Raw genomic sequence first — 115,343 nt, forward strand, 5'->3', positions numbered from 1 at the left:
AACAATTATAAACACATGAAATCGAGCATGACGAAAACGTCACACAGTGGGATGATTATCATAGCGAGATTCCATCTGACCATTAAAAAACAAAAAATAAACAGATGAAAAAGAACTTGTTGATACTCGCAATTTTGATGCTTGGAAATACCGCATTTGCACAAAATACAAACAACCTTTTAAGTAAATATTACAGTGTAAAGAATGCTTTAGTCAATAGTGATCTCAAAGCAGCATCTGAAGCAATTATCGATTTTCAGAATACGATAAAATCTGAAAGCTCTTTTAGACAGAAAGACGATTTAAATAAGGCTGCGGATAAGCTGGCGAAAGCGAATAGTGTTGAAAAACAAAGGGCCGTATTTAATGATGTTTCGACAACCATGTGGCAAATTGTGAAAAGCACTGATCAGGTAAGCCAATCCGTTTACTATCAATACTGTCCGATGAAGAAAGCATATTGGTTAAGCAACGAAACCACTATTAAGAACCCATATTTCGGATCATCAATGCTTAGCTGTGGTAATATTTCCGAAACAAAGAATTAAAAGGTTAAAAGCGGAAGCCTTAATCAGTTAAATAAAAAAACTATCAATGTTCTATTGATAGTTTTTTTATTTAACTCTGTTTCCAAACATAACAAAATCCCCTTATATCATATTTAGATTAGTTTTTTTTGCAATTAAATCTGAATTAAGGTCAATACCTTTCAAGTAAATCTTACAAAGATCTCCCGAAATAGAGTAAGGAATAAAGCACTGTTTATTGCCAATTTTGATTTCAAATAATACATAAAATAAATATGAAAAATATATCTCTATTTCTGATGACTGCAATGTTATTTGCTGCCTCCTCTACATATGCACAGAAGGTAGTCCGTTATGATTTGTATGTCAAAGACACGCTTGTCAATTTTGCGGGAAAAAGTAAAATGGCCATTGCGGTAAATGGGCAAATACCAATGCCGACTCTAACATTTACAGAAGGCGATACGGCTGAAATTGTGGTGCACAATCAACTAAAAGAAGGTACCTCTTTACACTGGCACGGAGTGTTTCTGCCCAATAAAGAAGATGGAGTGCCTTATCTGACCCAACCTCATATAGCTCCCGGAACAACGCATACTTACCGTTTCCCTGTTATTCAGAACGGTACCCACTGGTATCATTCGCATTCCGGATTACAGGAACAAATAGGTATGTATGGTAATCTTGAATTTCTTAAAAAAGAAGATGATAAAACCTTCCGGAAAGGCATAGACGATTTACCCACAGTACCCATCGTATTAAGCGAATGGACCAATCTAAATCCCGATAACGTGCACAGAATGCTGCATAATGCAAACGATTGGTCAGCGATAAAAAAGGGGGCTACACAGTCTTATGCTGAAGCAATCCGGGAAGGGCATTTTAAAACCAAGCTCAGCAACGAATGGAAACGTATGTTGGCGATGGATGTAAGCGATGTGTACTACGACAAAATATTAATGAACGGTAGTGCTTCCACAGATTTAAAAAATATAGATGGCAAAACACTTAAAGCAGGCGATAAGATAAGACTTCGCATTTCGAACGGTGGAGCTTCTTCTTATTTCTGGCTACGTTATTCCGGCGGGAAAATAACCGTGGTTGCCAATGATGGTAACGATGTGGAACCCGTCGAGGTCGATAGATTAATTATTGCAGTATCCGAGACCTATGATGTAGTGTTAACTGTTCCGGAAGACGGAACTGCATACGAATTTATGGCAACTACAGAAGACCGCACTAACTCTTCAAGTTATTTTATCGGTAACGGTGTTAAACAACACCTATCTCCTCTTCCCAAATTAAAATACTTTGAAGGAATGAAAATGATGAATGATATGATGAAGATGAATGGCGACTTGGATGATATGGGTATGAGTATGAGCCTGAATCAAATGGATATGAATGTGGTGATGTATCCCGAAATTACAGGAGAGACTGCAAAAAAGGGAAAACAAAACAATCAGCACATGAATATGGGTGCTGACCTGGATCGATATAATGCAAACGCTTTAGGCGACATCGTTACTCTGAACTATGCAATGCTTACATCCCCTCATAATACAACACTTCCAAAAGAGGCACCAATAAAAGAATTGGAGTTTACCCTTACGGGAAATATGAATCGCTATGTATGGAGTATGGACAATAAAGTCCTTTCCGAAACCGATAAAATACCTGTAAAAAAAGGAGAAGTATTACGAATCAAAATATACAACAACTCTATGATGCGTCATCCCATGCATTTACACGGGTTTGATTTTAGGGTGTTAAATGGAAAAGGAGAAAATGCACCCCTCAAAAATGTATTAGACATCATGCCGATGGAAACAGACAGCATAGAGTTTCTTGCAGACGAGGAAGGCGATTGGTTTTTCCATTGTCATATCTTATACCACATGATGGCAGGTATGGACAGGGTTTTTGCAGTCGGTGACTATCAAAACCCTTTACTTCCGGACAAGGAAAAGGCTTACAGGATGTTGCAACGCGAAAGTAATATGCCACATTTTATGGCACAGAACGATTTCGCCTCCAACGGTAATGATGGCGAGGCCATGTTTCAAAATGCAAGATGGAGTTTAGGAACAGAATGGCGCTTGGGCTATAATGATATGCACGGTTATGAAGTAGAAACGCATTTGGGAAGATACCTCGGGAAAATGCAGTGGATTATGCCGTTCATAGGTTTTGACTGGAGATACCGTAAAATGGGAATAGACGAACGGGAAGAGAATTTGTTTGGGCAGGTCAATAAAAAGGACTATAGGACTGCTGTGAGTTTAGGTGTAATGTACACCTTACCGATGCTGGTAAACTTCCAGGCTGAAGTTTATCACGATGGTATTATTCGCCTATCCTTGATGCGTGAAGACATTCCTGTTTCGCAAAGATTAAGAGCAGGTTTTATGGTTAATACGGATCTGGAATATATGGTCGACCTTAAGTATATCATCAACAAAAACATGGGAATCCGCACACATTATGACAGCGATATGGGATTTGGCGCAGGTGTTTCCCTGAATTATTAACACCTAATTTTAATGAAAAATACCCCAAATTTGCAGAGAATCATTTTGATAGATGATGATATTTTACTGAAAACAGTATATAAAAAGATAATTAATAGTTTAAAATTTAAAGGTGAAGTATTCGATTTCAATAATGGATTTCAGGCCATAAACCATATTCAGAAGGAAATGGAGTTTAATACGGATTTTAAATTAACCCCGACATTAATTATATTAGATTTAGAAATGCCTGTTTTAAATGGATTGGGGTTTTTAAAAGGTCTAGGGAACTTCAATCCTCGATTGATAAGCCAATATAAAATCATTGTTTCAAGCAACACCATAAACATTTCTGATATTAATCTTGCCTTGAATTTTGAAACGGTAGAAGAATATATTCCGAAACCATTAACGATTGATATTTTTAGAATACTTATTGTAGATAAAAAGAATTAATAATTTGTTCAGATATAACTTAGAGAAAAAAATTATAAATGAAGAAAAACTTGGACACATTCTATTTAATTAAACTTTTTTAATATTTTTTTAATAATTTAAAAATAGTTAAATTTTTTATCTATTTTTTTATAATTCCCCAAATTAATAAAGCAAAAATAAAAGCTAAGATCGAAAAATATTTTTCAAATGATGTATATGCAAATAAATTTCCAATAGTATTTAAAGAAAAGATACCAAAGAAAACCCATAGCATAAAGTCTACCAATTTATTTTTAATATTCTTAGATTTTAACAAAACAATCAAGATAAGAAATAAATTTAAGGCAATAGATATACTTTCAAAAACATACATTTCTTGTTCAGACTCAAGTCTACCCCCCCCAGGCGATTTTGAAAGGAATAATTTTTAATAATATCAAAAAGTGAAACACGATAACTAAATGTCCTCGACGTGTCGTATGCTGAACCGCCCTAATGTTTGCTCTTGGACTGTGGTGATATTGCGTGCTGGAATTTTTTTCATATTGAGTTAATTTGAAATAGCAAATTGTTTTCATAAAACTTCAAAGATCCCTTCCTAAATCCGGCACAAGAAACACACAGCACTTTCAATGTTTTTTGCTGCGCCCACAACAAAAGCTTAGGTGTTGTACCTTCGTTTAATTTCGTTGCAATAAATATTCATTTTCAAATAACATTAAAGGAGGCTCATGAGGTTGTAATTTTAAAATATCACCAGCAATTAATCCCCACACATTGAACCAATCTTGTACTCCTACTAACACCAGTTCAAAGGTATTTCATTGTCTAAACATGTTTGAAATGAAGACTTGTCTTCCTTAAGAAGGTAATTCTCGAAATACTTCGGTCCATCAGCTTTGTTATACAAGTATATTAAAGTTTTTTAATCTTGCTCATTATCATTCCAAAAGGGATGAATCAAGCTCAGAATCGTGGATTCCGGACTTTGATTGACTGGATATCTATGCTATTTTATTTCGTGGTTTTATTTGTTAATCCTTAGCAAATTTCATTTCCTTACTTCCCTGTTTCAACGTTACCTCGGAAGGGTTGTGGCCAAATTCCAATACTATTCCTGCTTGGACATGCTTAAAAACTGTTTGACTTTCCGCATGTAAAAGAAATGGATTTTGCCCGCTTGCCTGAGCAATCAAGTATCCGTTTTTATGACTTACTATTATTTTAATGGGTGCCTGAGAACTGGAATAAGTTCCTGAAAGTTTGTCCAGGTCTGAATCACTTATTTTAAGTCTGGACAACAATGGCAAGGGAGCATTGTGATCATATAGGGTGTTAAAAGTTTGCTGAACTACTTCGCTATTATTAAAATTCATACCATTGGAGGTCATCGCAATTGTAATGTTTTCTTCAGGTTGGTGGGCTACAAAAGCTACAAACCCATCAATATCTCCTGTATGTCCATAACTTTTTCTGCCACTATAATCAAATTCGAACATACCATAGCCCATCCCTTTTCGAAGGACATCATTTTGGCTAAGCTCTCATTTCGGATCATCTTTCCATCAAACAAGGCTTCCTGAAATCTGATAAGTTCAGTCGGAGTAGATTTGATAAATCCCGCCCCCATAGATACCCTTGGATTGGTTGGGGCCACCTTCTGCCAATCTCCCAAAAACCTATAGGAATGACTCTCTTGCCCATTTTGATTAAAGCTTCCATCCACATAAGTGTTCTTGAGTCTGAGAGGTTTGATTATTTCTTTCTCGAAAATTTCTTCATAGGATTTATTATAAACTTCCTCGAGGATATAGCTTAAAAGAATATAATTTGAGTTACTGTATTTGGCGTTCGTTCCGGGTTCAAAAGCTGGTTTGGATTTCGAGGTTTTGCTTATCATTTCAGCTTTTGAAATTTCAGACTCCTTCCATTCGGAATAATCCCTTTGACTTGTCACACTAAAAATACCACTCCTATGTCCCAACATTTGTTCTATATTGATGAGTGTTGAATTTGGAATGGAAGGGAAGAATTCAGCCAACTTGGTATCAAGAGAAAGTTTACCTGCCTCCACAGCTTTTAGAATAAGTGTTGCTGTAAACATTTTTGAAATGGACCCCACCTTATAAGTGGTATTTGGACTTGCATTTTTGTTTCTTTCAACATCTTCAAGTCCTACCGCTCTTGAATAAATAATCTCACCATTATTAGCCACCGATACGCTGCCCATAAAATTTTGGTTTTCTTCAAGAGAGAATAATAAGCTATCCAACTTCTCTCTTTTAAGTTGTTGACTGTTAACGACGGTCAAACTCATTAATGTCAATATTATAAGGAAAATTGATTTTTTCATTTTTTTTTTAATTTTATTATTGATAATTTTTTTATGCTTTTACATCTGTTGTTTTAATCCTTCAAGTTGGAGTGAAATGGCCCCAGGTTAAGGCAGCAAATTGGAGGGTAATCGATAAACCTATATATTTCACGATACTCCCTTAGTTATTTATTTAGAACAAAGTTATGGTAGAGTTAAAACAAGAATTTTAATATACATTAAGAAAAGATTTTTTATTCTTTTTCCTGAATTTGACAGTCGTCAGTTCCATTATGTTGTAAAGTATTGAAAGATAATATTTTTTAATTTTCAATTTTTGAATTGGGTTTCCCAGAGGTGTTTTTGAGTAATTTTGGGCGTGTCGTAAAAGAGAGGGACAGAGCCTTCAATGTGAATAGTAATTCGCTAAGTGACTGATCATTTTATCGATCCAGATTTTGATAATTTCAGCAAATCATTCAGCACTTCTTCCAACTCGGGAGTCCAAGGCATGGGTTCGCCTCCTCCCAGGAATACAAATTCATGATGGATTCCGCATAGAATTATTAGTCTTTAATTGCCTATGCTGTTTCAAATAATTCTTCCTTTGACTTACGTACTTTCCTTCTTTTTTGTGTTTCATCTTTAGGAGACCTGTAACCCACAGGAGCAATCACACTGGCATTTAGCCCCATTTCATCCAGCCCAAGGATTTGGTTGTAGTCCTGATTATCAAAACCTTCCATCGGACATGCATCTATTTTGAGTTCAGCGCAGGCGACAAGTAGATTGCTCAAAGCGAGATAGGTCTGTTTTTCGGACCAGCTTTTTTGCTTTTCAGCCGACATGTTTCTAATATTTTCCTTGATGGATTCTCCGTATTGTTTAAGCGTGGCAGTGTTTGCTCCTTGTGTACGTACAATTCGCTGGATGTAATCATCTACATGGCGATCGAAGTTATTTGTGTAATTGCAAAACACAAATAGATGCGAGGCATCCGTAATCTGCGATTGATTCCATGAAGCTTTTCTAAGCTCTTGCCTGATTTCGTCATGCTCAATAATGAGTATTTTATAGAGCTGTAAGCCATAAGAAGAAACGGATAGCCTGATGGCTTCCTTGAGGAATTCGATGTCCAGATCCTGAACCTTTTTGCCAGGATCGAATGACTTTGTGGCGTATCGCCATTGAAGTTTGTCAATTAAGTCCATTTAATATTGTTTTAATGTTTTACAAAATTTTTGAGTTGAAAATCTTCCTTGAAGCCTGTTCTTAAGTAAATTCCCTTGCCCATTGCTGAAGCCTGAAGTGTTGCATATTTGGCTCCGTCATGCCTGGCAGTGTTTAACAGATGAACCATAAAATCTTCAGCAAATCCTTTCCTGCGGTGTTCAGGCACTATTCCCATGGAGTGTAGGCCAGCAATGCCCGTATTGTCCAGGTAAAGTGCAGCCGTGCCAACCGGCTGGTCTTCAAATCTGCCGATGAAGTAGTCGACCTCCTCCATGGTCTTTTCCACGGTTTCGGAATGAATCAGGTAGCCAAAACATTTCTGGAACAGCTTCGACCACTTTATAGCTGTCCTGTAGTCATTGACTTTTTCAAACCAAATCTTATTAGCAGAACTAATAGTTGAATCCAATCGTACGGCCATTCCAGTCAATTCATTCTTCATGATAAATCCATGATTCTTTAGTACTTCTTCTGTTCCTGATAAATTCGCGGCCCAAATTGGAATTGTAATTTTTCTCATGTCCCAATTGTCTAGGATCGAATCCATGATTCGACTATCGGGCACCTTGTGAAACCAAAGTTTATTGGGCCATTCCGAATTCGAAACCACGGAGATTGAAAAGTCATCATTGGTGACAAATTTTCCGGCAGTTTTTCCACCTAAAGTCCATAAGCTCGTCAGGTTATTTGTATTTGAAATAATTGCATTCATGATTTTATTAACACTAACCCAATGATCATTACTATCACGGTTACCTTCTCTATTGAAATCGGGTCAACAGGCTTAACCAAAACACCTACTGAAAACGATAGCCCTAAGAATGATGAATTACTCATAATATTTCTAGTCTGAAGCGATTGGAATGGCTATGGGACGCATGGGAGATCCACTAGCTCCTCTCAATTTGATCGATGCAGCGATAAATGCGAACTCGTAGATCTCATCTGCGGACAATTCTTCCAAAAACATTTGTTCTATGAACATTACACCTTTCTCAGCAAGTAGATAGGTGTGTACTGGAACCCAATTATCTTTTCTTTCTGTTGGGATACTGCTGTCAGGTTTGTGCCAAGCAGGATTCATAATAAAGTGGTTGTTCTTTTCATGATTTAAATATTTTGTTTGTACAAATATCCAAACCATGCTACACGATCGCATTAAAGTATCTTAAGAAACACTCTTCCTGCTTAATTTTTTCTTATAGTGCTGACGTGTTGTGAAAGCTTCCCGAAAAATTTTAGCTAGCAAAAATCGAGTTTAATCATAAAAAATTTGAGAAGAATGGAACAAAATGATCATTGTTTATAAGTATCGAGTTAAATGTATCAAGGCAAGCAATGTAAATTCATCGCCTGCCTCAAAAAACACCAACTTTTAAACTAAAAAACAAATCACTTTTTATAATATGAAAATGTAGAATTATCAGGATTGAAAAATGTCAGCTTCCAGAACGGTTCACCTGACCATGTATCATATACTTTATTGATTTCATATCTAAGTTCGTAGGTATAGGTATCTACGCTTTCATCCACATTCTGCGTAGGATCACATTCACTAACAAACTTGCTTCTCCAATAGGTGAGTTCAAAAGTGGCTTTTTCATCCACCACAATAGCTTTACCAGTCATATATTCAGCATTATAAGAGGGACAGCCACTATTTGAAGTATTGATTGCTGCAGTCCAAAGGTAATTGCCATCTTCGGAAATTACCAAGCCGTATCCACCTTGGTCTTGCATCGTCCAAGGCCCATCTGCTCCGTTAAACCATACACCGCTAGTTTTATCATAAACACTTCTATCTACGGAAAAATGATTGTTTGTTAAGCTCCATTCATCTACCCATTCACCTGCTAAAGCGGGCAAATCAGGATAATATAATGATGAGGGAAACAAATACCCTAAGGGGAAGTTGAAGAACTCATTTTTTTCCGACACATCGGCATTTATACTTACTTTATTACTTACAACAATTCCGTATCCCAAACCATTGGAAAAATATGAGTTTTTCACAGAGATCAGTCCAAGGTTAGTCGCTAAGTTGGCCGTGTTGCTCATGCCGGGAAGTAGCTCCTTTCCAGCGTAGTTTACCTCACAGAAATGGATTTTGTTTAACTCATGATTCGTGTCAATCAAAATTCCATCCCAATGTTGGTTGGTTGAAGTAGAGGTAAGGGTGATTTTTTCTTCAGCGGTACCTACAGCATTAAAGTATCCCTGATCTACCACTTGTATTGAGACACCTTCTTTCATCATAAAATAAGAGCCAGGTGCTATTTCCACACCGGATTTAATAATTATGTCGTTACTGACTAAATACTGGGCATTGATTTTTGGAATCCTAACTGGTGTACTATTATCAATTACACCTCCTGTTTCAATGCCTCTATAGCCATTGCTCTCATAAAAGTCTGTATCAAAATCAACCATGTGAAGCTGGTGCGCCGGAATATATGCCGCACTTTTAGCATTCTCTTCGAAGATAAGTGTTCGGAATTCATTCAAATAGGATTGCCCTCCCACGAAGAGACCATAGCCCCCACTGTGAGTTAACCTCGTATGTGAAAGCTTTAATGCACTTCCGGACATGTAGTCATCTTCCAGTATCACGTTAGCAGTTATTCCCGGCATTGTAGGGAAATCGCTGCTTCCACCACCACGCACTTCCGCATGCTTGAATTCATTATGTTCAGAATTGCTGGCAATGAGAATACCTTTCCAGAAGTTGTTGGACGGTTCAGTACCAATAAACAAGACCTTATTTTCTGATTCTCCAATGGCTTTCAAAGATCCGTTTCCACCAATGATTAACCCCTTGTTTTCGGCAAAAACAACTTTTACCCCGGGTTCAATGGTCAATTGCGTAGAAACATGGATATCTCGGGTAACCATGTAATCTGGTGTTTCATCATCAAAAATGTTTGCCAGAATCGTTGGTGTTGCAATATCCTGATCAATCACCACTGTGGAGGGTTCATTTGTGCCCGTAGTGGTAATACTGACGGTATCCCGAGCAGTAAAACTGGCCTGACTGATTGTAAGGGTGAGCGTGAACACACCTTCCTGATCAGGAATAAATTCAGAGGTCATACTTTGATGATTATTCAAGGTACTTCCACTTTGAGAAGGCTTTGAAATGAAAGCCCAGTAATAGCTGAAGTTTCCTTCGTTTTCATCGTAAGACTCAGAACCATCCAGGGTCACCGTTGAGTAGACAGCAACAGACTGGTCGAAACCGGCATTTGCTATAAGGCCATTTACAGCTACTTCTATGTCGTCTTCATCTTCTATGCAACTTACGAACCCTACTGTCGATAGGATAAGCGCGAGGATGAAAAATTTAAGGTAATGTGACAGTAAACTATTAGTCTTTTTCATATTATAGAGTTTTATATCCGCCAGATACACAAAGCAATTGCCAAGTAATCTTGCCCGTGAAGATTTATCATTAGCTCGCTAAAAAGGCTGAAAAACGTGTTTTACGATTGGATATTCGGTGTAGCTATCGGCGTACAGTTTTTGAATTTGTATAGAAATCGGACAAATGAGTTTTCGACCCTTTGATCAATGTTGTCAATTCGAAACGATTGGAATAGCAATGGGGCGCATGGGAGAACCACTAGCCCCTCTCAATTTGATCGATGCAGCGATAAATGCGAACTCGTAGATCTCATCTGCGGACAATTCTTCCAAAAACATTTGTTCTATGAACATTACACCTTTTTCAGCAAGTAGATAAGTGTGCACTGGAACCCAATTATCTTTTCTTTCTGGTGGAAACGCTTCGAAACTTAAGTTGTCTGCACCCAGTAGCATGATGCTTTGGTCTTCAACGAGCCACCTCACAGCATCAAGTCCGATCCCAGGGTAATTATCGAGGTAGTGGTCGGCATTCTCATAGTGCTGGGCTTGACCCGTGCGGATCAGTACAACATCCCCCTTTTCCAATATTATCCCCTGTTTCTTAAGGGATCCTTGTAAGTCATCAGCTGTGATACGATAGTTCTCAGGAAGTGAACCTTTGTACGCTTCAACGTCAATAAGTACTCCTCTTGCAATAATGGGAGAGATAGTCTCTGCTCCGGTCTTTTTCCAACCTTTGTCACCTAGATGCTCTTCAGGTGTGAATCCATTCCAGATTTTTCCGTTCAAACCAAAATGATTCAACGCATCTATGTGTGTGCCCATATGGGTGTACATAGAAATGGCATCTCCGGTGTAGCTAACCTTTCTATTCATCTCCTCACCCAGTCCATTTGGGTTGTCCACTATGGTACCGTGGGGAGTGTGGGTTAGCCAATATTGATAACTTGGATCTCCAAGGGAATGAAAACTTGGCATCCCGACGAAATATTCTACGCTGAGATCGTAGGTTTTACCAGACTTAATTTGAGATAAAATTTGAAGACGCGTGGCGTCCGTCATCATATTCAGGGTACCGATTTCGTCCTCTGATCCCCAAGGGCTTATACCTACAGTTTCTTTCTGTTGGGATACTGCTGTCAGGTTTGTGCCAAGCAGGATCCATAATAAAATGGTTGTTCTTTTCATGATTTGAATAATTTGATTGTGCAAATATTCACACCATGCCGCCCGATTCCATTAAGGTACCTTAAGAAACGTTTTAGCTAGTTAATTTTTTTCCGGATTGTGCTGAGATGTTCCGGGGTTATTCCCAAATAAGATGCAATCATGTACTGTGGGATTTGTTGTTCCATTGTCCGGTAACGCCTCACAAATTCAAAGTAGCGCTGTTCAGCGGTGAGGCTCATTGAGTGAATGGTCCGCTCCTGTAATGCCACATATCCGTTTTGGGTTTTGATCCTAAAAAACCGATCCATCATATGGATTTGGTTATAAAGCTCATTTAACCGGTCTCTGTGGACTTGTAAAACAACACTATCTGTAATGGCCTGGATAAAAAAAGTGGCCGGTTTTAGGGTAAGGTAAGCATAGAGGTCATTCATCCACCACCCTTTAATTCCAAATTGAAGAATATGCTCCTTACCTGTCTCATCGATATTATAAAGCTTGAGGCATCCCACTGCTATAAAACGCATATGTTTGGAGTATTCTCCTTTTTGAAGCAAAAACTGTTTTTTCTTGAGCGTAACTGGAATGAAAGCATCCTTAACCAGTAATGCTTCGGCTTCATTCAGATGAACCAGCTCTTTAATATTTTGGATCAATAGTTCATGCATCCCTACCCAGACGCTAAAGTGAATCTTAAAATCATTATAGCTTTAGTTTATGCTTATGCACAACCTTTGTGTTTCTGCAGTGACGCCTTTTCGAAACTGGGTCTGATCCCACGAAACGAAATCGTTGAACAAAGATAAAACTTTTAACCAACTCAAAAATAGATTTCCCGGACATTAATTTTCTTGACTTAAGTTAAGAAATTCGGATAACTTTTTCTTTTTTCAAAAATTCCGGTTCTTAACCTTCTTAGCGATTAAAGTTTAATTCATAACTCACTTTTCACTAATTTTAAAAAACGAGAGGGATAAATTCCGCTCTGACGAATAAATTTAGAACTTCCCCACAGACCATCGTTTACGGCCATTTTTGAAAACTCCTAGTATGACAGACATATCCATAAAAAAAGACGAGTACCTTATTTCAACTGACAAAGAGAAACTAGACATTGATGCAATTCATGAATTTTTATCAACCAAAGCATATTGGTGTTTGAATATCCCCAAAGAAAAAGTACGCACTGCAATTGAAAATTCTTTTTGCTTTGGTGTTTATAAACACGAAAGACAAATTGGTTTTGCAAGAATAATAACTGACTTTTCCACTATTGCCTATTTGGGTGATGTATACATTTTAGAAGAACATAGAGGCAAAGGAATTTCAAAGTGGCTTATCGAAACGATTATGAACCTATCAGAATTGCAAGGATTAAGACGTTGGATATTACTTACAGGCGATGCCCATGAGCTTTACCGCAAATTTGGATGGGAAGAAATTGCAGCTCCAGACAAATGGATGGAGCTTCACAATCCAAACGTCTATTCAACGTAACTCCTATAGAAGTTTTCGTGTTATTGGCTTCTTTTATTCAACTTTCATTTAAATGATTCGTCTAAATCATTCTATCATAGATTTATTACAATAAGTAGCTTTTTCGAAATCCCTTATATTAATTGAAATAATTGGAACGTCTGGGAACATTATTTTCAAATCAGCAATAATGCTTTCAGAAAGATTCTTTTTTTGAGAAACAGTTCGTCCTTCCATAATATTGGCGAAAATGTGAATAAAATCATCTTTACTATTTCCGATAGTATAATATTTATAAGGGTTAATTCTAACTTTAATATCCCCCTTATCAAACAGGTTAGTTGATTCAGCTGAATCATACACTTTCTGAATAATTTCTTCAGGCGATTTTTTATTTAAAATATTTTTTGAGCAGTCAATTACAAAATGTGGCATAATAAATTTTTACTTTGGTTTTATGATTCAAATGTTGGTTAACGGTTTATAGCTAAAAGAAGTGCGTCTTTGAAACCGAAATCTTTTTTTCCCCACAATATTTGTTAGTTACCGAAATGCTGCCTCTAAATTTTTGCTTGCTTAAAAACCCACAATCTGCGTCAGCAGGCTAAATGTAAGCCATACTTCCGCACACGTTTTTTGTAGGTGCTGTTTGCGGTTGGCGTTTATTCTATTATTTGCCATTTAAACTATGGTCTTGAATTCATATTCAATTTCGTCATTTGACAAGTCAGCAACTTTTATAAAATTAAGTCTATTAAGTAGTTTTATTGCCCTGTAGTTTTCTTTAGTTGTTATAGCCCAAATACGCTTTAGTCCTATACTATTTATTCCAAAGTCTATCGCTAATTGAATAGCAAGAGTCATAAACCCTTGCCCCATATTTTGAGGTAATAAAACACAACCAAGTTCGCCTTCTCCTTTGTCAAGACCACGATAATAACCACAAGTCCCTACAATTTTATTTGTTAATTTGTCTGCAATGCCCCAATGAATTGAATTACCGTCGAAATAATCCCTGTTAATTTTAGCTTGCATTTCTACCGCCTGTTGCAAGGTCGTTGCTTGGATAGAATCATAAAATGAAATTTCAATAAGGTCCTTAATGTCGGATGTCTGTACTTGTCGTAAAGAGATTTTGTCACTAGTTAAGCTTGGGAAGATGTCGTATGGTGGTAGTTTCATTCTGTCTGTTATTTTTGTCCGGTAATGCTTACCTCTTGTTCTATCACATTTTGTTTTTCAATTGATTAAGACAACTGAAAATTGTAGCTCCAAAAATCAAAATCACAAATGCCTTCATCATGTTTATTTAATTTTTCATGTGTTTATAATTGTTTTTCAGTTGCCACATGGAATCTCGCAATTATAATCATCCCTCCGTGCGTCGCCTGCGTCATGCTCGATTTCATCTGTTTATTTTTTGTTTTTTAATGGTCATAACTTGTCCCGAGTATCGGGATGGAATCTTGCTATGATAATCATCCCACTGTGTGACGTTTTCGTCATGCTCGATTTCATGTTGCCTTACTTTCTCAGCTCTTCAAACACTCCACCATTACTTACAAATACTCCAAGCTTTGCTTCTCCTTTTCAGTTTGTGAATTTGCCTGGCGATCTCTAAATATAATTTTCATATTAAATATAATTTAAATTTTGAATTTATTGACTAACCTGATTTCAACGTAAACCTTAAAACGGCTTATGTTTTTACCCACACCGATTCCATATTTTACCCTTATTCCAAAGACAAAAGTGATCTTAAATTTTGAGTCATTTCATTGACTTAGGTTAAGAAAAAATGGGATAGCCATAAATAAACGTGACCAAAATGCCTTGTGCTTGATAACTACTATGCTAAGTCTGGGTTAAAAATCCACCAAGGGAGATTTTAAGAAACATAAATTTTCAATGAAGCCCTGATTTCGATTAAACCACCTATATTTGATTAAAGTAGAGTTGACCTTCTTCAAAAAATAATTTCAAACCATCCTTCTATGGAAAACAGGTTAAAAAGTGAGCTGGTATCCTTCCTCTCAAAGATACCCGAACTGTCAAAAAATGACGTGGATTTACTTGCAGAGAACATACCTGTTAAATTCTTTAAAAAAGGTACGATTTTAGTCAAGGAAGGAGATGTATGCAACAAGTGTTTTTTTGTTTTGAAAGGTTGCTTAAGGCAATATCTGATTATTAATGGGGTAGATAAAACAACCCAATTCTACACAGAAAATCAGGCAGCTGTGTTTTTTACAAGTTTTACAAATAAGATTAAATCAGAAAGCCACCTGTCTTGTGTTGAAGATTGCATACTTATCGTTGGTGAACCGGGTTCGGAGGAAGAAATGAATGAGCAGATTCCGATTTTGGGACAAATCACCAGAAAGATGATGGAGCAGGATTTTGGAAAAACCCAGGATGAACTTTCATACTTTATAGCCTCTTCGCCGGAGGAGCGGTACCTCAATCTGATAAAGACCAAGCCAGACCTTCTTCAAAGGGTTCCCCAGCATCAACTAGCCAGTTACATCGGGATTAGTCCGGAATCTCTCAGTAGAATTAGAAAGAGATTGATGAAAGCGGGATAGCGTTGCCGTTTTTTTACCACCTTTGAATATCAACCAAACTGCAAGACCCAATTCTCCAATTGCCATCGGCGCTCCCAATATAAGGTCTACTGTCCCTTTATAGATTTCGTAATCGGGTAAAAGCAAATGGGCTGAATTTGTAATTAGGTAACAAAACGCCGCAAACAAAGCCAATAGGCTAAGAACTTTGGGAATTGTATCAACTTTTGCCATAAGCCAGGCCACTGCAAAAAGGTGAAAGGCAAAAACTATCAATCCCAAAGACCAAACATCCAAAAACGTCCTAAAGCCGTTCATGATTAACTCTTGATTTTTGGGAAAATTATTCATTAACTGCAATACAGCCGATAAATTCATTAAAGCGATGCCAAGAAAAGCGGCACCCGTCAATCTTAGCCAGGCACTAAGCAGGGCTATAGGTTCATTGACAGTCTTGAAGAAATAATAAAGTGCCCATCCGATCACAACATCCAAGATCAAGATAGCTGTGAATGATAATATGACCAATCGAATCAAAAAACTAGATTGATTCAGATTATTTAAGGTTTCTGCCGGATTGCCAACCACATAAACTGTTGAAAATCCATATCCATAGCCAAATGCAGCTAAAAGAGCCATGGCTATTAAGGAAAATCCGGCAACAAGTGCCATATTTCTCTGAATATTATTATTTGTTTTTTCCATTATATTATTATTTTTTTATATCACAAATTTAGCCGTTAGTTTACCCCAACTCATTGACCTTAGGTAAGTTGTGTAAAAATCTAAACCTGTGATTTATTTTTTTGTAGGAAAAATAAGCGATTTAAGTAAATCACCCTCAGTTGGAACCGAAGGTGATTATCTCATATGAAAATCCAAGATTAAAAATATACCCGGTACATTAAATTTGGAAACAGGCCGAATTGTGTAACATAGCCTATGTCATCGGGTTCACCTTCATCGTAAAATTCAGATAATCTCCCCTTGGTGTTAGTAACATTATCCAAGTTCATAAATAATTCATGTGTAGCCTTCGGTTTGTTCCACTTGTAACTTGCGGATAAAATCACCTGGTACACATCGCCCAGCCCATTTTCATAGGCCTTATTGTTGTCCCAGAATCGATTGTTAGTAGGGTCAACAGCAATATTGCCGTTCTCATCTCTCAAAAGAGGTATTATTTTTTGTCCACCTCCAAAAAACAATTTTGCGTTGATGCCAAAAGTTTGGTTTTGGTTCCTTCCCAACTTTACAAATTCCTTCCCAAGCAGGAAATTGACCAAATAATTTCCATTATAGGCTGTATTTCTTTCCACTCCATCCAAGGCTGTGTATTTGGAATTATAAAGGGAAGCATTGATAAGGTAATAATAGTTTTTGTTGAAAAACCTTTCCAGCGTTAACTCGATGCCATAGTTTTTTCCGGTCCCCTCGTTGACTAATTCCACATATCGGTAATCAAGCCTTTCATTGATGGTGGAGTAATTACTGGTCAAGCTGTTTTCTACCGGTAAATTGTAAAGATCTTGGTAATAAACTTCTGCTTTAGCCATCAGGTGTTCCGTGAAACGTTTTTCAAAGCCTATAACATAATGGTGCGCCTTCAGAACATCGAGGTCATGATTTGGCTCGAATACCCCTCCATCTGCTTGCTCAACTTTGGCGAAATAATGGTGGATGCTTTCCATATTACTGTGTTTTCCATAGCCCGCATGGATTGAAGTGGTGTTGTCCAATATCCAGTTCATGGCAATTCTTGGTTCCAAAGCGCTTTTATTGTTGAGCAACACATTCATGTTTTGAAGACCGGATACTATTGTAATGTTTTCATTTACACGGTGTTTCCAGCTTATAAAATTCCTAATAGTACCTACCTGTTCCTTGAAATCAATCAGTGTTACCCTGTTGGCTTCATTATCCTGGAACTGGCTTTGGCGATAGGCATAATCAAAAAGCGTATATTTAGTACCCAATTCAATTTTATTCCTTGCATTGAGTTTATTGGTATAAGTAATCGCTCCCCTATAGGCCGCTTTTTTCAAACCACCTTCAAAGTTAAGGGTATTGTTTACCACCGAATCCCTTAAAAAGCCACCTTCCGGATCCAGAATTTTCACGGTTTTTGATTCAAATATTTTATCGTCAATACCTTCATTGGAATATGCAAGAGTGGTATGGATAAAGCTGTTTTTATTTAGATTCAACGTGTGATTGATACCTGTATTTAATAAATGGGCAGTTTTTTCAAAATCTTCCCTGATATCTGAAATCATGAATCGATCCCCAGGGGTTTCCCAAACGGAGGGTGTCACATCTTCAAAGAAAAAACCGCTCTTACCTGCCAAGGCAAACAGTGAAAATGTCCCCATTTTTTTGGTGGGTAAAACAACCTTTAAGGCAGCGTCCTGGAATTTTGGGGTTCCACCTATATCGACCATACCCAGGTTATCGATTAGTGAAATGGTGGAATACCTGTAATTTGCCAAAAAGGACCCTGAATATCCCTTCTTGAAAGGACCTTCCATGGTTAGATCCATCCCCAAAAGACCAACTCCTAAAACGGATTCAAGCTTTTCGTTATTTCCGGCCCTCAGTTTTACATCATAAACACCGGACAGGACATCCCCGTATTCAGGAGAAAATGCACCTGTATAAAAATCCGAGGTGGCCAATAAGTTATTGTTAAGCGTACTGACTGCTCCCCCGACCGAATTTTGGTCCGCCCAATGGTTGGGATTTGTAATTTCCACCCCTTCGAGACGCCACTGAACATATTTTGGGGAATTGCCTCTTACGATAACATCATTATTTCCATCTTGGGTGCTGGTCACACCTGCAAAATTAGACATGATCCTGGAAGGATCGTTGAAACCGCCTGCATATCTGCTGGTTTCTTCGGCTGATATGGAACGTGCGCTGACAAGCGCCATTTCATTGGTTGCCTGCCCCTTTTCCTGGTTGGCTGTTATTACCACTTCATTCATGGATATTGCGGATTCCTGAAGGGATAAATTTAATACGACCTCTTTGCCGGAGTTTACCACAATGTCTGGTATAGCTTTGGCTTCATACCCCAAATAGGACATTAGTAAAGATATTCTTCCTGTCGGAATCTTATCCAACCTGAAATTGCCATTTAGATCCGAAACTGTGCCGATTACAGGATTTGTTCCCACCACCATTATAGTAGCTCCAGCAATCGGAGATTTGCTGTCGCTATCCATGATCGTTCCTCTTACCGTTTGGGACAACTGTTGTGTTATAGCCATTGTAGAATACATGACCAGAATAAATGTTGTAAAAACTTTAAATTTCATGACGTTGATTTTTTTGATTAATTAGGTGTGGATATTATTAATGTTTATGATGACAAAATTAGGGGTACGGGGAGGAGGTATTCGTTGACTTAAGTTAAGAACTGAGATAGGGATTTAAAAAATGGCTAAATTTCGAATCTGGATAACTGAACAAAATTGTTTTGCCAAAATCAAGTCTATTAATCATCCAGTTGGTTCTAAATTTTTAAAGAAGGTCGGGTCGACCTAATGCGTGAGATTTACATATATCCAGATAATGTTATTTATGTAATCCATAATATCAAAAAAAGCATTGAAGGGCATCTTGTATTATTTACTTAATTTTACCCCAGATACTGGCAGGTATATACCCATATCATCACCGAAGTCTTTGATCAAATTAAAAGTCAATAGATAGATTGAACATATAAAAAATATTGCAGTAATAGCCAGTGCCGGTAAAAACTTACAACTTCGTTACTGACTACTATATCACCTTGGTATAAAATCTATTTAAAAAAATCGCTCTAGGTACTAAAAATGACCAATCTTGGTCACACAACAGGATAGAAAATTACTCCACAAATTCACTAATGTAAAAATAACATGGATAAAGGAGTTATCTTAGGGAAGATTATTGTCCTTGCAGGACCCTTCTGAATGCAATGGCATTTTGTGTGGTTTCATAAATCCAAGTACAATTTAAATTTATCGACAAATAAACTAATCATGGACAACAAGTTGGTAGGGTACTTTTCCAGAATAATGCCTCTTTCAGACGAAGAGAAAATTGCTATAGCGGAAAGCATGGTGGTGAAAAATTATAAAAAGGGGACGGTTTTACTAGAGGAAGGGAAAATTTCCACTGAATGTTATTTTGTTATGGAGGGTTGTGTGCGACAATATTATATAGTGGATGGGGAGGAGGTGACCAATAATTTTTTCACAGAAGAGCAGTTTGTAGTTTCGCACTTGAGTTTTTCGCAGAAAATTCCAGCCAACCATTATTTTGGATGCTGCGAAGATTGTTTATTGGTTATTGCAAATGAACAAAAGGAAAAGGACCTCTACCAGCGCTTTCCCAAATTTGAAACCATTTCCAGAATGGTTGTGGTAAAGGAATTTGGTGAGCAGCAAGCAGCAATGGCTTCCTATATCACCGATACTCCGGAACAAAGGTACCTTAAACTGTTGAAAACCAGGCCTGATTTATTTCAGAGAATTCCCCAATACCAACTTGCAAGTTATATAGGTGTCAAGCCTGAATCTCTCAGCAGGATCAGGAAAAGGATTTATCATAAGGTTTAACTTTCACAAAATTTAAAGGGAATTTATGGAAGATTTATTTCCAAAGCTTTTTCTATTTATACCTTTACAACAACATTCCCTTTTTTGTGTCCTAATTCTACCTATTTATTTTTTATAATCAACTGCCTTCATATTGTAGATATTTGACTGGCTATAATTTTAACTTCTTTACTGTCAGAGCATTCGTTTAATCGTGACGTTGCTGGGGTAGTATCCTCAATGGATTTATCCAATTGGGTTGTTATTGGTATTCTCCAGTTCCAGGCAAAAATTACAATAGCTGTAGTACAGGCAATTTCTACTGTTGCAAAAAATACGTAATATACTGTCGGAACTGCTACGAAAAGCGTCATGATAAGGGTGATTGTCATGATAGAACCCGCAATAATACAAGCCAACCTGTTTGCCTTATGATCCATTAATCTGGAGAGGAGTACCATCGATAGGGGGATCATCATATAGATTGACCCTCCTAGCAGAAAAGCTTCAGTCATTTCAATAGCATGGTGCTTAATAGGGTCCATTAGGGTGACCACATCTCCGTAGGTATAGGTAAGCATGGCAAATAGCCATAGTGCAGAAAGTTTGGATTTCATGTCCACTTCAGAATTTGTTTTTTTTGGTTTCATCTTGTTTTTGATTTGATTAATAATAGGTCAAAGGTATTGGTCCCGTTTTTTAACTTCATTGACTTCGGTTAAGAAAAAAATTAACTTTTAGGATACAGCCGCTGAGTCACTTGATTTCAGGTAGAATATGAGTTTGCAAAATGGAGTAATGCATATCCACAACTGCTTGATTAAATCCATGGGATGCCCCGGAGATAATGAAAAATTCTTTATTTGGGGCCTTTATTTTATCAAAATATGCCTTGGAAATTTCTGCGGGAGTAAGAATATCCTTTTCCCCTTGGACCAGGAAAATTGGAATTTCAAAAAACAAACCATCTTCCATGAAATCCACAGTTGCGCTCATCGCTTTGATGCCTAATTGTGCATGCCCTACATAATTGATAAATGAATAGTCATCACCATCTTCACGATGCTGGGCGTCTGTTGTATTGTTATAATCATCAGCCGGGTTCCACCAGGAATTTGGAGCAGGAATTGCATTTTTGCCTTCATATTTTTTGATTAGCTGCATCAGCTTCCCCATATCTCTGGCATTGTCATAGGGAGGTTTTCCAAGCGATTTCAACGTGTTTATGGATTCATTATCCTCTTGCTCCAAGGCAAGGGAATGTAGCTTCCGGTAAACGATCTTCAAATCCTCTACCGGATTTACTAGTTGTGAATGGCCGATATAGGCGTAAAAAAGATCAGGTCGTTTCAATGCCATTTTTGCGCCTAAAACAGAACCCCAGGAAGATCCCATCAGGATTATTTTTTCCTTATCCAGCTTTTTAAGGAGATACTCTGCAAGTTCAATACCGTCAGCAACCATCTGATCAACCCTCAGCGGATTTTCAATCCAATAATCTTTATCCACATTTGCAGGTATATTCCTTCCGAAAGTCCTTCCCGAACCCCGCTGATCCCAATTGACAATTACAAACTCATTTTCCCAATTGCCGAAAATAGCATTGGAATAAGGACTTACAGGGCTGCCTGGTCCGCCATGTAAAATTAGGATCACGGGATTGGACTTATCAAGACCCGAGATCGTGACCCACTGTTCGATCCGTCCGATCGAAACATATTTTTCTTCTCTTATGGATTGTCCCAGCAAAGGATAGCTGAAGAAAAGAAATAAAACAAGGGCACCAAATGCCGATTGTTTTTGAGAGATTAGGTTTAGCAGTATTTCTTTTTGGTATTTCATTCAGCAAAATTGATTTCCATTAAACTAGGGAGATCTTTATTTCCCCTCAGTTACCTGACGGATCACACGGAGCCAGTTTAAGCCGAGGATCTTTTTGATTCGCTTGTCGCTGTACCCGAGTCTTTGCATCGCCATGGTTATTTGGGGAAAGTCGCTGATGTCTCTAATTTCACGCGGCAGTTCAGGACCGCCATCTAAATCGGACCCTATAGCAATATGGTCCTCTCCAACTAAATTAACCCCATAATCGATCACCTTTGCCAACTGGTCCACATGCATCCAATATTCATCAGGGATGGTACCCCGGAAATTCAACGGTACCTCTTTCAGCACCTCCCTGTCAACCTCTTCAATGGTATTCAGTGGAGCAGCGTGTACTGTTCCCGGCTTCGTCTCTCTGGGCGTTTCCTGCCCTTGCTGCCAAGCCCAGTATGTTGGATTGTTAAATAGACTTCCAAAGTGGACACCTATTACCCCTCCTTTTGCTGCGACCGCTTTTGCTGCTTCATCAGTAATGCACCTTGGATGAGGCACTATGCTGTAAAATCCTCCATGACTGTAAATCACGGGATGTTTACTTGCCTCCGCGCTTTGAATGATAGCGTCATTGGAGGCGTGGGCAACGTTAATAACCATTCCCAGGCTATTCATTTCGGCGATGATATCTTTTCCAAGCGAATTTATTCCACCCCAACGACTGACATCATTGCAAGAATCAATAAAGGCATTGGTGGTATTGTGTGCGGTAAGCTGCACGGACCTAAGGCCTAATCGGTAAAGTGCCCGGAGCAGGTTGATATCACCATCCATGTCATACGGGCCTTCCAAATCCAGGAACGCAGCAATCTTTCCTTTCTTGCAAATTCTTTCTATGTCAGATGCGGTAAGCGCCAGTTCTATCACAGCATGGTTTTTTTTAATCTGGTCCAGTGCAAGATTTACTACACGAAAGGTGTTTTTAGTCTCGAATCTTCCAGGATAATAGTGTTCAGGAGTGTAAACGGAGAAAAACATAGCATCTACGCCGCCTTCTTTAGCTCTTGGAAGATCGACTGTCCCATCCGAATAGCGCTGCCCGATGTCAGTGCCCATAAGAAGTTCCCGGGTCATAACATGTGTATGTCCGTCCATCACCAGTGCCTTACGGTGCACTTCAGGCATAGTCGTGTCTTGGGGATTTAAAGGAAGACTATATCCGGATATAGGTGCGGATAACAGGCTTTTTATTGGAAAAATACTTCCTGCTATAGGGAGAAGTGTTAGGCTTTTTAAAAGGTCTCGGCGTTTCATGTGTTTTCTAATTATTTTTAGTTGGATATTTAATCCCCTTTTTATGTGCTATTACAGCTATAAGTTGCTTCATTTAGAAGAAACTGATTTATTTGTCCCTGTACTCTTAAATCGGAAAGTCAGAGATAGGAAATGGAGTTGACTCCATTAACTTTTGAGGCTCACCACGGCAACAGTTGAACACTCACGCTATTCATCAAATCCCCTTATATAGGGACGGCTAGGTGGGCGCTCACCGCTATTAAATTGGGCTCCCCTTGTGGATCGGTAGGTCATGTTCATGAAAGGCGTCTCGATTTTGCGTCCGACCGCGGTGAATACGCCGTTCTCCCAGTTCGATTGCATATAGTGATTCACGATGCCGGTTGAAAGAAGTAGTCTTTCAGCATGGAAAGGTTCCTTTTTGGTTACCATCATTTCGGTAATCCAGTGCGGTTGGGCATTTGAGGCGTGGTATTGATCAAAGGGACCCGCCCAGCCCAGCATAGAAATGATCTCAGGATCCTTTTGCCCATCAATTTCCGCGGCATAGGTCCAGCCCACACCCCGGCCAGAAAGCACTGCGGCTTTTGTTCCGTCATTGTACTCCACTAGACAAAGGTTTGCTTGGGCATTCTGCTGAAAATGCCCAGGTTCTAATTCAAATTTTTCCGCTACAGCGTCCAACAGCTTGCCAGCCCAAGGATTGCTTTCTACCCAATTCCAGGTTTCAGGCCCTCTTATTGATTGAACCGATTTGACGCCTGTCTCACCACCTTTTCGGCGCTCTACAAAGGCTTGAAGAACGTCTATACAATGGAATATGCCACCTTCATCTCCTGCCCCGCCCAGTACAATTGAATAGTTTATGGGTGTATCGATATCCAGTTCTTTCTCGGGTTTACGGTAGTAAATTGGTATGGAGGAACCTCCGGTTAAAGGAAAGTTAAGCTCACGGGATTTGTCAAACATCCACTTGGCTTCATCCCAACTGTAGGAGAGGTGCTTGTCGTTAAAAACCGGGACCGATCGCTTACTCTCCTCGAAAACCCGAACAACCTGATTGTAGATCCACCAGCGCGGTAAAAGCCAGTGTCCTTTCAGGTCTTTTGGATAGTTCCCATGTTCTCCCACGATGACCACACCGTCCACCGCAAGTTCTTTCCCTCCAAGTGTTACTGCCTTCTCCACAGTTTCAAAAACAGGAATACCCTTAGCTTTCGCAACTTTCTGGCCAAGTACACTTTCGTCATGCTGATGCAGGTAAAGAGAGGCCACGTCCACCCGAGAAGGAGTATATGCACCCTGCCACCAATATCCGTCAATCAATTTAATTACAATCCAGTCCGCATGTGAGTTCGTGGCACCCCAATAGCTTGCCAAAACGGCAATTCGTGGTCGGAAAGGCTCAGTCTGCGCTACAACACCGGAGGGAATTCCCACTAATGCCGTCAAACCGGCCATGCCGGTTATTCCCAACATTTCCCGGCGGGTGATGACATGGTTTGGATTTATTAATTCAGCATATGGGAATAAATCCTTCGCCTTGGTACGCTCTTCGGTTTTTTTCTTGGCCATATTATTGAGAATTTCAGTGTTTAAGAATGAATAGGTACTCTAACCATCTAACACAAAGCTAATTAAATATAAACCAATTGCTTCCTACCAAGTAGTCTTTTTTATGGATTATTAGGTCATATCATAAGGACCAGTAAACACCAAACTTAAGCCAAAGCCTACTCCTGAATCGTTGGGGAACCAGATAGTCATCGGTTCGGTAGTCCAGCCCCACTTCATACTTGGTATTATCATCTATAAAAAATCCCAAAGAGGCAACCAAGCGGTTTTCTATGTCGTCTTCGGCATCTTGATACATGTAAATTGCCTCATTTGACAGGGAAAGATACTTCTCACCGGGATCCAGATTAATGCCCTGAAGAGGTATTTGAACAGAGTACCTATATCGCAGTCTTAATAGTGCTGATTCTTCGTCAAAAAATGTCTGGTCTGTTCTAATTCTGTGACCAATCCTAAAAAAGTTGCTTCGCTGTAAGATTGCCACCTGCTGAATAGATCTATGGGTATTTTCACCCTCTTCAAGTCTATACTGATATCCCATATCCACCTTTACGAACGGGTTTAGACGCCTACCAATAAAGGACTGAAGATCGGTAAGCGTATGGCTGTATTTCAACTCCCTGTTTAGCCGTTGCGCATCGAACATCCCATGCTGGGATTCAACTTTATGGGTAACATAGTAAACATCTGAAATATCGTAGGTCAATTGTGCCTCAGGAAACAGTCCTGAGGTAAACAGGTGACGTCCTTGGGCCATTGCGTTTTCCGAATTCCAATAATTTAGCAAAGTAAAAAGGATCAAAAAGAATTTTCTCATTTATTTAAAAGTCTAAAACATCTGTAGAACTGAGTTCGATTACCCTTTTTTCTATAAAATTGCCATGCTTGTCAAAGTGACCTTCCCACATTTTATTCTGCCCATCTTCCCTCCCGAAGTATTCTATTTCATACTTCTTCGTCAAAAGCCTAGGAGCCTCATTTTCAGTAATAAGCTCCTCAAGATCCCCACTACTTCCAGTATATTGAATTTGCAAGCGGTCAATTTTAAATCGTTGATAATTCTCAGTTAGGTAGCTAGTCAGGTTTTGAGAAACTTCCTTTTCCAAATCTCTTACTTTAATCAAAATTTCAATATTTTGAATCTGCCCATCCGGCAAAAACTCCACACTGTGCCACTTTCCCTGCCACTTTAGCTTCGCTTCATACACTTCCTTTTCCCCATCGGTCTGGAAATACCACCTCACCCTCTTGTGTCCTTCATAAGTATCTTCAAGCCAGGTTCTGGCTTTTTCGGGAACACTTGAACTATTCACTGCCCTTTCAATCTCCCTTTTTTGACCATAAGAGACAGAAGTAATGATCAAAAGCAGGAACACCACTATTATATTCAGCTTTCTTATCATACAAATTCCCCCGTTTGCGTTAATTTAAGATATACCAAACTCACTACTTTTTTTAGGTAGAAACTACCTAGCTAACGGGAAATAACGGATGGTTAGTTCGGAAAGATTTTCTTTATTTTATCCGCTTGAAAATCAAGTCTTCCCAATTCTGGAAATCCTTTTTCGCCGGATGCGCAAATGGGAATGGAAAAGAATACAGCTGGCTGATCACGAACAGCTTTAGATTTCCCCTACCATTTCGAATTTATTGAGGGAAATTGCAGACCTATGATCCCGCGATTGGTGACCCAAATATACCAACTGCCAGTTCCGCCCAGATCACAAAAAATGCGAATATAATTGCCCCACAAATAATCACTCTGTGTCTAAGTAGTTTCACTTTTCTTAATACCAGCTCAGACAATAAACCGACGCCGAATAATAGAACGCCCATTACGGCGAAATCAACTGCGTCCCAATCAACTGCGTTCGTGAACTGCATGACAAAGAATGGAACTGACAACAGAATTGCTGCTGATGTCAAAATGAGGAATAATCTTTTGTTTTTCATGTTTATGGTCAGTTTATTTATTCACCGTATTTTTTATCTGTTGAAGCGCCTAAACTTAAGAAGCCTAAAGTGAAGGCACGCTCGTTCCATCATGGTTTACATAGGCCAATAACGTACTATTCCCTGCTTTTGGAAAGTACTTTGAAATACAAAGTAAGATTAAAAAATCCAGATCACAAAGTTTTTGTACGGAATTTCAGGAGGGTTAAAGAAAGAATTGTGAAATGAACTCCACTGTTCCATTTTGATTGAGAAGTGGGGAGTTGCCAATGATAAAAATGTTCCCATTCGAACATTATTGTACGTTAAGAGACACAGCAATTTGACAAAACAGCTTTATTCTCAAGAAATCGCCGTTTCCATATGGCATGTACATTGAAACTAAGCATCCGTAAACTGCGGCTATCAAAACTGATAACAACAAAATATTATTTTGGCCTATGTTCAAACGCATCATCCTACTTGCACGGCGAATTATTATCAGACAAAAGTTTTATTTATTGATATTAAATTCCGGGCTTGATAGTGGGTAGGGAACGGCAAACATATTTTCATGTATGTTGCTGATAAACTTTCATTTGATGTGCGCCATAGCCATTATTGATAACCTATAACCTAATTCCAATGATAAAAAATTACCTTCAAATCGCCCTTAGAAATCTTTTCCGAAATAAAACCTATGTTCTGATTAATCTTTTTGGGATGGGTTTTGCCTTGGCCTGTTGTATTGTAGCTTTTCTAAATCTTGACTATAAACTAAGATTTGATGAACATCATCATGAAAATTCTTCTTCTGTATATCGAATAAATACTATTAGGGAGACAGAAAATGGGAAGGAAGCCTGGGGCGCAACACCATTGGCATTGGGCTATGCTATCTCTCAGGATGTATCTGGAGTAACGTTGATGCGACTGCACAATAGCATTGGAATAGTAAAAGTAGATAATAGGGCTTTTAATGAAGGGATCCACTTCTCAGACATGAGGTTATTGGAAGCATTGAACTTTCCTCTTCTTCACGGAGATGTTTCCGCATTAAATAATGACGGTACCGTCGTAATCAGTGAAGATACTTCCTTTAAGTATTTTGGAGGCGAAAATGCTTTAGATAAGGAAATCATAATAATAGATGAGTTTAAACGCGAAAAATCTTATATTGTAGGTGCAGTAACTAAAAGAATTCCGGAAAATACAAGCATCCATTTTGATGTAATGGTTCCCATCAATAATTTATTTGAACCGACTCATTTTCCCGAAAACGATTGGAAAGCAGACATACAAACTTCCATCTTTGTTGAACTTGACGAAGGTTATACTCCTGGTAAAATTGATGACCTACTAAGGCCTTATATAGCAATTCATAATAGTTTCAGAGATGACTTGAAGATAGCGAGGTTTTATTTGCAGCCTTTCAATGACCTGGCATTCACCTCGGATATCGATCTTTCAGGATGGGTGAGAGGCAGGCTTTTAAACAGAAACGCAGTTGGCTTTACAGTCACTGTCACAGTTTTCCTGTCATTGCTGATATTGTTGACTGCATGTTTTAACTATATCAATACCTCAATTGCTTTTTCTAGCAACCGGCTAAAAGAGATCGGGATCAGGAAGGTCATCGGGGGAACCAGAACTCAACTGATAAAGCAATTTATGGGTGAAAATCTGGTGCTCTGTTTTTCCAGCATAGTTGTGGGACTTCTTGGTGCCCAGTTTTTAATCGATGCATATAACGGCATGTTTGATAGTTCTCTTGATATGCGATATGTTTTTAGCTCGCGTGTCCTTATTTTTCTTACTATTTTACCTTTCGTTACGGCCGTCATTGCCGGGTCTTATCCTGCTTTTTTTATCAGCAAATATCAACCCGTAGAAGTACTGAAAGGAAAAACCAAATTTGCAACCATGGGAAAATTCAGTAAGATTTTGCTTGGTTCCCAATTCAGTTTCTCATGTTTTGCCCTTTTAATGGGAATTGTACTTGCACAAAATGCAGCTTATCAGCAAGAGGTGGATTTTGGCTATGATTTAAGAAAAGTAGCAGTTACTGCCGTAAATAATCCTCAGGAGTTTTCAAGCTTCTATAATGCAGTTGTTCAAAATTCAACCATTGAAAATGCCGCGGGATCATTTCAAATAATAGGAGAGTCTAGTGAAGTTGCGATCAAAACAAACCCCGATGACGTGGAGAGGAAAACTAGAAAACTTGAGGTAGGAAATAATTATTTAAACACTTTGGGGATTAAATTAAGTGCCGGTCGGGACTTTTTAGAGGGATCCGTACAGGATATGGAAAATGCTGTCATCGTAAACCAGAAGCTTTTAGATGAATTACAGTGGCAGGATAGTCCAATCAACAAACAGATTTATATTGAAGAAAAAGCCTATACGATTATCGGCGTAGCTCAGAATCATAAAGAATTTGGTTTGTTAGCTGAGGAACCTCCTTGTCTGTTTACACAGGCACAGCTTGAAGATTATAAATATCTAAGTGTTAATGCTCCTTCCGACAAAGTAGCCGAAATAAGCAATAAACTTACTGAGATCTGGACTAAGGTAAATCCGGATGTTCCCTACAATGGCTTTCTTCAGGAGATGCTAATCTTTAAGCAATTGAATATGAATAAAATGCTTAGAAATCTATGCATTTTTCTTGCTGGGGTCACCCTTTTGATGTCAGCCGCGGGCTTTTTCTCTATTGTTTCCCTGACTATATTGAAACGAACCAAAGAAATTGGAATTAGAAAGGTTTTCGGAGGATCAGAACCACAGATGATCCAGATTATTTCCAGAGGTTTTATTAAGCTGATATCTATAGCCTTTATAATTGGTTCATTATTGGGTTATCTGTTAGTTGATAAAGTACTTTTTTCACAAATGTATGTATATCATATTCCTTTGGGAATAGGGGCTTTTTTAGCAACCTTTTTCATTGTTACCCTAGTTCCCATGGTTACTGTTGGATTTAAAGTCTATGAAGCGGCTAACGCGAATCCCGTCAGGACATTAAAGTACGAATAAAAGAGTAATTGAAATTCAATTAGATCGGACAGTTCAGAGGTATTTTTTCCAATTTTTAGAAATTGGTCGGTTGCCTTCAACTGATATATTTACAAATAGTTTAAATTAAATTGTACAAAAAATTATTTTTTTCTTTTATTTAAAAATTATTTCCCAATATTGCTTCAAATTAAATTAGGACAGCGATATTTTCCACGTTCGAGTATTTCAAATTTCGGCCCTTTGTTTTTCTTTGGAAAGGAACAGTCGCAATTTTTATCCAACTAGTTGACTTTATGTTATCAAAATTGTTTCAATAGGTTTATTTTAAAAATGCTCTTTATGGTCAAAAAAAAGTAAAAAAATATAATAAAAAAACTTTTAAGAGAAATTTAAAAGTTTTTAACACGTCCTTAATAAAGGGCATATTTACATTTAATAAATTAACAATAAATCCAAAATTATGAAAAAAAGAATACCAATTCTCGCTACGGGGATAGGGAAAGCTTCCATTGGTATGGCAATGGTCTTATTTTTTGGGACCAGTGTAAGGGCCCAGGAAATGACTGTTTTGAACCAGGAAATGGCTTTCGCTACTCCGCCAATTAACGTACCAATATCCAAGATAGGGATGAATTTCACATCAAATGTCTCTGGATTATCAACAATTACTGGGCCGACTACAAAGGCAAACAAGGCGGTTGATGTGGTAGTCAGGGGAACGGTTGTGGACAAAGACGGTTTGCCTCTTCCCGGGGTGACTGTGACCGTTCCTGGTACTTCATTTGGGACTGTTACCGACCTCGACGGAATTTATACTATTACGGTTCCGGAAGGTTCATCCCTTGTTTTCTCCTTTATTGGATTTGAGAAACAGACAGTGGTTGTTGGGAATCAAAGCAACATCAATATTACCCTCAACGAAGAAATGGCCGGTTTGGATGAGGTTGTGGTCATTGGTTATGGTACCCAAGAGAGAAGGGATATTTCCTCTGCCATTTCATCCGTATCCTCCGATGATCTTAAGGACAGGCCAAACGCAAACTTTGCCCAATCTATACAGGGCAGGATGGCCGGTGTGAGGGTTTCCAACAACAATACTGCTCCCGGCGGCGGATCAAATATTGTGATCAGGGGTGTAAGCTCTATCAATGCCAGCAACAGTCCATTGATTGTAATTGATGGATTCCCCATAAAAGATGGTTACAACAAAACAGAAAACCCATTAAATTCCATTAACCCCGCGGATATTGAATCCATTGAGGTATTGAAAGATGCTTCTTCCAGTGCTATTTATGGTACACAGGCGGCCAACGGAGTAATTTTGGTTACTACTAAAAAAGGAAAAACAGGAAAACCGTCTATTACGGTAAATGCCAGTTCCGGCATTCAATCCATGCTTAACAAGGTGGATGTGTTGAACAGGGATCAATTTTTGCAAATGATGGATGAATCCAGAGCGGCGGCGTATGTCATCGAGGATCCCAATTTTGGCACCAATAATCCTGAAGCTCCCCTTTGGCAATGGACGGATTCCGATGAAACCAGGATTTACAACTGGAGAAACTTTTCCAGGAACAAAGATGGTATGCAGGATCCCTATGAAATGTTTTATAGATGGATCACCGTTACTGACACCACCAAGAACAGCCCCCATAATACCGATTGGCAGGATGTGATCAGCCGAATGGGAAGAGTGGATGATATTCAACTTTCCGCGGCTGGTGGTACTGACAATGTTAGTTATAGGGTCTCCGGAGGCTATTTCAACCAGGAAGGGATCATCAAAGCATCAGGGTATGAACGATTCTCCATGAGAGCCAATATAGACATGAAGGTAAACGAATGGTTAAAGTTGGGTGTCATGTTAGCGCCTTCCATTGAAACTACCGATGTACTGTCGAACACCGAAGGTGGTTCCAGCAACAATCCTTTTTACAATGCACTGGCCTTGCCACCCATTTGGGCTCCCACGGATGAAAACGGCGTACCCCATTATTATGGTACTGAATCCACATATGAAAACCCCTGGTTTTGGAATTTGGATTTTGCAGTTAACCCCTTATCCACGTTCATGATCAAGGATACCAGAAAGACAATAAAAAACCTGGCTACGATGTATGGGGAATTCAAGCTTTTGGAAGACCTGACATTCCGTTCGGAGTTCCATACGCAGATCAGGTTCTGGGAGAGGGATTATTTTCTTCCCAATTCAATGCCAAATACCCAACAGCCTTTTTCCAGATCAAGGGGTATCCATCAAATGAACAACCATTTCACGTGGAATTCCCAAAACTTCCTGACTTATGCCAAGAAATTTGCGGACCATTCCCTGAATGCCATGGTGGGATATTCTGTGGATGAAGCAATCTACAGAAGTTCCTATATGAACAAATATGATTATCCCACAGACTTGCTCCCTACGCTCAATCAAGGTGTTACCGTAGTAGACGGACAAAATGATGCAAGGACAAATCAGTCCAGTGAAACCATGATCGGTAGTTTTGCAAGGGTAATGTATAATTATAACAGCAAATATTATTTTACAGGCAGTATCCGACGAGACGGTTCCTCCAAGTTTGGCGAAGAAAACAAGTGGGGGGTATTTCCATCTTTTTCAGCCGCATGGCGTGCCTCGGACGAGGTATTCTTTGATCCCTTGAGAAAATATATCAGCGATTTAAAAATCCGCGGTGGTTGGGGTATAATTGGCAATGCCGGAATCAGCAATTACCTCGCTTTAAGTACCCTGAATTCGGGAGCGTATGTATTGGGTTCAGGCCCCACGATTGCCCCTTCTTATGTAGACGGAAAAGTGGCAAATCCCTCTCTGGGATGGGAAGAAACCACAGATTATGGAGTAGGTGCGGATGTGGAAATTTTCGACAGTAGGGTGGTATTCAGTATGGATTACTTCTATCGGCAGACCGATAACATGCTGTTCAACATGCCCTTGCCGATTATTACCGGATTTGGTTCCTATATGGCCAATGTGGGCTCCATGCGCAACAGGGGATTTGAATATTCCCTTACCACCCGAAACATTACAGGGGTATTTAATTGGCGGACAAGTGCCAACTTGTCCTATTACCGCAACCGTGTATTGGATCTTGGAAAAGATAAACGTCCCATAATCACCAACAACGGGTACACCAGCGAAGGCAGGCCATTGGCTGGTATTTGGGGCTACCATAACCTCGGTGCATACGATGATTGGGAAGACGTGAAAACTTCCCCTATCTTCAATCCACAGCAGTCTATTTGGGCCAACAGGTCCAACCCAGGAACGCCCAAGGCTGCGGATGTAAATGGGGATGGCATCCTCAATGCGGCTGACCAGACCATTATCGGCCAGAATAATCCCGATTTTGTTTGGGGTATGACCAATGATTTCGGATATAAAAATTTCGATTTTTCTGTTCAGGTAAATGGCGTACACGGCGGTGACCTCTCCATGGTCGAATTTGAAAGCATGTTGGGAAGAGGGGGAGGAAGAAGAAGCATGACCGTTGAATATTTTGAAAATTATTGGAGGCCTAACCAAACGGACGCAATGTATGCCACTCCAATCCGAAAAAGTTCCGATGGTGCCAGTGCTTCCGGTAGTTTGGTTTTTAAAGGTACGTATGTAAACATCCAGAACGTGATTTTGGGGTATACCTTGCCACAACAAATTGCCAGCAGGGCCAAGATCTCCAATTTGCGGATGTACCTAAGCGTACAAAATGCGTTTTTCTTTACCCAATATCCAGGATATAACCCGGAGGTAAACTTTCAGGGAAATTCCGCTCTTTCTCAAGGGATCGACCGCGGAGCCTATCCGTTGGCCAGAACTGTTTCTTTTGGAATCAATTTAGCCATATAAAATGAACTATAATATGAAAAAAATATTTTCGCTGATAATACTAACTGTCACCATGATTTCCTGTTCGGAGGATTTCTTGGACAGACAGCCGGAGGATACCTTGTCCACTGGGGCCTTTTTCAACAATCCCAGTGAGATCAAGGCAGGTTTAATTGCTTGTTATGAACCTTTGCAAGCAATCTATTCCCGGAATGAACTTCCCCAATACGTCGATATTATCGCAGATGACGGAAGGGTTGTCAATTCCCAAAGTAACGATTACCTGTTTAAGAAAAACAGTGGCAATTCCAGGTTTAGCCTGTGGAGGGATCATTACAAGATAATTGTCAATGCCAATAATATCATTGATATTATCAACAATTATGAACCCAAAACCAATGCGGAAACCGAATTGCTCAATGCCTACCGCGGTGAGGCCAGTTTCCTTCGAGGGCTTGCTTATTTCAACCTGGTAAGGCTTTATGGTAATGTGCCCAAAGTGGTGGAAAGATTAAATGATCCCTCATCTGCCATCGGCATAGGACGTACATCGGTAAGTGAAATCTATAACACGGTTATAGTAGCTGACTTTGAAACTGCGGCTGCCAATTGCTTTAAAAAGGGCGATGCAGATCTTCAAGGGGAAGAGGCCAGGGTTACCAAAGGAGCAGCCTTAACCATGCTTGGAAAAGTGCATTTGTTTCTAGGTAACCACGCAAAAGCCGCTGAAGCCCTTAAAAGGTTGATAGTCGATAAGGAAGCTGGCAATTACACTTTATTGGCCGATTTTTCCCAAATACATGCATTTGAAAATAAATTTAATGATGAGTCGATTTTCGAGGTAAATTATAACGCATCCTCTGGCCAACCTAATTTCCTTTTCAAATGGATGACCAACGAAAACGGATACCGTTATGGCATTGCTTCGGGTGGAGGACCGATAGTTATGTTCAATTTTATGCAGGCATTTGTGGCGGACAATGACTGGATAGGTGACCCAGACTGGGCTCGTTACAATGCTACGCTCGATTCAGGAATTTTGCTGGGAGGAAGCCCTGAGCTTCAGCCTTGGCCAAAGAAATTTGTTCCGGAGAAAAGCACCTTGTCCCAATACGATATCACCGGAACGGATAATAATTACATGGTCACCCGCTATGCTGATGCCTTATTGATGTATGCTGAAGCCCTCTATGGGACAAGCCAATCGGGTGATGCAGTTACTTATATCAATTTGGTAAGGGAAAGAGCGGGACTTAACGGAATCACTCCTGATCAGTTGGATTTGGAGCGAATCCTTCATGAACGAAGGTTGGAACTGGCCTTTGAAGGCCACCGCTTTTTTGATTTGGTCAGGACTGGCAAGGCCGTAGAAAAGATTTCCTATGCGCTGATGACCCCAATAGTTTATGATACCCAGATTTATACCACGGAGCCGATTGAAGAATATCAGTTGCTCCTGCCTATTCCAGTTAGCGAAATAGAAAAGGACGCTTCCCTGGTCCAAAATCCTGGATATTGATTTAATGAGGGAAAAAAAATCAAAAAACAGTGGGCAGGTCTATTAACACACCTGCCCTTAAAAAAAATAACTATGAAAAAAATAAAATATGCCGCACTAATGGGTTTAGTTACACCCCTTATCTTCTTTTCCTGTCTGAAGGAGGACATTGTTCCCACTCCTGTAGTGTACGATGTGAAGATGTATATGCCGGACATAGCGGGAAATGATTCCCTTATTACCCAGCCAACTGTCAACAGGGCCATGAAATTTGTGGTGGAAACCGATGCCGATATTGCTACGGTATGGCCGGGAGGGGAAAGAAGAATACTGAAAATGAGAAATAGCGAAATGGATTCCATTGACATGTTTGGTAACCCGGTATTAATTGTAAGCGACCAACACAGGGACCATGGCTTGGTTAAAGCCCGTGGATTTACCACTGCTCTTGGTGAAACGGGATGGTATGCATCCTACACGTATAGAACCCTGGGAGAATTTGATGTTACCGTTGTAGTTACCAATCACGGCTATCAAGGCCCTGATTATAAGCAAATCGTGCATGAAGTTGGCAAGGTTACTGTTGTAGCCCCTTAAGCATCAATTGAAACTATTTGAAAAGCATCTAACTCCTGAATTTTTTCAGGGGCTAGATGCTTTTTTTATTTATAGCTCTGTTGTTGGTTGGACTTTTGAAAATGTGAACCAGGGTTATTATAATGACAATAATATTATTAATCCTAAAACCCAGAAAGTAGAGGGTATATGTATTAAAAAAGGCGAAAATAGTGGCCTTCCCACCCAATGGCTCAATTATGCATACCAATTCAAATTTACCTGCGCCAAAATAGCATACGCTTTTAGGGGCATAGAAGGGAGTTCAATAAAACAATTGAATAGTAGAATAAATTTTATAACTTTGTAAATGAATTCAAAATAAGGATTAAGCTTATGAATAAGCGAGAATTTAAGGATAAAGTATACAGTGAGTTGGCGAAAGTAACGAAGGCTATAGGGAATCCGAGAAGGATGGAAATCATTGATCTTTTGGCACAGGGTCCTTTTTCTGTCGAGAAGATTGCCGAACAAACCAACATGAGCATTGCCAATGCTTCACAGCATTTGCAGGTCTTGAAAGGTGCCCGGCTGGTGGAAATTAGCAGAAAGGGAAATTTTATTTACTATCATCTGGCCAGCGAAAAGGTATTCCATGCCTGGCGTTCTTTGCGTGAGTTGGGGCTTACCCAGAATGCAGAGGCAGAGAAGCTTATCAGGGACTTTTATAATTCCCGCCAACAGCTAGAGCCAGTTAGCATGGAGGCCTTACTCAAAAGATTAAAAAACCAAGATGTGGTGGTTTTAGATGTGCGCCCAGGAGAAGAATATGAAAGAGGTCATATCCACAGGGCCATATCAATTCCTGTTGAAGAGCTTACCGTGAGGATGGAGGAACTCTCCAAGGAAAAAGAAATTATCGTTTATTGCCGGGGACCATTATGTGTGTATGCCGATGAGGCGGTGTCTTTGCTGAGAGAAAACGGGTTTGAGGCAAAAAGGTTAAAAGAAGGATATCCCGACTGGGTGGCAATGGGTTTTCCTGCCGAAGGATATGAAGATAAAACCAGATAAAATTATATGAACGCTTCAAAGATCAAAGTGAAAGAGCTTCTAAGACTTATAAACCTAAAGAAGCTTGTTTTCTCTTGATGTTCGCACTCAGGAGCAGTGCGATGATTGGCATATTCCTGCTGACTTAGAAGCAAGCACAAATAGATGTTCGGTAGTACTGTTGACGGGGGTCACTCTCAATGGTTATTAATTATATTGAAAGGATGTTGAAGGTAGCGATTAACAAGGGAGCACAATTAAAAATTTGCGTAAGTTGTGCGGAAGCACGAGCCTTAAGAAACTCACTGCTGGTCGAGGGTACCGAATTGAGTACCAAGGCTGATATGGCAAACTGGATGGTGGACATCGATAAGAGATTAACTTTTTAATGATTTCATACTATGACTAAATATATTAACCTTTTTGTCGAATCATTCCTTGACTATGGCAGTTACATAGCAAATGAAGTAATTACATTCCACTGGACTAACTATTTTTACTGGCTCATCGGTATCTCACTGGCCTTTTTGCTCCTGGAGATTTTGATGCCATGGCGTAAAGGGCAGAAGGCCTATCGGCAGGATTTCTGGCTGGATGCTTTTTATATGTTCTTTAACTTCTTTCTTTTTTCCTTAGTCGGCTATTATGCCATTTCCAGTGTTTTTGTGGAAGCTTTTAATGACTTTTTAAGTCATACCTTCGGTCTAAAAAATCTTATAGCCCTACATATTGAGCAATGGACCGTTTTTGCTCAGTTGTTAACCTTATTTGTGCTGCGGGATTTTCTACACTGGAATGTGCATCGCTTACTTCACCGGTTTTCTTTTTTATGGGAATTCCATAAAGTTCACCATTCAGTAAAAGAAATGGGCTTTGCCTCTCACTTACGCTTTCATTGGATGGAAACCGTTGTATATCGAACCATTGAGTATATCCCTTTAGGCATGATAGGTTTTGGCATACAGGAATTCTTTTTAGTCCATATTATCGCTATCACTATAGGTCATTTCAATCATTCCAATATCAGAATACCACTGGGCCCCTTAAAGTACGTGCTGAACAATCCTCAAATGCATGCGGTCCATCATGCAAGAATAATACCTGCGCCTCATCAGTATGGGGTGAATTATGGCATCAGCCTAAGTTTGTGGGACTACCTATTCAAAACAGCTCACACACAAAAGAATGCTGAAGAAGTACAGTTAGGATTTGAAGGAGATGAGCAGTTCCCCAAAAGCTTCTGGGGCCAGGCAATTTATGGATTACGGAGGAAAAAAAAGTGAATGGAAAAATTTTGAACCTATTTGGCCTGAAATATTACGATGAATCTTCCATGGTGGTTTTTATATCTGATTTTAGGTCTGTCAATATTTTTTCTGTTCATAATGTATTTATCAACTTGGTCACTAAGTTTAGTTATCATTGAAATAATTTCAGGCATAACTTCCAATGCAGAGGGGATTTTGGTGGGATTTATTTTTGGCATACCAAAATCTTCTGTTTTTAACCAGTCTGAGCCTCTAGTAAACTCTCAAAATTTTATTCAAAGTGAAAAATTGTCAAAAAATTCAAATCTTAGATTTCAGTCAAGTACAAACTATGAACAAAATTTAGATTGGTTTACTAAAATTATTAGGGTACACCGGAGTTAAATAGTTTAGATTTTTTGATACATTAGATTAACCAAAATAATGTATATACAAATGATCAAACCATACTTTAAAAGCCAAGTGTATTTAATTGTTCTCTTTTTACTGGCTGGCAACTTGAAAGCTGTGGGTCAAAACAACAATTTGATTTCTCCTGAAGTTGAATCAGCCCGTACAGACGCTTATGAAATGCAGCTGGAGAATTATCTCAGGCATTATCTTGTGGTGGAATATGAGGCACGTGCCGAAAAGGCCTGGAATCGTGATTACAGCAGCCCTGATGCGTTGGAACGTAGCGTTACACCTAACCGCAGAAGATGGGAAGAAGTTTTGAGCCCTCCAGTACTCACCAAGAGTGGACCTCTTGAAAGAAAACCTTATGCGTTGGGGGAAATCCAAGCGGAATGGATCGAACTTCCTCTCGGCATGCTTGCAGCAGAAGCTGTTCTTGCATTTCCCGCAGGAGCAAGTGAGCAAAAACAAGTACCTATTATAATTGTCCAGCATGGCATTGCAAGTACGCCTGAAACTCCTTTTACTCCCGGAGCTTATCACGAATACGCCAAGGGGTTGCTGAAGGCGGGATTTGCCGTGTTGGTGCCTATGAATCTGAAATCTGTGGAAAGACGCAATAATGTGGAGCGTTATGCACGCCTCGCGGGTACGAGTCTTCCAGGAATAGAATTGGTTCGTTTGCAACATCTTCTGGATATTGTACTTGCTGATCCCCGAGTTGATGGGAAAAAAGTTGGGATGTGGGGTGTTTCCTTAGGTGGTATGGCCACCATGTTCTGGATGCCCCTAGAGCCCCGTATTAAAGCTGGTGTAGTTTCAGCATGGTTTAATAAGCGGAGAAACAAAATGGCTGTTCCGGACGAGCGGTACTCCAGCTTTTCACCAAGGGAAGAACATGCTTTTTTTAATGGATGGTTGACAGAATTTTCAGATTACGATCTCGTTTCCCTGATTGCGCCACGGCCATTGATGATTCAGCATGGCAAAAAGGATAATATAGCACATTGGCCACAGGTGGTGGAAGAATTTGATAAATCAAAAATCCATTATCAGAAACTCAAAATTTCCGAAAGTATAGAACTTATAATGCATGAGGGGGGCCATGAGGCGATTGTGGATGAGGGGGTAAGGTTTATGACGAACTGGCTAATAGGAAGCGACAGGGAAAATTAGCGGATTACACTTTATATTTTGCCTGTTCATTTGGTCATGAAACTTTTCCAAAGTTTGAAAACTTCGGAAAAGTTAAATAAGTCGATAACTTCAAAAGATGACTATCTCAACCCAACAGGAACAACCGTACTAAGCGTAACCGGTCCAAACAATCCTGAAGGAATCAATGGCACATCCTTCCAAGGTACCCTGGTATGGTTGATTCCCTTTATATCTGTCCCCGTGATATGTGTTTGGGTATATTTCTCACCTGTTATCGCATCCCCAGTTATCCTGTTGGACCAGGTGTTGGCTACCTCTATCTTTAAGGTATTGATGCCAGGCACCAAATACTCGGTCACATCAAATCGGTAAGGTTTGGCCCACGTGATGCCCAGAGGCCTATCGTTCAACCAAACCTCCGCCACATGGGAAAGGTCACCCAAATCCAGGTAAGTCCTTGAATTCGGATGGTCATTGGGGTGCATGGGCTGGACAAACTGCTTTTCATATCGTACGGTTCCGGAAAAATACCTGATCCCTTCGACATTTGATTCCGTCCAAGACTTTAATTCAGGAAACACTGCCTTTTTAGGTGCTCCCCAGCCCTCCGGAAAGAAAACTTCCCACGCACCGTCAATTGCCCTTTTATGGATCTGCCCGTGAATTTCCTGGGCACCTTCTTCCTGATGTAGCATAAAAATTCCTTCCTCCCATATTTCAATGCCCTTGTCCGAATAGCTAATTTTTGGGGGATGAATGCCGGATCCCGTTATTCCGGAATATGGGGCCGTTGCTGTTCCGGGCTTAAAAACGACGAACTTACTTTCAAAGGGAGCCAATGTAAGTGGAAGGGAAATTTGATTTCCTTGTTGTTCGTAGATGGCCGCAGTTATTATATTTCCTGTCACCGGATCCCAGATTTCAGGTACCTTACCATCTTGACGGAAATTTAGGTTCCGGGAAAGCCAATCATCAGTGGTATTTACTATAAAATATAAGTCCAATCCGTCTTTGTGATAGTGTGTATAGTCCAAGGTATAGAACGCCTTGTCCGAATAATCCAAATCCGGTGTTATTTCCAAGGACTCCAGTATTTCGGTAGGAGTGGCATCAAAATAAATCTTCGCACTTCCGGTTCTAAAATTTCGGGAATTGTATGGTTGCCATAGTTCGTCCAGCCATCCCTCCATATCTGGCATGCCGGGTTTCAGTTTTCTTTTGGCTATTTCCTTGGGCTTTGGCCCCATGATCACCCCACCGTTTTCCGCCAAATCCTTTAATTTAATTAAGACTTCCGGATTTATTTCATATTCCTCAGTCAGTGCCAATACCCTGAATCTTGCTCCGTTTTTTGGGTTTACGATCTCTCCATTATGAACTTCCAATCCGAGAAGAATTTCCGAATTGACCATTTCAATATCATATCCCGCTCCCGGGGAGAACCTGCCCTGTTTATGCCCACCATAGTTAGGTATGGTATCTCCATAATAATACAGAAAATCAGCTTTAAAATCGGCTTCCTGCAAAATATAGGAAATCCGTGCCAAATATTCGTTAAATGGCCGGACTTTTGGCCACCATACCCGCTTATCGTTATAATGGGTGCCTGCATGGTATACGATCCCCGGAAATCCGGTACCTTCAGGGTTGTGGGTGGAACCGTGAACCACTACCTTATTCATTCCCTCCGCAAATGCCCTGTCACCAATTGGCTTCATTTCAAAGGGACCTTCCTGCCAGTGTTGGAAAGAAGTAAAAGCTTCCATTTCTACAATTCCCAGACCGTAGGTATGAGATGCGGAAGACACTTCCTTGACTACCCGTAGGATATCCAGACCGTCGGCATTGTACCTGCCATGATTGATCCAGAATTCCCCTCTCGGTATATCCAGGCCCTTTCCCAAAGCCTTTAATGGTTCCACGGGAACATTGTGCAAGGGAAGCCCGGGACCTCCTGCCTCACTGTTGTTTTTCAGTCCGTTGGCATTGGCGACTTCCTTTGACTTCATGTAGAAATTGGTGATCATCAGTTCCGATAATGTCCGTTGAAAATCCGCTTTGAAGTTGGCTGTGGTTTCGGGAGAAAACTGGGCTTCCTCAAATAACAACGGGAGGAGTTTCCTTACATCATATCCGTTAATTTCCCGGAACTTTTCCGGTAGTGAGGATGTCCATGAAAATCCCCTAGCCTCATAGCTGGCCATGTAGAGGCTCTTCAAGGCAGTTTCCCTCAAATCACCCAAGACAGATTTGAGCCGTTCAATTATATAATTGAAATGAAAGGCAGCGGCATCCCCATCATAATGGTCTACAATTGGGCCTGCAGAGTATTTGCTGGGCAATATCAGGTTTTCTCCCGAATTGGAACTTACATAGCGAACTATCTTCCATTCTCCTTCCGGAGCCTCCCATTCAAGAATTTCTGATTGTGGGTCGAAGAATCTTGAAATCTCCTGGATGCTGCTGGTATCACCTACGATGCCGGAAAATGCGGGAATAGCCAAGACGGCGATTTCTTCCGAATAAACAGGCTTTCCGTCATTTCCGTATGCTATCATCCGTTTTCTGCCTCGGGGATCTGTTTCAGGTATGTCGGGAAAAGGGATCTTGATGTTCTGTTTTCCCCCACCACTTAGGGTCACCTTGGATTGGTAAATGGATTTTGCGGCATGCTGCGGGGTCAACCAATTTCCTCCGGCATTCCAACTGCTCGCCGTATTCAGGCCTACTTCAAGCCCCAACTTTCCAGCCTCCTCTACTGCGAAACGAATGGTCTGTAGAGATTCATCTCCCAAAAATTCAGGGCCTGTACCAACTAAAACAGTATCCCTGGATCCGATTTCAAAAATGGTAAACCCCCCAATGCCAGCATCCTTAAACGCATGTATTTCTTCCTTTAACCGAACGGTATCCACATGCCCCCCCAACCACCAGTGGTAAACAACAGGTTGAGTATGGGCAGGGGGAGATTGAAACCCCTCGTAAAATTGGCTGTATTTGTCGTCCTCCTGGCCAAATGTAGCTATAGAAGATATATAATAAACACAGCAAAGAAGTGGAAAGGATTTGATGTTGAATTTTATGGCCATGGGTTTAATGGTTTATTCTAGCCTAAGCATATGGCTAAAACGATAACAGAAAGTTTTTTTAACTTTTTTCCCTGGATTTTGGATATGGTTGATAACATGGTGTCAGGACACGATCACTGATTCGATATTTAGGTAGTTGGCGATCTTTTGAATAGTGCTTGCCTGATGACCAATTCCCAAGGCGAAATGATGAGTTGGGCCTTCTTTTATCCATTTGGTAAGAAATGTTCTTACATCGGGTTTGAAAAAACCTCTCGTATTAGTATTTCCCGTTGGGGGTATAGGGCCTTCCACTGACTCCCCTTCCGCTATTACAAATTTGAATTTTCCACCATAAGTAGAACCGATGCTCAACATAGTAATCGGGCCCTCCTTTATCTTAAACTCCACACCCGCTCCGAATCCAGGTTTGCCGTGGTATTTTTTCAGGCTTCTCAATACGGGTTTTCCTTCGGCAATGGAAAGATTGTGCGGCCCGTCATGACCGACCAAAATAAAATTTTCTTTAAAATCTACCGGATGAAATTCAGCAAAGCTCCCGCCTAATCCCATCCTGTCCATTATAAACATCGCCATGCAGCATTTTAAATCTGACTCACCGCACATGGGAAACCCTGAACTTGTCAAAAGTGAATTTCCAACAATAAGGTTGGACATCACCAATTGGGTTTCACTGTTATCCTCTCCGTTATAGTAATAGGCGAGGCCATCCAGTTCTTCCTTTTCAATGAATTTTTTCAAAGCCACGGAGACCTTTGCCGCTACCCTTAAGTCAGTTGGTTTGAGCTTTTCCGAAATAGGATCAGAAACCGGGTCAGGTGTGTCGAAAAAACTCAGGATCCTCTCTTCCTCAGCTTCTACCTCATCGTTATCCATCCCGTTTGCATAATTGCTTACAATCTGATTGGCTTCGCATTGCACCACATGAACACCAAAATGCGCCGTAAGCATGGTAGCATCTGTATGCATGTCCAACATGGCTTCAATGGGGTGGCCGATATGGCCAATTCGGGCTGTCTTTAGGCCATTTAAAACTTTTGCAATCCGGCAATATTCGTTAATGGCTACCTCGGATTCTGGATCATCATGAAGGGTACCTATAATTACCTCGGGGATTGATTTTCCCATTCTTACAGCCACTCCCGCAAATTCAGGCAAAGAGCATATATCATCGTTATACAATTGCATATAGGTGGATGCCTTATTATAGTCCATCGCTTTGTCCGGTTGTAAGGCAACTAATACGATTGGGGTGTCTATATTTTTGATAATCACTCCGAATGTGCTGGAAGTGGCATAGGTGAGCATGTCACAAAAAATCAAATCTAAGTTGGCGGATTTTAGCTTGGGAACCAAACCATAAGCCGTTTGTACATTATCTACCATTCCGAAATCCACTACTTCCACTTGGTTCCTTTTGATTTTTTCAATCAGTACCTCCTGCTTTTCTAAGAGAGCTTCCAGTAAACCTTCAAATTGGGGCCAATACTTGAAGTAGCCGACTCCAAATACGCCAATTCTTGGTAGCGTTTCTTCCCGTCTTATAATTTGGTGCTTTGACATATTTTGGGCGTTGTTTTTTTCCGGTTCTTCCATTTTTAATCTATTTAAAAATTTTTATTCTTTTCTAACGCTTAACTAAAATGGGTTTTATCCCATCGGATAAATCTGATTTATTTGTGAACTGGTATGTTGTTATCTTTGGGATAAATACCAGGAGAATAATAAAGGCCAAGGGGTACATGATGCCCGATATCAACCACAATGGGCCATAGGAATAGTTTTGTGCTACCCATCCAATAACTGGGTTGAGGATCATCCCGGAAACCGCCCCTGCCGTACCGGACAAACCTACCACTGTGGAAGTGGCGTATTTCCCAAATATGTCGGCAATTGCAGTGATATAGTTGGTGATCCAGAAACCATGGGCCAACATCATTAAGGACATTAGGAAAATGGCTATTTCAACAGATGACACGGTGGAAATAAAAGGTGCCACAAGCGTGAGCGCGGCAGCAAATCCCATAACCCATTTCCTTGCGGCATTGATAGTGAGGTTTCTCGAAATTAATTTATCAGAGAACCAGCCGCCCAAGATGTTGGAAAGGCCCAAAGCCAAAAAAGGAATCCAGAAGAGCTCACCAATTCTTTCAAAGGATAAGTCACGCTCTTGATTCAGGTACTTTGGAACCCAAAACATCAAGAAATAAAACACAGGGTCCAATAAAAACCGGATCAGAATAAACGCTTGGACAGTTCTGTTTTTAAGTAACATTGATAACGGGACCTGAAATGCGGGACCTGCTTGTTTTGTTTCCCGTTGCGAGACGGCATGAAGGCTTTTTTTCCACGACTGCAAAAACCAGGCGACAACCCAGACTATACCAATTATACCGGGAATGATAAATGCCCATCGCCACCCATATTGGCCGGATATATATATGGTCAAAGGCGGCGCTATTACAGCACCTATCGCTGCTCCACCGATAGCAATACCATTGGCTAACGCTCTATCTTTTTCATCAAACCACTCGTAAACTGTTTTTGCTGCTCCGGGGAAACATCCTCCTTCTCCCATTCCCAACAAAAAGCGAAATCCCAATAAATGGTAAAAATTGTTCATTAAGCCGTGAAGTGCACTTGCAATAGACCATATAGCAACTGATAGCCCCAATCCCAGCTTTCCTCCAACTTTGTCGATTAAGCGGCCACTTAAAGTAAACATGATGGCGTAACTGACCAAAAAACCAGTATTGATCCATCCATATTGCACGTCTGAAATGTTCAGATCTTCCTGAATTTTTATGATGGTCATGGATAAAATCTGACGGTCTAAAAAATTCAAACCTGTGGCTATGAATACCATTGCCAAGATGTACCAACGGATTTTTGGGTTCATTTTACTTAACGCGCTAAGTTTTTTCCAAGTTAAAAAAACCCACAGTGTTTTGCTTTAAAAATGGAATTTATCTTTCTTTTAAAAGAGACAAATTGTTTCAGCCGTATATTTGAACCAAGAAATAAGATAGACCTGCCAAGTTTTTAAAACCTGGCAGGTCTTGTCTACAATTTAATCCACCTGCCCGCGGATTTCCCCTGGAGGAAAAGCGGCACTGTGGATATTGACATACCAGAGCCCATTCAGCAGATCACTTTCCTGTTCGGTAGTCAATGCTGGGGTCATGCTATTTATTGGACTTGTATAGGGGGCGGATGAGATAGGGATGACCACAGGCCCGCTTACGCCAATTTCCCCTTTGTGAAAATGCATATTGGTAGGAGTGAGGCCGGTAAAAGTTAGGGTATAAGTTAATATCTTTGTGGTTTTATCGTAGGTTCCGTTAAAAACTCCGGTTGCTGTCGAGTTATTTGAGGGGACTTCCTCCCCACCGGTTATTTGTATGTTCTGATATTCAACGATATTATCGTTGCCTGCATCATCGTCTTTTTCGCATCCAAAAAGAATGACCGACACTAATAGAAAAAAGGCTAAAATAGTGATTGATGAATTTAAGTAATTTTTCATGACGTTAGTTTTTAGTGATGGATATGTAGTTTTTTGCTTAGAGATTAACCAAATAATATAAGGAAACATAAGTCAATATCTATTTAAATTATCGCATTGGCTTTTTTATGCTAAGTAAAGTTGCAAAAAAATAATGATTTTCTTATAAAGTTTTTCAATTTTATTTTTCATCATTTTCTTAAGGAATTGGTTTAGATTTTTGTGCCAATAGACACTACAAATCCCCTACTGTCAGAAGACCAGATTCCGGGACCCGGATACATTTGTGGTCTTTTTGTAAAATATTGTGTATTCAACATATTGTTGATACCAGCCCTTAGCACAAATTTTTCCCAAAAAGAAAATGCCACATTCAAATCCCAAACATGGTATTGCGGTACAAGCCCGACCGCACCCGAGGCGGCCGGGTTTCTTGTGTTCAACGCATCGGCAAAGGATTTCCCAACAAACTGATGTTGCAGGGCGACTTTGAGATTCCTAACCGTTAGAGTCAGTCCGTTTCTACTTATCCACGTTGGTACGGCCTCTATTCTATTACCTGCAATTTCTTGGTTTGACTCTCCATTCGAAACGTTCCCGCTAATGTATCGTGCATTCAAATAAGATGAAGCTGTGTAAAATGAAAGTAAAAATTGATCTGAGAAAAGGATTTTCCAATCCAGATAAAGCTCAATACCATCGGTCTTGCTATGTCCTATATTGCTTTTTCCTATCAACGGCTGTCCGTCTTCTTCTACAAGGATATTTCCGATCCTGTTGCTGATATAGGTTCTAAAAAAGGTAAGGTTATACTTTACCCTGTCTTCCCAAACATTCTCCCAGCCTACTTCGGCATTGTACCCAACGGAATTGGTTAGATTTTCATTAATGGTGGCTAATGGACTGCTAGGGATTAGGTCCTGAAAAAGAACCTGTCTGACTGCCTGGGAAATTCCTCCATATAATTTGGAATGTGAATTGATAAAATAGGCGGTATGGGCTCCAAGTGAAAAGAAATTATAAGGGATGGTCTTGGGTACTTTGCTTTCCTCTAAGTACGCAATCCTTCCAAACATTTCGGAATTGCCATACTCATACCTGATTCCCGGAGAAATGCTGAATTTTTGAGAAATATTGAATTGATTCTCAACAGCCAAAGCGATACTTTCAGAATGTAGTTGAATATCTCTTGCAAACCCATTTGAGACTGTAAGGTTAAAATCCGACCCGGTAGTACCCAAACCTCTTTGCTTCCGTCCAAACATATTGTTGAAATACCGAACATATCCTGAAAAATAGCTTTTGACTTGACCCAAATGGTATTCATGGAGAATTCTCGCCTCTGTTGTGCGGCTGTTGTACCTGTCGATGTCTACGTTTCTTGGAGCAAATTCATTGGTAGCAGGATCAATTACATCGGGTACATTGGCAAAAGCATCAAACGTCACTGAGCTTCTTTCACCAAACGCGCCAGAACCTATCCATTCGAACCTCGTCTCCGGGCTGATTTGCCAGTCCAAGGAAAGGGAGGGAATATACATTTCGGGAGAATAAAAATTTCTTTTACGCGTTGACTGCCGCGGGTTTTCCTCAAACTGTTGATCAGTTAGAGGACCGGGAATTTTATACATATAATAACTTCTCGAGAGTTGTCCGGATATCTTCAGTTTTTCATTGACGTCGTAGGTCAATCCTACATGCTGTGCATCTGAATCAGAGCGGGCATTTTCTCTGTACCCGTTTGATTTTCTCAATTGGTAATAGGCATGGTAAGTAAATTTATCAACTTTTCCTCCAATACTATTGTAAGTAGCAAAAAGGCCAAATGATCCGGTGGAGGTAAGGTTTTCGAAGGAAAACTCTTTGGCCGTATCGGCACTTTTGAGTACATAATTTAACATTCCCCCAAACTGCTGCCCATATTGAAGTGCTGCTGTACCCCTTACCAATTCGATCCTGTCGACAGCTTCCATTGGCATGGAATAATGACTCGCAGGATATCCATACATATCGGTGTTGATAATGGTACCGTTTTGGCGCACATTGAATTCCCAACTGCGGTGGGCATCCAGTCCGCGGACAGAAAAATTAACTTGGTTGCCGGATCCATCCATGTCGTATACCATCCCGCTTGGTATTTTGGCGAATAGTTGCCTTCCTATTTTCTCTGCTAGGTTGGCAGGCATATCTTGGATTGATATTACCTCCGATTTCCTACCACCGATGATAAAGGTTTTTTGAATATTGGCAAGCGGGACAATGACCTCGGTTTCTTTAGTCCCAAGGACAATAAATTCTTCTAACTCATAATTGCTTACAGAGTCAGTTTGCGCAAAACCAAAACCAGTGGAGGTCACTATCAGGACCACGGTCAGTATTTTTTTTATTTTAACTAATTGTTTCATCTGTTTATAATTTTTTTTTAATGGTCAGATGGAATCTCGCTACGATAATCATCCCACTGTGTGACGTTTTCGTCATGCTCGATTTCATCTGTTTATAATTCTTTTTTCAATGGTCAGATGGAATCTCGCAATTATAATCATCCCACTGTGTGACGATCTCGTCATGCTCGATTTCATGTGTTTATAATTGTTTTTCAGTTGCCACATGGAATCTCGCAATTATAATCATCCCTCCGTGCGTCGCCTGCGTCATGCTCGATTTCATCTTATTATAATTGTTTTTCAGCGGCGATAACTTTTCCCGCACGGAAGGTGGAGATAGCCTGTCCCCAACTCGATTCGGGACCTGACTACCGTTAGGCAGGTGTTTAATAATCATCTCTGAGGGACGTGCTCGTCATGCCTGCCTGTCCGGAAGGCCGGTTCGATTGTACAGGAGTATTGAAAAAAGATCCAAAGTACTAATTCTTCGTTCGTTTTGCGTGTAAAGTCCGCTCATGGAGGGTAACACCAAGCCTCTCTAAGAACCATATACCGAAATTCGGGACAGGCTGTGACAGTATCCCGTCATACAGCCTGCCCCGGTCATTTCGATGGCTTAGATATCCAGAACATTCTGGTTTAGAGACCAATTCTGAACCCTACATTAGTTACCAATCCGTTTGAGTATATGGGTTTGGCTTCTAATTTATCTGCTGTCGAACCAGAACCTATAGCGCCCATTTCAACAAAATATGAAAACCTTGGGGCTGGCCTGAACTCAAAACCAAATAATCCATATCCACCCACAACTGAACTTTCAGACGAAAATTCGTTGTTAGGCAAAATTGTTACAACACCAGCTTCTCCGTAAATGAATACTCTTTCACTAATTATAACACTTCTGCTTCTTATTCCAAGTTGAATATTTTGATATGATGTCCAAGTGGTTTCTGTACCATTAAAATTTTCAAGGTGTTGTAAATTTACACCTGCTTTTATTGCCACTTTTTCTTTAATAAAGTAGGGACTTATCACATGTAGTCCAAATCCAAAGTCGTTTTGATATTGACTAAGGTTGAAACCAACTTCCAATTTGTTCGGAGATTTTTGTGCCGAGAGTTGTATACTTATCATTATAAAAAATGATAGAACTAATGCTTTTGTTATATTATTCATTTTGATTAAATTTTATTTTCGCCTTCTCTATTCAGTTTTGGGATCCCTGCTGGATTTAGTTGCTTCTTTTATATATGCTACTACCTTACAGGGATTTCGAACTTTTAAAACATCCGGTTTCAAAAACTATTTCAAAGGCTTAAGGTGGTTATTTACCATCCACTTCCCAATTTCCTCACCTAACTCCAATCCTGCATCACAGGCAAAGCGAAAGTGAATCCCGGCGGTAACCCTTGAATCTGCATTTTCGATAGCGGCAGCTTTAAAACCGGTAAAGCTTCTTTCACCCGCTCCAGGCAATGCTGTGGGAGAGCTCATGCTAAAGCTGGTATTATCTCCCAGAATTCCGGCCAAAACAGATGCGGCCGCATTTCCAAGTGCGCTGTGGGTAGAGGGGTAATCCTGAACGGGGGGAGTAGGCATTTCTGATTCCCAGAGTACGTCTGGTTCAGTTTGCTCGTTTCCGTCAATGTCAGCTTTTTGGATGGCGGTGTAGGGCCTCCATAAGTTGTAGTAGAATTTGGAATCCCAGCCTGCAATATATGCATCGGCCATTGCCATATCGACCAGAGCAAACAACCTAGCTGTTTTAAGTAAGTCTAATTTTTTATCAAAAGCCACTTCTCGGGTCACCCGATTCCAGCCTGCTTCTGAAAATTCATACCAAAAATAGGCATATTCTGTCTGCTCCTCTGTACGGGTATTGCTATTCTTTCTTCCGATCTCTTTAACCTCATTAAACGCTTCCACATAGTCTTCGCTATCTAGGGAAGGAAATGGATCTGACCGAAACTGGTCTTTCTTGTTCAGCCCAAATGGCTTAATATCCTGCCAAAATGGGGCAAATATAAAATCGAAAGGCGGTACAGCCTGGTAAACTCCTCCAATTTCTGATGGTGCTACGGGACTAATGGGGTTCTCTGCTGCTCCATCATTAGCTCTTGAATCCAATATGGCTTGTCCTGCCTCTTTACCCAACTGAATACCCATTTCCTTCCGCTCCGAATCCGGAACAGCCGCAAGGGATTGGTTCAGTGCATTGTCGAGGAATTCTTTTTTATCCGGAATTTCAGCTACCAAAACCGTATGGGCTGCACTAGCAGCAGCTGCAATTGGATTTGCGGAAGAATTGTAGCCTGTAAATGCATATTTCTCATAAACTGGAAAAATAGCATTCAATGCATCGTGCATCGCCAGATGGGTCATTGCATTTACTCGGGAAGCCATCAATGAATGTTGGTAGGCAACACCGCCAAATGCCTGATAGGCAATCTCATCCCAATCAATAATTACATCATTAGGTAAAGTCCCAATCTTTGGTGTGTTAAAATGTTCTGTGGTACATGCTGAATTCATCATACATGTCCAAACTGTAAGAACTAACATAATCTTTTTCATGTGATTTAATTTTTTTTGTTTTAAAATAAATACACTAGAAAAAGCGTAAGTTGAGAACTTACATTGTGAGGACGGCAAACTTACCAAGTTATCCAGACCAATGTTCTATCCGGCTTATAGGTACAAAATGTGCCCGTTTTAATTGCGTTGGAGAGGTGAGCACCCAGTAATGGATGGATTAGTTCTATTTTGGCTATGGCATTTCGAATTCGCCAAGTCACTGCTGACCTTGCTTTATCTATTGTTCCGCCCGTTTCTCTGACCTTTTTATTTAGATTAAGGGAGCTTGATAAATGGTCCACAAGCTTATCGTATTCTTCGTGAAGCTTTTCAATCCGTTCAAAATCGCTGTATTGTTCCGCTTCCTCCAATTCTCCCTGCAATTCGAGAATTTTTCTTTGGTATTCCTTTTTGGCCTTTTCATCAATGAGTTTTTCCCCAGAGTCTTCCAGGGTAGAACCCATTAATTCCGCACAATGAAAAAGCTGCCCCGGCTGCATTATCAATTTTTGTATATCATAAAGCCCCTTTACCTCAACTGTCTGTATGGTAGTTCCATCATAAGAGATTTTCCAAGTGGAATTTTCTTTGATAAAGGCATTTTCCTGAGAATTTATTTTTTCATCGCTTTCTTTTTGCAAGGGATATTTCTCAAAACTGCCCTTGCTTATAAAACGCAGAAATTCCTCCAAATTCGTCTTGTAACGATGGGGATTCAATTTTAAAATCCAATCAATGGCCTCCTGCTGCTCAAAATCTTGGCCTTTAGCTATTAGTCTTTTATATACGCCTAGAAAAGCATTCCAGTAAGCTTGCATCTTATCGTATTGCTTGAGGTGGTAAAAAATAGCTGCGCAATAGGCATCAGAGTCCGCAATCGAGGCTTTACCCATTTGATCTTTTTCAATAAATGAGGCGGCCTTTTCGTATTCCCCCAGTTCGAAATAAATAAATCCCCCAATTCTAAACTGATTTCCTCTAAAATAAGGGTAAAGCTGCAAGCCTCTTTCATACCCTTCTAGGGCTTCTTTTCCCAACCCCAAGTAAACAAGGTAAAGTGATATCGGGAAAAGCGTGTCCGGATCATTGGAATTCAACATTAAGGACCTTCTGAAATAATATTCAGCCGTGCTGTAGGAACCTTCATATAAAAAAATTCTAGCTAGGACCATAGTAGCTATGTGGTTGTTATCATCCAATTCGATTGCTTTTTGAGCCCATTCAAAAGCCCCGGATTTGCTTACATTCCAACGCTCCCAAAGTTGACACGTCCATTCATTGAAGAAAGACAAGGACATACCCGTGTACGCAAGTGCGTAATCAGGCTGTGTCTCCAAAGCTTTCTTAAAATGTTCCCGAGCGATTAAATCGGCTTCAACCGATGCTTTTTTAAGTTCCTCCATTCCATTTAACCAATGTTCATAGGCACTAAAAGCAATTTTTGGTCGCTGTCTGATTTTTGATAGCAGATCTTGGTCTATCTGCTGTTGCATCACTGTCACCATGCTTTTAAGCAGGTTGTCCTGAATATCATTTAGTTCATGAAGATGCCCTTCCAGTCTATCGCCCCATACCAAACGCCTGTTTTCACTGTCGTAAAGCTGCACGTTGATTTTAACTACCTCCCTATCCGCTCGAAAGGTTCCCTGTACATAATAGGCCGGTTTTAACGTGCCTGATAAATCAGGGATGTCCCCAGGCATGACACCATTGGGATATCTTATCACACTCAGTTGGCGAAATCGGGAAAGCTCAGTGATCAAATCCTCGCTGAAATACCTGCAGAAAATATTAATTTCTTTTTGGGAAGAAAGATCTTCAAACGGGAATATAGCTAATGGGATAGCATGTTGGTTTTGCATAGGAAAAAAAGGTTTTACAAAAATAACAAATTTACCAAAAATGCATTTATTCAATCACCTGTTTTATAAGTATTTAAGCGGTTAACTATCAGATTATACTATCAGATGGCAAAATTTTATAGATGGCATTTTGCTTCACCAGATTTTGCAGTGGCACGGAATGTTTACAAACAAATCACCTGCCGACACAGTCTTTAATAAGTCCGTAAATATGTTTTGGGACGGTATTTTTTACTCGCTCACATTGACAGCTGTCATTATTGGGGTAATTTCCCTAACACGTTTACTAAGAAAGAAAGGTATATACCCTTAGCCGAAACTTGTTTCGGCTGGGATTTTTGCTGGTTGGGGCCTCTTTAATTTTGTTTAAGGAATTATTCACCACCACATTCTTGAATTTAACAATGTTAAAGAATTCTCTCAAAATCCAGATTATTGTAACTATGGTTTTTTAGCAAGCGGAATCTATTCATGGTAACGGAATTTTCAATAATTTCTAGCCGGGAACATTATCCCAATCGGCTTGAAAGTTGAAATGATGCAATTGCCCCTGAATGGGACTAAGCCTTGTAAGTTTTGGGTTTTCTTTTATCTTTCTTCTTTCTTGAAGTGTTAACAACTTCATAAAAACCCGCAGCAGGCGGCCAGTTCATCCTAGGGCATGGTATCATGGAGTTTTCCCATAAGGCGGAATGAAAATTTGGCAAACCTTACTACTTGATAGAGTACAAAAGAGCTAAAATTTATTAGGTAACAAATTGATAATTTTTATATATAACAATACAAAGCAACGGACACTATTGGAGTAATCAGCATGTCTAAAAATTAAATAATCGTTGAAAAATGGATTTAACCAAAAAAATAATATTCATAATTATTCCGAAAGGCTATTGGGCTATCTTTATAGTTGCAATTTTGCTATTATTGTTGGGAGATAGTTATTTTACGTTTGGCATTATTTTAATTAACATTTTTCTGGTTTTAATAGGGCTAAAATTCGCAATATTTGTTCATGAAATTGGGCATTTAATATTTGCTAAGATGGTCAATGGAATTCCACGGAGAATCATATTCGGAAACGGAGACAAGGTATGTCAGTTCAACGTTAGGGGTGTTAAATTGGTTTTGAATTCAAAATTGGATCGTGGACTTATTATTTCTGAATTTGAGGATACAAGATTCATAAGGTGTAAACTTATATTTTACGCGTGTGGGGGATTTTTAGCTAATTTTATAGTTGCATTTGCATTTATTCTTCTATCTATCAATCCGGAAGCCATTTATTTCTCCGCAACGTTTGCACTTGCAAATCTTTTACTTGGCATCTTTTCTTTACTACCATCCTACACGAAGATTCAAGGAGTAAAAATAGACTCTGATGGTCTATCAATCTTAAAAATAACCTTTCTCAAGAAGTCAACTTTACAAGAGTCTTTAGCGTCAGTCAAACTTTTTGTTGCTGAGGACTATTTTGAATCAAAAGAATTTGAAAAGTCGATTGTAATTTACGAAGATTTACAATCCAAAATCAAAAATTCTAAATACTTAAATTTATTTTTGAGTTTAGCATATATGAAATTAGGTTATTTTCAGAAATCTATTGAATTGATGTGTGATCTCTTGCCTTCCATAGACGAAGAGGCTTTTAAGAATCTTAAATTCATTATCTATAACGCACTTGCTTGGGAGTATTTGCTTGTTAATAATCTGGAAGAAGCAGATAAATTTTCAAAGCTTACAAATCAATTTATTGAAAATAATGAATTCATTAGGGGTACGACTGCATCAATATTGATAGAGAAAGGCCAACTGGAGGAAGGCTTAAGACTTATCACTAACGATGTGGATTTTAATCTGCCAAACAATCAATCTCTTTCGGCAGCAATGTATATTGGATACGCATATGCGGGATTGGGGGATAATCAAAATGCAAAAAAATATATGGAGTTTGTTGACCTAAACAGTAACGTGTTGGATCTTGATGAGAAATTTCTTTACGAGAGAATTAAAGAAAAATGTCTAATTATAGTCTAGACCCAATCGGACAAATGCCAGTTCATCACTCATATTTAAATATAGTTATATCTTTCCGTCTTTTATAAATGGTCTTTGGGGGATGGGAGTCGAAAAAAGCTTGCCTACCCCATCAGTTAGTTCAGCTTCTCTAACTACCTCAAAGGAGCCGTTAAGGATACTCACGAATACTTGATGATCATTTATTTCAGGCAAGCCTTTGTCATTAATTCTTGGCTTTCCGATAATGGAAAGCCTTACGTAGTTTTCACTAGCTGAATCTTTCATCAACGGCAAAAACGTCACTTCCTCTCCAATCTTGATTTTTTGGATTTCAAATTCCTCCCGTGAACTTACCTCTTCGGTATATTCACCCATTTTTTCACTTGCAGTCAGCGATGGTTGGCAGTCGTAATAGCTCAGGTTTAGTTTCTAAATCGTAAACTGCAATCCTACTGAAGGTGGGATTTGTGATTATCAGTTTATTTCCCAGTCTCACAATTTCTGTGTTTTGAGGGGAAACCGTTGCCCCAGCACCCACGCGATAGGTAACAATAAACTCGTTTGCCCGTTCGAATCCTTCCAGTATTACCTTTTGTAAGGATTGCTCTTCCTCATCTATAATGGCAAAAAATACTTCCCCATTTATGGGTGTTAGCACCATTTCGTCCCATTAGTCTCCAACTGGGGAAGAAAATCTACCGGTTTCGATTGATTGAACAACAGCTTTCAATAAGTGCAGGACAAACCGATCCTTTATTTTTGTCTCTAAAAAATTTTCGTCATAAAGGGATTGAGACCGTAATAACACGGTCATAATCTTACCCAAAGTTTCAGCATCTAATCCATAAAGTTTCATTGGTTGTGCGTAATAATTTTCGGCTTCTAACCTCCAAGATTGCCAGTCGAATAGTGGTACCAGTCTTAGTTTCAATACAGAGTCCAGAAGTCTTACGTGGATACCTTTGAGATCCAAAACCTCGTAAGGGGTATCAGCGAAATTCATGATACCGAGTAATTTTTCCGCTTTGTAAAACTTAAACTCCATTTCATGAATTAATTCAGTGAGTGGTCTTAGGTTTGCTAGACTTAGACTTCTACAATGATCGGGGAAGCTCACAATGGGTATAAATAAGGGAGTATATTCTTGTGTCATTTTTTCAGGATTTTGAGGTTTTGTTTTTTTCATAAATTATCTTGTTTTAGTTATTAAATAACAAAATAAACAAGATTAATTTATACGGTTATGAATATCTTAATTATCCTTATCAAGGATTCAAGGTTAAAGACAAATTCTTAGTATATATCAGATTTATTATGTTCGCAGGTTTCAATATTTGAACCTATTTCAAGGTGTAAGTAACAATTTTTTTTTTAGCAAAAAAATACCCTAATCGGGGTATTTTTGCATAGTAAATACATCTTTTTGCGTTTTTTCAAATAATATACGCTGTAGGCTCAGAATGAGATGGTCAACTGGTAAACTTTTTTAAAAAAATTTACAGAAAAAACTGAAAGTTGACCGGATTTTTAAAATATTGCAGCGATCCAATTTTTTTGTCGGATAATTCTACTTCTTTTTCAGATTTTATTGAAGAAAAGCTGACTTTGGTCATGTTTTTTTACTTGCATTATAAAAAGAATTTGACACTAAGCCTGTTTTACAATCCCTAATTGGGATTAAATCCTCCCCGTTCCACTTTAAGAAGTTTTTTTCTTTATTTTTGTGACTTAAACAATGGTATAGAAAATGTTTGACAATCTTAGTTTTAAACTAGACCGGGCCTTCAAAACACTTAAAGGTACCGGTTCAATTACTGAAATCAACGTTGCAGCCACTGTCAAAGAAATCCGTAGGGCTTTGATAGATGCGGATGTTAATTATAAAGTAGCCAAAGAAGTTACGGATAAAATCAAAGAGGAGGCATTAGGAAGGGATGTGCTTATTGCTGTTTCTCCCGGGCAGCTTTTGGTTAAGATCACCCAGGAGGAACTGACCAAACTCATGGGTGGATCCAAAGAAGATATAAATCTTAAAGGTGATCCTTCGATTATTTTGATTTCCGGCCTACAAGGATCTGGTAAGACAACTTTCTCCGGCAAATTAGCCACTTACCTTAAAAAACAGGGACGTCAGGTGCTTTTGGTAGCTTGCGATATTTATAGACCAGCAGCGATAGAGCAACTTAAAACACTGGGATCGCAAATAGGGGTAGAAGTGTATGCTGAACCCGAGAATAAAAACGCTTTAGAAATTGCCCAAAATGCATTAGAACATGCTAAGAAAACGGGAAAGAAAACTGTCATAATAGATACAGCGGGCAGGTTGGCAGTGGATGAGGTGATGATGAATGAAATTTCAGAGTTAAAGGAAAAAATCAGACCCTCTGAAACGCTTTTTGTAGTCGATTCCATGACGGGGCAAGATGCCGTCAACACTGCGAAAACTTTTGATGAAAGACTCAACTTCGATGGCGTGGTTCTTACCAAACTTGATGGAGATAGTAGGGGAGGGGCAGCGATATCCATACGCCACGTGGTAAATAAGCCCATAAAATTCATCTCCACTGGGGAAAAAATGGAAAATCTGGACCTGTTTTATCCGGATAGGATGGCTCAGCGTATTCTAGGCATGGGGGATGTGGTTTCATTGGTGGAGAAGGCTCAACAGTCGTTTGATGAAGATGAGGCAAAACGAATTAATGCCAAGATCCGTAAAAATCAGTTTAATTTTGACGATTTCCTTTCCCAACTAGAACAGATCAAGAAGATGGGGAATATCAAGGATCTTTTGGGCATGATACCTGGAATGGGAAAGGCGATGAAGGGGATGGATATTGATGACGAATCCTTTAAACCGATTGAGGCCATTATCCGAAGCATGACACCGTCAGAACGCGAAGATCCCGCAATAATCGATGGGGGACGTAGAAAGCGATTAGCCGCAGGCAGTGGAAGGACTATTCAGGAAGTCAATAATTTGATGAAACAGTTTTCGGATATGAAAAAGATGATGAAGCAGATGAACAATATGGGTGGTGCTAAAAAGGCACTGGGGGCATTAGACCCCAAAAAATTAGGTAGAAGATAAAAAAAGCCTCGCATCGCGAGGCTTTTTTTTTATTCCGTTTCTTCCGATACGGTATAGTCAATGTCAAAATCTAAAGTCACGGAGTCGACTTCTAGAAGTTTGGCAGCATCAGTCTCTAACACTGCTTCTCTCCGAACCAGTTCAGTTATTACATCCATTTGTTGTTCGTATGGATCATCCTCACTGTGCATGTTATTGAATAGAGTCAATAATTCCTGATCATCATATTCGGCATATCTTTCTGCCCGTTCTGCCTTAATTTTGTCCTTTTGGTCTTTGTAAAGAGCATCTTTTCGTTCGGTTAACTTCTCCTTGTAAGAAGCCATCATTTTGTTCAATTCATCACTATCCGAAAATGGAGTAGCAGTGACTACGATTTCACTTGATTCCCCATCGATGTTCACTAGGGTAAGTGTATCCATTTTATTGATATAGTATTCATCACCAGTCTCCATATCTAGGATTCGTTCGTCTTCGAAGATGAACCGGTCTTCTGCAGAACGGTTGGTACAACTGAAAATAACTGGTAACATAATAATTGCAATCCATAATTTTTTCATGACTTTTCAATTTTTTATAATAATATTGATGTAGATCACATCTTGTATTTATGATAGATCCAGAGGTTTTTTGGGTTGAACCTTTATCTAAGGCCTATTTAATTCTGTTAAACCTTTAGTGTAGGCTAAAGGGAAACCACCCGAAGAAAACATAGAATGGCCTGTCGTTTACTTTGTATTATACATTTAAGCAAAAACCATGACAAAAATGGCTAGTTTATCCATTTTTCCATAAATTTTAAAAAATTATCTTTATAATGGTCGCTAACGGTAATGTTGATGTCTCCCAAATTTACGTTGTTCCTTGTTACCGACTGAATTTGATCCAAGGATATGATAAAAGACCTATGAATTCGCATGAATTGATCTTTCGGGAGAATTTCTTCCATATTTTTCAAGGAAGTAAGAGACAATAGAGGGTGCAGTTTACCAGTTAGATGGACTTTTACGTAATCTTTGTACCCCTCTACACAGATTATCTCCTTCAAAAATACTTTTTGAAGTTGATATTCCACCTTTAGAAATATATAGGGTAATTTATTTCCCACTTCATCTATGGTATTCGTTTCGAATGCCTGATACGCTTTACTACTTGCCCTTAAAAACTCCTCATAGGAAAATGGTTTCAACAAATAATCTAACGCACTCACTTTATATCCTTCTATAGCAAATTGATTATAGGCAGTGGTGAAAATTATCTTAGGCTGCTGATTTGCAGCTTTTCCCTGAAGGATCCTTGCCAATTCCATTCCTGTGAGATCAGGCATTTGGATATCCAGAAAAATAAGGTCCACCGCATTTTTATTTAAATAATTTAATGCTTCAATAGCACTGTCAAATTTTCCCTCAAGAGATAAAAATTGGGTTTGCTCTATAAATCTGCTCAATAGTGCCAAAGCCAGCGGTTCGTCATCCACAGCTATGCAGGAGATTTTTTTTTCTAACATGATAGTGCATCTGGTATTCAAACATATAATTTTGACAGGACAGACTTATCCTAAGTCGATCTTTAACCACAACCGATATTCATTTTCAGGATTAGTATCATCGATATGGAGAGAATGTTTGTTTTTGTATAACAAAGATAACCTTCTTATGGTATTAGACATACCAATGCCCTTTTGATTGGATTCTGGACTTGCCTGATTTTTCGCTATAATTTTGTTTCTGGTTGTAAGCTTGAGCTGCTTTCCACTGATACTTACCTGTACCTGAATGAAGCTTTCCTTGCTGGAACTAATTCCATGTTTGAAACAGTTTTCGATAAATGGAAGAAACAGCATCGGAGCAATCACGACATCATCAAAATTTTCTTCGATAGATATATCCATCTTTATTTTATCAGACACCCTCATTTGCATGAGGGAAATATAGTCTTTGATAAAATTAATCTCACTGCTGAGCAGCGTGTTGTCTTTCTCAGTTTCATACAATACATACCGCATCATCCGGGAAAGTTTTAATAAGGCTGTCTTCGCTTCTTCAACATCGAAATTGATCAGAGAATAGATATTATTAAGCGTGTTGAAAAAGAAGTGGGGGTTAATTTGAGCCTTAAGGTAAGAAAGTTCCGAATTTATCTTTTGTTCCTCCAACTGCCTGCGTACCCCGTCCTCCATCTGCCACTTCTGAACTGCGGCGATACTGGTGCTTACGCCTATACTCAAGGCATATTGCAGGAAAAAAACCACGTCCCAAGTATAATTCCTCGGCTTAGCTACATGACGCATGCCTGGACGAAAAGCCTCATGCATTAATTTGGGAAAGTTTACCCAATCTTCATAGAGGTGGGTAATGAGAAGAAAAATGGTTCCAACGATCACAGCTAATATTAAATACTGCCAAATTTTCCCTAAAAATAAAAACTTTGGCACCATATATAGGATGTTGCCATAAAAAGTTCCTATTAATATAGACAAGATTATAGCCTGCTTAACCCAGAATTCCATCGGTAAATCAACCCTCCATGAAAGTGGATTGATTATAAATACAACTATGGCAATCAATAGCCACGTTAAAATATGTAATACAATGGTTAGATTTTTCCTGAAAATGGTCGGTCTCATTGAATGGTGTTTAATATGGCTGAGACTGGAAGCCTTTTTAAATAGGTGAATAGCTGCAAGTACTTTAAAGTTCGGATATGTTTCCCAGCCGTCTTATTCACAAAATTAGGATAAAGTTTTGAAAACATGATCGGTAATAGTCAGTTTAACAGTTTGTACCTATAGATACCGAGGATCTGTCGATGAAACAAACAATAGGGAATCAATTTCCAACTAGGATGGAATTTTGTGCCTTTCGTCTAGGAAATTGACCATCCTATCGAGTACGTTTTTATAGCGTGGGAAATATGACTTGTTTTGTCAGGATTTGAATTAACCCATTTCAATTATCAAATTAATATGAAAACGCAAAATTTAACATTATTGGCCTTTTTTGTAATTTTTTTATCCACTGGCTGGGTAGCTGCCCAGCAAGCGGATAAAGGCCGAAAGGAATATCAAATTACAGGGAAAATCCTGGACAAGCAATCCCAGGAGCCAGTTTCCTATGCTTCCGTTATTTTGCTAGATGGCGAGAATGAGAAAAACATCGCAGGCGCCGTCGCCGATGAATCCGGCCAGTTTTTCATTACGGGATTTAAAGACGGCAAGTATAAACTCAGAGTTTCTTTTATGGGTTATTCGGCAGCAGATCCAAAAGAATTTACTGTTACCGCTAGCGATAATTACTTTAATTTTGGGTCCATTTTTTTGGAGGAAGAATCAGTGGGTCTGCAGGAGGTTGTTGTCCAAGGCCAGCGACAGCTTATCGAAGAGCGGGTAGACCGCACCATATATAATGCCGAAAACGATCTTACCACCATTGGCGGAGATGCAGCCGATGTATTAAGAAGGGTGCCGATGCTATCCGTTGACCTTGACGGAAACGTATCCATGAGGGGAAGCAGTAATATCTTGGTATTGATTGACGGCAGACAGTCGGCAATCGTAGCTAATAATATTGCTGAAGCGCTCAAGCAGATCCCTGCTGAGGAAATCAAATCTGTCGAGGTAATCACTTCTCCCTCTGCCAAATACGATGCGGAAGGCACTGGCGGTGTTATCAATATAATAACTAAAAAGAATAAGCTTCAGGGGTTTTCTCTTAATGTGAACAGCAGCGCTGGCCTAAGAGGATCAAATTTAGGGGTCAATGCCAGTGCGAAAAAGGGAAGAATGGGTTGGAATCTGGGCGGGTTCGGTAGATCTGGATACAATATTTTGGGTTCTTTTGAAAACGAGCAGACGTTAATTGATCCCGATGGAATAAACACTCAAATTTCTCAGTCCGCTGATACAAGAAACAATATGCTGTTCGGCAGGTACAACCTGGGGTGGGATTTTGATATCAATAAGTACAATTTCATGACTGCGTCACTAAGCACAGGTGTTCGCAATATGAGGAATAATCAAGACGGCCTATTAACAGAAACCTACAGGGAAGAAGTGTTGTTGAATTCACTCCTTCGGGATGTAGGAATGGACAACCTATCTAATTCCTTTGACTTCAATTTCAACTACACCAAAACCTACGAGAAGCCACAGAAAGAATTTGCCATATCAACGCTTTATAGTAGAAACAATCTAACAAATGATTTTACCAATAGCCTCTACAATTCCTCATTTGATGAAATTGTTAGCAGAATAAGAAATGACAACGACGGCATCAACGAGGAATTTACTATTCAGCTTGATTATGTTACCCCCTTGGGAGATGGCAAAAATCAAATTCTGGAGTACGGAGCCAAAAACATCCTTCGGAAAGCAATTAGTGATTTCAGTTACTATGTTGCGGATGGAGCAGATGCACCTTTTGAAGAAGTAACGGATGTGGTTCGTTCAAATGAATTCAACTACGACCAGAATATTAGTGCAGGATATCTATCCTTCACCCAGGGGTTTTTGGAAAATTATACCCTAAAAGCAGGGTTAAGGTATGAGTACACGACCATTCAGGCAGATTTTAAAAATTCTGAATTGCCAGCAGACATACCGGATTACGGTGTTTTTGTCCCAAGCGTAAATATAGGGAGAAAGCTGGGTAATGGTAATATGATCAAAGGAGCCTATAACAGAAGAATACAACGGCCTTCTCTAACCTTCCTTAATCCAAACATTCAGGATGCCAATCCCCTACAGATTACACAAGGCAATCCCTTATTGGACCCTGAATTGACAGACAATTATGAAATGTCATATAGCACTTATATTAAAGGATCCTCACTGAACTTCACCTCGTACTTTAGAAATACTACCGGATCCATACAGCCGCTAAGGACAGTTCAGGATGATGACATCATATTTACCACATATGAAAATATAGGTAGGGAGCAGGCATTTGGATTAAGTGTATTTTCCAACGTAAATGTCAGTGGTAAATTCTCCCTTAACGGAAGTGTTGATACGTATTATGCCAAATTGGATAATGGATTGGATGATCCTTTGTATGCGGCTTCAAATGAGGGTTTTGTGGTTAGCGGAAGACTCTTCGGGAACTATACTCTTCCTAAAGATTGGCAAATACAAATGTTTTCATTCTACCGAGGCAGAACAGTCCAGCTACAGGGAACAGCAGGTGGATTTGGGATCTATAGTTTCAGTCTAAACAAACAGTTTAACGAAAAACGCGGTACGGTAGGATTTGGAGCTGAAAACTTTTTTACAACAGAATTCAGAATAAGGAATGAATTGTTCACTCCGACCATTAGGCAGCAAAGCGTTACCTCCCTGAGAAATATGAATTTTAAGATTAACTTTTCCTATAGAATTGGAAAACTCAGCGTAGAAGGCACTCCAAGGAGAAAGAAAAGAGGGGTCACCAATGAAGACCTCAAAGAGGGTGGTGGTGGAACCATGATAGAAAATTGATAATTGATGGGTATTAATAACAAAAAGGCACCGTAATATTTACGGTGCTTTTTTTTATTCTATTAAATAAGAAACTTTGTCTTTAATCTCTATACAATACTTTTTTGACAGCGTCAATGGTGCGCTTTGCATTTGGAAGGGTAGCTTCGATGTAGACAGGAGAATAGCTCAAGGGAATATCCATGGAATTCACTCTCAAGATGGGAGCATCTAAATAATCAAATGCCATTCGTTGAATGTTGAAAGCCAAGTCGGTGGCTATGGAGGCCAATGGGTTGGCTTCTTCCACGATCACACACCTGTTTGTCTTTTTTACAGACTGGATAACCGTATCATAATCAATCGGTTTTACGGTGCGTAAATCAATTATTTCTACTTCAATGCCATCCTTTGCCAATACTTCTGCAGCTTCATAGGCTACTTTGATGATTTTTCCGAAGGAAACAATTGTAACATCTTTTCCTTTTCTTTTGATATCCGCTACTCCCAAAGGCAAAAGGTATTCCCCTTCGGGTACTTCTCCTTTATCACCGTACATCATTTCAGATTCCATAAAAATAACAGGATTGTTATCACGAATGGAAGCCTTCAAAAGTCCCTTTGCGTCATAAGGGTTGGATGGAACCACTACTTTGAGACCGGGAGTATTTGCAAACCAATTTTCAAAATTTGAGGAATGCGTTGCTCCGAGTTGACCTGCATTGCCTGTAGGTCCTCTAAACACAATGGGTACACCGTATTGACCGCCTGACATAGCCCGCATTTTCGCCGCAGAGTTGATGATTTGATCAATGGCTACCAAAGAAAAGTTGAACGTCATGAATTCAATGATCGGTCTTAGTCCACTCATAGCGGCCCCTACTCCCAAACCCGAAAAACCCAACTCGGAAATAGGAGTGTCGTATACCCGTTCAGGTCCAAACTCATCCAACATTCCCTGACTGGCCTTGTAGGCTCCATTATATTCAGCTACCTCTTCTCCCATAAGAAAGACATTTTTGTCCCGTCTCATTTCTTCGGACATGGCATCCCGTATGGCGTCTCTAAATTGTATTTCTTTCATTTATATGCAAAATTTTCTATGGTCGTAAAAATAGAAAGGAATCCATCAATTACCAAGTTAACAATTGTAATTAACTGCTTTATTCTTTTTTCTGGAGAACCGGTGTCGGTAGAAATCCCTTGTTGGATTGGGATGTTTGATTTAATATTGCCACATTGATTAGCAACCTATGCATGCCAATTATGTACGGCACAACTACACATTTACAATGAAAAAAATTGCCCTTATCTCAGATTCGCACAGTCATTTGGACTCGAACATCATTAATCACCTTGCGGGCGTAGATGAAATATGGCATGCCGGAGATATCGGACAGGAAGAAATCCTGCATCGCTTACCAGCAGACTGCGTGAAGCGGATTATCACCGGAAATATAGATGACTATACTATGCAACAAAAATACCCCGCCGAACTATTTTTTGAATTGGAAGGGTTGCGGATTTTGATGATCCATATCGGTGGGTCTCCTCCCCGATATGCCAAAGGTATCAAGGCGAAAATTAAATCGCTAAAGCCTAATTTATTTGTCTGTGGGCATTCCCACATTTGTAAAGTACTTTATGACAAGGAGGTAGATTGTCTGTATGTGAATCCAGGCGCAGTCGGAAATCAAGGATTTCACCGCATGAAGACCATGCTGACCTTTGACCTAGATGCAGGAAGAGTAAAAAATATGTGTGTAGTGGAATTGGGTAGAAGGGGGAAATATCCGGAATCAGGTTATTGATTCCGGATACAAAAATGCAAGGCTGAATTACTTTTGTTCAGCGAAACCTTTTTTAATTTCTTCCACGTCTACGTTTCTAATGACAGGCTGGGCGCTTAATTGTTTGATTCTAAGCACCCTAGTATTTTGGCCCTGTCTTTTTCTTCTCAATTTTCTTTTTAAAGTAGTAACAGCCATCTTTATTCGTGATTACAAGTTGTTTCAAATGAGGGGCAAAGATAGGGAAATTAATGTAAACCATGGTGCCAGTAAGAATAAAAACTTTGAGAATGCACCAGCATTTGCGTAAAGGAAAGGTATTGGTGCTGTTTTTTTATAACTTTGGGCAAATTTTCAACGCATGAGCATACAGAAACCTGGATTACCTAAAGGAACGAGAGATTTTGGACCATCTGAAATGGCCAAAAGAAATTATATATTGGACACAATTCGAGACACCTTCAAGCTTTTTGGTTTTCAGCAGCTGGAGACACCAGCAATGGAAAACCTCTCCACCCTTACTGGAAAATACGGCGACGAAGGGGATCAACTGTTGTATAAAATTCTCAACAGCGGGGATTTTTTAAAAGAGGTTTTGCCTCAGGATGTGACGGAGGGTACCGGGATAGTTTTGCCTAAGGTAGCAGAAAAGGGTTTACGATACGACCTAACCGTCCCCTTTGCCCGCTATGTGGTCATGAATAGGAATGATCTTGTGTTTCCTTTTAAGCGATTTCAGGTTCAACCGGTCTGGCGTGCGGACAGACCTCAAAAGGGAAGATATCGCGAATTCTACCAGTGTGATGCCGATGTGGTGGGTACGGATAGCCTGATTTGTGAAGCAGAAATCCTGATAATGATCAAGCGGGTATTTGGCGCTTTGGGGCTGAAAGATTACACTGTTAAAATTAACAACAGAAAGATTTTAACGGGAATTGCGGAGGTGATTGGAGAATCGGGCAAAGAACAGGACCTTTGCACCGCTATAGACAAGCTGGATAAGATTGGTTGGGATAAAGTAAAAGAAGAGCTTTCCCAACGTGGATTTGATAATGAATCTATTTCCAAGCTTTCGCCAATAGTCAATCAGACGCATGGGGCTATTAGTGAAACATTGGAATTTTATCGCATTTTTCTAGCTACAAGTGAAATCGGATTGAAGGGCTTGGAAGAATTAGCGGAGGTGTTCAGTCTGCTGGACGCACTGGGGGAATCGCAGGAGTTTATCATTGTAGATCCAATGTTAGCTAGGGGATTGTCTTATTATACGGGGGCAATTTTCGAGGTCAAAGTAAATAACGTATCAATTGGATCGGTAAGTGGTGGGGGAAGGTATGACAATCTTACGGGAGTATTTGGCCTCCCCGATGTTTCCGGGGTTGGTTTTTCTTTCGGAGTTGACCGGATTTACGACGTGCTGGAAGAGCTGGGCCTCTTTGAGTCAGTTACCCACAGTTCCTCCAAAGTGATGGTAGCTTATTTTGGAGAAGAGGAGAAATTATACGGGCTTAAAATTGTTCAGGAACTTAGAAACCAGAAAATACCAGCGGAAATATATCCTGAGGCGGCAAAAATCAAAAAACAATTTACCTATGCAGACAAGAAAAATATCCCATTTGTAATCATTATCGGATCCGAAGAAATGAAAACAGGGAAACTGACACTCAAAAACATGGCATCCGGTTCCCAGAACGCCATGGAACTAGAGCATATACTGGATCTCCTGTAAAACCGACTTTCTTGCGGCATTGGGATTACCTTCAACATTTTGCCTGTCAATCAATTTTCACGATGGAGTTGATGGGAATGGCCGTCCCTCCTTTGAGGGTGATAAACTGGGAGCCCACGGCCCAAATTGTTGTGTCCACACGATACAATTTCTGGTTAGCCGTTTCGAACCAAATGGATACTTTACCTTGTGATAGATTTCCCAGAATTTGCGCCCGATGCAGGTCGTGATTTCTCATCAGCTGTGAATCAATATCAAGCAGAACTTCTTTCCTTGAAAAAGAAAGATCTTTGATAGATTCTTTTTCAATTTTAAGAGCAGTTTGTTCAATAGTGCGTATAGTCATGGTAGTAGGGTTTATTTTTGGATCAATGATAGTTTGATGAATGAATATACGGTGAATTAATTCACTGAGTTTGTAATTTCCTCATTTTTTGTTGATTAAGAAATTTGTTTTACAGCAGCGGTAGCGATGGATGGATATTTTTTCTTTCTATAGTTAATTGTCGATTGGAAAAAATTATATTTGCAAAAAAACAACGCACTTATGTTTGATATAATGTCCATAATGAATAAGGTCAAAGAAGCCCAAGCAAAGGTTAAGGCTACCCAGCAAGAATTGGTACACCTTCGTGCTGAGGGAGAGGCCGGCGCCGGGATGGTCAGAGTAGTAGTCAACGGTGACAGAAGGGTGTTGGATATACTGGTTGATGAATCCCTGATTAACCCAGCGGACAAGGACATGATGAAAGACTTGATAGTTGCGGCCACTAATGCAGCACTGGAAGCAATTGACGGGAAAATAAAGGATAAAATGCGAAGTGCCACGGAAGGCATGATGCCCAATATTCCCGGTATGGATTTTGGAAATATGTTTTAATGCGTAAAGCAGCCATCGTCATACTAAATTACAATGGCAAGGATATGCTTCACCGATTCTTGCCGTCTGTAATTGCTGGAAGTACCTATGACCTGGTTGTGGTAGATAATGCAAGCACAGATGGATCAACCGACTATTTAGCCGAACACTACCCTCAGGTTGAACTTATTTTGTTGCCCCGGAATGGGGGATATAGCGGCGGATATAATGAGGGTCTAGAACAGATAAAAGGAAGGTTTGAATATTATCTACTTCTTAATTCAGACGTGAAAGTCAGTGCTGGATGGGACGTGGCAATGGCTGACTATTTAGATAAAAATCCATCCATAGCCGCAACTCAACCCAAGATTATCTCTCTGGCGGATGAAGGAAGCTTTGACTATGCCGGAGCTGCTGGAGGGTTTTTGGATGCTTTAGGGTACCCGTATTGCCGGGGGAGGATACTACATTCTCTTGAACTGGATAATGGGCAATATGACACTCCTCTTTCGGTAGACTGGGCTTCGGGTGCCTGTTTTTGTGTGCGCGCTGCTATATTTCATATGCATCAGGGTTTTGACCCTGTTTTTTTTGCTCATATGGAGGAAATTGATTTTTGCTGGAGATTAAGAAATAGGGGATATGGAATAAGTGCCAATCCGGGAGTGACCGTTTACCACTTAGGAGGTGGGACATTGAAACGAAGTAATCCAAAGAAGACATTTCTTAATTTCCGAAATAGCCTGTTTATGCTTTATAAAAATTTAGGAAAAAGCAGGTTTTACAAATTGCTTGTATATCGGTCGGTGCTGGATTTGGGAGCAATGATTCATTTCTTATTTACGTCAGGAGGAGCACATAGCCTTGCCGTCTTTCGCGCTTATTTAGCATTTTTCTCACAACGACATTCCCTATCCGTTCAGCCTAAGTCGGTAGAAGAAATAAAAATAACATCTGGCAATCCATATGTATTTTCCATTATTTGGGAATATTATGGAAAGGGAAGAAAGCATTTCTCCCAATTGCCTTAATCAAATAGTACTGGGTTATTCATCTTTCGGAAATATTTCCTTAGCTTCATCATCATCGCAAGGCTAACATAGACAATGATGGGAGAACCCAACGTTATAAAAGAAGAATAAATGAAAAAGAGTCGGATACTGTCAATGGGGAAATTGAGTTTTTCCCCTAATTTTGAACAGACACCGAAGGCACTTTCCTGGAAGAATAATTTAACCTTTTCCATAACAACTTGTCTTCTAATACGATTATTAATGAGTAAAAATATTTAATTCTGAAGATAACCAAATTCACACATGAAAGTTAGTGATATCTCCAATTTTTGTAAAATTATATTTGCCGTACTTTTGCTGTCTTCCTGTACTATTCAGCAATTTATGAAAAAAGCTGAAAACCAAAAAATATTAGTGACTCCAAAAATATTGGAGAGATTTGGAGATTCGGTGAGGTTCGAATTGCAGGCTGAACTTCCGAGGCAAATCCTTACCAACGAAATTACCTATAAAATATTTCCGGAATTTCATTTTGATCGTAAAATTCAGACATTTGACAGAGCTATAGTTTTTGAAGGCAGGAATTATCCTCCTTCCGAAATCCCAAGAAAGACGGTCTCTTTTTCTATGCCATATCATCCGGGGATGGAAAACGGGCAACTTGAAGCCTATGGGGTCGGATTTTTGAAAAACCGTGTAAGGGGTAAACGAAGTCCCAGTAAAGTTATCTCCCAAGGTATGTTGAACACCACATCTCTTACTCAGTTTGGCCAATTTTATCAGGAAGGCGGAATTCCACTTCTTGGACTGTATGTTCCTACAGCCGGAAGGGAAACTTTGGGGATGTTCCATTCAGGATGGACCGATGTAAGGACTATACTTATGGGATACAGCTTGTTGAGTTTTTCGGAAAAGACACAGTACATGCGGGTAATCGAGGGAAGAGGAGACTTTACCTCCAAAGAAAGAAGATTTCAGGAATTACCACAATATACCCTCCTTCGCAGAGACATTATTCCCAGGTTTTCGAGATTGGAACAAGGAATTTCGACAACCAACCAGTCGCCGATGGAAATTTCCATTATGGCAAACCATATTCTAAAAAATAATGCGGTGCCCCAAGTGCTGTCGGAGGCGGACCTGGCATATGCAGCGATAAATGAGCCTCGTCTTAATGAAAAAAACCAGTTGTTTGCCGCTATGGTAAGAGTCTATCCAAGTGTTTTTTCTTGGAATAACCTAGGAGTTACTTTCCTAAATCTTGCGCACCGGACTTTTGACAGGGCTACAAAATTAAATTATTTGGCAAAGGCTCAAGAGGCTTTTGATCAAGCAAATGGCTTTTTTGAAAACCCATTTTCCTCTTATAATCTCGCCTTGGTGACGCTTATGGAAGGCGACGGGTTAGGAGCTTACCAGGAATTTTTCTTAAGCATGAGCCTTTCGCAGCACGACCCAGTTAGAAAATCCCATCAGGCAAAACTTGGAGCAGCCTCTATTTTGAATGGTGACTACCGATTGGCCGCCATCCATTTGGACCAAGCTGAACGCGACGAGATAAACCTGTTCAACAGGGGACTGGCTTATTTCCTTGTAAAGGATTATTTCAATGCAATGATTAGCTTTGAGGATTGTGCTTTGCTCAATTTGCAGAACGGCTATCCATTTTATGGATTGGCACTTATTGCGGCTAGAAGTGGGGAGGAATCCAAGCTTGTTGAGAATATCGAGAAAGCAATAACCCGAAACGAACACTTGAAAAACAGGGTAGCTTATGATTTGGAGTTTGCTGACTATCACCAACTCGAGGAGTTCTTGCAGGTAATTCGTCAAAAATAATGCGATCATTTTCTTATGGATAACTCATTAATTGGCGTAGATATAGGTGGGTCGCATTTGACGGCAGGCTTTGTAAACCCCATTGATTTCACTCTAAATCCTGAAACCATAATCCGCAAACAGGTGGATTCCTTGGGTTCCAAAGAGGAGATTTTATCATCTTGGGAAAAGACATTTCAGCAAATGGAAATTCAACCGCATACCCGTGTCGGAATTGCCATGCCTGCACCTTTTGATTATACGCACGGAATAGCCCAATTAAAAGAGCAAGGTAAATTCAGGTCAATCTATGGGATAAACTTGCGGGATTATTTTTCCGATAGACTACAACTTCCGGGTGGAGCCATTTTCTTTTATAATGATGCCGCTTCTTTTTTACAGGGTGAGGCCATGTTTCAACGACTTCCATCCAACCAGCGGCTTATTGGAATTACCCTAGGCACCGGATTGGGTTCTGCCTTTAAAATGGGTGACTGGGCAGAAGATGCCGCCTTATGGTCCTCCAATTTCAAAGGACAACAGGCAGAATATTACTTGGGGACAGGTTGGTTTGTCAATTGGATAAGGCAGGAATACGAAATTGAAATATCGGGGCTAAAAGAGTTGATGACTAATCCCGAATGGGAAGATTTAACAAGGCAGGCTCTCGAAATTTTTGGGACAAATTTAGGCGAATTCTTAGCCATTCATTGTACTCTCCAAAATATTGAAAAAATCATTATTGGAGGGAATATGGCAAAAGCTAAGGGATATTTTGTGCCTGCTATGAGGAAGGTTTTGAATGATAAAGGATTGGATATCGAAGTAGTATTCAGCCAGCTCGGAGAGCATGCCGCCTTGGTGGGTGCTGCCAGCAGTTGTTTAAGAATAGGCCAAGTTTAAACCTAATTTTTCTGATAAAATGTCAGATTAAATGGCCATTATTGATAATTTCATTATATTTCCACCGAAAAATTTTAACATTTATTTCATGAACATTCAAAAGGATTGGTCCAAACAGGAGATTTTTTCCCAAATAAGGGAGTGGCTGGTAAGTCAAGGATATATTATTGTCGATGAGGATGAATCACGGCCTTGGGGTGGCTTTTTCGTAATTGACGAGGGGCAAATTGAAACTTTTCGTAAGCAGTTTTTCAGCGAGGTAGCTTTTTCTGATTTTCAGCTTCAGAATAAATTGAGCCCGAAAATCTTATTGGTGGGGCCAGAAAAGAGACTTTCGTGGCAATATCACCATAGAAGAGCGGAGGTATGGAAATTAATTGGAGGTGAGGGAGGCATTGTACGCAGTGATACCGATCAGGAAGGCGTAATGATTCCCATGGTAATGCAAGAAGTTGTCAAACTTCGTCAGGGGGAACGACACCGATTGGTAGGAAGAGAAAATTGGGGTGTGGTAGCAGAAATTTGGATGCATACAGACCCCGAAAATCCATCTGATGAAACAGATATCGTTCGTGTCCAGGATGATTTCCAGCGCAAGTAGAGTTTTAAATTTTATTAAGCCGGATATGGAGATGACCCAGGTTCAGGTCACGGCAAACAGACGTTATGTGATCGATGTTTTTCGGGCACTGACAATGTTTCTGATGATTTTTGTCAATGACCTGTGGTCCCTACGGGAAATACCGCCCTGGCTAGGTCACGTGCCCAGCTCTGTGGATGGGCTGGGATTGGCAGATGTGGTTTTTCCCATGTTCCTTTTTATTGTGGGACTTTCCATTCCATATGCCATTTTTAACAGGGTTAAGAAAGGGGACAGCAACGCTTCCATCATTAGTCATATTTTGGTTAGATCCCTGGCTTTAATAATCATGGGCGTGTACCATGTCAACCTAGAGTCTTATAATAGGGAATTAGCCATACTGCCGAAGCCGGTCTGGCAAATAGCCATTACCGTCGGGTTCTTTTTGGTCTGGTTGGATTTTTCCAACTACAAAAATCCAAATGTTAAAAAAGTTTGCCAACGTTTGGGTATAGTGCTCCTGATTGCTCTGGCAGCGATTTACCGAGGGGGTACACTAGACGAGCCTCAATGGATGCGGTTTCATTGGTGGGGAATTTTGGGATTGATCGGATGGGGATATCTAATAGTCTCGTTATTGTTCCTTTGGTGTAAGGGAAACATCAATTGGCTATGGGTGATGTTCTCAGCGTTGTTGTCTTTTAGTATTTTTGAGAAATTAGGGTGGCTTGAGGGTATTAAGTTTATCAGACCCTATGTATGGCTGATTGATAATGGTGCTTTGCCAGCCATTTGTATGGCTGGTGTTATAGTCTCTATCTATTTCAGAGATTATTTCGCAAAAGGAAAACTTGTTTCTTTTTGGAGTTTTCTGGTCTCTTTTGCCGTCGGAAATATTATACTTGGACTACTTACGCGTCCGCTTTGGGGCATTCATAAGATAGGGTCGTCTCCTTCTTGGGTAACACTTTGCATTGGCATATCCATATTTACATTTATGTTACTCATTTGGTTGGTAGAAATTCAGAAGAAAAAGGAATGGTTTTCATGGATCAAGCCTGCAGGAACCAGCACATTGACCTGTTATTTGTTGCCCTATATCCATTATGGATTATTGTCACTCTCCGGGCTTACGCTTCCCCTGTTTCTGCGTACGGGTGGAATAGGCATTATGAAATCCCTAATTTATACATTGATCATTATTATGCTTACGGGTATCTTGGAAAAATTTAGAATTCGATTAAAAATATAAACTTTGTCAGGGGTGTTTGTCAGGTTGATGGGGGTGATCTATTTCCAAGGTCTGACTTCCAAACAGTAGCTATTTGACTCCTTTTTTCTAGGTATTTTTCCACCTAAATCAGATTCATTCTTATTTGCCTCGGCATTGATGTGGCTGATTTGGTTGATTGGATTCGCCATGGACCGCAGGAAAATCTACATCAAGGTGTAATGTTCCTCTAATATAACCTCACCTTCCCGAATTTGAAGTCAATCATGTAATTGCCCCAGTTGGAGACGAGCTGGAAGGTGTTTTTGAAGCATGTAATCAGCAATTTTATCTCCTTGGGAAACACCCTCTTCTATGGCGTCTTTAAAGTGTATACCGCCATACAATCTGGAGATGGCGGCCTCATCAGCGGCTTGGATAAATGATTGAAATGAGCGCTCAGGCAGCCCGAAAAAAACTTCAGAGTCATCTACAAAGTCAAAACTGTCACCGAAATATGCAGTCAATATTCTGGCACTTACCCGGGAAATAACACTGTGCCCACTAGTATATTCTGGAAAGGGTGGTGTCTGCAAAAGTGGTTGCCAACTAGGGTCGATGGATTCGTTGATCGCTGTGATGGGACGGATTCGGTCGCTATTGTATTTTTCTTCCCAGCAGCTCACAAATGCGTCGTGAAGTCCCAGAGCTACAAAGGTATGTACACGAATGGTTTCCGTAAGGTTAAGGCCTGCCTTTTGACTGGCAATACCTGTAATCCCAATCCAATGCCCACCGGGGGAAATTTTTTTTAAGCCTATCGCCATATGTCCGGTATATTCAACTTTGAATGGGTTACAGTCCCAAAAGTTAGCTATAAGAATTTGCTCTTCCGATAGCGCGGAGGTGACTTGGTAGACCTCCTGCACAAGCAGTTGAAAGGCACTGCCTTCGGTCAAATTATAAGGTTTTGGGGGCGAAGGTTTGAACGGTTCCAGGGATGGCAGTAAAAATGTCCTTATGGTTTTCCATTCAGGATCAATCGCAGCCATATAGGCTGGAGGGGTGGGGTACCAGGTGCCCGGTTGGTTTTTTGGTGAATACCTTTTAAGTGCGCTAAGTTTACGGTATCCGTCTTCGGCGGCGTAGCTGATGACTTGGGCAGCTATATGCTCAGCATAGGATATATGTCTGGCAATATCCTTTTTAGGAATGATCCTTTTTTTCTGATAGGTCTTGAGGAGGAGTTCTTGGGACTTTTCAAGTTTCTTACCAGAGGGCATAATCGCCTTTCCTATTTCCAAAAGCGTATAAATGCTGCAGAATCCAGCATCTAAGTCATCCCGAATGGGAAGATTTTCCTTTTCTAGCTCAAAAGGGGATGTAAACCCCTCATACAGTGTTGGACTTACGTGGTCAGGAAATAGATCTGATTGAACGATATAGGCTCCCAATAGCATGTAGGAATAAAATCTGGCAGCTCCGGTAGGAGCTGCCACATCTGTTACCATCACGTCTGTTGCCGAAAAGAGATTATCCAAAAAAAGACTGACCTCGTCTTCTTGCGGTAAAGATCTTTGACCAAACGACGTTAAGGACCAGCTAAGGGATAGGCAGACTAGAAAAGCCAGCCGAATAAAGGTAGCTCGATGCATTACTTTTGGGTAATTTGACACTCAAAGATATCCAATTTTTTACAGAAGCTCCAAAACATCCAACCTGTTTTCGTTTTTAGGCATTATGCTGGACTTCCTTATAGGACTGCATTTTTGGGAATATTGTTTGTTTGGTTTTGGATCCGATCTTCCTCTACTAAAGATATTGCTCCCAATATAGCTGAATCGTCTAATTCAGATACGTAAATCTTCAAATTCTCCGATATGGCTTTATAGGGGAATTTCCCTAATGCCTGGTGCATGGTTTTTTTAAAAAATGGGTATGCTTTTCGGATGGAACCTCCAATCACGATGGCCTCAGGGGCATAGGTGTACAGAATTCTATTGATAAGCATTCCCAGATGTTCTCCGTATGTTCTGAATGCACTTAAAGCTTCAGGATCGCCATCCAAGGCTTTTTTGGAGAGCTTTTTCGAATTTTCACTATATATTTTTTTAAAAAATTTGCTGGAACAATAATCTTCGAAGGTTTTGTCGAGATATGGGACCCCTCCCCATTCACCGGCACCGCAGATGTAGCCTGTATATAAGTGGGAATTGGCGATGATCCCCGTGCCGATACCGGTACCCAGTGTAATGCCAACCACATGGCTGTGAATTTTGGCGGGGCCAAAATAATATTCGCCCAATGTGAAACAGTTTGCGTCGTTGTTAACTACAACAGGGACATTGAACCGCTCCTCCAAAAAATCTTTAAGGGGCACTTTCTGAAAAGAAGGAATATTGGCCAAATTGTAGACGATGCCTTGATGAGGATCTACCAGTCCTGGAATTCCAATCCCAATGGCCTGAAATTCATAGGGGAGATAAGAGGAAATCTGATTAGCAATAGTTTCCAGTATATATTCTTGTGATTCATCCGAAGGAGTTTTAGTCTCAATTTGTTCGAAGATTATTCCCTGGTCATTTAATCCCGAACTTATCTTGGTACCTCCAATATCCAGGCCTAAAACGTGTTTCTTTTCTGTCATTTGACGTAGAATGGTTAATATTTGGCAAATTTCATCAGAGCCTTTTCTTTTAATAATACAAGAATTTTTAAATATTTCAAGCGCTAATTCACCATCTTAACTGGACTTCTCCAAGCCAATTGAATAAGGAGGTCGAGACATCTTGCCGGATTTTCACAAATTAAAATCCGGCAAGAAATAATCAGCACTACATAAGGAGCGTCTACAACATCCCTTCGGTGGATTTCTCCAATTCTCTTGCTTCCTTTAAAAACTCTTCCACACTCATTTCCCTAAAGAAAATGAGTCCATGACTAGATCTCACTTTCGCAGTTTCATGTTGGTAAAAATAATTTTTCCCCAATAAAAGCTGCACATCACTCAACTGATTTACCCAGGTAATCCGGGCAAGGGTGCTGAATTTTCCGTTGTGTGCATAGCTTGGGAAGGAGGCATTTACTTGACTCAGGTAACAGTTCGCAAAGGAATCTTCCATAACAGACATATCTCCCAAAGATACAGGCACTATTACGTTGGCCTCTGCAGCGTCAAATTTGAACCATACGTTTCGATAGCCTATAATCTTAAAATTGCTAAGATCTTCTTCTTCACCCCATTGGCGGACTGCTTCCGCAGTGGCTTGTAACACTTTGTAGTGGGTGTCGGGTCCACTGCCTTCAGGGTCCAGTGTAAGGCTTAGTTTGGTGGGCCTGATGTCCCGGAGCATGTTTAAGATAGGTTCTACGTCCCTTTTTTTGTCCGGCTGCTCGGTGAAAATATCCCCAGTGTAAAATCCCAACCTTAAATGATGCACATTTTTAACCTGTACTCCAAAATGTGCCCAAACCAATTCCTCCTCGAATTCCCGGATCATGCCTTTAAGAGTCTGTATATTCTTGGGGTTTTTCTCACCGTCATAAGAATTTTTCAGCACCGTCATGATTTCGTTGATCTGATCTCGAAGCTCCATGGTCGATTTCACCCCGTAGATGAATACAATCGCCCTGACTACCCGGTGGCAAAGCCCCCTCATACGTTGCTCTTTATTCTCAGAAGCCACATTGGTGAGGAAGTGGTAGACATCTTTATCCATTTTTAATTTGAAGCCGGCTGCATAGAAGTCCTCATACTTGACCATTTGAATTTTCCCTTCGTCAAGGAATTTTTTCGTGTACTTCAGTGTGTCAATCACAAACGTGTTTGTTACAGCAGTAAATCCTGAGGTTAGTACAGAAAAATGACATTTATTGGAATTTTCGTTGAGCTGTTTGGTGATCTGGGGTAAAATACCCAGGGAGATATCATCGTGGTGCGGTCCCGTGTGCAGAATCACTTCATTTTTCTCCTCACTCAAGCCATGGTCGAGCTTTTTGACGATATTTTCAATGACTCCGTTGACAGTGTGTTCATTTAAATTGGGTATCTGGGAGGTATATTTATCGTTTTTCAGATCTTCAAGGGTAATCCGGTGTCCGTATTTCCCGAGTTTCTTACAGAGTTCCATGACGGATCTTTCCGTTTTCAACGGTGTCCATTCTCCGGATGCATAAAACCGATCCACACTATCCGTCAATTTGGATCCTGCACCCTTTGTCATGTAAAAACGACCCATCCTGAGTTTTTGAAGCACAGTGGCTGGATACACGTTAGTCATGTCTGATTCTAGAGAATTTTTGACAATTGGAGCCTTTGCTTCTCCAGCGGCTATAATGATAGCTACCGCGTCGGGGTTGTGAACTATCGTGTCCAACCCAATAGTAATCACAAGTCTGTTAGAGGAAATTTCAATACCTCCCAAATCTCCCGCTGCAACTGCCTGCGTTTCAAAGTTGGTTTCAGTCAACCTCGTTGTTGAAAAAAGGTCAGACCCCCTCGTGTTGAAAGCTATATGTCCATCCGGTCCTATTCCTCCCAAAAAGAAACCTATTCCTCCTTTTTCCCGAATTTTAGCCTCATATTCTGAACACCATTTGTCGATTAGATAAATGGATTCTTGCTGAAGTTTTTCCTGTTCATTGGTATACTCTCTAAATCTAAGTGAAAGGTCCACCTTGTAATCCGGAAATATTTCATTGTATTTTTTCCCTAAAGCAAGCGGTATATTATCCGAATTTATCAAAAGGGCCTTCTGGGGGTCTAGGCCAAATCCATCTATATAAAATTTGTTGACATAATGGAAAAAACTGTTTTTCTGGGAAGAAGAAATGGGGTAAAACTCATCGATCTGCACAAACTGCAATCCGCTAAGTACAGGTTTTTTGGTATCTTTTAATCCATATTTCGTTCGGATTTCTAGGCCGTTTTTTTTATCCCAGTTTTCCAATAAAAACTGAGTCCATTTGATGAAGTACTCCGGAGTTTTCCCGGTCGGTAAACTTATTACTCCATTGGGATTGTTGGCTGCCCATTCCAAAAACCGGCAAGCTGTCATAAGACCAAGCTTTGGAAAATTGTCCACTACGAGGTATGGGATTTTTGTAGTGATTTTTTCAATGCCGGAATCTTTCAAAAATGCCTCTTCTGTAGGTGATAAAGGATAATTTGCTAACATAATGGAATTTTTATAATTTATTATTTTATTGCTCAGTTAATTGTATTGTATAATGTCTTCGAAAATATGCTCATTCACGATGGCCACTGCTCCCTTCAAACCCACTTCTGTTCCTAGTTGGGACAGCTGGATTTCGGTTTTTTCACGAAGTTTTGCCATGCTGTATATATTTAGTGCCTGTTGGATGGGGGTGGTGATGTATTGCTTAGCCTCAGCAATTGCCCCGCCGATAATTATGAGTTCTGGATTCAGGAGTTGTATGAGGATGGCAATGCCCCGGCCAAGATCCAAGCCTACATCTGACAATATGCTGATGGCTCTTTGATCCCCAGCGATGGCAGCGTCTACCACTATCGTGGGATCCAGGTTTTTTTGCGACATCCTCGCCAGTATAGAATCTCCATCCAGGGCAATGGCGTCCTTTGCCAATCTCACAATTGCCGTTCCGGAAGCTACGGTTTCCAGACATCCCCTTTTGCCACAGGTGCAACTTATTTCTTTATTGTCAAATAGTGGCGAATGGCTGAATTCGCCAGAAAACCCCGAGTAACCCCGGTATAATTTACCTTCAATAATAATACCTAGACCAATTCCCCAGTCAACAAAGACCCCCAAGACGTCTTTACAAGACTTGTTTGGTCCAAACCTGAATTCAGCCAGCGTCTTTGCCCGGGCATCATTTTCTATAAAAACCTTCCGGCCAAATTTCTTTTCTAATAATTCCTTGAGACTTTTTTTACCGGTTTTTAGATATGTGTGGTTAACACCCGATACCCCATCCACTAATCCTGGCATTGTAATGCCAACGGCAATAATTTTATCAGATGCAATCTCCGAATTCTCAATGACGGAATTCGAAAATTCAAAAATACTGTCTATGGTCTTGGGATCATTGTTTAAAGGAATATTCTTGCTGTGAATTTTCGAAACCCGTTCGTTTTTGGTATTGAAAATAGCAACCCTTGCTGAAAATCGGTTCAAATCTATGGCTAAAATATAAAAGGATTCTCCACCCAACCCATATAGGTCAGGCTTGCGCCCTCCTTGAGACTGTCCCCTGCCTTCCTTTACCACGAGTTGTTCTTCCAACAAATCCGTCAATAATAGATTTACCGTGGGCAGGCTGATTCCTACAGCTTGTCCAATGTTGCTTGCTGTATTGCTTCCAGAGGTGTATAACTCTTTTATTATCTTAATTTTATTGACATAGTTTTTTATTTCTACTACGCCTTCTTTTTTTTCAAGTACTACTATTGGATCAATTAGATTCATACCAGATATAAATTGCTGCAAGTTAATGAAAAATTTTATTTAATTATATTTACTTAAACCAAAAAATATTAAAGCTTTTCTATTAATTTTGAAAGATTCAAATTTCCGGGTTTCCATCAATTCAGCAACGCTGATTGTTTGGAGTTCAATTGAGGTTATTGTAGTGATTTATGTTATAGCCTTTAAAATTAATGAAAGAAAAGGTATTTTCTAAAAATATTTCACTTATACCACATAAAAACAGACGCAAACCAAAAAATTGAGTAATCAAAATGAAGAGTAGAAGAAAATTTTTACAAAAATCGCTAGTTTCCTCAAGTCTTCTTATTCCTATGTCATGGCAGGCTGAGTCCTTTGGGGTCGGGAGAAATCGGGAAAAACATAAGCCACTGATTCTGTCGACTTGGAATCATGGCATGCCCGCAAATGATAAGGCTTGGGAGGTTTTGGGGAATTCCGGATCCATTTTGGATGCGGTGGAGGAAGGTGTAAAGGTCACGGAACTAGATTTGACGAATCTTTCCGTTGGTTTACAGGGACTGCCGGATAGAGAAGGTATTGCTACCCTGGACGCATCCATCATGAAAGGGGACGGATCCTGCGGTTCTGTGGCTTTTGTAAGGCAGATAAAGCATCCTATTTCTTTGGCTAGAAAGGTGATGGAAAACACACCCCATGTAATGCTTGCCGGTGAAGGAGCGCGGCAGTACGCCATATCAGAAGGGTTCCCGGTAGAAAAGGAAGAATTAAGTCCGGGTGCCGAAAAAGCTTATTTGGAATGGAAAAAAACATCTGAATACAAACCGATAATTAATATCGAAAATCACGACACCATCGGCATGATAGGTTTGGATGCCAACGGTAAAATGGCAGGATCTTGCACTACCTCGGGGCTGGCCTACAAAATGCACGGAAGGGTGGGGGATAGTCCTATTATAGGTGCGGGATTGTATGTGGATGATGAGGTTGGAGCAGCTACTGCTACCGGATTGGGGGAGTCCATTATCCGGATATGTGGGAGTTTTCTGATCGTGGAGCTGATGAGGCAGGGTAGAACACCACAGGAGGCTTGTGAAGAAGCGGTGAAAAGACTGATTGCAAAAAACAAAAATATTGAAAATATCCAGGCGGGATTTCTGGCATTGAATAAAGATGGAGAATACGGTGCATATGCAGTACAGCCGGGATTTAATTTCGCCAGGCATCACCGTGGAGGCAAATCCCTCGTGGATGCAGGAAGTAAATTTAAAGGAAATGGGTAAAAAAATCCTTCTTGAGTGTCCGGTATATACCGTGGAGGCGGCACTATTGGCAGAAAAATCCGGTGTGGACCGCATTGAATTGTGTGCGGATATAGGCGAAGGGGGCACGACGCCCAGTATTGGATTGTTTACTTTTTTGAGGCAAAGGCTTTCCATTCCCATCATGGTAATGATTAGACCTAGGGGAGGTGATTTTGTCTACACGGAAGAAGAATTGGAAGTAATGGCTACAGATGTACGGCAATTCAAGTATGCAGGGGCAAGCGGTTTTGTTTTTGGTATATTAACTCCTCAAGGCAAGGTTGATGAAGTTGCATGTAAGCAACTTATAAGTCAGGCGGGGGAACTTCCCTGCACCTTTCACCGGGCAATCGACATTTCCATCTCATTGTTGGATGCCCTAGAGTCTGTTATCGCTTGTGGTTTTGCTAGAGTGCTTACTTCCGGTGGGAGAAATACAGTAGAGGAAGGATTGTCTGCGATCCAAGCCATGCTGATGCAGGCGGGGAGTCGCATTATCGTAATGCCTGGAGGAGGAACCCGGGTGGAACTTTTAGATTCATTGTACGAAACGGGCCATCTTTCAGAGGTTCACAGTAGCTGTAAGCAGTTCAGAGCAACACATAGCCTTTACCGCCACCCGGTCGTTAATTTATCTGCTGATCCTGAGAGCATGGAGCGGGTGTTAACGATAGACCCACTTGTTGTTGTAGCATATCGGGAAAAAATAGCTCTTTTGACTAAATAGAATTGTGGGTCCGATTTAAGGGTGATTTAAGCAAAAAGGTTCTAGAAACATAATTAAAATGATTTGTGTTTTGGAGCTAATGACCAATAAAAGAAGTGATATGAAGAATTAAGTTAAACTTTAATTGGTCTCGTCATTTTTTATTGCTAAATTAAACTTTCAACAAACCCAACATGCCATGGTTAAGAGCTTTCAGGGGGTAAGAGAAGTCCCGTCAAAAAATGCCGAAAAACAAAATTTCCTTGTCAAAGATTTCATGATTGTCAATTTGATCACTTTTCACCCAGACGATACCATTGACCATGTGATTGACGTGCTGACAAAGAAAAAAATTTCAGGGGGTCCGGTAGTAGACAGTCACGGCAAATTGGTAGGAATGATTTCCGAAGGGGATTGCCTCAAAGAAATAATTAAGGGTCAATATACCAACACACCGAAATTTCCTGCTCCGGTGTTTGAATTAATGACCGCTGATGTGATTACCATGGACCCGGATTTGACTATCTTTGATGCCGCCCAAAAGTTTTTGTCCCTTCGGATCAGAAGATTTCCAGTGGTAAAGGATGGGAAACTAATGGGCCAAATCAGTGTCAGCGACGTCGTTCGGGCAATTCCAAAACTTAAAGCTTCTACTTGGAGGTAAATCAAATATACCCCGCAATTCTGTAGGCAAGAAGCCCGATCCACTCTTTTGATAACTTATTCCATAGCACCAAGGCGTTGGGAGAAGGTTGGATCAGGCTTCGAATGTTTATCGGGTTGTCGTTGCCATAGTAATCTACTGGAAAGGTATCTACCTGTAAACCGATCTTTCTAAAGCATCCCTCAGCTCGTTTCATGTGAAAAGCAGAAGTAATAAGCAAAAACCGCTGATCCAGGCTCTGTCCGCGCTCCTCCAAGGTGCGTTTTGTGAACAAAGCGTTTTCCCTGGTGTTTTTCGCTTTATCCTCTATGATAAGATCACTTTCAAGAACCCCTGCCGTTATCATAAAATTCGCCAGTAAAATGGCTTCCTTTTGGTCGTTCCTAGGTTGAAATCCTTGGCCCCCCGTGATTAAAATTCGTTTAAGTTTTCCTTCTTTATACAACTGTACGGCATGGGTCGCCCGGTCTGCACCCCTGTCAAAGAATGTTCTGTCATCAGCCGTCTTGTTGATGTTTGTTACTCCGGTCAAAACAATTCCGATTTCATATTCAGGAAGCGTTTTGATAACTTTAAAAGTCGGTTCCCAGTTGTTAATGACAATTGTACTAAGTGCATTATTAGTAAAAAGCAACAGCATCAATATCCCAATTCCGGATAATCTTTTTTTCCATTTAATGCCCCGAGCCAAAAATCCCGAAATCAAAAGTATAAGAATCAGGGTCAACGGCGTTGCCAAAAAACTGAATAATTGAGATACGTAGAAAAACATGAATATGATTTAGTTTAAATTGGATCTAAAACTATTCAAAATTCACGTGATTTCTGAAATTAAGATTTTATTTCTTACTTTCAATTAATTTTAGAAAGGCATACAAATTTGCCCCATCCAAATGAACAGCAACAATCCATTTATTATTTATAAATCTTCAGCGGGATCCGGGAAAACTTATACCCTTACCATGGAATACCTGAAGCTCGCTTTGGAATTTCCTACGGCCTTTCGTCACATCTTGGCAGTAACATTTACCAACAAGGCCACACAAGAAATGAAGGAACGGATACTCAGGGAACTGGGACGGCTCAAAGTAGGGGTGAATCCGGAGGAAAAAATGGACAGCGTTCTCCTGAAACATTTAAATGTTACTCCAGATGAGTTAAGAAGTAGGGCAAAGACAACTTTATCTGCGATTTTACATGACTACAGTGCATTCTCGGTAAGTACCATTGACAGTTTTTTTCAGCGTATTATTCGAGCATTTGCCAGGGAAATTGATCTCCAGGCCAAGTTTGATGTCGAACTTGATCAAGAGGGAGTCCTTGACCGCTTGGTGGACAGGCTGATCGTTCAGGTCGCCTCCGATGAATTTTTGCATAGGTGGCTGGTGGCCTATGCGGTGGAACAGATCCAGCAGGGAAACTCGTGGGACATCCGCAAAAATATCAAAAATTTGGGTAAGCAGCTTTTTCAGGAAGCGTTCAAAAGGTATAGCCCGGAAATTAAGACTTTTCTAAAAAACAAGGATAATGTTCACAACCTGCAAACCTATTTAATTCGGCAGCGGAAAATGATCATTGCACAAGCTCTGGAAATGAAAATCGTGGCCAATGAAATCAGGGAGCGCCATGGTCTTGCATGGGAAGATTTTAAGGGAGGTAGCGTCTCCTTTGCCAGAAAGTTTGATCAACTGGGTGAACCTTTTACCCCAGTACCGGATCTATCGCCAACGCAAAGGAACCTATCCGATGATCCGGAAGCTTGGTATACCAAAACAAGTAGGTTGAAAGTCCCAATTGAGATGGCTGTTCGGGAAGGGCTGGCTGAAATATGGGGGCAGTTTTTACCTCTTAAGAATCAATGGAACACGATGGAGGCTATCCGTAAAAATTTTTATGTTTTTGGGGTATTTAGGAACCTCCTGGAAGAACTCGACAATCTGAAGGAAGAAGAAAATATTTTATTAATTTCCGACTCCAATGATTTTTTGAAGGAAATTACTGCCGACACCGATGCCCCGTTTATCTATGAAAAAGTGGGGAATAAATTTCAGAATTACCTGATCGATGAATTTCAGGATACTTCCGGCTTTCAATGGGCAAGCTTCCGGCCTCTTCTGGTCAATACATTATCGCAAGGGCATACCAATTTATTAGTCGGCGACGTAAAGCAATCTATTTATCGCTGGCGTGGAGGGGAAATGCGGCTACTGTTGGATCAGGTAGAATCCGAGTTGGGCCATTATGGACTGGATATTCAAAATTTGGACACCAATTACCGTAGTCTGCCTGCAATTGTTGATTTCAACAACGTTTTATTTCAGACCTTACCCGATCAGTTGGCAGGTGTTTTGGAAAATTCACACGGCATAGTGGATGGGGGATTGCTCCATAAGGCTTATGCAGATGTTACCCAACATGTAGCTCCAGCTAAACAAACCGCTGCATTTAGAGGGAAAGTAAGGATGGAATTTTTAGCCGTGGATACCGAAGAGGATGATGACTTGACCACGCAGGAGATGCAGGTGGCTCGGATACCGGAAATGGTTATGGAGTTACAGGAAAAGGGATTTCGCCCAAAAGATATCGCTTTTTTGGTACGGACAAAAAAGGAGGGGTTGCTGGTTGCTGATGCATTGGTAGGGTATGGGCTGGAACATCCAAGCAGTACTTATTCCTTTGAGGTCCTTTCGGATGAGGCTTTATTAGTAAGTAAATCCACCTCCGTCAAGTGTCTTGTTGCTGGTTTTCGGTTTTTATCTGATACTTCTGATGAGGTCAATTTATGGACCATGTGGTACCACTGGTCCGTTTTGTTTGGTTTTCCCATAGATCATGAGTTGTTTCATCATTCTACCATACCTGATTTTTTGAAAGACAAATTCAATAAATTTAAAGCACATGAAGCAAAACTCCTCCAACTGCCTCTCCTGGAATTGGTCGATGTGATGACCGAATTTTTGGGATTCACTGAATTGGGAATCGAACGAGCCTACGTATCCGCTTTCAAAGAAGGTATTTATGACTTTGTAGCTAAAAACCGGGCGGATTTGGTGGGGTTTTTGGACTGGTGGGAAAACCATCAGGATAAACTGACCGTCAAAATTCCCGAAGGCCATGATGCCATGCGTATCCTTACAATTCACAAATCAAAAGGACTTCAATTTAAAGTTGTATTGATGCCTTTTCTCAATTGGAAAATTGTGGACAATGCCAAGGGAAACATCGTCTGGACCCCTTTCGAACTTCAAAATGAATCCTTAAACGCTGTTATTCCTCTGACCATTACCAAGGCGCTGGAAGACTCTTTTTTCCGGTCCACCTATCAGGAGGAGGTTTTGATGAACTTTTTGGACACGCTTAACATGGTATATGTAGCAGCCACCAGGGCTGAAGAGGTTTTTTGGAGCATTTCTCCCTACCAAAAGCCTACTCCAAGAGCTACTTTTTCAACCCTTGCTGCTAACCTCCAACAAGTGGTGAGATCATCTTCCACAATGTTGGATGGAATTCCGCTGAGCAGTTATTTTGACGAAGATCTGCTTGTTTTTGATTTTGGAGCTTGGCCTTCCGATAAGGTGGCTCTTACCTCCATCCCATCACCCTTTCCCCTTAGGTGGGAGTACAGGTCTTGGTCGGATTTGTTGCAAGTAAAAACTTATCCCGGGGATATGAATGATGTGGGAATATATCAGCGGAGCCAAGGTGATTTTGGCACCATGATCCATCACCTGTTAGAAAAAGCCAAGACGGAGGGGGAGATGCTTTTGGGATTGGACGAATTATTCTTTGCGGGGGTTCTTGACAGGACCGAAAAAGTCCATATCCAATCTAGAATTAAAGAGCTCTTTTCTATAGCAAAATTTAAAAGCTGGTTTGAGGGGGAGGGTGATATTCTTACAGAACAGGGTATTTTATTGCCTGGAGGCAATCACAAACGGCCGGACAGAATCATCATTTACCCCAACGAAGTAGAGGTGGTTGATTTCAAAACGGGTTTGCCCAGAGAGGGCTACCTAGTTCAAATTAGAGAATATATGTTTTTAGTGAAAAAACTGACAAACTTACCCGTAAAGGGCTATCTGTGTTATTTAGATAGTGTTCGCATTGAGGAGATCGACCCCTGAAAAGTGAGAAACGCCTTCCTAATCCGTTAACCCTGAAGGAATGAGCATGTGAATTTCAGATTTGAAGCAATACCAAACACAATTAGAGCGCAAATGGATAGTTTTTTGAGAGAAACAGCCCAAGATTTACTTGACAAAAGGGGCCAATTACGGGACATGACTATAATCCTTCCCAATAGAAGAGCCGGATTATTTTTCACCCGGCATTTGGGTCAGCTGATTCAGGAACCAGCGTGGATGCCAGCCATTAAGACGATTGAGGATCTTTTTAATGAAATCGCCCAGCTACGGCCTGCGGATTCGCTTACCCTCATATTTGAACTTTATCAAGTATATATCAAACTGCACCCATCGCCTGAGCCATTTGACCGATTTTATTTTTGGGGAGAATTAATTCTTAAGGATTTCAATGATTTAGACCAATTCATGGTGGATGCCAGCAAATTGTATCATCAATTGTCAGAAATCAAAGAAATTGAAACAGACTGGTCCTTTCTGACAGAACACCAGATTGCCCTCATACAGGCATTTTGGAGAACTTTTGAGGGAAAGGAAAGCCAGCACAAAGACAAATTTCTCAAGTTTTGGGAATTATTGGCACCCCTTTATGAGGCTTTTCAAAGTAGTTTGAAAGTAGCTGGATTAGCCTATTCGGGAATGATCTATCGGCAGGTGGCCGAATCCCTGTCGGAAATGCAACCTCCGGAAGCTAAACATATCTTTGTGGGATTTAATGCTTTTACCCTTACCGAAAAAAAGCTGATAAAGCACTTTATTGCTTCGTATAACGCAGAAATCTATTGGGACCTAGATGCATATTATGTAGCGGACCCCCAACAGGAATCAGGATTGTTTTTTAGAGAATACCTGAAAGATCCCGTATTGGGGCCTACTTTTCCGGAGGAGCTGCCACAGCGGATTAGTGCGGAAAAAATAAAAATAAAGACCTACGCTACCCCACTTAAAGTCACCCAAGCTAACCTGACCGGGTCAATTCTTTCCCAAGTTGGGAATTTTGAAAATTTGGAAGAGACCGTGGTCATTCTGCCTGACGAGCAACTGCTCTTTCCACTTCTAAACATACTCCCAGAAGGCATTAAGAAAGTTAATGTAACCATGGGGTATCCTATAAAAAATACGCCAATTTACACCTTTTTGGAGTCAGTATTGGAGTTGCAGCGCTATATCAAAATTGAAGAAGGCGTGGTGTTGTTTTACCACAAGCCAGTGGTAGATTTATTGTCCTCGGTTTATTTGCGAAGAGAAAATCCAGCGTTGTCACTGGAAATTAGCGGTAAGATACAGGCTACAAATCAGGTTTATGTTACGAAGGAAACCTTTCAGGGTGGAGGGAAACTCTTTTCCTTGGTTTTCAACAACTATTTCTCCGGCAGTTTGCTTCCCGGGTTGATGGAGTTGATTCAAGATCTTGCGGAGCATTCTGACATGGATGGATTGGACCGCAGTTATTTGTTTCAGTGCTATAAGCAGTTGAATCGACTTAATGATTTACTATTAAACCGGTCGGAAATCACTATAAGTCTTGAATTTGTAATTCGGATTTTCCGCCAAATCTTTCGAGAGGTTAAATTGCCTTTCGAAGGTGAGCCTTTGGAAGGGCTTCAAATTATGGGGGTTTTGGAGTCCAGAAATCTGGATTTTAGGAGAGTTATCATCTGTCACATGAATGAAGGCAGTTTTCCACCAAGTGCTTCTCTGAATTCCATGGTTCCCTTTAATTTGAGAAGAGCCTTTGGACTTCCTGTACAGGAGCAAAATGACGCGATATATGGGTACACTTTCTATAGGTTGCTTCATAGGGCGGAGGAGGTACACCTTATTTATACCACAGCTGCAGATCAGGGTCGAGCTGGTGAAAGGAGCAGGTACTTGTATCAGCTTTTAGAAGAACTGGGACTGCAAAGGGAGGTAATGAAGGATGAAGTGGTGTTTGTTCCGGTAGACATTAAGTCAGGAGAAATGATTACCATCCAAAAAAATCCGGCAATTTTGGAACTGATGAAACGCTACTTGGTGAATGAGACAGGCTCAGGTACTGTGGCTATATCACCATCGGCTCTTTCAATTTGGTTGGATTGCCGTCTCAAATTTTATTTTAAATACATCGCAGAATTGGCTGAGGAGGAGGCCGTCAGCGAGGAAGTGGACCCAGCCGTTTTTGGAAACCTTGTTCACGGCGCATTGGAGAATTTATATCTGGGATTTATAGCCAGAAAAAAAAGGATAGAGTTAATACCTGGCGATTTCCCTTCTCTGAAGGATTTTATATTCCCGGCAATTGAAAAAGCCATCCGAAAACAATATTTCCTGAGCGAAGATGATCAATTAAAGCTTACAGGGCATTTAACTATCGCTAGGGATGTGTTGCAAAAATACCTGCTCCAGATTTTAGAGGTAGATGAGATGAGTGCTCCTTTTGAGATTATTTCTCTAGAAGCTGAGAAGAAATATAAAGCCCAATTCCCTATTCAAACCCCGTTTGGATCACAGATTGTTTTATTGGGTGGGATTATAGACCGAGTAGACAAACGGGAGGGAGTCATAAGGTTGATGGATTACAAATCAGGCAAGGACAGTAAACAGTTCCCTAGTATTGCAAGTTTATTTGACCGGGAAAATAAGAACCGAAATAAAGCGGCAATGCAAACACTCTTTTATGGGTTGTTGTATCACTACAATTTTCCTGAGAATAAACTCCCACTTAAGCCAGCTCTCCTGAATTTGAGGGATATATTTGCATCCGATTTCTCACCTTACCTTGAAATTAAAGAGCCCAGGGGAAAACCAATCGTTGTGGAGAACTACTTGGACTACAAAGAAGCATTTGAAACTCATCTGCGGGAGCTTTTGGGAGAATTGTTTGGACAGGATATTCCGTTTGATCAAACAGAGGACCTAACAAAATGCGCATATTGCCCCTATTCGGAGATTTGCGGCAGATAAGAGTATTGAAAGTGTCAAAATTTGAGGTAGTTGCTATTGGGTTTAAATGTTATCAGGTTTCAGGAATTAGTATTTTTTTTCCGCAGCCGGAGAAGTGTTTTTGGTTAAAAAGAGATTTTAGAATCAAAAACTGAATATTATGTTTAATTTTATTTCTTGATGTGATAAATATGAAGCCCGAAATATCATGTTCGTTGAAATATGGCTTGTTTGCGGGGGCATCTTTCCTGCTTCCTGCCATTTATCATGTGCCCTTAATGAATTTTCTGGGGCTTACTTCCGTTCATGTGTTTTTTATTGGCCTAACCGCTATTATTACTCTTTTTGTTATTGTTCATGCCTATTATACTTCGTTGCGATATGAACGTTTAGAAGACAAACTGGAAAAACGATACAGGTTGATATTTGAAAAATTGCCGAATTGCGTTTGGGTAATTGCGGATGACAATTTCCGAATACTCACAGCTAATGAGCTTGCCCTAGAAAAATACAGTTCTTTTTCCAAGCGGTTCGGGGATAAGTTGTTCACTTCGCTGTTTCAGGAACCTGAAAAAGTTAAATTTGAGTTGATTAGGCAGCCCTATACGATCCGGAATCTCGTGATGATAGATAAAAACTATGATCCAAGGCACGTGGATTTGTTTTCCATGCCTTTTTTATATGATGGAAAAGACTGTGTAATGGTATTGGCGGTTGATCATTCTGAGATTCACCACTCTTTACATGAAAATATGTTGCTCAATGATTCATTAAAAGAACAGAATAAGCGGCTTAGGGAATTTTCCTTTGTTCATTCCCATCATATCCGAAGTCATTTAGCAAATATATTAGGTATTATCAATTTGACTGGTGACCAGGATACAATCTCACGGGAAGTGTTGAATATGTTGCGAACCTCGGCAAAAAAGTTGGATAAAGAAATTAAAAAGGTAAATCAAATATTGATGGAACAAAGTGACATAAACGCAAATGAAACAAGGAGAAGTCAACCCTCCAAGGTTATTATCTTCGTTGATGATGACAAAGTCCAACATATGATCAACAAACGCATTCTATTAAAAATCAATCCCAACTTGGAATTGGTTTTTTTTGAAAACCCATATGATGCCTTGAGTTGGTTGGAGAAAAATATGGCAGACATTTTGCTTCTTGATATTAATATGCCCGAAATGGAAGGTTGGGATTTTTTAAAGCTCATGGAAGAAAGAGGAATTAAAATGGAAGTAAAGATGTTAACTTCCTCGTTGGATCCGATGGATATAGAGAAAAGTTACGGATTTGATATGGTGAGTGGTTTTTTGGTAAAACCTCTTAGGAAAGAAGTGATCGATGAGTTTTTGTAATCCTCGGCCATCCCTTATTTTATTTTTGTCATGAGTTAGGTTCAAATTAATCAGTAGTAATGTCTAAAGAATCACCAAAATTATCTTATTTTCTGGGGAAAAGACTTAATAAATTCTTTTCGGGATTGGCAAGTGCTTATCGCTTCGTCCTAAAATTCTTTAGGGAAGTATGGTTTCCTCCCTATGAGTTTAAGGAGTTTATTCGTCAGTGCTATCAGATAGGGTACAATTCCCTTCCATTAATTTCCCTGACAGGTTTTATCGTAGGTATCGTTTTTACCAATCAATCAAGGCCTTCGCTTACGGAATTTGGTGCTGCATCGTGGCTTCCGGCTTTAATTTCCATTGCGGTGGTTCGGGCTATGGGTCCCTTGGTGACAGCATTGATTGCGGCTGGCAAAGTTGGATCAAGCATTGGTGCTGAAATTGGCTCCATGAAGGTAACCGAACAGATAGACGCCATGGAGGTTTCCGCTACAAACCCCTTTAAGTTTTTGGTGGTGAGTCGGGTTTTGGCGAGCACGCTTATGATACCTGTATTGGTCATGTATACTGATTTTGTGGCGCTTATGGGGTCATTCTTGAGTGTCAATAAAAATGAACTGGTTAGTCTTTCGACGTTTTTTGTACAGGTTTTTGATGCCTTGACGTTCTTGGATATTACCGCATCCCTTTTGAAATCACTGGTTTTTGGATTTACAATCGGCATAGTGGGATGCTATAAGGGATACAATTCTACGAAAGGTACAGAGGGTGTAGGTAAGGCAGCCAATGCAGCGGTTGTAATGGCAATGTTCCTGATATTTATAGAGGAATTACTGTCGTTACAGATTACAAATTACTTCAGACAAATGTAAGCATGCAAGACAAGGTTGTAGAAATAAACGGACTTACCAAGTCATTCGGAGAGCTAGATGTTCTCATGGGAGTGGACTTGAATTTATATAATGGCGAAAACCTAGCTGTGCTGGGGAAGTCAGGTAGTGGAAAATCGGTACTTATTAAGATAATGGTTGGCTTATTAAGCCAAGATGAGGGGTCATGTAAGGTTTTAGGAGAAGAAGTAATTGACCTTCCCGCAAAACGGCTTAATGCATTGAGGCTTAAAATTGGCTTTTCATTTCAAGCGTCTGCCCTATACGATAGTATGACAGTCAAAGAAAATTTGGAATTTCCTCTGGTTCGAAACGTAAAGGGTTTGGGTACTGCGGAAAAAAACCGCCTCGTTGAGGAAGTTTTGGATGGCGTTGGCCTTTTAAATACCCTAAACCAGATGCCCTCAGAACTTTCTGGTGGTCAGCGGAAACGGATCGGTATTGCACGTACATTGATATTAAAACCTAAGATCATGCTTTATGATGAACCTACTGCAGGGCTAGACCCCATTACCTGTGTAGAAATCAATAACTTGATCAATCAAGTAAATGAGGAATACCATACTTCTTCTATTATTATTACCCACGATCTGACTTGTGCTAAATCTACTGGAGACCGGGTGGCAATCTTGCTTGACGGGAAATTTAGTGCACAGGGAAAATTCGAAGAGGTTTTCCGCCTTCCGGATGAAAGAATAAAATCATTTTATGACTATAATTTTATCAACACATGAGAGACGATAATAAAACAACCGTAATCGTTGGCATTTTTGTCCTTGTCGGCATCATCATATTGATTGCAGGTATAATGACATTGGGGTCTCAGCAGAAGACCTTTGGAAAAAACTTTCGGGTGACAACGGTATTTGATGACATAGCTGGCCTACAGACTGGAAATAATGTTTGGTTCTCCGGAGTGAAGATTGGGACGGTCCGGAAAATCAATTTCTATGGGGAATCGCAAGTGGAAATCGAAATGAATCTGGATGCAAACACCAAAGACTATATCCGCAAAAATTCCAAGGCAACCATCAGTTCTGACGGGCTGATAGGAAATAAAATCATCGTGATTTATGGAGGTACCTCAGATGCCGGATCAATTGCAGAAGGTGATCGGCTAGAGGCAGTAATGCCACTAGATACTGACAAGATGATGGAGACCCTACAGGAAAACAACAATAACCTTGTAAGCATCACCGAAGACCTTAAGGTGCTGACGCATAAAATAGCTGGTGGGGAAGGAATTGTTGGAGCCTTGTTAACTGATAGTTTACTAGCTCAAAATTTCCGGGGATTGATGGGAGATTTAAATCAAACAGCATCAAGAAGCAACCGATTGACATCGGAGTTGGTCCAGTTTTCACAAAAACTTAATCAGAAAGGAACAACTATCGACAGTTTCCTAAGCGATACTACACTTTATGCTTCCCTTCAAGGAACTGCCAAAGGATTGGAAGCTACTCTTGAGGAGGCAAATACTGTCACCAATAACCTAAAAGTTGCTACTGAGAAGCTAGCCTCCCCAGATAATCCGGCGGGCATGATCCTGAACGACGAAGAATTTGCAGCTTATATGAAGAGTGCTATGGGCAATTTGGACCAAAGTGCGGAATCATTTAATGAAACGCTGGATGCATTAAAGTACCACTGGTTTTTTAGAAGGTCTTTCCGAAAAAGCGAAAGGGCAAAAGAAGAAAGTGAAAACGAATAAGAATTAGTTAAAAGCGGATATTATCCGCTTTTTTCTTTTTAATACAATTTCTATTTAAGACCAATGGGAGTTAAGTTATAGAAATTGGACAAAAAAGCTTATATTGAGGAATTAAAGGAAGTTGCATCAAGTTATTTACTTGTACCAATTTTTAACCAGCAAAATACGTTACCTATGTCATTAGACCCATACAAAATCAAAAAAACACTTCGTACCACTCAGGGAGAATTGTCTTACTGGAGTTTGGAGGAACTCCAAAATCAAGGCCACGGAATAAAAAAACTTCCGTTTTCTATACGGATCCTGCTTGAAAACGCCCTTCGTAATTTCGATGATTTTGCAATTACAAAAGAAAACTTGGAAACTCTTTTGGATTGGAAACCGGCGTCTTCGGATAAGGACATTCCATTCAAGCCTGCCCGGGTGCTAATGCAGGATTTTACGGGTGTTCCCGCAGTAGTCGACATAGCTTCCCTCAGGGCAGAAGCTGTGAGAAAAGGAAAAGATCCTAATGACATAAACCCCCTGATTCCGGTGGACTTAGTTATTGACCATTCTGTTCAAGTTGATTTTTTTGGCACCGACTATTCGTATAAAAAAAATGTTGACGTGGAATATGAGCGTAACGGGGAACGCTATGAATTTTTGAAATGGGCGCAGAAATCATTTGATAACTTTTCTGTTGTACCTCCAGGAATGGGAATTTGTCATCAGGTAAATCTTGAGTATCTAGCCCAGGGTGTTATAGCCCGGGACGGGAATGTATTTCCTGACACCTTGGTGGGAACAGATTCACATACCCCGATGGTCAACGGTATCGGAGTAGTCGGTTGGGGTGTCGGTGGTATCGAAGCCGAGGCTGCGATATTGGGCCAACCCATTTATTTTATCATGCCCCAAGTGGTTGGACTCAAGCTTACGGGTAAACTTCCTCTTGGAACCACGGCCACCGACATGGTTTTAACGATTACCGAATTGCTTCGCAGACATAGTGTCGTCGGTAAATTTGTAGAAGTTTTCGGATCCGGACTCGATCATCTTTCGGTTCCCGATAGAGCCACCATATCCAACATGTCTCCGGAATTTGGATGCACCGTCACCTACTTCCCAATTGATGACAGGACGCTGGACTATATGGCGAAGACAAACCGAAACGAAGATCAGATAAAACTGGTAGAAACCTATGCTAAGGCAAACATGCTTTGGAGAAAGGATGAGGATGAAATTGTATATTCTAAGGTTGTGGAATTGGATCTTGGCACTGTGGAGCCCACCGTTTCAGGTCCTAAAAGGCCCCAAGACAAAATATTGCTTCGGGACTTCAAGAACAAATTTGGAAGTTTGCTTAGGGATGCCCACGGAAGGGAATATATCCCCATTGACAAGCGCGAAGATGGACGTTGGTTTGGAGAAGGTGGGAGCAATCAGCCGATTGAGACGGAATCCCTGAAAGAAGAAGATGACATTGAAATAGAGACAAAAATTAAAAATGGGTTAAAGTCTGTCGTGGTTAAAATCCACAATGAAAAGTTCGCACTACACGATGGATCAGTAGTCATAGCCGCCATCACCTCATGTACCAATACCTCCAATCCCAGTGTTATGGTAGGCGCTGGATTGATCGCCAAGAAAGCAAGGCAACGGGGTCTGGATGTCAAGCCTTGGGTGAAAACCTCTTTGGCTCCCGGATCCAAAGTAGTTACGGATTACCTTCAAAATTCCGGTTTGTTGGAAGATTTGGAAGCACTTCGCTTTCATGTGGTGGGATACGGATGTACCTCATGCATAGGGAACTCGGGGCCACTTCCCAGGCACATTGCCCAGGCTGTGGAGGAAAATGATCTTATCGTTGCTTCAGTGTTGTCCGGTAATAGAAATTTTGAAGCACGGGTTCATCCCCAAGTAAAAATGAATTACCTGATGTCGCCCATGTTGGTCGTCGCGTACGCCCTTGCAGGCCGTGTGGATGTCGACCTCAACGAGGAACCACTGGGATATGACCCGAATTTGGAGCCCGTTTATCTTAAAGATATCTGGCCTACTCAGGAAGAAATATTTGAAGTCATAAACAGGGTGCTTTCCCCTCAGGATTATAAAAACAGCTACGGAGAAATATTCGAAGGAAATGAGCAGTGGAAAGCCTTGACCGCTCCTTCGGATAAGGTATACCAGTGGTCTGACAGCTCCACTTATATTAAACAAGCCCCCTTCTTTGAAGGGATTTCATCGGAAGTACCTGAACCGCAGGATATTTCTGGAGCACAGGTGTTGCTCAAATTGGGAGATTCAATTACTACCGACCACATTTCCCCAGCAGGATCTTTTGCTTCCCATTCTCCGGCTGGTAAATTCCTTATTGAAAAGGGGATAGATCCATCTGATTTCAACTCATATGGTTCTCGAAGAGGAAATGATGAGGTAATGGTAAGGGGTACATTTGCCAATGTCCGCATAAAAAATCAATTGGCTGAAAGAGAGGGCGGCTATACTGTCCACATTCCATCTGGGGAGGAAATGTCCGTGTATGACGCTTCCAAGAAATATCAGGCTGATGCCACTCCGTTGGTAGTTCTCGCCGGTAAGGAATATGGTAGCGGAAGCTCCCGTGACTGGGCGGCGAAGGGTACCAGTCTATTGGGAATCAAAGCGGTTCTTGCAGAAAGCTACGAACGTATTCACCGGAGCAATCTGGTAGGTATGGGGGTGCTCCCACTTCAATATATGGAGGGCCAGACTGCTGAAACACTCGGGCTATCCGGTTTAGAAACTATTCATATTTCGGGAATCTCAGAGGGTTTGAGCCCATTGAAAACCCTTCAGGTGAAAGCTAGCAGACAGGATGGTTCTACCATTTCTTTCGAAGTGATTGGACGGTTGGATAGTGCCATTGAGATAGCCTACTACAAAAACGGAGGCATTCTCCACTATGTATTGCGGCAGTTCTTGTCGAAATAATCCCGATGAGAATCAATACAAAAGCCCTATTGTTAGCCTAACAGTAGGGCTTTTCCGTTTGGCATTGTAAAAAATTGACCACGAAGGACACAAAGGGATCACGAAGGTCACAAAGAAATTTATAAAAAGTAGGGTTTCCTTTAGTTAAATAAAAAGCCCAAAAGGGACATGAGATCATCAAGACCACAAAGAATTAAAAAGAAACTTTGTGCCCTCTGAGCAAACTCCGTGTCCTCCTTGGTTCCCTTTTTTTACCTGCGAATGACCTTTTCACTTTTGTCAAGGGTTTTTTTTGAGTATTTTGGCAAAAGCGACCACATTTGGATACATGTTCTTTTCACCAAGTACTTCGTCTGGGGAGAAGTAGCGGATTTCCACACATTCTGGGGTAGGTTTGAATTTTTCGTGTTCAAGCCTGGTCTCGTACACTACATTCGAAATATGCACGCCCTTGTGATTGATACAAGTAAAGAAATGACTAGGCTGATTGGCGATGAAGGTAGTTTTCAGTGACATTTCTTCCCAAATTTCCCTTTTCAATCCCTCATGGGGTGACTCTCCAAAGTCCAAGCCACCCCCTGGAAGTTCCCAAAGCCCATTATCCTCTTTTACCAGCATAAATTTGTTTTCATCATTTAGTATAATCGCTTTTACACTTATCCGGTAAAAACACTCAGGGATAGTTATGGCCATATAAGGTGATGGAGTTTAATGTTACGGTTTGGGTATCCACACTACTTTTTGCTCAGAAATATGATCCGCTCTCAAAATATCGCCGTAAAGCTCAGGCCTTCGGGCTTTCCTGTACCGGTAGCCTCCTGCTTGGGTAAGTTTTTCGGGAGTGACCGTTGCGATAGTCATGTCATCGTCCAATTTTCGGCATTCTGCAATGATGTCTCCAAACGGATCCAGAATCATGGAGCAGCCATTTTTCAACTGGTCGTCGTCCATACCAATTGGATTGGAAAACACCACGTAAATCCCATTGTCATAGGCCCGTGCGGGCAGCCATTTCATTAACCAAGCCCGTCCTTTTAACCCGTCAAATTCAATTCTTAGAGAAGTGGGGTCTTGGTTTCTGTTTTTCCATAAGGCCGGATCGACAAATCCCGCCCCCGGCCTAGTAGATGGTGTACACATCGTAACATGGGGCATAAAGATAATATCCGCTCCCAATAAATTTGTAGCCCGCACATTTTCGATGATATTGTTATCATAGCAGATCAGAATACCACATTTCCATCCATACAAATCAAACACACAAAAAGAATTACCCGGCTTGATGTGGGGATTGATAAACGGATGGAGCTTTCGGTATTTTGCTACCAATCCATTTTCGTCAACGCAAACATAGGCTTTGAATATGTCGTCGTTCCTGTCTTTCTCAAATAATCCTGCCAAGATCGCTATTTGATAGGTTTTCGCGATTTCCTGCAGGCGTATTATGCTGGGACCGTTGGGTATTATTTCCGCAAGATCCAGCATTTGGTCTTTGGTTAGGTTTCGGGCAAAAGTGTAGCCTGTGATTGAGCATTCATGAAAGGCAATGACCTTTACCCCTTCCTCAGAGGCCTTGTGGCAAAAAGACTCAATAATAGCCAAATTGTGGTCTTTGTCCCCACTTTTGTTCTCAAATTGTACCGATGCTATCTTGATAGGATCCATAAGGTTAGGTTATTTACACACAATTTCCAAAGGGCCGGATGACCCCATGAAATTAAAGTAGTCGACAAGATAACCATTATTTGTTTTTTTGGGAAAAGTTTTACCCAAGGGCAAATGAAAAAACCCGAATTACATCCATATAGGGATTGCAATTCGGGCTAAAATTGTTGAATTGAAAATAAGGTGGTGGCAGTGCTTTTATTTTTCGATTTTCTTTTCCGGAAGAATGATGTAGAAGGTTCTTTCAGGATATAGCAACTCTTCTGCTTCGGTGAGTTTCCCCTTACATTCGTAGGCAGGTAGGCCAGGGTCTGCCGGTACCCGTAATTTTTTTAACTGAAAGCTGACATAATTACCCAATGGGGGAACAGCAATGGGCATTGGGTTTTCGCTGTTGATTTTCAGTTCAGTCATTCCGACTTTGTCGGTGAAAGTTTCATCCAATTGATACGAGTCAAACTCCTGGTATAAGGTCACAGACTTTGCTGGGAAAGTTTCCATTCCTGTTACATCTTGGCCAAATGTTTGGAAAGAAATCAAACAAGCAAATATTATAGGGATCATTAGCTTTTTCATAACACAAAAGTTTTAGATGAAACGTTACGTTGTCAATATATTGGTTATAATTCAAAAATCATACTATTTTGTAAACCAATTTAAAAAAAGATAAAAATCTTTTTTTCATGAAGAGTGGTCACCTCATTATTTGGATGGGAAAAATATAGAAATTTTATCGATTTATCCACGAAGAAATCAACCTGTCTCCGACAGGAACAAGCGACGGTTTGCTTTCATCTTTTTATCCGGGTCACCTTGAATGGCGCAAGTGTCAATTTGTTGTTTTCACTAATTTTCAAAGATAATAAGGAAGTACTTCCTCAAGCTTTACTTCTGTTTATCGATCCGATCGGAAATTGTCCTGAGTAGGGATTGGTCATTCGGAGCATCACCTAAAAGTTGCCAAATCATGATTCCACCAGCTTTGCTCGACAGGGCAAAATCTACCTTTTGTGTGATGGTTCCTATGCCATTATAATATAAGGTGCCACCTTCATCGAATGAAATTTCATCCAGGTCTGCGTCATTGGGGTAGGACTCCAAAATCCGCCTGTAGGTCATACTGCCGGGAGCACCCGGTCCGAAACCATACCCATAAAAAGGTAACCCAATCAAGAGCTTTTCCGCGGGGACACCCCTCTCGGTATGGAAATAGTTGAAATCATCCACGACCATCTCATAAGGTGCATGCTGCCCGGGTCTGGAAAGGTTCCACGGCCCAGTTTTGTCGTAGGACATCACGTTTATTAGATCAAAATAGGAGAGCGTCTGATCTGAAATTTTGTGGGCGTTCCAACTGGCTAAGGCCGCAGTCATCTTTTTGCCTGTAGGACGGATTGCTTCATAAAGATCACTGATAAATGGGGCATAATGGTCATTGATCAGGTCGTTTTCCAAATCCACATCGACTCCATCAAAGCTATTATTTTCCATAAACAACTTGATTTCGGAGATAAAATGTCCCCTGTTCTCAGGACGAATCAAATTTTCCATATGGGGAGGAGGACTGCCTCCACCAATGGAGAAAAAGACTTCTACATTAGCTGCTTTTATTTGGGCAATAGCATTAGTCAAGTCCTCGGATCCGGAGAAGCTGCCCGATTCATCGGGATGGATAAAGGCCAAGTTGATGGAAGTAAGGTGATCTAAGTCTACCTGCGCGAGACCTGACGACCAATTTTCGGGACTGAACAAATAACCAAGCACCCGAAAATTTTCCTGTTTTTCCGGTTTCTCATCCTGGCAGGAGTAGGACTGTAAGAGGAGGATTAGGGAAAGAAATAATAATTTAATTCTAGACATAGGGATAGTTTTATTGAAAACCGACAGAATGAAATTGGAAATCAGTCTAAACTTAGCGACTTTTTGGAGGAAAATTATTTATTTCAGTTGAAAAATATGAGACTAGCCTCCTGAAATAAAAATCCTTTACTTAATATCTTCGGTTTTAGTTTGGTTGTCGGCCATTGCAAATGGCTATTTGATGATTTCTCCCCTCAATCCGATTTTGATAAAAAGATGTAGTGGCTACTACACCTATTGTTTTTTCCGCTATCTTATTCTATACTGAAATCCTATCCGTATATATCTGGAATTGGCCGATTCGCTTGGGGTATGGGATGCTTCAGGGTAATTCGTCAAGCCATGTGAATACCCCACGGACAAACCCACCTTACCTAGGTAATTGACAACCTCTATCCTTGGCCGAAAATCTATTTTAGGGCCATTGGTTCTATATGTATGGTTCAATTCTAAGCTTTGAATGGTATAGTCGTAGATGTTTTGACTTCTTAATCCTATTCCAAGGTCTGGACCTATCAAAACAGTGCTTTTTATTCTGGGGATAAGATTAAAACTCCTTCCAATCGAAGGAAAGAAATTCAGAAAACTAGTTCTAAAGACATGTTTGCCCTCATCCGTATTGTCACTTCCCGCATACCCACTAACAGATCGAATGTGTTGTCTACTTGCAAGGGTCTCGCCACTTACCTCTATCCCAAATACCATTCGGCCTGCCGTCGTCTTTTGAACGCTTATTCCCAAGCAAGCCATAGGAAACAGCCCCAAGATTGCCATACGGTGTACTTGTGTAGTGTGGGATAGTTGCTACATCAGATAATATTAGCCTAGTACTTGATCCCATACCTTCTCCCTTGTGAAAAAAATAGCCACTATTTGCATGAACTGAAACCCGTGTTTCCTGGGAAAATCCGGGGGAATTCAAACAAAAAATCAGTACTACTACTAGGTATAAATTATTGATCTTGGGTCTAGGTTTTTTTAAGAATTAAAGATCGTACTATTATCCAGACGCTCTCGGTGTACAAAACGCTACACCGGGATTTGCTTTCACAAAAAAATATTCAAATCCATACAGTGTAAACCGGAATTGCAATGGGTCGGAGGGAAGTTTTTTCTTGGCCATTGCAAATGCCTTTTTGATGATTCTCCATCATATAAATTACAGATAAAAAGGCGTCGTGGATACTACACCTCGCGGAAGTGCTGGAAAAACCCTTTACTGGGCTAAAGCAGCAAATACCCGCTTACTATCTTGCCCACCCTGGGAATCAATAACCTTTAGGGTATTCCATCCTTCCTTAAAATGAACAGGTAGGCTATGGCTCTTGTTCGTAGTACCCAAAAAATGATCGTCCAAGTACCAATAGATGGATTCATCGGCCTGGTTGTGGCCTACACGGCAGAGTACCGCCTGCGTTTTTCCGTCAAAATCCCTTGGAAGAAAGACGTTCGCATCCAAGTTCGGATAAATGATGCTCACTGCCTGTTCTGCCCGGTAGGCAGGACAATCCGGAAAATGGGCAACTAAGGGAGCTATGTATTGCCCTTTTAATCTTAGGTAATAAGCGATGTCTGGCGGATATACTGTGGCAGATTCCCGAACATTTCCCGGACCATCCCAACAGCGGGAGCAAGTTTGATGCTTATGGTTATGAGAGAAATACCGGAACTGATGGTATTCGCAACTTTTTAGAGGTTTCATACCACGGGGTACTTCCTTGATAGTTGATTCAGGACAGGCCTCAGATGCTCTAAAGCCTGATAAGGAACAAATGCGCTGAGTTTTAAAATGCATTTCCTTTTTCTCAAACCAGCCTTCTTTTTTCGGCATGGCTTGAAGAATATCAAACAGAATAGGTCCGGCCGTACCCGCCCCGCTTAGGTTTTTGTTGCTTTCCCCGTTAAAGTTGCCTACCCAAACAGCAATGGTGACATCAGGATTAACCCCGATTGCCCAGGCATCCTTGTGGCCGTAACTGGTGCCTGTCTTCCAAGCAAAATTCCTTGAACCCGAAAAACTCTCCCAGAAATACTCACTACCGGGACGTTTGAGTTCTTTCAGCATTTCCAGCGTCAGAAAGCTGCTTCCCGGGCTGATAAGTTGAGAGGTGCTTGTTGGCTTCTCACTAGGAAGAAGGTAGTTGTCGGTAAATAATCCTTCATTGGCCAATCCACGATATAGCCTAACCATATCCCAAAGCGATACTTCAGCCCCACCCAAGATAAGGGGCAGCCCGTAATCGTCTGCTGTTCTGAAAAGTGAGCCCACTCCTGCGGCTTTCAAAAATCCGTAAAACTGAAACAGACCATAGCTGTTCAACAGTCTTACCGCGGGAATATTTAGTGATTGGATTAAGGCATCTTTTGCAGTGGCTACACCTTGGTATTCCCTGCTGGCATTTTTTGGCGAAAATCCCTCAAAGTAAGTGGGCAAATCCCGGATATAACTATCAGGTGTTATCAACCCCTCATCCATACTTAGCGCATAGAGAAAGGGTTTAAGAATGGATCCGCTCGACCGTGCAGCCATCACACCATTTACCTGACCGCCATGTTGGGTATCAAAAAAATCAGGGGAACCCACATAGGCTTTTATGGCACCGCTTTTTGTGTCGGCAATAAGTATGGAAAGGTTATGTATCCCATAAGGAGCCAATCGGCGGGCGTACCGATTAGCAATTTGGTTGACCTGTTTTTGGAGCGATCCGGCTAAAGTTGTCTGAAGTATCCGTTGCTCGGGAAATGCTTTTTTGAGAAATTGGGCCAGATGTGGAGTTTTGGAAGTTATTCTAAGAAATCCCTCCGGAACAGGTTCCAGCTTGGCCAATTCCGCTGCTTGATCATCCAATTGGCCCTTCTCTAAAAGTTTTGTTAGTAGCCTATCCCGTTTTTCCTTTAGCGCGGAAGAAGTTTTGGAAGGATAAATTAAACCAGGGGCATTTGGAAGCACGGCTAAGGTAGCCGCCTCACTCCAAGTAAGTTCACGAGCTTCTTTCCCAAAAAACATGCGGGCAGCCGTTTGGTATCCGACTACATTGCCTCCATAGGGAGCATGGTCTAAATAAAGGCGCAGTAGTTCTTCTTTTGAATAATGTAAGCTCAATTTGACAGCAAACAATGCCTCTAAGAGTTTATTCAAATAGGTGCGGGGCTTTGGTCGGGACATGCGGGCTACCTGCATGGGGATGGTACTCGCACCGCTGACCGTTTTTCCGGAAATAAAGTTTTGGTAGACCGCCCGGCCAAGAGCAGGAACATCCACCCCTAGGTGCCTGTAATATCCTTCGTCCTCAAAGGTGAGGACGGCCTGCTTTAGTTTTTCATTTAAAGCGACCTCTTCCGGAGGAAAATGCCACTGTTCCCGGTCGCTTAAGAATGCATGCAGGATATCACCGTCATTTGCCTTTACCAACGTACTATAATCATCAGGAAACAATATGTCTGCCGGCGGGATAGCTAGGTATAGCCCCAGCATCCCCACCAGAAATATGCCTACGCTAAGCCCCGTCGGTAGCTTACTTAAACGCTTCCACATGGACTTTTCTTCCATCGGTTTTGGCTTTATAGTCGTTGTTGTACATGGCTTCGAGAAAAGTTCCCGGTAGCCAGAAATCTCCTGCGGAAACCGCATTAATCTTTAGGATAAATTCCTTGGTTTCGGTTCCGGTCAAATCAAAAAACCACATCGCCCTGTCATCCCGAATATCCAAATAGTCTTCTTTATTTAGGTTTAGACTGTTGGTCCAGTCAGGAAGCAATGTGTTGTTGATCCGGGTATTTTCGATTTGCCAACCAGATGGGAGAAGTTGTGTTAGTGCGATTTCAGTTACTGAACTTGCCGGACCAGTATTTTTTGCCCGGAATTTTCCATAGATAGTCTGTCCCTGAGTGAGGGAAGCAGGATTGATCCCTTTACCACTTTCATCGTGCCAACTGACTTCCAAGCTTAGGTTTTGTTGAATTGCGGGTCTTATATCTTTTAAGGGAACTCCACTAAATGACAAGCTGGCGTAGACTTCGTCCACGGCGGAGTTATTGCTTAGGCTTACCTGTATGGGTTGGTTGAAATTTTCTCGGATAGGAAAGCTTACTTTCCCCTTTTCATTGAAATCCAATTTACTCCCATTGGCCAAAGTAACGCTTCCGCTTATGATTTGCGAGCCGGAAGTAATGATCCCTGCCGCATCGAAATACCTGCCCAATGCAAGCAACATATATCCGGCACTTTGTGTGCTGAGGTATTCCTTGCCTGACAGGGTGGAGGCCAGCGATTTGGCCAACAGCTCCGCTTGATCCATTTGATCCATCAGCGTAGCTCCGTAAAGACGGATGGCATCATCCCGGTGGACCGACGCAAAATCGTAGGAAAAGGGATCATAGGTTTTGGTAACCGACATGGAGGAAGAAAGAATTCGATCCCGCACATTTCCAGCACCTGCCAGGTGGTAGGCAGTTGCCAACATGGTTTTTTCCGTGCGGTCCATTTTGTCCAACTCATTTTCCAACAGCAAGTTCATCTCAGCAACTGGCTGCTCTCCCGCTAGCGCAAGGATAAATGCCCTGTTCACTCGGGTGGTTAACTTCCCGCTGTGTTGGCGGACACCGGATTTTAGTCTATCTATGGCTCCATTGTATAGAAAATCCGGAATGGAATAACCCATTTTTTTGGCTTCGACCAGAAAGTGTACCGCATAGTTTGTTCCCCACTCCGATTCTTCGGATTCTCCCGGCCAATAGGAGAAACCCCCATCGGAAAGATTGAATTGTTGCAATTTCAAAATGCCTGCATTTATATTTTTATCGATTTCGGCGGCATCTGATCCGGCAAAATAACCCATTTTCTTTAAAAATAGTTGGGGGAAAACTGCGGAGGTTACTTGTTCCAAACACCCATAGGGATAGTCAATAAGCCATTTGATCCTGTGGTCAAAGTCCATGTCCGGGAAAATACTAAGCGTCAGTTGGGCTGTATTCGTTCCCGTTAATCCTATCGCTGGAATTTGGAGGGAAAGGGGACTGGTTTTATTTAGTTTCTCTGTTTGCTGATCATAGATTCGGGGTGATGCGGGAACCACCTGGATATTGGTCGTGGATTTCGCCGAAAAGGTCCCAGCCTGTGCACTTAGAGTTATTTGAGCAGGACCAGCCGCTTCTTTTACCCGAACCTTAAATGAAATAGTAGATTCATCACTCTGCGAAAAACTAACTTGAGATGTAGTATTTCCTATTATTTCAAGAGGTCCGGTGGTTTGCAATGTGAAATTGGCGGTGGATATCGTTGGGTTGGTTTTGAATAAAGCCACAGGTAGCAAAAACTCATCGCCGGGTTTTAACGTCCGTGGAATCCCCGGCTGCATGATTAGATCAGATTTTACAGTGACGGTTTTTTCCGCATGCCCAAAGCTTGCCTGCTGGGTGCCAACGACCATAATGCGAACCGCACCGTTATAGTTGGGCATATTGAATTTCACCGTAGCCCTTCCTTGATCGTCTGTAGTTATCGGTCCGCTAAACATACTCACGGGAATAAAACGCTGCTGACCGTTTATCGGATCCAGTTGGGATTCCCTATAGTCCAACCCGTCAGCACCACCGATGGAGAAGGTCTGGAACACATCTGCTTTATTGGCACTGATGACATGGGAAAAGACATCGAAACTTTCCACAAAAAGCCCAACTTTTTTATAAAACTCATTCCATGGTCTTGGCGTGGCAAACTGAGTCAGGCTTAAAAGCCCTTCATCCACCACGGCAATGGTAAATTGCGCCCTTTTTTGGTTGGCGGTACTTACACGTACCTCAAAAGGTTCATTGGGAGCAAGGGTCTCTTTCACAGACAGGTTAAACTGAATTTTGGTGTCGGGATCCTCCAGCATAATGGGTATGATGCCAAACATGCGGATGGGTCTGTCGTTGACGGTCTGATCATGTGGCTGAATAACGGATACAGTGACATAAACGTTAGGCAGCATAGACTTGTCAAGAGGAATATCCAAGATTAGCTCATCCCCGTCCTCAGAGGTGGGATCTACCCAAAACCAGTTTAACATCTGACGACCTTTTTCTACTGTTACCAAAATATTCCCATGTCTGGGATTTGGAAGTTTGATTTTGGCTGTTTCTTTGGAAGTGTAGGTGGATTTGTCGGATTTTAATGCAAGCGTACCCTCATTAAGATCCCCTCCCGGCACACTGCCATACGGATAGGCACTAAAGAAAAAGGAGCTGCTGTGTCCAGTGCTGCCGTCACTAACTTCAATAAGATACTCCCCGTTTTCCGCTGGGGTAAACGGAACAAAGGCGGTTCCGTTCTGAACATCAACCGTTCCCTCTGTTTCAAAATAGGTTTGGCTGTCCTCTTTGTATTTAAGCTGATAGGTTCTCCGGTTGTCGTATTGGTACCACCACATTTTGTCGTTGCGGTAAATCCGGTAGGTAAGTTGTCTGCCGCTCACCTTTTTGCCCTGCAAGTCTAAAAGAATTACCGGGAATTTGGCTTCCTCATTGGTTTTAAAATACCCATAGCCGCTCGGATCGCTGATCCCCACATAGCGGTCATAAGGGTTGATGTCAACGACGTTCCATCCCTCATTGGGTTGTCCAGTTTTATCCAAAACTTTGGCAATAAGCTTTCCCTTCAATGCTGAAGGTATCGTTCCTAAAGCAGGTATGGTCCAACTGCCGCTAAGATTCCCCTCTTGGTCCAAGTCGCCTTTCATCACCTGTTGGGTAATGGAGGTAAACTCCAAGTCAGCTCGGGAAAAGAAATAGGTGGAGTAGGCAGGAAATTTCACGGTGTAAGGATGGATCTCAATGTCTACCTCAGCTTTAAGTGCAGAGGCTGGCGCCCCAAAGAGGTAATTGACATTGAGGTCAAAATCCACAGTCAAATCCGATCGGCTTAATTGGCGTTTCGTAGGTTTTACCTGTACCTTGAGCTGTTCGGCAACCACAGTCTCTATTTTTAAGTCTTGATAAAAATGTGAGCCTCCGGCATTGATATAGATATTATAATTCCCTGTAGGCGCATTTTCCGCTGTTTTAAAGGCAAAGACATAAAGTCCGTCAGACCCTTTTACAGTCGTATGCTCATAAATGGGGTTGTATTGGGGATCGTTAACGGTGATACTTACTGGGTGGTCCTTGGGAAAGGTATTGTTGGCGTTTTTGACCATCAAGCTTACGTGAACGGAGTCGCCAGGCCGATAAACACCCCGCTCTGTGTAGATAAAACCTTTGGTTCCATTGCCATATTCTCCCACACCTCCTACGTCAAAGCCTGAACTGCTCCAGCGCATTTCACCTCTGTTAAGAAGGGTGGTTTGTTTGCCACTTTCAGCCATCACATAATAAAAATATTGGTTGGAAGTAAATACCGCCGTACCCTGCCTATCTGTTGTGCCAGACTGTTTGACTTCTCCGCTGTAATCTAACATGGTGACTTTGACCCCAGCTTTCGGTTTGCCGGTTATGATGTCCGTGACAAATACCCTATTCTGTTTATCCGCAGCTTTTACCGTAATGGCAAGGTCGCTGAGAAAAACCGGTTTGTAGATTTGGCCTTTTTCCTGAATATGGGGGAGCAAGTCGCCTACGATTGGTACAGCGGCATCCTCGGGGGTAAAGTTAACCCGCACCAAAAACAGGCCGTCATCGTAGGTTTCAAAGAGATCCGAAAGATCAAACTCCTGCAGGACCCATTGGTTTTTGGGTGCTTTCAGTTCAAGGGATTGGTTCTTGACAATGACCCCCACGCTTCCGGCATACTGATCTGAAAAATCACGATTGCGGTTTTTTGTGCTATGAAGCTGGGACGTTTGGGCAAATTTTCCGATATGGGAGGTGTAGACCTTTTTGACCTCCAAGTGTACTCTGTTGAGGTTTGTGGTATAGAACTGAATTTTCTTTTTATTGGAGGTAGGCAAAATAATCCCATCCGCACCGAATTCAAGCTGGGGTGGGATATTGGCAAAGGTTAACTTGTGGCTGGTTTCTTTCTCCGTTTTATTTCCCCAGCGGTTGCCAATCCCCTTCATTACGGTTAGCGTATAGGTCTCCCCAAATTTAAACCCACCATCCAAAATGACCGTACTTCCCAGTTTTTTCGCCTCATATTCCACCGCTGGTGTTACCCGGATAAGGCCGTCAAGGGTTTGGTCGATGTCAAGTTCATCCGAGAAATTAATTCGAATTCGGGGAGATTTCCCAGATTCATCGGCAATAAACGCCGTGGGTGACATGTTTTTGATTGGATATATTGTAAATCCTTCGGAGAAGTCATCTTCCAAGTCCAAAGGCTTTTTGCTGATCTGAAGGGATAGTTGCTGCTCTTTTTCTGACCGGACTATATCGCCTGTAGCAAACTGAAAGTTCCGTTCATCGACTTGGCTCCAAGTTAGTGTAATGTCTTTGTTACCTTGAATTTGAGTTGCTTTTTTGAGATTTTCAAGGGAAGTTTTTTCGGAAAAGGATAGAGAACCACTATAATAAACGATGGCTGGATCGTTTCGATCTTTTAGCGTTACGGTGCCTGTGAAGGACGAAATTTCCCTGCCGAGCACTTTAAACTGAAACACCAAGTCTTCCAGTTGTTCTTCCTTGTAGCGGGGATCCAACTTCTGCATCTGCAAGGTGCCGGTAATTACGGTGCGGGTAGGTAAGTAGCCCTCCGGTTGGAAGGTCAGAATTTGCGGACTTGTCCAGACGGCTTTACCTGCTATTTTTGGGGAAAAGGTAAAGACATCGGGTGGGGAACTGTTCACCCGATCATCTTCGACCATGGATTGGTTGAATATAACTTGGATCAGATCACTCTGCTGAATTTCCCCGCTGGTCACAAAACTGATTTCCCGTGCCATCGCCTCGGAATAAACCGGGTCAAGCAGAGGTTGATCCGGTTTTTTTTGACAGGCATATAAGGAAAGTAGAAAAACAAAAAAAATAGACTGATGAGATTTGAGCCAGGATTTCATGGTGTTCAGATGTTTGTGGAATGTGATAAAAAACGATTTCTTTTTAAAGAATTAATAAAATAGTAGGCTTGGAAAGCGGTGCTTTTTAATCTTTAATCCTGATCATGTCAAGTGCTCTAATTACTCGGAAAATGTACTGATTTTTCCGCTAAAAAATGCTGATTTTCCGGCTTTTTTAATGTGCGATGTCTTGGGGTGGTTTTGCATACGATTTAGGATCACCAATTTCCCGATTCCTCTTCCATATTTTCTTGGGGTATCTATTCTCCAACCAGAATCTGTCGCTCTACTTCTTCTAGACGCTTATTATATGACTCTTCCGTAAAAGGCTCACCTTCGGCGGTATAACCAACTATTATTTTATCTTTCACTAGCTTAATAACTTTCATCCTTCCTTATTTTATGACCCCTTTGGAATTCTGATAAAATCACCGACAACTTAACACTATTTTCGCGTCCTCTCCGTGGATAGGCCGGATATAGTCGCGGACACGTGAAGAACCTGCTTGGCTTACTTCTTTTTCCTCCGCCTTCTGGCAGCTAAAAAATAAGCAAGCTAAAAGTAACCATACGATTCATGAGGTCTTTTTTTCTGTCGGCAATGTGTCTTTATTCATAATTCCTGCCTCCAAAGATAATAAATAAAAGATATTAACATCCTTTTTTTATCATCGAAAAAACGCGTTTTTACAAACCCCTGAACGCCGGAGGCTCTATGCCATTCGCCCGGATATAAGCCACTGCAGCGCCTATATGATGTGTCGCGTTGTCATCTATAAGTCCAACCATTTGCCTTACATAAATTCGTACATGGTGGTTTGCGCGTGGCTTGTGCTTACAGCGAAAAGAGCGAGTATAGTAAGCCCGATGCGTGGTATAAATGATGTTGTTGTTTTCATATAGAAAGGGTTTGCTTAGTTTCGTTAGAGTTCGGAAAAAGGGATTCGGAAAGCAATAGGGGAGAGGGGGGCGTGTTAAATTTGAATATCTAATTTACCTCTCCAACCTTGAATCAGTATGGGTACTTCTGATCGTCCACGAACTGGAATAGAAAGTATACGAAAAAACAAAACAGTTTGACGAAGATGGAGAATGCTAGATCGCAACTTGTTGTTAAATTAGGATTAATAAAAAACCAAAAATTTTTATTAAGTGGCTTTTTAAGTAAGGAAAGGCGATACTATTTTTAGGCAGCCGGTGAAAGTGTAACGATTCCGACTTTCCGGCTGCCGGTTTTTTTTTATGTTTTACGAAATGGAGTTTTTGGATCAGGTGACAGGACCCGGGAGCGGTAACTAAGCCTACATCCCCACCTGTACTGTAGCGTTCCATCGGTTGACCGACCGTATCCGGCAAAGGGAAGCCTTCCGGCTCGAAAGGAGGCTTCCTGTACCCGATAAAAAAATGTCCTCAACATTCCGAGCGCACATGGTGCAGGCATACGGAGGACCCGATCGCTGGAAAAGCAAACCGCTGAACAATTGATCCCTTAAAATTGGATTTTCTAATCCAAAAAATACTGCTTCAGACCAAAACCGCTCATCAGATACCCAGGCAGAAACCTGCTTTTCAGTTGGCAGGTTTCCACAAGAAGGCAATCAGCAACCAACGGGGTACTGGCCTTACAGAGCGATTCAAAATAGCATTCAGACTAGGATATTCAAGCCGTCAGTATACTATAGTTGGGGCTACCTCAATTCATTTTCACCAAATCTTCTCCATATCTTTCTTATCAAATGCTTTTTCAACATTTACAAAATAAGAACTGAATTTATTCGAGAGCATTAAGGGATCTTTTGTGAACACTTTGGAAAGAAGTGATAGCGGGAATAGAATTAGGTAGAAAATAATGCCTAGCAATACCGACGGGATGATATAACTGAGAATATGGGCAAGTTTCATCCAAGCCCATTCTATTTTATTACTGAATGAATTTGATACTATACCAATTAATCCTACGACCAGTGATACTATCACAGTCCATTGCCATGAAAATATCAGATAAAGGATTAAAAATCCCATAGAGATAACCAACATTGTTGTTTTTGATGTGTTTTTTTTCATAAAACCCCCGAATTTAAAAAAGTGTGTAAATGAATGGAGCAATGGCGCTGCCGCCACCGAACACGATTAATATACCTAGCAATAATAGCACAATTATCACAGGGGCTAACCAGAATTTTTTTCGGTCTTTCATAAAGAACCATAAGTCTTTTAAAATTTCCATAAATACTTCTTTTGTTTTTATTTTGATAAATAATCAATTAATATGTTTGCAACAAACTCATGACCGTACTCGTCCCAATGTGCGTCCAGTTCAGAATTGAATTTTCTGCCATTTTTAACAAAGTCTTCTTTCATAGGGTCAGTCAAATCAATATACTCGGCATTATATTTCTGACATATTTTTCTCATCATATCATGCATCCACCATAGTTTACTATTTTCTAATGTATTATTGTAGATTGAAAAGCGAGGTGCATCAAAGACAAAAATAACTCTTTTTTCAAAATTCTCTTCAATAATTGTTTTAACCAAATAATCGGTTGATTTCTGTATCAAATCCTGTTTATCCTTCACTTGTACCGGATTTATGTTACCTTCAAATTCATTATCTCTTCCGCCAGCAATAATTTGCTGTCTGAGATTGGAAACATTAAGATTCCCATATAAGTATCTAAAAAATGCGCTTTTATATAAAACTCTTTTCCATAAAGTGAATTGTGCGGTAGAATAATTTGGTTTTGGAGTGGTTTCTGAAAAAATATCTTCAGATTCGTTGTAAGATAATTGAAGAAAATAGTGCCGGTCGGGATGCAGCTCGTAAATACTTTCTTCAAAATCATTGTGAACCATATTGAAAATCAAGATGTCCGGATTCAAATGTTTATTAACATATCTGCTAAGGTGTAAATATTGTGACAGTGATGCACCACTTTTCCCAAAGGCAAAAACTTCATATTCAGGGTAAAGCTCATTTCGGAGCAGATAAGGATATTTTTTATCAACATCAACCATAAAAGCCTCGATATATGAATCACCAATTACTGATATCAACTTTTTATCTTGTACGGGATAATAGTCTATAGAATAATTCCAATTCATGTTATTAATTCGCCATTTGGCCTTTATTTCAGCAAACTTCCCAATAGTAACATATCCTGATTCCCTGGAACTTTCAAACGAATACATTTTTTCATCATCGTAAAAATAACCACCTGGTTGATCTGAAGCAGGAATAACGAATCTAAAAAACAATTCCAGGATGAGAAATAAAACTAATAGCGTGGGCAATGAAACTAAAAGTATATTTCTTAATACTAGTAATACCTTTTTCATAACAAGTACTTATTTAATCCAGCTTAAATTTAACCATCCATTTTTCTCTGTTTTCCCAATCAGGTTGTTCTGTCTTTCTCAAGAAAAAATTGTTAACCACAAGGTAGTCCATTTCTGTACGCATAAAGCATTTATAAGCGTCTTCAGGCGTGCAAACGATTGGTTCGCCACGGACATTGAAGCTAGTGTTAACAACAATGCCGTAACCGGTTTTCTCTTTGAACGTATTGATCAGTTGCCAATACCTGGGGTTTGTTTCCTTGTGTACTGTTTGGACACGTGCCGTAAAGTCCAGATGTGTGATTGATTGAACATCACTTCTCTCATAGTAAAGCCTTTCCCAGAGGTCTAGTTCGTTAAAATCGTCAGGCAATATATTTCGTCGCTCTTGATTTACATCAGCAATCAACAACATATAGGGAGATGCTACCGTTAAGTCAAAAAACTCGTTTGAGTTTTCAATCAGAACTGATGGTGCAAAAGGGCGGAAACCTTCCCTGTATTTTATTTTCAGATTTAACTTCTTCTGCATTTCCCTGTTCCTTGCATCACCCAATATACTTCTGTTTCCTAGAGCCCTTGGCCCAAACTCCATTCTGCCCTGAAACCATCCGACAACATTACCTTTATCCATCAAATCAGATACTTCAGAACATAATGCCTCAAACGACTCAAGGTAATGATAAACGGCTTTATTTTTTTTGAAGGAGATAACAGTTTCTTTATCCGAATAATCAGGACCAAGATAGGAGCCTTTCATAGAATCACCAATCAACGGGGATTCACGTTTTTGGTTGAAATACATATAATGGGCAATCTGAGCCGCTCCCAAAGCGCCACCGGCATCGCCCGAAGCAGGCTGAATATAAATGTCTTTAAAGATTTTCTCTTTAAGAAGTTTGCCGTTTGCCACACAGTTTAAAGCAACCCCCCCCGACATGCACAAGTATTCTGATCCGGTTATTTTTTTGGCCTCCTTTGCCATTTTTATTACAATTTCTTCAGTAACGTTTTGGATGGCATAAGCAAGGTTGCAATGTTTCTGCTCTATCTTTCCGTCAGGCTGTACAGCAGGAAAACCGAAAAGTTTTTTCCACTTGGATTCGTCAACCATTTTCAGCCCTGTGGCATAATTAAAGTATTTTTGATTCAGCCAAATTGATCCATCATCTTTGACAGTAACAATTTCCTCTTTAATCAGTCTTATGAAATTTTTGGTTTGCTCTGCCTGTGGATTGCCGTAGGGCGCCAATCCCATGAGTTTGTATTCTCCCGAATTCACCCTGAAACCAAGATAATAAGTAAATGCAGAATAAAGCAGTCCGACAGAGTGTGGAAACCGCATCTCCTTAAGCAAAGATATTTTATTTTCTTTACCGTGAGAAATGGTAGCTGTAGCCCACTCACCCACACCATCTATGGTGAGTATTGCCGCTTCTTTGAAAGGTGATGGGTAAAATGCACTTGCCGCATGCGACAAATGATGCTCGGGAAACAAAAGCTTCAGCTTCTTTTTATCATACTTCTCTATCTCATCTAGACCATCATACAACATTTTTTTGAGAAACAATTTTTCTTTGAGCCACACCGGGATTGATACAATAAACTGTCGCAGTCCTCTCGGAGCAAAGGCATAATAAGTTTCGAGCAACCTCTCAAATTTCAAAAGAGGCTTGTCGTAAAACACTACTGCATCCAGTTCATCAATACTGCATCCTGAATGTTCAAGGCAGTATTTGACTGCATTGACAGGGAAGTCAGGGGTATGCTTGTTCCTGGTAAATCTTTCCTCCTGAGCAGCTGCAACAATTTCACCATCAATTATTATTGCAGCCGCTGAATCATGGTAAAACGCTGAAAGGCCTAATATTTTTATCATTTCTTCTCTTAAATATGTTACTATTTCTTTTTCATTATGACACTCAACTTGGGGTTACTTAAAATTTTAATTTTCCAATTAGCAATATGTAGTTGTCCTGTGACCAGTTAGTTGATATTATTGAAGTTAAGTAATTGATTCTTTGTGGAAAGTATTTCTATTCTTTTTTTCTTGCGACTTAATCATCTGGTTTCGGCAGAAGGCAAGTTTTTTTTGGCACTCCTGTAATCCATTTCGCACCAAAAACTTTTGTGCATTTGCCTGCCATCCGATCCCCCGGAAATAACCGATTTGTTGCATGGTCCGGCTTGATGATTGCCAGAAATGATTTAAAGAATTTTATGTTCACGTCTATAATCTAAAAAACCCAATCTAAATATACAGTAAAAATACCATTTCACCAACGATTGGTTTGGGATAACGTTAAGAAAGAGGAGAAAACCTTTAATACGAGGGTTCCACAGAACAAGCTGATTATGTTGAATAATAAGAAAACAGCCTCAATGAGACGGTTTTTATACCAAAAAAACACATATTTTGTCTTACCGTTTTGTCTACAAGAAATAAAAACAATAATGTCATTCTTTACATCCAACAGTGGACAACATCCTATTTCCCCTCTAGAAATCGCTCCAATCTTGACATCATTTCCTCATTCAACGTTAGCATCCGATTGCCTGCTTACTTGAGTGTCAATCTAGATGCCACAGTAAGCAGGTTTTTTAAGCAATCGAAATTTTTTGGCAAAAATTAATTTGAAAGATACTTGCTTTGGAGATTTGGAACCATCAAATTCTCGAATGGAGTACTTTTGGATAAATGGAAAAAAACACCCTTTGCGTGAGAGGAAGCTATCGTTAGAAAATGATCTATTGCTTTACCTTGAATACTTGGAAATATGGCGTATCGGCAAAACCGCAGCCACCAGAAAACAAACTCCCATAGAAACCAACAGCCAATAAACAACTTTGCCTAAGTCCATAATTTCTATGGGATAATGAATTGTGTTTAGAATAATAAATTATCGTCTTTAATACCAATGTATATCCAACACATAAAATAAGCGATACGGTTTGGATTTGCAATAAGG

The 115,343-nt window shown here is 40.6% G+C and carries 88 protein-coding genes and 1 pseudogene; 37 read left to right on the forward strand and 52 right to left on the reverse strand.

Features of this window, described 5'->3' with window-relative positions:
* The first annotated feature begins 104 nt into the window (after positions 1–104).
* The 3 genes from FQ608_RS05090 (at position 105) to FQ608_RS05100 (ending at position 3,493) form a co-directional block, all read left to right on the forward strand.
* Positions 105–548, forward strand: a complete 444-nt coding sequence (locus FQ608_RS05090; protein WP_158856747.1) for a DUF3347 domain-containing protein — start codon at positions 105–107, stop codon at positions 546–548.
* A 254-nt stretch (positions 549–802) separates the two neighbouring features.
* Positions 803–3,058: a multicopper oxidase domain-containing protein gene (locus FQ608_RS05095; RefSeq protein WP_158856748.1), complete on the forward strand. Its 2,256-nt coding sequence runs from the start codon at positions 803–805 to the stop codon at positions 3,056–3,058.
* A gap of 12 nt (positions 3,059–3,070) precedes the next feature.
* A complete protein-coding gene (locus tag FQ608_RS05100) occupies positions 3,071–3,493 on the forward strand; it encodes a response regulator (RefSeq protein ID WP_158856749.1) in 423 nt (140 codons plus the stop codon).
* Positions 3,494–4,509: 1,016 nt separating this feature from the next.
* On the opposite strand, the pseudogene FQ608_RS27735 reads toward FQ608_RS05100, so the two are convergent.
* The 7 genes and pseudogenes from FQ608_RS27735 to FQ608_RS05140 form a co-directional block, all read right to left on the reverse strand.
* A pseudogene (locus FQ608_RS27735) lies at positions 4,510–5,828 on the reverse strand (serine hydrolase domain-containing protein).
* A gap of 542 nt (positions 5,829–6,370) precedes the next feature.
* Positions 6,371–7,000, reverse strand: coding sequence for an NAD(P)H-dependent oxidoreductase (locus FQ608_RS05115; protein WP_158856752.1), 630 nt, complete (start codon positions 6,998–7,000; stop codon positions 6,371–6,373).
* Positions 7,001–7,011: 11 nt separating this feature from the next.
* Positions 7,012–7,734, reverse strand: coding sequence for a GNAT family N-acetyltransferase (locus FQ608_RS05120; protein ID WP_158856753.1), 723 nt, complete (start codon positions 7,732–7,734; stop codon positions 7,012–7,014).
* A gap of 132 nt (positions 7,735–7,866) precedes the next feature.
* Positions 7,867–8,106, reverse strand: coding sequence for a cyclase family protein (locus FQ608_RS05125; protein ID WP_199856314.1), 240 nt, complete (start codon positions 8,104–8,106; stop codon positions 7,867–7,869).
* Between the two features lie 308 nt (positions 8,107–8,414).
* Positions 8,415–10,400 (reverse strand): PKD domain-containing protein, encoded by a 1,986-nt coding sequence (locus FQ608_RS05130; protein ID WP_158856754.1) that lies wholly within the window; start codon positions 10,398–10,400, stop codon positions 8,415–8,417.
* A gap of 195 nt (positions 10,401–10,595) precedes the next feature.
* On the reverse strand, positions 10,596–11,573 hold the full coding sequence (locus tag FQ608_RS05135; protein WP_158856755.1) for a cyclase family protein: 978 nt from the start codon (positions 11,571–11,573) through the stop codon (positions 10,596–10,598).
* A gap of 77 nt (positions 11,574–11,650) precedes the next feature.
* The gene (locus FQ608_RS05140) at positions 11,651–12,223 is read right to left on the reverse strand and encodes a Crp/Fnr family transcriptional regulator (protein ID WP_158856756.1); all 573 of its coding nucleotides are present in this window, start codon (positions 12,221–12,223) and stop codon (positions 11,651–11,653) included.
* 382 nt (positions 12,224–12,605) lie between these two features.
* Here FQ608_RS05140 and FQ608_RS05145 point away from each other — a divergent pair, with 382 nt between their 5' ends.
* On the forward strand, positions 12,606–13,052 hold the full coding sequence (locus FQ608_RS05145; RefSeq protein WP_158856757.1) for a GNAT family N-acetyltransferase: 447 nt from the start codon (positions 12,606–12,608) through the stop codon (positions 13,050–13,052).
* A 66-nt stretch (positions 13,053–13,118) separates the two neighbouring features.
* Here FQ608_RS05145 and FQ608_RS05150 read toward each other — a convergent pair whose 3' ends face one another.
* Together FQ608_RS05150 and FQ608_RS05155 are read right to left on the reverse strand one after the other, a co-directional pair.
* The gene (locus tag FQ608_RS05150) at positions 13,119–13,466 is read right to left on the reverse strand and encodes a 5-carboxymethyl-2-hydroxymuconate Delta-isomerase (protein WP_158856758.1); all 348 of its coding nucleotides are present in this window, start codon (positions 13,464–13,466) and stop codon (positions 13,119–13,121) included.
* Positions 13,467–13,712: 246 nt separating this feature from the next.
* Complete coding sequence (locus FQ608_RS05155) at positions 13,713–14,213, reverse strand: GNAT family N-acetyltransferase (RefSeq protein WP_158856759.1); 501 nt, start codon at positions 14,211–14,213, stop codon at positions 13,713–13,715.
* Between the two features lie 812 nt (positions 14,214–15,025).
* Between FQ608_RS05155 and FQ608_RS05160 the strand changes: the two genes are divergently transcribed.
* Positions 15,026–15,616 carry a Crp/Fnr family transcriptional regulator gene (locus FQ608_RS05160; RefSeq protein WP_158856760.1) on the forward strand — a complete coding sequence of 197 codons (591 nt, stop codon included), beginning with the start codon at positions 15,026–15,028 and terminating at the stop codon, positions 15,614–15,616.
* Here FQ608_RS05160 and FQ608_RS05165 read toward each other — a convergent pair.
* Positions 15,545–16,300, reverse strand: a complete 756-nt coding sequence (locus FQ608_RS05165; RefSeq protein WP_158856761.1) for a DUF4386 domain-containing protein — start codon at positions 16,298–16,300, stop codon at positions 15,545–15,547. The genes FQ608_RS05160 and FQ608_RS05165 overlap by 72 nt on opposite strands.
* A 179-nt stretch (positions 16,301–16,479) precedes the next feature.
* Positions 16,480–18,915 carry a TonB-dependent receptor gene (locus FQ608_RS05170; protein WP_158856762.1) on the reverse strand — a complete coding sequence of 812 codons (2,436 nt, stop codon included), beginning with the start codon at positions 18,913–18,915 and terminating at the stop codon, positions 16,480–16,482.
* A 708-nt stretch (positions 18,916–19,623) separates the two neighbouring features.
* Between FQ608_RS05170 and FQ608_RS05175 the strand changes: the two genes are divergently transcribed.
* Positions 19,624–20,202 (forward strand): Crp/Fnr family transcriptional regulator, encoded by a 579-nt coding sequence (locus FQ608_RS05175; RefSeq protein WP_158856763.1) that lies wholly within the window; start codon positions 19,624–19,626, stop codon positions 20,200–20,202.
* 128 nt (positions 20,203–20,330) lie between these two features.
* Here FQ608_RS05175 and FQ608_RS05180 read toward each other — a convergent pair whose 3' ends face one another.
* From FQ608_RS05180 to FQ608_RS05210, 7 genes are all read right to left on the reverse strand, one after another.
* A complete protein-coding gene (locus FQ608_RS05180) occupies positions 20,331–20,831 on the reverse strand; it encodes a DUF6326 family protein (RefSeq protein ID WP_158856764.1) in 501 nt (166 codons plus the stop codon).
* Positions 20,832–20,937: 106 nt separating this feature from the next.
* A complete protein-coding gene (locus FQ608_RS05185; protein WP_158856765.1) occupies positions 20,938–22,023 on the reverse strand; it encodes an alpha/beta hydrolase family protein in 1,086 nt (361 codons plus the stop codon).
* Positions 22,024–22,059: 36 nt separating this feature from the next.
* Positions 22,060–23,313 carry a dipeptidase gene (locus FQ608_RS05190; RefSeq protein ID WP_158856766.1) on the reverse strand — a complete coding sequence of 418 codons (1,254 nt, stop codon included), beginning with the start codon at positions 23,311–23,313 and terminating at the stop codon, positions 22,060–22,062.
* A 189-nt stretch (positions 23,314–23,502) separates the two neighbouring features.
* Entirely contained in the window at positions 23,503–24,870 is a 1,368-nt protein-coding gene (locus FQ608_RS05195; RefSeq protein WP_234364074.1) for a hypothetical protein, read from the reverse strand.
* Positions 24,871–24,991: 121 nt separating this feature from the next.
* Positions 24,992–25,687, reverse strand: coding sequence for a DUF2490 domain-containing protein (locus FQ608_RS05200; RefSeq protein ID WP_199856315.1), 696 nt, complete (start codon positions 25,685–25,687; stop codon positions 24,992–24,994).
* Positions 25,688–25,691: 4 nt separating this feature from the next.
* Complete coding sequence (locus tag FQ608_RS05205) at positions 25,692–26,273, reverse strand: hypothetical protein (RefSeq protein WP_158856767.1); 582 nt, start codon at positions 26,271–26,273, stop codon at positions 25,692–25,694.
* A gap of 265 nt (positions 26,274–26,538) precedes the next feature.
* A complete protein-coding gene (locus FQ608_RS05210; protein WP_158856768.1) occupies positions 26,539–26,823 on the reverse strand; it encodes a hypothetical protein in 285 nt (94 codons plus the stop codon).
* 624 nt (positions 26,824–27,447) lie between these two features.
* Here FQ608_RS05210 and FQ608_RS05215 point away from each other — a divergent pair.
* The 9 genes from FQ608_RS05215 to FQ608_RS05250 all read left to right on the forward strand — a co-directional run bounded on the left by FQ608_RS05215 (position 27,448) and on the right by FQ608_RS05250 (position 39,607).
* Positions 27,448–29,841, forward strand: a complete 2,394-nt coding sequence (locus FQ608_RS05215; RefSeq protein ID WP_158856769.1) for an ABC transporter permease — start codon at positions 27,448–27,450, stop codon at positions 29,839–29,841.
* A gap of 442 nt (positions 29,842–30,283) precedes the next feature.
* The gene (locus tag FQ608_RS05220; protein WP_158856770.1) at positions 30,284–33,685 is read left to right on the forward strand and encodes a SusC/RagA family TonB-linked outer membrane protein; all 3,402 of its coding nucleotides are present in this window, start codon (positions 30,284–30,286) and stop codon (positions 33,683–33,685) included.
* Between the two features lie 13 nt (positions 33,686–33,698).
* Complete coding sequence (locus tag FQ608_RS05225) at positions 33,699–35,183, forward strand: RagB/SusD family nutrient uptake outer membrane protein (RefSeq protein ID WP_158856771.1); 1,485 nt, start codon at positions 33,699–33,701, stop codon at positions 35,181–35,183.
* A gap of 72 nt (positions 35,184–35,255) precedes the next feature.
* Positions 35,256–35,759 carry a hypothetical protein gene (locus FQ608_RS05230; RefSeq protein ID WP_158856772.1) on the forward strand — a complete coding sequence of 168 codons (504 nt, stop codon included), beginning with the start codon at positions 35,256–35,258 and terminating at the stop codon, positions 35,757–35,759.
* A gap of 7 nt (positions 35,760–35,766) precedes the next feature.
* Positions 35,767–36,087: a hypothetical protein gene (locus FQ608_RS27415; RefSeq protein WP_234364075.1), complete on the forward strand. Its 321-nt coding sequence runs from the start codon at positions 35,767–35,769 to the stop codon at positions 36,085–36,087.
* A 26-nt stretch (positions 36,088–36,113) separates the two neighbouring features.
* Positions 36,114–36,791, forward strand: a complete 678-nt coding sequence (locus FQ608_RS05235) for an ArsR/SmtB family transcription factor (protein WP_158856773.1) — start codon at positions 36,114–36,116, stop codon at positions 36,789–36,791.
* A 203-nt stretch (positions 36,792–36,994) separates the two neighbouring features.
* A complete protein-coding gene (locus FQ608_RS05240; RefSeq protein ID WP_158856774.1) occupies positions 36,995–37,159 on the forward strand; it encodes a DsrE family protein in 165 nt (54 codons plus the stop codon).
* A gap of 12 nt (positions 37,160–37,171) precedes the next feature.
* Entirely contained in the window at positions 37,172–38,053 is an 882-nt protein-coding gene (locus FQ608_RS05245) for a sterol desaturase family protein (protein WP_158856775.1), read from the forward strand.
* A 408-nt stretch (positions 38,054–38,461) separates the two neighbouring features.
* Positions 38,462–39,607 (forward strand): dienelactone hydrolase family protein, encoded by a 1,146-nt coding sequence (locus tag FQ608_RS05250; protein ID WP_234364076.1) that lies wholly within the window; start codon positions 38,462–38,464, stop codon positions 39,605–39,607.
* 101 nt (positions 39,608–39,708) lie between these two features.
* Here FQ608_RS05250 and FQ608_RS05255 read toward each other — a convergent pair whose 3' ends face one another.
* The 8 genes from FQ608_RS05255 to FQ608_RS05290 all read right to left on the reverse strand — a co-directional run bounded on the left by FQ608_RS05255 (position 39,709) and on the right by FQ608_RS05290 (position 53,006).
* Complete coding sequence (locus FQ608_RS05255) at positions 39,709–42,678, reverse strand: glycosyl hydrolase (RefSeq protein WP_158856777.1); 2,970 nt, start codon at positions 42,676–42,678, stop codon at positions 39,709–39,711.
* 102 nt (positions 42,679–42,780) lie between these two features.
* On the reverse strand, positions 42,781–44,274 hold the full coding sequence (locus FQ608_RS05260; RefSeq protein WP_199856316.1) for an L-fucose/L-arabinose isomerase family protein: 1,494 nt from the start codon (positions 44,272–44,274) through the stop codon (positions 42,781–42,783).
* 31 nt (positions 44,275–44,305) lie between these two features.
* A complete protein-coding gene (locus FQ608_RS05265; RefSeq protein WP_158856778.1) occupies positions 44,306–45,577 on the reverse strand; it encodes an MFS transporter in 1,272 nt (423 codons plus the stop codon).
* 171 nt (positions 45,578–45,748) lie between these two features.
* Complete coding sequence (locus tag FQ608_RS05270) at positions 45,749–46,204, reverse strand: CHRD domain-containing protein (protein ID WP_158856779.1); 456 nt, start codon at positions 46,202–46,204, stop codon at positions 45,749–45,751.
* Positions 46,205–46,395: 191 nt separating this feature from the next.
* Positions 46,396–48,588: a TonB-dependent receptor family protein gene (locus tag FQ608_RS05275; protein WP_158856780.1), complete on the reverse strand. Its 2,193-nt coding sequence runs from the start codon at positions 48,586–48,588 to the stop codon at positions 46,396–46,398.
* 621 nt (positions 48,589–49,209) lie between these two features.
* Positions 49,210–49,746, reverse strand: a complete 537-nt coding sequence (locus tag FQ608_RS05280) for an outer membrane beta-barrel protein (protein WP_158856781.1) — start codon at positions 49,744–49,746, stop codon at positions 49,210–49,212.
* A 126-nt stretch (positions 49,747–49,872) separates the two neighbouring features.
* The gene (locus FQ608_RS05285) at positions 49,873–51,144 is read right to left on the reverse strand and encodes a vanadium-dependent haloperoxidase (protein ID WP_158856782.1); all 1,272 of its coding nucleotides are present in this window, start codon (positions 51,142–51,144) and stop codon (positions 49,873–49,875) included.
* An 80-nt stretch (positions 51,145–51,224) separates the two neighbouring features.
* Positions 51,225–53,006 carry a tetratricopeptide repeat protein gene (locus tag FQ608_RS05290; RefSeq protein ID WP_158856783.1) on the reverse strand — a complete coding sequence of 594 codons (1,782 nt, stop codon included), beginning with the start codon at positions 53,004–53,006 and terminating at the stop codon, positions 51,225–51,227.
* 118 nt (positions 53,007–53,124) lie between these two features.
* Here FQ608_RS05290 and FQ608_RS27995 point away from each other — a divergent pair, with 118 nt between their 5' ends.
* Positions 53,125–53,319 (forward strand): DUF2243 domain-containing protein, encoded by a 195-nt coding sequence (locus tag FQ608_RS27995; RefSeq protein WP_394351635.1) that lies wholly within the window; start codon positions 53,125–53,127, stop codon positions 53,317–53,319.
* Between the two features lie 530 nt (positions 53,320–53,849).
* Positions 53,850–55,040, forward strand: coding sequence for a M50 family metallopeptidase (locus FQ608_RS05300; RefSeq protein ID WP_158856785.1), 1,191 nt, complete (start codon positions 53,850–53,852; stop codon positions 55,038–55,040).
* A 45-nt stretch (positions 55,041–55,085) separates the two neighbouring features.
* On the opposite strand, the gene FQ608_RS05305 is transcribed toward FQ608_RS05300, so the two are convergent.
* The 3 genes from FQ608_RS05305 to FQ608_RS05315 are packed head-to-tail and all read right to left on the reverse strand — an operon-like array spanning position 55,086 to position 56,208.
* Positions 55,086–55,397, reverse strand: a complete 312-nt coding sequence (locus tag FQ608_RS05305) for a hypothetical protein (RefSeq protein WP_158856786.1) — start codon at positions 55,395–55,397, stop codon at positions 55,086–55,088.
* Positions 55,398–55,401: 4 nt separating this feature from the next.
* Positions 55,402–55,683, reverse strand: coding sequence for a hypothetical protein (locus FQ608_RS05310; RefSeq protein WP_158856787.1), 282 nt, complete (start codon positions 55,681–55,683; stop codon positions 55,402–55,404).
* A 9-nt stretch (positions 55,684–55,692) separates the two neighbouring features.
* On the reverse strand, positions 55,693–56,208 hold the full coding sequence (locus tag FQ608_RS05315) for a DUF6508 domain-containing protein (RefSeq protein ID WP_158856788.1): 516 nt from the start codon (positions 56,206–56,208) through the stop codon (positions 55,693–55,695).
* A 561-nt stretch (positions 56,209–56,769) separates the two neighbouring features.
* Here FQ608_RS05315 and ffh point away from each other — a divergent pair.
* Positions 56,770–58,110: a signal recognition particle protein gene (gene ffh, locus FQ608_RS05320; protein WP_158856789.1), complete on the forward strand. Its 1,341-nt coding sequence runs from the start codon at positions 56,770–56,772 to the stop codon at positions 58,108–58,110.
* A gap of 29 nt (positions 58,111–58,139) precedes the next feature.
* Here the strand turns inward: ffh and FQ608_RS05325 are convergent, their stop codons facing one another.
* From FQ608_RS05325 to FQ608_RS05335, 3 genes are all read right to left on the reverse strand, one after another.
* Complete coding sequence (locus tag FQ608_RS05325) at positions 58,140–58,670, reverse strand: hypothetical protein (protein ID WP_158856790.1); 531 nt, start codon at positions 58,668–58,670, stop codon at positions 58,140–58,142.
* A gap of 212 nt (positions 58,671–58,882) precedes the next feature.
* Positions 58,883–59,617 carry a LytR/AlgR family response regulator transcription factor gene (locus FQ608_RS05330; protein WP_158856791.1) on the reverse strand — a complete coding sequence of 245 codons (735 nt, stop codon included), beginning with the start codon at positions 59,615–59,617 and terminating at the stop codon, positions 58,883–58,885.
* Between the two features lie 45 nt (positions 59,618–59,662).
* A complete protein-coding gene (locus FQ608_RS05335; RefSeq protein WP_158856792.1) occupies positions 59,663–60,736 on the reverse strand; it encodes a sensor histidine kinase in 1,074 nt (357 codons plus the stop codon).
* 339 nt (positions 60,737–61,075) lie between these two features.
* Here FQ608_RS05335 and FQ608_RS05340 point away from each other — a divergent pair, with 339 nt between their 5' ends.
* The gene (locus tag FQ608_RS05340) at positions 61,076–63,583 is read left to right on the forward strand and encodes a TonB-dependent receptor domain-containing protein (protein ID WP_158856793.1); all 2,508 of its coding nucleotides are present in this window, start codon (positions 61,076–61,078) and stop codon (positions 63,581–63,583) included.
* Positions 63,584–63,665: 82 nt separating this feature from the next.
* Here the strand turns inward: FQ608_RS05340 and FQ608_RS05345 are convergent, their stop codons facing one another.
* Complete coding sequence (locus FQ608_RS05345) at positions 63,666–64,646, reverse strand: pyruvate dehydrogenase complex E1 component subunit beta (RefSeq protein WP_158856794.1); 981 nt, start codon at positions 64,644–64,646, stop codon at positions 63,666–63,668.
* A gap of 208 nt (positions 64,647–64,854) precedes the next feature.
* Here FQ608_RS05345 and FQ608_RS05350 point away from each other — a divergent pair, with 208 nt between their 5' ends.
* Positions 64,855–65,373: a metallophosphoesterase family protein gene (locus FQ608_RS05350; protein ID WP_158856795.1), complete on the forward strand. Its 519-nt coding sequence runs from the start codon at positions 64,855–64,857 to the stop codon at positions 65,371–65,373.
* Positions 65,374–65,713: 340 nt separating this feature from the next.
* Positions 65,714–67,081, forward strand: a complete 1,368-nt coding sequence (hisS, locus tag FQ608_RS05355) for a histidine--tRNA ligase (protein WP_158856796.1) — start codon at positions 65,714–65,716, stop codon at positions 67,079–67,081.
* 46 nt (positions 67,082–67,127) lie between these two features.
* Here the strand turns inward: hisS and FQ608_RS05360 are convergent, their stop codons facing one another.
* Complete coding sequence (locus FQ608_RS05360) at positions 67,128–67,427, reverse strand: hypothetical protein (protein ID WP_158856797.1); 300 nt, start codon at positions 67,425–67,427, stop codon at positions 67,128–67,130.
* Between the two features lie 201 nt (positions 67,428–67,628).
* Here FQ608_RS05360 and FQ608_RS05365 point away from each other — a divergent pair, with 201 nt between their 5' ends.
* Both FQ608_RS05365 and FQ608_RS05370 read left to right on the forward strand, forming a co-directional pair.
* The gene (locus FQ608_RS05365; protein WP_158856798.1) at positions 67,629–67,961 is read left to right on the forward strand and encodes a YbaB/EbfC family nucleoid-associated protein; all 333 of its coding nucleotides are present in this window, start codon (positions 67,629–67,631) and stop codon (positions 67,959–67,961) included.
* Positions 67,961–68,971 (forward strand): glycosyltransferase family 2 protein, encoded by a 1,011-nt coding sequence (locus FQ608_RS05370; protein ID WP_158856799.1) that lies wholly within the window; start codon positions 67,961–67,963, stop codon positions 68,969–68,971. Before FQ608_RS05365 ends, FQ608_RS05370 begins: the two co-directional genes overlap by 1 nt.
* Here the strand turns inward: FQ608_RS05370 and FQ608_RS05375 are convergent.
* A complete protein-coding gene (locus FQ608_RS05375) occupies positions 68,968–69,186 on the reverse strand; it encodes a PspC domain-containing protein (protein ID WP_158856800.1) in 219 nt (72 codons plus the stop codon). The genes FQ608_RS05370 and FQ608_RS05375 overlap by 4 nt on opposite strands.
* Positions 69,187–69,256: 70 nt before the next feature.
* On the opposite strand from FQ608_RS05375, the gene FQ608_RS05380 reads away from it, so the two are divergent.
* The 4 genes from FQ608_RS05380 to FQ608_RS05395 all read left to right on the forward strand — a co-directional run bounded on the left by FQ608_RS05380 (position 69,257) and on the right by FQ608_RS05395 (position 73,506).
* Positions 69,257–70,792 (forward strand): tetratricopeptide repeat protein, encoded by a 1,536-nt coding sequence (locus FQ608_RS05380; protein WP_158856801.1) that lies wholly within the window; start codon positions 69,257–69,259, stop codon positions 70,790–70,792.
* Between the two features lie 15 nt (positions 70,793–70,807).
* Positions 70,808–71,674 (forward strand): ROK family protein, encoded by an 867-nt coding sequence (locus FQ608_RS05385; protein WP_158856802.1) that lies wholly within the window; start codon positions 70,808–70,810, stop codon positions 71,672–71,674.
* An 88-nt stretch (positions 71,675–71,762) separates the two neighbouring features.
* Positions 71,763–72,275 (forward strand): cupin domain-containing protein, encoded by a 513-nt coding sequence (locus tag FQ608_RS05390; protein WP_158856803.1) that lies wholly within the window; start codon positions 71,763–71,765, stop codon positions 72,273–72,275.
* Positions 72,229–73,506 (forward strand): DUF5009 domain-containing protein, encoded by a 1,278-nt coding sequence (locus FQ608_RS05395; protein ID WP_234364077.1) that lies wholly within the window; start codon positions 72,229–72,231, stop codon positions 73,504–73,506. Before FQ608_RS05390 ends, FQ608_RS05395 begins: the two co-directional genes overlap by 47 nt.
* A 239-nt stretch (positions 73,507–73,745) precedes the next feature.
* Here FQ608_RS05395 and FQ608_RS05400 read toward each other — a convergent pair whose 3' ends face one another.
* The 4 genes from FQ608_RS05400 to FQ608_RS05415 all read right to left on the reverse strand — a co-directional run bounded on the left by FQ608_RS05400 (position 73,746) and on the right by FQ608_RS05415 (position 79,913).
* Positions 73,746–75,119: a vanadium-dependent haloperoxidase gene (locus FQ608_RS05400; protein ID WP_158856804.1), complete on the reverse strand. Its 1,374-nt coding sequence runs from the start codon at positions 75,117–75,119 to the stop codon at positions 73,746–73,748.
* A gap of 98 nt (positions 75,120–75,217) precedes the next feature.
* The gene (locus FQ608_RS05405; RefSeq protein WP_158856805.1) at positions 75,218–76,111 is read right to left on the reverse strand and encodes an ROK family protein; all 894 of its coding nucleotides are present in this window, start codon (positions 76,109–76,111) and stop codon (positions 75,218–75,220) included.
* Positions 76,112–76,313: 202 nt separating this feature from the next.
* On the reverse strand, positions 76,314–78,641 hold the full coding sequence (locus FQ608_RS05410) for a PIG-L family deacetylase (protein ID WP_158856806.1): 2,328 nt from the start codon (positions 78,639–78,641) through the stop codon (positions 76,314–76,316).
* Between the two features lie 36 nt (positions 78,642–78,677).
* Complete coding sequence (locus FQ608_RS05415) at positions 78,678–79,913, reverse strand: ROK family transcriptional regulator (protein ID WP_158856807.1); 1,236 nt, start codon at positions 79,911–79,913, stop codon at positions 78,678–78,680.
* A gap of 272 nt (positions 79,914–80,185) precedes the next feature.
* Between FQ608_RS05415 and FQ608_RS05420 the strand changes: the two genes are divergently transcribed.
* The 3 genes from FQ608_RS05420 (at position 80,186) to FQ608_RS05430 (ending at position 82,566) form a co-directional block, all read left to right on the forward strand.
* Positions 80,186–81,175 carry an isoaspartyl peptidase/L-asparaginase family protein gene (locus FQ608_RS05420; RefSeq protein ID WP_158856808.1) on the forward strand — a complete coding sequence of 330 codons (990 nt, stop codon included), beginning with the start codon at positions 80,186–80,188 and terminating at the stop codon, positions 81,173–81,175.
* Positions 81,168–81,923, forward strand: coding sequence for a copper homeostasis protein CutC (locus FQ608_RS05425; protein ID WP_158856809.1), 756 nt, complete (start codon positions 81,168–81,170; stop codon positions 81,921–81,923). Before FQ608_RS05420 ends, FQ608_RS05425 begins: the two co-directional genes overlap by 8 nt.
* A 178-nt stretch (positions 81,924–82,101) precedes the next feature.
* Positions 82,102–82,566: a CBS domain-containing protein gene (locus tag FQ608_RS05430; protein ID WP_158856810.1), complete on the forward strand. Its 465-nt coding sequence runs from the start codon at positions 82,102–82,104 to the stop codon at positions 82,564–82,566.
* 1 nt (position 82,567) lies between these two features.
* Here the strand turns inward: FQ608_RS05430 and FQ608_RS05435 are convergent, their stop codons facing one another.
* A complete protein-coding gene (locus tag FQ608_RS05435; RefSeq protein WP_158856811.1) occupies positions 82,568–83,338 on the reverse strand; it encodes a YdcF family protein in 771 nt (256 codons plus the stop codon).
* Between the two features lie 121 nt (positions 83,339–83,459).
* Between FQ608_RS05435 and FQ608_RS05440 the strand changes: the two genes are divergently transcribed.
* The 7 genes from FQ608_RS05440 (at position 83,460) to acnA (ending at position 96,538) form a co-directional block, all read left to right on the forward strand.
* Positions 83,460–86,690 (forward strand): UvrD-helicase domain-containing protein, encoded by a 3,231-nt coding sequence (locus FQ608_RS05440; protein ID WP_158856812.1) that lies wholly within the window; start codon positions 83,460–83,462, stop codon positions 86,688–86,690.
* Positions 86,691–86,783: 93 nt separating this feature from the next.
* A complete protein-coding gene (locus FQ608_RS05445; RefSeq protein ID WP_158856813.1) occupies positions 86,784–89,654 on the forward strand; it encodes a PD-(D/E)XK nuclease family protein in 2,871 nt (956 codons plus the stop codon).
* 170 nt (positions 89,655–89,824) lie between these two features.
* Positions 89,825–90,997, forward strand: a complete 1,173-nt coding sequence (locus FQ608_RS27420; RefSeq protein WP_234364078.1) for a response regulator — start codon at positions 89,825–89,827, stop codon at positions 90,995–90,997.
* Positions 90,998–91,056: 59 nt separating this feature from the next.
* Complete coding sequence (locus tag FQ608_RS05455) at positions 91,057–91,854, forward strand: MlaE family ABC transporter permease (protein ID WP_158856814.1); 798 nt, start codon at positions 91,057–91,059, stop codon at positions 91,852–91,854.
* 2 nt (positions 91,855–91,856) lie between these two features.
* Positions 91,857–92,606, forward strand: a complete 750-nt coding sequence (locus tag FQ608_RS05460) for an ABC transporter ATP-binding protein (RefSeq protein WP_158856815.1) — start codon at positions 91,857–91,859, stop codon at positions 92,604–92,606.
* Positions 92,603–93,583, forward strand: a complete 981-nt coding sequence (locus FQ608_RS05465; protein WP_158856816.1) for an MlaD family protein — start codon at positions 92,603–92,605, stop codon at positions 93,581–93,583. Before FQ608_RS05460 ends, FQ608_RS05465 begins: the two co-directional genes overlap by 4 nt.
* A 174-nt stretch (positions 93,584–93,757) precedes the next feature.
* Entirely contained in the window at positions 93,758–96,538 is a 2,781-nt protein-coding gene (gene acnA / locus FQ608_RS05470; RefSeq protein ID WP_158856817.1) for an aconitate hydratase AcnA, read from the forward strand.
* Between the two features lie 279 nt (positions 96,539–96,817).
* On the opposite strand, the gene FQ608_RS05475 is transcribed toward acnA, so the two are convergent.
* The 12 genes from FQ608_RS05475 to FQ608_RS05520 all read right to left on the reverse strand — a co-directional run bounded on the left by FQ608_RS05475 (position 96,818) and on the right by FQ608_RS05520 (position 114,253).
* Positions 96,818–97,231 (reverse strand): NUDIX hydrolase, encoded by a 414-nt coding sequence (locus FQ608_RS05475; protein WP_158856818.1) that lies wholly within the window; start codon positions 97,229–97,231, stop codon positions 96,818–96,820.
* A gap of 21 nt (positions 97,232–97,252) precedes the next feature.
* A complete protein-coding gene (locus FQ608_RS05480) occupies positions 97,253–98,203 on the reverse strand; it encodes a nitrilase family protein (RefSeq protein ID WP_158856819.1) in 951 nt (316 codons plus the stop codon).
* A gap of 198 nt (positions 98,204–98,401) precedes the next feature.
* On the reverse strand, positions 98,402–98,779 hold the full coding sequence (locus FQ608_RS05485) for a hypothetical protein (RefSeq protein ID WP_158856820.1): 378 nt from the start codon (positions 98,777–98,779) through the stop codon (positions 98,402–98,404).
* 309 nt (positions 98,780–99,088) lie between these two features.
* Positions 99,089–100,063, reverse strand: a complete 975-nt coding sequence (locus FQ608_RS05490) for a glycosyl hydrolase family 18 protein (RefSeq protein ID WP_158856821.1) — start codon at positions 100,061–100,063, stop codon at positions 99,089–99,091.
* A gap of 249 nt (positions 100,064–100,312) precedes the next feature.
* On the reverse strand, positions 100,313–100,837 hold the full coding sequence (locus FQ608_RS05495; protein WP_158856822.1) for a hypothetical protein: 525 nt from the start codon (positions 100,835–100,837) through the stop codon (positions 100,313–100,315).
* A 442-nt stretch (positions 100,838–101,279) separates the two neighbouring features.
* Entirely contained in the window at positions 101,280–103,613 is a 2,334-nt protein-coding gene (gene pbpC, locus FQ608_RS05500) for a penicillin-binding protein 1C (RefSeq protein ID WP_158856823.1), read from the reverse strand.
* Positions 103,579–109,035 carry an alpha-2-macroglobulin family protein gene (locus tag FQ608_RS05505; protein WP_158856824.1) on the reverse strand — a complete coding sequence of 1,819 codons (5,457 nt, stop codon included), beginning with the start codon at positions 109,033–109,035 and terminating at the stop codon, positions 103,579–103,581. Before FQ608_RS05505 ends, pbpC begins: the two co-directional genes overlap by 35 nt.
* A gap of 260 nt (positions 109,036–109,295) precedes the next feature.
* Positions 109,296–109,424 (reverse strand): hypothetical protein, encoded by a 129-nt coding sequence (locus FQ608_RS27740; RefSeq protein ID WP_262885472.1) that lies wholly within the window; start codon positions 109,422–109,424, stop codon positions 109,296–109,298.
* 1,315 nt (positions 109,425–110,739) lie between these two features.
* Complete coding sequence (locus FQ608_RS05510) at positions 110,740–111,099, reverse strand: hypothetical protein (RefSeq protein ID WP_158856825.1); 360 nt, start codon at positions 111,097–111,099, stop codon at positions 110,740–110,742.
* Positions 111,100–111,112: 13 nt separating this feature from the next.
* Positions 111,113–111,262, reverse strand: coding sequence for a DUF5989 family protein (locus FQ608_RS27425; protein ID WP_262885473.1), 150 nt, complete (start codon positions 111,260–111,262; stop codon positions 111,113–111,115).
* 17 nt (positions 111,263–111,279) lie between these two features.
* Entirely contained in the window at positions 111,280–112,374 is a 1,095-nt protein-coding gene (locus FQ608_RS05515) for an SGNH/GDSL hydrolase family protein (RefSeq protein ID WP_158856826.1), read from the reverse strand.
* A 13-nt stretch (positions 112,375–112,387) separates the two neighbouring features.
* Positions 112,388–114,253: a carbamoyltransferase family protein gene (locus FQ608_RS05520; RefSeq protein WP_317168893.1), complete on the reverse strand. Its 1,866-nt coding sequence runs from the start codon at positions 114,251–114,253 to the stop codon at positions 112,388–112,390.
* Positions 114,254–115,343 lie beyond the last annotated feature (1,090 nt).

The organism is Lunatibacter salilacus (genome assembly GCF_009797935.1).
GTDB classification, from domain to species: Bacteria; Bacteroidota; Bacteroidia; order Cytophagales; family Cyclobacteriaceae; genus Lunatibacter; species Lunatibacter salilacus.

Bases quoted from the DNA above. Each gene is read 5' to 3' on its own strand.
- FQ608_RS05090 (WP_158856747.1), top strand. From the start codon at position 105: ATGAAAAAGAACTTGTTGATACTCGCAATTTTGATGCTTGGAAATACC.
- FQ608_RS05095 (WP_158856748.1), top strand. From the start codon at position 803: ATGAAAAATATATCTCTATTTCTGATGACTGCAATGTTATTTGCTGCC.
- FQ608_RS05100 (WP_158856749.1), top strand. From the start codon at position 3,071: ATGAAAAATACCCCAAATTTGCAGAGAATCATTTTGATAGATGATGAT.
- FQ608_RS05115 (WP_158856752.1), bottom strand. From the start codon at position 7,000: ATGGACTTAATTGACAAACTTCAATGGCGATACGCCACAAAGTCATTC.
- FQ608_RS05120 (WP_158856753.1), bottom strand. From the start codon at position 7,734: ATGAATGCAATTATTTCAAATACAAATAACCTGACGAGCTTATGGACT.
- FQ608_RS05125 (WP_199856314.1), bottom strand. From the start codon at position 8,106: ATGAATCCTGCTTGGCACAAACCTGACAGCAGTATCCCAACAGAAAGA.
- FQ608_RS05130 (WP_158856754.1), bottom strand. From the start codon at position 10,400: ATGAAAAAGACTAATAGTTTACTGTCACATTACCTTAAATTTTTCATC.
- FQ608_RS05135 (WP_158856755.1), bottom strand. From the start codon at position 11,573: ATGAAAAGAACAACCATTTTATTATGGATCCTGCTTGGCACAAACCTG.
- FQ608_RS05140 (WP_158856756.1), bottom strand. From the start codon at position 12,223: ATGCATGAACTATTGATCCAAAATATTAAAGAGCTGGTTCATCTGAAT.
- FQ608_RS05145 (WP_158856757.1), top strand. From the start codon at position 12,606: ATGACAGACATATCCATAAAAAAAGACGAGTACCTTATTTCAACTGAC.
- FQ608_RS05150 (WP_158856758.1), bottom strand. From the start codon at position 13,466: ATGCCACATTTTGTAATTGACTGCTCAAAAAATATTTTAAATAAAAAA.
- FQ608_RS05155 (WP_158856759.1), bottom strand. From the start codon at position 14,213: ATGAAACTACCACCATACGACATCTTCCCAAGCTTAACTAGTGACAAA.
- FQ608_RS05160 (WP_158856760.1), top strand. From the start codon at position 15,026: ATGGAAAACAGGTTAAAAAGTGAGCTGGTATCCTTCCTCTCAAAGATA.
- FQ608_RS05165 (WP_158856761.1), bottom strand. From the start codon at position 16,300: ATGGAAAAAACAAATAATAATATTCAGAGAAATATGGCACTTGTTGCC.
- FQ608_RS05170 (WP_158856762.1), bottom strand. From the start codon at position 18,915: ATGAAATTTAAAGTTTTTACAACATTTATTCTGGTCATGTATTCTACA.
- FQ608_RS05175 (WP_158856763.1), top strand. From the start codon at position 19,624: ATGGACAACAAGTTGGTAGGGTACTTTTCCAGAATAATGCCTCTTTCA.
- FQ608_RS05180 (WP_158856764.1), bottom strand. From the start codon at position 20,831: ATGAAACCAAAAAAAACAAATTCTGAAGTGGACATGAAATCCAAACTT.
- FQ608_RS05185 (WP_158856765.1), bottom strand. From the start codon at position 22,023: ATGAAATACCAAAAAGAAATACTGCTAAACCTAATCTCTCAAAAACAA.
- FQ608_RS05190 (WP_158856766.1), bottom strand. From the start codon at position 23,313: ATGAAACGCCGAGACCTTTTAAAAAGCCTAACACTTCTCCCTATAGCA.
- FQ608_RS05195 (WP_234364074.1), bottom strand. From the start codon at position 24,870: ATGGCCAAGAAAAAAACCGAAGAGCGTACCAAGGCGAAGGATTTATTC.
- FQ608_RS05200 (WP_199856315.1), bottom strand. From the start codon at position 25,687: ATGAGAAAATTCTTTTTGATCCTTTTTACTTTGCTAAATTATTGGAAT.
- FQ608_RS05205 (WP_158856767.1), bottom strand. From the start codon at position 26,273: ATGATAAGAAAGCTGAATATAATAGTGGTGTTCCTGCTTTTGATCATT.
- FQ608_RS05210 (WP_158856768.1), bottom strand. From the start codon at position 26,823: ATGAAAAACAAAAGATTATTCCTCATTTTGACATCAGCAGCAATTCTG.
- FQ608_RS05215 (WP_158856769.1), top strand. From the start codon at position 27,448: ATGATAAAAAATTACCTTCAAATCGCCCTTAGAAATCTTTTCCGAAAT.
- FQ608_RS05220 (WP_158856770.1), top strand. From the start codon at position 30,284: ATGAAAAAAAGAATACCAATTCTCGCTACGGGGATAGGGAAAGCTTCC.
- FQ608_RS05225 (WP_158856771.1), top strand. From the start codon at position 33,699: ATGAAAAAAATATTTTCGCTGATAATACTAACTGTCACCATGATTTCC.
- FQ608_RS05230 (WP_158856772.1), top strand. From the start codon at position 35,256: ATGAAAAAAATAAAATATGCCGCACTAATGGGTTTAGTTACACCCCTT.
- FQ608_RS05235 (WP_158856773.1), top strand. From the start codon at position 36,114: ATGAATAAGCGAGAATTTAAGGATAAAGTATACAGTGAGTTGGCGAAA.
- FQ608_RS05240 (WP_158856774.1), top strand. From the start codon at position 36,995: ATGTTGAAGGTAGCGATTAACAAGGGAGCACAATTAAAAATTTGCGTA.
- FQ608_RS05245 (WP_158856775.1), top strand. From the start codon at position 37,172: ATGACTAAATATATTAACCTTTTTGTCGAATCATTCCTTGACTATGGC.
- FQ608_RS05250 (WP_234364076.1), top strand. From the start codon at position 38,462: ATGTATATACAAATGATCAAACCATACTTTAAAAGCCAAGTGTATTTA.
- FQ608_RS05255 (WP_158856777.1), bottom strand. From the start codon at position 42,678: ATGGCCATAAAATTCAACATCAAATCCTTTCCACTTCTTTGCTGTGTT.
- FQ608_RS05260 (WP_199856316.1), bottom strand. From the start codon at position 44,274: ATGGAAGAACCGGAAAAAAACAACGCCCAAAATATGTCAAAGCACCAA.
- FQ608_RS05265 (WP_158856778.1), bottom strand. From the start codon at position 45,577: ATGAACCCAAAAATCCGTTGGTACATCTTGGCAATGGTATTCATAGCC.
- FQ608_RS05270 (WP_158856779.1), bottom strand. From the start codon at position 46,204: ATGAAAAATTACTTAAATTCATCAATCACTATTTTAGCCTTTTTTCTA.
- FQ608_RS05275 (WP_158856780.1), bottom strand. From the start codon at position 48,588: ATGAAACAATTAGTTAAAATAAAAAAAATACTGACCGTGGTCCTGATA.
- FQ608_RS05280 (WP_158856781.1), bottom strand. From the start codon at position 49,746: ATGAATAATATAACAAAAGCATTAGTTCTATCATTTTTTATAATGATA.
- FQ608_RS05285 (WP_158856782.1), bottom strand. From the start codon at position 51,144: ATGAAAAAGATTATGTTAGTTCTTACAGTTTGGACATGTATGATGAAT.
- FQ608_RS05290 (WP_158856783.1), bottom strand. From the start codon at position 53,006: ATGCAAAACCAACATGCTATCCCATTAGCTATATTCCCGTTTGAAGAT.
- FQ608_RS05300 (WP_158856785.1), top strand. From the start codon at position 53,850: ATGGATTTAACCAAAAAAATAATATTCATAATTATTCCGAAAGGCTAT.
- FQ608_RS05305 (WP_158856786.1), bottom strand. From the start codon at position 55,397: ATGGGTGAATATACCGAAGAGGTAAGTTCACGGGAGGAATTTGAAATC.
- FQ608_RS05310 (WP_158856787.1), bottom strand. From the start codon at position 55,683: ATGGTGCTAACACCCATAAATGGGGAAGTATTTTTTGCCATTATAGAT.
- FQ608_RS05315 (WP_158856788.1), bottom strand. From the start codon at position 56,208: ATGAAAAAAACAAAACCTCAAAATCCTGAAAAAATGACACAAGAATAT.
- ffh (WP_158856789.1), top strand. From the start codon at position 56,770: ATGTTTGACAATCTTAGTTTTAAACTAGACCGGGCCTTCAAAACACTT.
- FQ608_RS05325 (WP_158856790.1), bottom strand. From the start codon at position 58,670: ATGAAAAAATTATGGATTGCAATTATTATGTTACCAGTTATTTTCAGT.
- FQ608_RS05330 (WP_158856791.1), bottom strand. From the start codon at position 59,617: ATGTTAGAAAAAAAAATCTCCTGCATAGCTGTGGATGACGAACCGCTG.
- FQ608_RS05335 (WP_158856792.1), bottom strand. From the start codon at position 60,736: ATGAGACCGACCATTTTCAGGAAAAATCTAACCATTGTATTACATATT.
- FQ608_RS05340 (WP_158856793.1), top strand. From the start codon at position 61,076: ATGAAAACGCAAAATTTAACATTATTGGCCTTTTTTGTAATTTTTTTA.
- FQ608_RS05345 (WP_158856794.1), bottom strand. From the start codon at position 64,646: ATGAAAGAAATACAATTTAGAGACGCCATACGGGATGCCATGTCCGAA.
- FQ608_RS05350 (WP_158856795.1), top strand. From the start codon at position 64,855: ATGAAAAAAATTGCCCTTATCTCAGATTCGCACAGTCATTTGGACTCG.
- hisS (WP_158856796.1), top strand. From the start codon at position 65,714: ATGAGCATACAGAAACCTGGATTACCTAAAGGAACGAGAGATTTTGGA.
- FQ608_RS05360 (WP_158856797.1), bottom strand. From the start codon at position 67,427: ATGACTATACGCACTATTGAACAAACTGCTCTTAAAATTGAAAAAGAA.
- FQ608_RS05365 (WP_158856798.1), top strand. From the start codon at position 67,629: ATGTTTGATATAATGTCCATAATGAATAAGGTCAAAGAAGCCCAAGCA.
- FQ608_RS05370 (WP_158856799.1), top strand. From the start codon at position 67,961: ATGCGTAAAGCAGCCATCGTCATACTAAATTACAATGGCAAGGATATG.
- FQ608_RS05375 (WP_158856800.1), bottom strand. From the start codon at position 69,186: ATGGAAAAGGTTAAATTATTCTTCCAGGAAAGTGCCTTCGGTGTCTGT.
- FQ608_RS05380 (WP_158856801.1), top strand. From the start codon at position 69,257: ATGAAAGTTAGTGATATCTCCAATTTTTGTAAAATTATATTTGCCGTA.
- FQ608_RS05385 (WP_158856802.1), top strand. From the start codon at position 70,808: ATGGATAACTCATTAATTGGCGTAGATATAGGTGGGTCGCATTTGACG.
- FQ608_RS05390 (WP_158856803.1), top strand. From the start codon at position 71,763: ATGAACATTCAAAAGGATTGGTCCAAACAGGAGATTTTTTCCCAAATA.
- FQ608_RS05395 (WP_234364077.1), top strand. From the start codon at position 72,229: ATGAAACAGATATCGTTCGTGTCCAGGATGATTTCCAGCGCAAGTAGA.
- FQ608_RS05400 (WP_158856804.1), bottom strand. From the start codon at position 75,119: ATGCATCGAGCTACCTTTATTCGGCTGGCTTTTCTAGTCTGCCTATCC.
- FQ608_RS05405 (WP_158856805.1), bottom strand. From the start codon at position 76,111: ATGACAGAAAAGAAACACGTTTTAGGCCTGGATATTGGAGGTACCAAG.
- FQ608_RS05410 (WP_158856806.1), bottom strand. From the start codon at position 78,641: ATGTTAGCAAATTATCCTTTATCACCTACAGAAGAGGCATTTTTGAAA.
- FQ608_RS05415 (WP_158856807.1), bottom strand. From the start codon at position 79,913: ATGAATCTAATTGATCCAATAGTAGTACTTGAAAAAAAAGAAGGCGTA.
- FQ608_RS05420 (WP_158856808.1), top strand. From the start codon at position 80,186: ATGAAGAGTAGAAGAAAATTTTTACAAAAATCGCTAGTTTCCTCAAGT.
- FQ608_RS05425 (WP_158856809.1), top strand. From the start codon at position 81,168: ATGGGTAAAAAAATCCTTCTTGAGTGTCCGGTATATACCGTGGAGGCG.
- FQ608_RS05430 (WP_158856810.1), top strand. From the start codon at position 82,102: ATGGTTAAGAGCTTTCAGGGGGTAAGAGAAGTCCCGTCAAAAAATGCC.
- FQ608_RS05435 (WP_158856811.1), bottom strand. From the start codon at position 83,338: ATGTTTTTCTACGTATCTCAATTATTCAGTTTTTTGGCAACGCCGTTG.
- FQ608_RS05440 (WP_158856812.1), top strand. From the start codon at position 83,460: ATGAACAGCAACAATCCATTTATTATTTATAAATCTTCAGCGGGATCC.
- FQ608_RS05445 (WP_158856813.1), top strand. From the start codon at position 86,784: ATGGATAGTTTTTTGAGAGAAACAGCCCAAGATTTACTTGACAAAAGG.
- FQ608_RS27420 (WP_234364078.1), top strand. From the start codon at position 89,825: ATGAAGCCCGAAATATCATGTTCGTTGAAATATGGCTTGTTTGCGGGG.
- FQ608_RS05455 (WP_158856814.1), top strand. From the start codon at position 91,057: ATGTCTAAAGAATCACCAAAATTATCTTATTTTCTGGGGAAAAGACTT.
- FQ608_RS05460 (WP_158856815.1), top strand. From the start codon at position 91,857: ATGCAAGACAAGGTTGTAGAAATAAACGGACTTACCAAGTCATTCGGA.
- FQ608_RS05465 (WP_158856816.1), top strand. From the start codon at position 92,603: ATGAGAGACGATAATAAAACAACCGTAATCGTTGGCATTTTTGTCCTT.
- acnA (WP_158856817.1), top strand. From the start codon at position 93,758: ATGTCATTAGACCCATACAAAATCAAAAAAACACTTCGTACCACTCAG.
- FQ608_RS05475 (WP_158856818.1), bottom strand. From the start codon at position 97,231: ATGGCCATAACTATCCCTGAGTGTTTTTACCGGATAAGTGTAAAAGCG.
- FQ608_RS05480 (WP_158856819.1), bottom strand. From the start codon at position 98,203: ATGGATCCTATCAAGATAGCATCGGTACAATTTGAGAACAAAAGTGGG.
- FQ608_RS05485 (WP_158856820.1), bottom strand. From the start codon at position 98,779: ATGAAAAAGCTAATGATCCCTATAATATTTGCTTGTTTGATTTCTTTC.
- FQ608_RS05490 (WP_158856821.1), bottom strand. From the start codon at position 100,063: ATGTCTAGAATTAAATTATTATTTCTTTCCCTAATCCTCCTCTTACAG.
- FQ608_RS05495 (WP_158856822.1), bottom strand. From the start codon at position 100,837: ATGGCAATCTTGGGGCTGTTTCCTATGGCTTGCTTGGGAATAAGCGTT.
- pbpC (WP_158856823.1), bottom strand. From the start codon at position 103,613: ATGGAAGAAAAGTCCATGTGGAAGCGTTTAAGTAAGCTACCGACGGGG.
- FQ608_RS05505 (WP_158856824.1), bottom strand. From the start codon at position 109,035: ATGAAATCCTGGCTCAAATCTCATCAGTCTATTTTTTTTGTTTTTCTA.
- FQ608_RS27740 (WP_262885472.1), bottom strand. From the start codon at position 109,424: ATGAAAGTTATTAAGCTAGTGAAAGATAAAATAATAGTTGGTTATACC.
- FQ608_RS05510 (WP_158856825.1), bottom strand. From the start codon at position 111,099: ATGAAAAAAAACACATCAAAAACAACAATGTTGGTTATCTCTATGGGA.
- FQ608_RS27425 (WP_262885473.1), bottom strand. From the start codon at position 111,262: ATGGAAATTTTAAAAGACTTATGGTTCTTTATGAAAGACCGAAAAAAA.
- FQ608_RS05515 (WP_158856826.1), bottom strand. From the start codon at position 112,374: ATGAAAAAGGTATTACTAGTATTAAGAAATATACTTTTAGTTTCATTG.
- FQ608_RS05520 (WP_317168893.1), bottom strand. From the start codon at position 114,253: ATGATAAAAATATTAGGCCTTTCAGCGTTTTACCATGATTCAGCGGCT.